The sequence below is a fragment of the Spirillospora sp. NPDC049024 genome, assembly GCF_040649235.1.
Lineage (GTDB): Bacteria > Actinomycetota > Actinomycetes > Streptosporangiales > Streptosporangiaceae > Spirillospora.
Genome location: NZ_JBEZFD010000002.1, coordinates 256653 through 371438, shown reverse-complemented (window position 1 = coordinate 371438; position 114786 = coordinate 256653). Strand labels below are relative to the sequence as shown.

The window sequence follows — 114786 nt, the reverse complement described above, 5'->3', positions numbered from 1 at the left end:
GTCGCCCTCGGCGCCGCCCGGCCGCACCGACACCTCGACCGACCCGGCGTCGAAGTCGGCGTTGGGCGCGACGGTCAGCGCGGACGTCTGCGCGGCGTAGTAGTACTGCAGGTCCGTCGGGTCCCAGTGGGAGGGCGTGCGGACGGCGTCGAACCAGGTGTCGTCCGCGACCAGGTCGCCCTCGACGCGCCGGACGCCCCGCGCCGCCACCTGGGCGGCGAGCCGGTCGTAGTCGGCGGCCCGCGTCGTCGGGTCGCCGGTCCCCCTGAGGTAGAGGTCGCCCCTGACCGTCGAGCCGGACACTCCACGGGCGTACACGCCGGTGCGGAACCGGTACCCGGGGCCGAGCAGCGACAGCGCCGCGCCCGACGTGTAGAGCTTCATGTTCGAGGCGGGCATCACCTGCGCCGTCGCGCCGCGCGAGTAGCGGACGGCGCCCGTCCGGGCGTCCCGCACCACCGCGCCGACGGTCGCGCCTTCGAGGCGGCCGTCGGCGAGTATGGCGTCGAGGTCCTTGCCCAGGTCGGTTTTGGCGGCACCCGTCTTGGCGGCGGCCATGGCCGCGGGGTGCGCGGCGGGAGCGGCGAGCAGGGACGCCCCGGTAAGCAGGACGGACGTGATTCGCACCAATGGTCCACGCATGAGGTGTGAGCGTAGGACAACGACCGGACCACGGCAGCGGAATGACACGATCGTGATCAAGTCCTTGCGCGGACCGGGCCGTTCACCACATCGCGTCGAGCAGTTCCGCGACCGCGTCGGCGTCCGGCGGCCGGGGATTGGGGTAGGGGTCGGCCGCCACCCGCTCGGCCATCTCGCGGAGCCGTTCGCGGGGGACGCCCAGAGCGGACAGCCGCGTCGGACCCCGGTGCGCCCGGGCCAGCGCGGCGACGACGGCGACCGGGTCCGGCCCGGCCACCCGGGCGAGCCGGGCCGAGGCGGCGGGCGCCGACGGCAGGTTGAACGCCATGACGTGCGCGAGCAGCATCGTGTGCAGTTCGGCGTGCGGGAGACCGAACGCGCCGCCGAGGACGTGCGCGAGCTGGTGGTGCAGCCCCATCCGGGTCTGCGCCAGGCAGATCCCGGCCAGCCACGCGGCCGACTGGAGGCGCGCGCGCCCCTCCATTCCGGTCGGGTCGTCCAGCACCTCGGGCAGCGCGCCCAGGATGCCGGCGGCGGCCTCGGTCGCCAGCGCGTCGGTGACCATCGTGGCGTCCGGCGCCCACAGGGCCTCGACGGCGTGGGCGAGCGCGTTCATCGCGCTGGTCCGGGTCAGGCCGGACGGCATGCCCAGGGTGAGGAGCGGGTCGTAGACGACCGTGCCGGGAGCCAGGCCGGGAGCGCGGCGCGTGGTCTTCACGCCGTCCTCGGTCTCGCCCAGCACGGGCGTCATCTCGGAGCCCGCGTAGGTGGTGGGCACCGCGACCTGCGGGATCCCCGTCCGCGCCGACACCGCCTTGGCGAGCCCGATCGCGGAGCCGCCGCCGACCGCGACGACGCAGTCCGCGCCCGCGGCGTCCTCCATGGCGCGCGCCGTCACGGCGACCGGGGTGTGCTGCGCCGGGCGGTCGAAGCGCGCCGCGAGCCGATCCCCGAGCGCCCCGGCGATCCGGTCGGCGGGCCCGGCGGCGGACGGCGCCGCGACCAGCAGCACCCTCTCCGCCCCGATCCGCGCGGCCTCGTCCGCGACGAGATCGCTCGCCCCCGGCCCGACCAGGACGCGTACGGGCAGCGTCTCGTGGACGGCGACCTCGTCCGCGCTGCTCATGACGACCGGCCCGACATAAGGATCATGTGCACTCTCCTGTACGGCGCTGCGAGCTTCTATACCGCGTGACCTCTCTCTTACTCAGCGCCACGGCCCTCGCATACGACACGCACCCTCCCGCGGCGCCGGTGCGGCGCCAGGGCCGGTCAGGCCTCGTCCGCGTGCTCGGCGATCCGGCGGAGCAGGTCCACGAGACGGTCCCGGTCGTCGCCGTCCAGGTGGCCGAAGAGCCGTTCGCCCACGTCGGCGCCCGCGCGCCGGGCGCTCTCCAGCGTCCGCGTCCCGTCAGGGGTCAGGCTGATCGAATGGGCCCGGCGGTCCTGCGGGGCGCGCTCGCGCCGGACCAGGCCGCCGTCCTCCAGCTCGTCGACGATGCGCACCATCGTGGACTTGTCGATGCCGGTGAGGTCGATGAGGCGCCGCTGGCTGGACGGCCCGTACATCTCCAGCGCCAGCAGCATGCTGAACTCGCGCACGTCGATCCCCAGCCGGCCCAGCTCGCCGTTCATGCTCGCCCGGCTCCGGTTGTGCGCGGAGGCCAGCAGCATGCCGAGCCCCACGTGGCGGACGGCGGGGTCGCCGTCCTCGGACAGGAGCCGTTCGAGCAGGTCGTCGAGCATGGCCCCAGTTTAGGGGCCTCTGATATAGTCTCACTTGAGACTTTCTTGCATGAGAGATCTTGGTGGGCGGCGCATCGAACGAGTGAGGGAGACGCGCATGCCCGAGACGACCCGCCGCCGCGCCCTGCAGGTGACCGGCCTGGCGATGGCCGCGGCCGCCGTTCCGGCGGGTGAGGCGGCCGCCGCCCCCCGGCGGCCTCGCGGCAGGATCGACACCCACCATCACGCCGTCCCGCCCCGGATGCGGGAGTGGGCGGTCGAGCAGGGCCTCCTCCCGCCGACCGGCGGACCGTCCTGGGCCCAGTGGACGCTGCCGAGCACCCTGCGGACGATGAACGCCAACGGCATCGCCGCCGGGGTGGCGTCCGCGCCGGTGCCCGCCGAGGTGTTCCTGGACCGGGGGATCGCCGCCTCGGGCGTCCAGGTGTGCAACGAGTCGCTGGCCGAGCTCGTGCGCGAGCACCCCACGAGGTTCGGCTTCTTCGCCAACGTGGCGATGCTCCACCCGGACCTCGCCGTCCGGCAGCTCGCCCACGCACTGGACGACCTGGGCGCGGACGGAGTCCTGCTCAACACCTCGGCCGCCGGGCACTACCTCGGAGAGCCGATGTTCGACCCGCTATGGGCCGAGCTCGACAAGCGCCGCGCGGTCGTGTTCGTCCACCCGGTCGCCCCCAAGGACCTGCCCGAGGCGCCGGGCGTCGGGGACTGGCTCGCCGACTACCTGCTCGACACGACCCGCACCGCGCTCAACCTCATCGCCGCCGGGACCCTCGACCGGTACCCGCGGGTGTCGGTCATCCTGTCGCACGGCGGCGGGTTCCTGCCGTACATGGCGGGACGGGCCGAGCGTTCGGCGCGGGAGGACGGCGGCCCGCTCCCGGCGCGGATGCGTCCGGCGCTCCGCCGCTTCCACTACGACACGGCCCTGCCGGTGTCCCCGTACGCCACACCGTCCCTGATCGCCGCCGTCGGCGCCGACCGCGTCCTGTTCGGCACCGACTGGCCGGCGAACTCCGCCCGCGAGGTCGCGCTGAACACCCGGGACCTCGACCGCGACCCGGTCCTGGACGAGCGCGCCCACCGCGCCGTCGACCGGGGGAACGCCCTGCGCCTGCTCCCCCGGCTGGCCGAACGCCTTACGTGATGCGGACGGGGAGGGTGCGGGGGCCGCGGACCTGGCCGGCGGCCCACGTGACCGCCGCCGGGTCGGCCAGGGCGAAGGACGGGACGCGCTCCAGCCAGACGTCGAGCGCCACGCGCAGCTCCATGCGGGCCAGGTGCGAGCCGACGCAGCGGTGGATGCCGAGGCCGAAGGCGGCGTGCCGGTTCACCTCCCGGTCGATGACGATCTCGTCCGCGCGGTCGAACTGGGCCGGGTCGCGGTTGGCGGCGGGGAACGACAGCAGGACCCAGTCGTCGGCCTTCATCTCGACGCCGCGCCAGGTCATGTCCTCCCTCACCAGGCGCGCCATCGTGACGGGCGCGAAGGCGCGCAGGAACTCCTCCATCGCGGTCGGCACCAGCGACCGGTCGGCGGCGAGGCGCTCGCGGTCCGCCGGCGTCCTCGCCAGGTGCCACAGCGAGGCGCCGATCGCGCTCCAGGTCGTGTCGATCCCGGCGATGAGCAGCAGCGCCATCGTCCCCGAGACGTGGGACGGGTCGAGCTTGCGCCCGTACAGCTCGGCTTCGATCAGGTAGGTGGTGAGGTCGTCGCGCGGGTTCGCGACGTGGTCGCGGATCTGCTCCAGGAGGTAGTCGAACAGCTTGTCCATGCGCGCGATGCGCTCGTCCGGGGGGAGGTTGACTCCTTCGAGGGTGTTCTCGACGAACTCGCGGAACCGGGGGCCGTCCTCGGGCGGGAAGCCGAGCATGTCGGCGATGACCCGCATCGGGATGTGCTGCGCGTACTCCTGTGCGGCGTCCACCGTCTCGCGGCCCTCGAAGGAGTCGATGAGCTCGTGGCAGTACGCCCTGGTCGCGGACTCCAGCCGCGCCACCGCCGACTTCTTGAACGCGGGCAGCAGCAGCTTGCGCGCGTCGTGGTGGAACGGCGGGTCGGACGAGATCGGCGGCGTGACGCCGACCGGCTCCACCTCGCGCGGCGGCCGGAAGTTGCTCATGACGACCGAGCGGGAGGTGAACCGCTCGGTGTCGTAGGCGACCGCCGCCACGTCCTCGTAGCGGGTCGGCAGCCAGCCGCCGCCGAACCGCTCGGTCCGCGCGACCGGGCAGCGCCGCCGCAGGTCGTCCTGGATCGGGTACGGGTCGGCGGCCCACTCCGGTTCCAGGTGGGAGAAGTCGGTCGCCCAGTCGGAGACCGGGCCGGTGACGACCTCGTTGCGCGTGCCGAGCGGACGATTCGCCCGCTCGTCCCGGAAGTCCTTGCCGAAGCGGTCGTCCGCGGTCATCTCACGCCTCCCCGAGGACGTCGATCGCACGTTCGGGGCAGTTCGCGACCGCGAGGCGCGCCTCCTGCTCCGCGCCCTCGGGGACGACTCCGTCGCCGAGGACGACGCCGTATCCCTCGTCGTCCTCGCCGAACAGGCCGGGGGCGAGGTCGTAGCAGCGGCCGTGCCCCTGGCAGCGCTTCGGGTCGATCTGCACCTTCACTGGGTTCCTCCCCCTGTCGGTCCGGGCGGCGCGAGCGCGGACACGATCCGCGCGAGCAGCGCGGCCCACTCCTCGTCCCCGACGGCGTGCATGTCCCGCGGGATGAGGGCGCTCCCCATCCCGAGCAGCAGGCAGAGGTGGGCGAGCGCGTTCGGGGAGAGCGCCGGGTCCATCTCCCCGCCCGCCTGGGCGATGCGCATCAGCCCGGCGAGCCACTCGGCGCGCTCTCCGACGTAGTCGCGCATGGGACGGGCCACGTCCTCGTCCCGGTGCGCCGCGACGAGGGCCTCCACGACGAGGTGGGCGCGGGCGTCGCGGCGGTTCGGCAGCCACCGCCCCATGGTGAGCAGCAGCTCGACGACCGGGCGGTCGGGCTCGGCGGCGAACAGCTCGGCCAGCAGCCGCCGCCCGTGCGCGCGCAGCGCCGCCACCAGCAGCTCCGCCTTCGAGTCGAAGTGCGCGTACAGGGCGCCGTTGCTGACACCGGCGGCCCGCGCGATGTCGGCGACGCGCGTCCCGTCGTACCCGCGCCGCGCGAACTCGTCGGCCGCCGCGCTCAGCAGCCGTTCGCGCGTCTCCGCGCGGGTGACGCCCGCGATGCGTCCCATACCGAAATTAAACGAGCGTTCATTTGCCGGGTCAAGGCCTCTGCTCCGGCGGAAGGCGCTGATCGTGGAAGAGCACGAGGAGGCGCGGGCTCTTCGCCGGCGCCTCCACGTGGCGGCCGCGCGGGTCCGTCACCTCAGGGCCTCGTAGTACGAATCCGCCTCCTCCTCCCTCTTCCGGCCGGCCGTGAAGAAGCCGGCGAGCGCGGCGAGCGCGGCCACCGCCTCCCCGGCGAAGCTGATCGTCTTGTCGGCGTACCACTGCGGGTCGTACATCCGCGGGATCGGGCCGATCTGCCCGAAGTCGACGAAGTAGTACAGCAGCACGGCCCCGGCCGCGCTCGCCGCGACGACGAACGCGATGGCGTACGTCCACCTCCGGGACCAGAACAGCACGAGCAGGCCCGCGACGGCCGCCGCGATGGCCTGGCCATAGAACAGGTCGTCTCCGGGGATGACGTCGCTGGGGGTGTTGGGCCCGGGGGCCATGTCGGGTGCGAAACGCCAGTGCACGACGGCGTCGGCCGCGAGTCCCGCGGCCACGAGTACACGAAGAACAATGCCCATACCCCTTGCACGGGGATGCCCGGCCGCCGGATCAATCCGGCCGAACATTTTCCCAAGTCGGGCCCGTCACTCGGGGAAGGTCTCGGCGCGGCGGGCCTTGACCCGGCGCCAGCTCCAGAAGAGGAGCCCGCAGAGGATGAAGCCGGACAGGATGAGCCCGGAACCCGTGCTCCATCCGCTGAACGGCAGTTCCCGCACGAGTCCCCAGGCCACGCCCGCGCCGAACAGCGCCAGCACGGTGAGGAGGGAGCCCGTCAGGCGCCACCAGGACGTGACGCTCTTCTCGGCCTCGCCGATCGCCTTCTCGCGGAGGGGCTCGACGTAGCGGTTCACGGCCGGGAACTCCCGGGACAGGATGAGCAGGCCCGCCAGCACGAGCAGCAGGCCCGGGCCGGGCAGGACGAGCAGCGCGACTCCGGCCAGCAGCACGGCGCCGCCGGCCACGATCACCACGCCCTGCCTGGTGGATCTCCCGTAACCCATGCCCCTCCCCGTCCTCCCGCCCGATCCGGGAGCCGCCCGGACCGGCCCCGCACCGTATCCGGTAAGGGCCGTGTACCCGTCTGGGGAGATCTTGTGCGCGGCGGGCCCGCCGAAATCCCCCGGCCCGCGCTCCGGACCCCCTCCGTGACGCCGGCACAGCGCGCTGTGACGCCCAGGGTTGTGGGGCGTTTCGTTAGGTATGCTCCACGAGCCCCTCCCAGGATCAGAGATCTTTCATGACACAGACACCCGAGGCGTCCGTCGTGGCCGAGGCGGCGGTCCCAGGTTCCGCCGAGGCGGCGGCGTCCCCCGCCCAGCGCCCGCGGGAGAAGCCGCGGACGCCGGGCGGCGCGGCTCCCCGAGCACGCGACCCCCACCTGGACAACGCCAAGTTCCTGGCGATCCTGCTCGTCGCCGGCGGGCACGGACTGTCGGGCCTGCGGGACGTCCCGCTGGCGGCGGCGCTCTGGAACTTCATCTACCTGTTCCACATGCCGCTGTTCCTCATGATCAGCGGATACCTGTCCAAGCGGTTCACGCTCACCGACGACAAGGCCGTGCGGCTGGTCGGCTCGACCCTCGCGCCCTACATCGTCTTCCAGTGCGCCTACAGCCTGTTCGCCTGGGGCGTCGGCGGGCGAGAGTTCAAGTTCGACATGCTGAATCCCTACTACCTGACCTGGTTCCTGCTGGCGCTGTTCGTCTGGCGGCTGCTCACCCCGGTCTGGCGACGACTGAAGTACCCCCTGGCGACGGCCATGCTCGTCGCCCTCCTCGGCTACATGACCGACATCGGCAGCACGCTCGACGTCTACCGGATCCTCGGGCTGGCGCCGTTCTACGTCCTCGGGCTGACGCTGTCGCCGGAGGTCGTCCAGATCGTCCGGCGGCCGTGGGCGCGGATCACCGGCGCCGCACTCCTGCTCGCCGCGTTCACCGGCGCGTACCTCACCCAGGACCGCATGAACGCGCGCTGGCTGAACTGGGACACCTCCAACGCCGACCTCGGCGTGGACGAACTCACCGGCACCCTGATGCGCGCCGGGCTGCTGGTCACCGGGACGGTGCTGATCCTCGCCTTCCTCGCGGTGACCCCGTCCCGCCGCACCTGGTACAGCGGCCTCGGCGCCGTCACCATCTACGGCTACCTGCTGCACGGGTTCGCGACGCGGCTGTTCACGTTCGAGGGCTGGAACAAGCTCGCGTGGTTCGACACGATCCCGGGCGTGCTCTCGGTCGTGCTCGCCTGCTTCGTCCTCGTCACGGTGCTGAGCACGCCCCCGGTGCGCCGCGTGACCCGCTGGGCCGTCGAGCCGGACATGCGGCCGCTGTTCGGCCGTTGACGATTCGCCTCGTCCGGGCACCTCAGGCCCCATCACACAAGGGTTACGGGGTCCTGGAACGTCGGTGAATTCGTCTCAAAGTTCCACAGACCGGGTACAGTAAAGCGTCAGTTCCCCCCTGTGCGGATCATCAGCCCTGCGAATGCCGCGCCGCCCGCGCCCCCCAGAGATCCCCCTCGGGTGACTGCAACACCTCGTTTCCGGCCGCCGTTCTGGCTGCCATGAAGAAGAAGGACGGTCGCATTGGTCATGGCGCCGCAGGGTGAGCATCGCGTCGTCGCCGTCATCCTGGCGGGTGGCAGCGGGCAGCGGATGGGCCTCAGCACCCCCAAGCAGCTCCTCAAGATCGCCGGCAAGTCGATCCTCGAGCACACGCTGGGCGTGTTCGAGGAGGCCTCCGACGTCGACGAGATCCTCGTCCTCATGAACCCCGGCTTCCTCAAGGACGCCGAGGAATGCGTGAAGAAGGCCGGCTGCACCAAGGTCAAGGCCGTGCTCCCCGGCGGCACCTCCCGGAACGCGACCACGCAGCTCGCCCTCGACGCCCTCGCCGACCACCCGGCCGAGACGACCAGCGTGCTGTTCCACGACGCGGTGCGCCCGCTGCTGTCGCAGCGCATCATCCGCGACTGCGTGTCCGCGCTGCGCGAGCACCAGGCGGTGGACGTGGCCATCCCGTCCGCCGACACGATCATCCAGGTCGACGAGGACGTCATCGTCGACGTGCCGCGGCGGGCGAACCTGCGGCGCGGGCAGACCCCGCAGGGCTTCCGGCTCGCCACCATCCGCGCGGCCTACGAGAACGCGTGGCGCGACGAGAACTTCGAGGCGACCGACGACTGCTCGGTGGTGCTGCGCTACCTGCCCGGCACCCCGATCTACGTCGTCCGCGGCGACGAGCACAACATGAAGGTCACCGAGCCGGTCGACATGTTCGTCGCGGACAAGCTGTTCCAGCTCGCCTCCTCCGAGGCCCCCGACCTGACCGAGGACGAGTACGCCGAGGCGCTCGGCGGCAAGACGATGGTCGTGTTCGGTGCCAGCCAGGGCATCGGCGCCGCCGTCGCGGAGCTGGCCCAGCGGTTCGGCGCCCGCGTCTTCGGCTACAGCCGCGGCGCCACCCGCACGCACGTCGAGCGGCCCGACGACGTCGCCGGCGCGCTCGCGCAGGCCTACTCGGCGACCGGCCGCGTCGACTTCGTCGTCAACACGGCGGGCGTGCTGCGGATCGGCCGGCTCGACGCCATCGACCCCGACGCGATCGAGGAGGCGCTGCGGGTCAACTACCTCGCGCCGATCCACATCGCGCGGGCGTCGTTCCCCTACCTCGCGAAGACCGGCGGGCAGCTGCTGCTCTACACGTCCAGCTCCTACACCCGCGGGCGCGCCGACTACAGCCTCTACTCCTCCGCCAAGGCGGCCACGGTGAACCTCACCCAGGCGCTGGCGGACGAGTGGTCCGGCGACGGCGTGCGGATCAACTGCATCAACCCCGAGCGGACCAGCACCCCCATGCGGACCGCGGCGTTCGGGCAGGAGCCCCCGCACACCCTGCTGAGCGCGGACCAGGTGGCCCGCACCTCCCTCAACGTCCTGCTCTCCAGCCTCACCGGGCAGGTCATCGACGTCCGCCGTGAAGACCCCCTCACCGGCGGCCGCTCCGGCTGACGCCGGCTCCCCCGCACACGCCCGCTCGGCCCGGCGGGCGCAGGTCCCCCCTTCCCCTCTTCAACTGCGCCACCCCCCGGGGCGCTGACCAGACGGAGGTGTGCCGTGCGGCGTCTCGTCTCCCGGTACTCGACTCTCATGCGGTACTCAACGGTGCTGTGGCTGCCCGTCACGCTCGGGCTGCTGATCGGGGCGGCCGCGGCCGGGTCGCCCTGGGCGTTCCTCGGCGCCGCCGTGCTCTGCTACGCGGCCGAGTACGCCCTCGGGCGGACGCTGCCGGACGCGGCCAGGCCGCTGCGCTGGGGCCAGATGCCCCCCGGCGCGCGGGTGCTGGTCCGGCAGGCCGCCCTCGTGCTGCTGCTCGTCCAGTCGGGCGACGCCGGCCGGCCCACGATCGTGCTGGCCGCCCTCGGCCTCCTGCTGGTCGACTGGCTCCGCGCCGCGACCCTCGCCGGCTCGGTCGCCGCGCGCCGCGTCAACCGGCTGCCTTTCGCCACCCGCAACCTCGGCGACGGCGAGCCGGCGCTCCCCGGCCCCGACACCGTCTGGCAGGCCCGGCTGATCCTCCTCCTGGAGAGCCACGCCGACCTCCCGATTCTGCTGTTCGGCACCGCCGGGATCCTGCTCGACCTCCCGGTGCTCGTGGCGGCCGGCCTCCTCGGCACCGCGGCGGCGGCCGTCGCCACCGCGGCCGCGCAGGCGCCGCGGCTGCGCCGGATGCGCGCCCTGCTCAACGCCGGCCGGATGGCCCGCGACGTGCAGCGCCGCGTGAACCGCTACAAGCCCGAGGTCGTGCTGTACTTCACCGGCCCGGTCACCACCGTCTACCAGGCCAACATGTGGCTGGAGACGCTGGAGCGGCTGGACCGCAAGGCGATGGTCCTCGTCCGCTCCCCCGAGGTCGTCGGCGCGCTCGCGCCCACCCGGCTCCCGGTCGTGTGCATCACGCGGGCCGAGGACATGATGAACTTCGACCTCGGCACCGTGAAGGTCGCGCTCTACCCGGGCAACACCGGCAAGAACCTCCACCTGCTCCGCGAGGAGCACATCAAGCACGTCTTCGTCGGGCACGGCGACAGCGACAAGGGCCCGAGCTCCAACCCGGTCAGCAAGGTCTTCGACGAGGTGTGGGTGGCCGGCCCGGCGGGCCGCGACCGCTACCGCAACTCCGACGCGGGCGTGCGCGACGAGGCCATCGTCGAGGTGGGGCGCCCGCAGCTCGGCGAGATCACCACCGAGCCGTCCGGCGGGCCCGTCCCGACCGTCCTGTACGCCCCCACGTGGGAGGGCTGGGACAACGAGCACGGCTACAGCTCGCTGCTCGGCATGGGCGAGCGGATCGTCCGGACCCTGCTGGAGCAGGGGCCGCGGCTGCGCGTCATCTACCGGCCGCACCCCTACACCGGCCGGCGGCTGCCGGAGGCGGCGGCCGTGCACAACCGGCTCATGCGGATGATCGAGCAGGCGAACCGGGGCGGCGCGGGCGGCCACCAGGTCGTGACCGGCGCGGACGCCTCCCTGTACGAGTGCTTCAACCGCTCGGACATGCTGATCACCGACATCTCCAGCGTGATCTCCGACTACATCCCGAGCCTGAAGCCGTACGTCGTCACCAACCCCGACGGGATGGACGAGAGCGCCTTCAGGGCCGAGTTCCCGTCCGCGTCGGCGGCCTACCTGCTGAGCCCGGGCTGCGGCGAGCTGGCCGACATCCTCGCCGTCGCGGCGACGCCCGGCCAGGACCCGCTGGCCGCGGAGCGCCGGACGCTCCGCGACTACCTGCTGGGCCCCGAGCACCCGGACGCCATGACGCGGTTCGCCGCCGCCGTCGACGCGCTCGCGGAGGCCGGCCCCAGGTCGACGATGTACGGGGTCTCCGGCGCGGCGGTCACGGAACACGCCTAAAGTGGTTCGCGAAGGCACTTCCCGACCTGTTGAGGGGCCATGAGCCGACCGCTGGTCAGCGTGATCGTCCCGGTGTTCCAGTGCCGGGACACGGTGGGCGGGGCCCTGGAGTCGGTGTTCGCCCAGACCCTGCCCGCCGAGCGGATCGAGGTCATCGCCGTCGACGACGGCTCGACCGACGGCGGCGGCGAGCTGCTCGACGAGCTGGCCCGCGCCCACGACCGGCTGACGGTCCTCCACCAGCCGAACTCCGGAGGCGCGGGAGCGCCGCGCAACCGGGGGCTGGAGCTGGCGTCCGGGAAGTACGTCTTCTTCCTGGACGCCGACGACCGGCTGGGCCCCGAGGCGCTGGAGCGCATGACGGCGATGGCCGAGCGCAACGGCACCGACATCGTGCTCGGAAAGCAGGTCGGGACGGGCGGCCGCAACGCGCCCAAGGTGTTCGAGCGCACGATCGAGCGCACCCACGTCCTCGACCCCGACTGCGACCTGTTCGCGCGGATGTCGATGGCCGCGCTCCAGCTGTTCCGCCGGTCGCTGATTGAGCGCGAGGGGCTGCGCTTCACCGAGGGCCTGGTGGCCCACGAGGACCAGCTCTTCACCGCCGGCGCCTACCTGAAGGCCGGCGGCGTCTCCGTCCTGGCCGACTACGACTGCTACTACTGGACGGCCCGCGAGGACGGCAGCAGCGCGACCCAGGGCAGCGGGGCCGCGCCCACCGAGCTGTACGGCGTCATCGCCCAGGCGATGCGGCAGGTCGCCGACCACACCGAGCCGGGCGAGACCCGCGACCGGCTGAACCACCGGTACCTGCGGCTGGAGGTGTTCAGCCGGCTCGACCGCCTGTACCTGGACTCCTCGCCCGACGACCAGAAGTTCACCCTCGCGAGCTGCCGCGAACTGCTGGAGGAGTGGTACACCCCCGGGCTGCGGGAGCGCTGCCACCCCCTCCACCGGGTGCTCGCGCACTGCGTCCTGCACGGCCTCGACGACGAACTGGTGGAGGTCCTGCGGTTCCGCCGCAGCGGGGCGCGGCCCCGGCTCCACCTGGAGGAAGGGCGCGCCTACCTGCAGTACCCGTTCTTCCGCGACGCCACCGTCCGCATCCCCGACGCGTGCTATGAGAGCCCCGCTCCGCCGCTGATCCGGCCCGCCCTGACCCGGCTGGCCTGGGAGGACGGCGCCCTGCTGGTCGGCGGCACGGTCTTCGTCCGCGATGTCGAGGAGGGGCGCCCGTCGGTCCGCCTGCTGCTGGAGGACGGCGACGGCGCCCGCCGCACGGTGGAGTGCGAGACCGTCCCGGCCGTCCCCACCGGCGAAGGGATCGAGGCGTCCTTCACCGCCGCGCTCAGCCCGCCTGCGGATCCCCTTCCGGACGGCCGCTGGACGGTCCGGGCCGAGGCCGAGATCAGCGGGCACGTGCGGACGGTGCCGCTGGCCAAGCCGCGCGACGTGGCCGTCCCGCGGACGGCCCTGGCCGGCACCCGGGTCCTGCGCCCGGTGCCGGTGCGCGACGGCCGGGCCCTCGTGCTGGAGGTCGGCGGCGCGCTCACGTCCGCCGACTTCGGCGTCGCGGAGGTCGGCTGGGGGCCGGGGAAGCGCGTCCGGATTCGAGCCGAGGCGCCGGCCGTCCTCGGTGACGTCCCGGCGATGAGCGTCCTGCTGCACCATGCCGGCGACGAGACGACGACGATCCGCGCCGCGCTGGAGGCCGCGCCGGACGACCCGTCCCGCCGGTGCGCCGACCTCTCGCTCGCGGGCGCGCGTCCCGGCCGCTGGCGGATCCGCTTCGCGGTCGACGGCGTGGGCGAGCCCGTCCCGGCGCGCGTCCCGGACGCGGGCGGCGTCCTCGGGCCGGTGACCGCCTCGATCGTGCCGCCGCGCCGCCTGCACGTCAGAATGGACCGCAGGACGCCGACCGTGCACGTCACCGCGCCCCTGAGGGCCATGACGAGGCGCGCGTGGCGGCGGCTGCTCCCCGGCGGGGGCACCGAACCGCGGTCCTGACCGCGTCCGCCCGCCGAACGATCCGCCCGCCGGGCATCCGCCCGCCGAACACTCGTCCGCTGAACATTCGCATGGGAAGGCACCGAATGAGCCACCGCATCCTGCCGAGCGCCCAGGTCGACCCCGGGGCGGAGATCGGCGACGGCACCACCGTGTGGGACCTCGCCCAGATCCGCGAGGGCGCTCGGCTCGGCGAGGGCTGCATCGTGGGGCGCGGCGCCTACGTCGGCGCGGGCGTGCGGATCGGCGACAACGTCAAGCTCCAGAACCTCGCGCTCGTCTACGAGCCCGCCGTGCTGGAGGACGGCGTGTTCGTCGGCCCGGCCGTCGTGCTCACCAACGACCGCGAGCCCCGCTCGGTGGACCCGGACGGCAGGCTGAAGCGCGGCGGCGACTGGGAGGCCGTCGGCGTCCACGTCGCCGAGGGCGCCTCGCTCGGCGCCCGCAGCGTGTGCGTCGCGCCCGTGCGCGTCGGCCGCTGGGCGATGGTCGCCGCGGGCGCGGTGGTGACCCGCGACGTCCCCGACTTCGCGCTGGTCGCGGGCGTGCCCGCGCGCCGGATCGGCTGGGTCGGCAAGGCCGGCGCCCGGCTCACCGAGCGCTCCGAGGGGACGTGGGAGTGCCCGCGGACCGGCGAGGTCTACGTCGAGGCGCCCGCGGGCGACGGCTCCGGCGCGACGGTCCTGACCGAGAAGGGCTGAGCGCCGGCCGCTCAGGGCTTGCCGTGGAGGTCGCGCTCCTGCCGCGTCGTCACGACGAGGTCGGGGTGCAGGCGGGCCAGCCGGCGGCCGAGCGGCACCGACGTCCGGTCCATCACGATGACGCGGACGAGCCCGCCCGTGTCGAGGCCGCGCAGGACGCGGCGCCGCGCGATGCGGGCCAGCAGGTGCGGCCGGACATGGCGGTAGAACGGCACGAAAAGGCGCCGGTGGGCGACGCGGGAGGCGCGGGTCCGCGCGCGCTCCAGCCCGGCGCCGACCCGCCCTGCCCGCGCCACCGGCCGGACGGCGATCCGCGGCAGCCTGATCAGGACCGTGTGCTCCAGCCAGGGCAGCGGATGCCTGGCCTCCGCCGCGTCGAGCCGGTGCAGGCGCACCCGCCCGTCCAGGTTCGCCCACCCGTCCGGCTCGGCGGTCACGAGGTCGACCTGCGCGCCCTCTTCCGCGAAGTACCCGGCCAGCCCGATGACCCGCTTGTGCTGGCGCTTGGGCGGCACGTTCGGGACGGGGTCCATGGTCAGCCTGGGGTCCATCGCGAGGACCAGCACCTTCGGGGCCTGCGCGCCCTGCACCGCACCGTCTCCCACTCTGATCACCCGGCCACGCCGCGCCTGCGGGCGGCGAGCTCGGTGAGCCGCCCCACGAGCGGCTCCAGCGTCACGTTCCGTTCGAAGCGGTCCGCGTAGGCGCGGGCCTCGGCCGCCTGCCGCTCGTCGAGGCCCGCCGCGGCCTTCGCCGCCGCCACCATCGACGCGGCGATGTCCGCGGGGGCGAGCCCGCCCGGGTTGAACCACAGCGGGTATCCCCGCAGCAGCTCCTCGGCCGCCGACCCCGGCGCGTGGACCGACACGATGGGGCGTCCCGCCGCCATGTACTCGAAGATCTTCCCGGACGTCACGTAGCGTCCGCCGCCGTTGAGGAAGACCAGCACGTCGGAGTCCTGGTAGACGTCGGCGAGAGCCGTCTTGGACACCGGCCCGCGGTGGTGGACGCCGGGGGCGAGCACCTGCCCGTCGGCGTCCCCGTCACCGGCCCGGCCCGCCTGCTCGTCGGCCACCGCACCGCCCCCGACCTCCTGGTCGCCGACGGCCGCGGCGGCCGCCTCGGCCGCGGCGGCGAAGCGCTTGCGCAGCTTGCCGTCGGTGGCCTGGAAGAACCCGAAATAGCCGTAGAAGTTCAGGGTGGCGGCCCGCATGTCGGAATGCGCGCGGGCCCGGGTGAACCCCTCGATCAGCTCCTCGATGGGCTGCTTGTCGGTGACCGTGCCGACGAAGGAGAAGCGCGGCGCGTGCCCGCCCGTCGCCGCGCGGGCCGCCGGGGGCGGCGCGGCGCTCAGCGGGAGCGTGTCGGCGTCCCACCCGTTCAGGACGGTCATCATGCGGTCGGCCGCGAACGGGTAGCGCTCGGCGTGCCAGCCCCGCTGGGCCTCGTTGACGTACAGGGAGTTCGCCGCGGACCGCAGCACCCTGCGCTCCCAGCGCCAGGCGGGATGCCCGTCGTCGAACATCGGCTGCTCGCTGAACTGGTCGAGGGTCCAGGAGTCCCGGTAGTCGATGATGTACGGGGTGCGGGTCAGCTTGTGGAACAGCCAGGCCGCGGCGAACGAGGAGTACGGGTTCCCCGTCGCGAGGACCACGTCGAACCTGCGCTTCGCGTGCATCCGCAGCGCCCGCCGGACGGAGTCGCGCCCCCACGAGGCGTAGTGCTCCGGGAAGACGTGCTTCTGCCCCCAGGTGTACAGCGACTGGGCCAGCTGGGGGAACGCCCCCCGGAACCGGCTGTACTCGCGCACGTTCGTCTGCCAGACGAACCGGTTCAGGTCCGGGCGCACCAGCGTGATCCGCGGGTCGACGGTCTCCATGAGCTTGTCGTCGACCGAGCCGAGCGTGTCGTACAGGAACGGCAGGGGCGCCGCGAAGACCGTGACGTCCCAGCCCAGCTCGGTCAGCCGGTTGGCGGTGGCCCGGGGCCGGTAGACGCCGCTGGCCCGCGACGGCGGGAAGTAGAAGGCGAGGTACAGAAGGCGCGGGCGTCGTTCGGTCATGGAATCATCCTCTGGCGTAGCCTGCCGGGGATCTTTCATGAGCAACGGAGTAGGAGAGGGTCGCCCCCGCGCCCGTTATCGTGTCCGCGAGTTCGGACACCGTCACCAGCGACTGCGGGTCGGCGACCACGACCAGGTCGATGGACCGGCCGCGCAGCAGTTCGCGCTCCACCATCCGGCGGCGCACCGCCGCGGCGTCCCGCCGGTAGAGGCGGGCCAGCCGGCGGTCGACGGGACGGGCCAGGCGCCTGCGGTACGCGGAGTCGATCCGCTTGCCCAGTCCGCGCAGCGGGCCGGGGAAGAGCACGCGCAGCAGCAGCGCCGGGATCCGGTAGAGAAGGATCCGCACCGCGGCCGGACGGTAGCGGCGTTCGAGCGCGGGCAGCTCGACGGCCTCGACGCCGTCCGGCAGCGGGTCCTTCGCCCACGTCGACGTCTTGCGCACCAGCACGGCGGCGCTGCCGCCGTCCCCGACGACCTGCGCCGCCTCCCGGACGACCGCGGGCCGGCGGGAGGCGCCGAGCGCGACGAACAGAACGTTCACGCTTCTTCTCCCCCGTTCGCGGCACCGTCGCCCTGCGGGAACCAGTGCCGGTAGTGCGCTTCGGCCACCGTGCGGTGCCCGAAGCGTCCGTCCAGGATCTCGCGGGCCTTCGCCAGGTCGAGGCCGTCCGGGAAGCGGTCGCACAGGCGGCGGTAGCCCGCGACGATCGAGCCGGAGTTCTCCTCGACGTCGATCATTTCCCCCGCGGCGGTTTCTATGCCGGCCAGGGTGCGCTCGGGTCCGCCGCACCGGGTGACGAGCACCGGCAGGCCCGCCGCGACCGCCTCGATGATCGTCACACCGAAGGTCTCCCACCGGGCGGGGTGGACGAGCAGGTCGTGCTCCCGCATGAGCCGCGTGGCCTCGTCGGGGGCGACCGCGCCGAGGAACGACACCGCGTGGTCGACGCCGAGTTCGGCGGACCGCTCCTCCAGCTGCCGGGCCAGCACGCCGGGCCCGGCGATGGTCAGCGTCAGCCCGGGGTCCTCGGCGAGGCACTCGGCGAACGCCTCCAGCAGCCAGCCGACGCCCTTGCGCTCGACCAGCGTGCCGACGTACAGCCAGCGGCGCAGCTCGGTGACGGGAGCCGGGCGGGGCCGGTCGAACGAGATCGGGTTGGAGATCATCTCGATCTTGTGGGCGAGCGCCGGGAACGCCTCGGCGAGCGTGTCCCGCAGCACGTCGGTGACCACGAGGAAGCCGGTGCAGCGCTCCAGGACCTGCTCGTACATCTCCCGCGAGTCGGGCTGCTCCAGGACCTTGTCCAGGAAGGACGCGTGCTCGGTGACGAAGACCCGCGCGTCCGGGCGGGCGTTCTCCAGCGCCGTCCAGCCGCCGCGCAGGCCCACGTGCGCGTGGACCACCGGCGCCGGGATCGGCTCGCCGCCCAGCGCCTCGCGCAGCCACCTGGCGTGCTCGACGGCGAGTTCGGCGAAGGTGTAGTCCGGCACCGTCGGCACCGGGATCCGCAGCAGCCGGGCCCCCGCGACGTCGGGCGCGGGGTGCAGCGCGACCGGCAGGAGGCGCCGGTGCGCCTCGCGCGCCGCCTCGACCTCCTCCTGCGGCTGCCGCATCAGCCACGCCTCGGTGTGGTAGACGGTGACGTCGCCGCAGCCCGGGGCCGTCGCCTCGACCATCGCCTGGACGAAGGCGCCGGCCCACTCCTGCTTCGGGTTCGGATACCAGGGGGTGACGACGGCGACGTCCCGGCCGCCGTTCCTGTCCGCCGCCATCGTCAGTCCTGGGCGCCGACGAGCCGGCCGTCGGACCCGGCCGGGGGCGGCGTGCGCGGGGCGGACTTCGCGGCGGTGGGCAGCAGCTTGGAGTAGACGCCGTCCAGCACCTCGGCCTGCGCCTCCCACGTCCACTCGTGGAGCAGGTCGGGCCGGTCGTCGTACACGGCGCGGTACCGCCGGGGGTCGGCGAGGACCGCCTCGACCGCCCGCACGTAGTCGTCGAGGTCCTCGGCGTGGAAGACCTCGCCCTGCCCGGTGGCCTTCACCATGTCGCCCATCGCCTGCACGTCGCTCACGACGATCGGCAGCCGCGCGTGCGAGTACTCGAAGAACTTCGTGATCAGGGCGATCTCGTGGTTCGGCCAGTGGTGGATCGGGATGACGCCGATGTCGGCCGCCGCCAGGAACGGGACGACCTGGTCAAACGGGACGTACGGCAGCGTGTGGACCCGGTCGGCGACGCCGAGTTCGCCGGCGCGGGCGATCAGGCTCCGGACGTAGTCGGACCGCGCCGAGGAGACGACCAGGGCGACGTGCAGCCGCGGCAGCCGCGGCAGCGCGTCGATCATGATGTCGAGGCCGCGCTGCACCGAGGCGCTGCCGCTGTAGACGGCGATCGGGGTGTCCGGGCCGACGCCGCACAGCTCCCGCATGTCGGGGACGGGGTCGGACGTGCTCGGCTCGCCCCCGGTGATCGGGGCGTTCAGCACCACGGTCGGCTTGGCGCGCAGGCCGTGGCTCTCGACCAGCCGGTCCGCCAGCGCCTCCGAGACGGTCACCACGGCGTCGGCGTCGCCCGCGTACTCGCGCTCGTGCGCGATCATGGCGGGCAGCCAGCGCGGCCCGGCGCCCCAGGGGCGGATGCCCGGCAGGAACTCGTGCGCGTCCCACACGAGCTTCACCTGCCGGCCCTTGGCGCGGGCCCGCCGCACCGACCGCGCCGCGACACCGAGCATGCGGAAGTCGTTGGCGTGGATGATGTCGGGTTCGAGCCGGTCGATGACCTTGCCGTAGGTGCTGTCCCAGTCCCACAGGTTGCGGTCGAGGACGCGCCACGCCCGGTCGCCGAGGACCTTCAGCCAGAAGTTGATCGCGAACCGCTCCAGCGGGGAGCGCGGGTTGCCGCGGGCCTCGGCGAGCGACTCGGTCTGCCGCACCCGCAGCGACACCCACCGCGACTGGGCCTTCGCCGTGATCCGCCGCGTCAGCAGCCACACCTTGCGCACCGGGCCGCGGGAGCCCGGCTCGAGGCGGGCGGCGGCGAGGTCGGCCCGCCGGGACTGCACGAGCCGCCGCCGGTAGTCGGCCACCTTGGGGTGCCCGTACGCGAGCGGGCGCCGCAGCGTGGCGCGCAGGACGCCGTGCTGGTTGCGCAGGAGCACGTGCTGCAGCGGCAGGAGGCGCACGCGGGCGCCGCCGATGTTCCAGGAGCGGCGCTTCTTGGCCCCGGTGCAGCCGAGCATGTGCACATCCCAGCCCGCCTCGGCCATCGACTTCGCGGCCTTCTGCACCCGGGAGTCGCGCACGACATCGTTGTCGACGAGCATGACGACGCGGCCGCGCGACGCGCCGGGAACCGTCCCGTCTTCGATTTCCATTCGATTCTCCAGTCGCGGTCGGCCGGGCCGCTCGCGCAGACCGGCCGGAACGGTCAGCGGGGCGTCTTCGAACCTGTCCGAGCGTCGGGGGCGCCGATCACGACGCGGTGAACGCCGGGCCAGCGGGAGGCGTCGGTGACGCGGCGGCCGTCGACCAGGGCCTTGACGCCCGGCAGGTCGTCCGCGCCGAGTTCGCGGTAGGCGGCGTGGTCGGCCTGCACGATCGCGGCGGTGACCGACTCGCCCCGGTGGGGCGGGAGGCCGAGGGCCTCCAGTTCCTCATCGGTGTACATCGGGTCGGACACGTACGGGACGGCGCCGCGCCGCCGCAGCGCCTCCACCGTGGGGAAGACGCCGGAGAACGCCGTCTCCTTGACGCCGCCCCGGTACGCCGCGCCCAGCACGAGGACGCCGGCGCCGGTCAGGTCGCCGTAGGCGTCGGCGAGCAGGCCGACGGCGTACTCGGGCATGCCCGTGTTGGCCTCGCGGGCGGCCCGGACGACGGTCGCGTCCGGGTCGTTCCACAGGTACATCCGCGGATACACCGGGATGCAGTGGCCGCCCACGGCGATGCCCGGCTGGTGGATGTGGCTGTACGGCTGGGTGTTGCAGGCCTCGATGACCTTCGTGACGTCCACGCCCACCGTGTCGGCGTAGCGGGCGAACTGGTTGGCGAGGCCGATGTTGACGTCCCGGTAGGTCGTCTCGGCGAGCTTGGCGAGCTCCGCCGCCTCCGCGGAGCCGAGGTCCCAGACGCCGTTCGGGCGGTCGAGGTCCGGCCGCTCGTCGAAGTCGAGGACCTGCCCGTAGAACTCGACGCCGTGCCGGGCGGACGCCTCGTCGATGCCGCCGACGAGCTTGGGGTAGCGGCGCAGGTCGGCGAAGACCCGCCCGGTCAGCACCCGCTCCGGGCTGAACACCAGGTGGAAGTCGGTGCCCGCGGTCAGGCCCGAGCCGTCCGCGAGCATCGGGGCCCAGCGGTCACGGGTGGTGCCGACGGGCAGCGTCGTCTCGTAGCTGACGAGCGTCCCGGGGCGCAGGCCCTGCGCGATGGAGCGCGTCGCGGCGTCCATCCAGCCGAAGTCCGGGGTGCCCTTCTCGTCCACGAACAGGGGGACGACCACGACGACCGCCTCCGACTCGGCGACCGCGGCCGCCGTGTCGGTCGTCGCCGTCAGCAGCCCCGCCCGCACCGCCTCGCCGAGGTGGACGTCGAGCTCGGCCTCGCCGGGGAACGGCTCGCGCCCCGCGTTGACCTCGGCCACGACGCGCTCGTTCACGTCGGCGCCGATCACACGGTGGCCCTTGCGGGCGAACTGCACCGCGAGCGGAAGACCGATCTTGCCGAGCGCGACCACGCAGATCCGCATGTGCTACTTACCTCCAAGGGACGTCACGCGCCGGACCCGCTGGGCGACGGCCTGGGCCGGACGTACCGGACGTGTCTCGATCATCGTGCCGTGCCGGTCGTCGCCGGCCACCGACAGCCGGTAGGGCCTGGCCCGGTGCCAGAACAGTTCGCCGCGCGGGGCGGGCACCATGGACGTCCCCGCCGGCACGGCGACGTCGTGCGTCTCCCCGGCGGCCCGGACGACGAGCCGCAGCGCGTGCCTCGGCCTGCCGGACGCCGCCGTGAGCGTCACCGGGATCCGGGCGGTCACGTGCAGGCCGTCCTCGCGCGCCTCGCGGGTGAGGTCGTCCAGGTCCAGGGTCTTGCCGCCGCCGCGGGGGGCGAGCGCGAGGCGGACGGTCGCGGGGTCGTCGGTCTCGGGGCCGGTGAGCGGGGTCCGGACGGTGATCTCCACCGTGTCGCGGTCGCGCCGCACGGCGACGGTCCGCGCCTCCTGGGCCAGCCGCTTGCGCATGCCCTTGGTGATCTCGAACAGGTCGTCCGGGAGCCCGAGGCGGGGGTCCTCGAAGCCCTGGTAGGCGAGGTAGGCCCGGCCGTCCTTCAGCGCGATCAGGTAGGGGTGCTCCGCGATCCCGGCCCGGATCGCCTCGCACAGCAGGTCGATCTCGCCGCGCTGCGCGAGCCGGAGCCGGACGCGGCGGACGATGGGCAGCGTGTAGAGGACCTCGTCGGTCACGTACCGGTCGACGAGCCTGCCGACGCGGGCGCAGACGTCCTCCTGCGCGTCGCGGTCGAGTTCGAGGAACCCCTCCCGCGTCGGCATCGTCAGCTCCCAGCGGGTGTGCCGCTTGAGGATCGCGTCGCGCTTCGGGCCGGGCTCGATGAGGTCGGCGACGACGCCGAAGAGGCTCTCCGCGCATTCGAGGCGCGTGTGGACGTCGACTGCGCCCTGAGTGATGTTGCCACCGTCGTCGCGCAGCACCGCGTAGTAGCAGGTGTAGTCGGCGAGGACGGAGATGCGCCGGGCGCGCACGCACGCCTCGAGGGTGAACGGCTGGTCGCTGCCGATCCGCATGTGCTCGTGGAACCGCAGCTTGTGCCGCTCCACCAGCTCGCGGCGGAACAGCTTGCAGTTCGACAGCACCCACGGCAGCACCGAGTCGTACAGGTCGATCTCGGGGCGGTTCTCGGCGAACAGTTCCGGGCGCCGGACGGCCCGCCCGTTGACGCCCTCCATCTTGCCGACGAGGACGTCCGAGCCCCACTCGTCGGCCGCGGCGACCATGCGTTCCAGCGCCTCGGGGCCGAGGTGGTCGTCGGCGCCGACGAAGTAGACGTAGCGGCCGGTCGCGACGTCCAGCGCCCGGTTGCTGGGGGCCGCCGGGCCGCCCGAGTTCGGCTGCCGCAGCACGGTGACGACGTCGGGGTACTCCTCGGCGAACCGGTCGAGCTCGGCTCCGGAGCCGTCGGTGGAGCCGTCGTCGACCGCGACGACCTCCATGCGGTCGCGGCCGATGCTCTGCCCGACCAGCGAGTTCAGGCAGTCGGTCAGGTAGGGCATCGTGTTGTAGACCGCGACCACGACGGTGACGTCGGGCACACCGGCGGAGGCGGGACCGCCGTCCTCCGCTCCGCCGCTCCGCTCAGACGGCATCCAGCACCTCCCCGGGCTGGAGCGACACCGTCTCGCCGAGGCGCGCCGACTTCAGCACGGCGGCCGACACCTCGACCGTCCGCAGGCCCTGCCGCAGTGTGACGACGTCGCCCGGGGCCGACCCGTCGGGGCCCGCGAGGACCGCGTCGCGGAAGCGCTCGTGCTCGACCAGCAGCGGCTCGCGCTTGGGGATCGCGTACCGGATCATGTCGCCCTCGGACACGCCGCGGAACGCCCGCAGCGCCTCCCACTCGGTGCTCACCTCGCCGTTGGCGTAGAACGTGAGGTCGGCGGTGAGCGTGTCGGCGACGAAGCAGCCGCGCTCGCCGGTGACCACCGTGGTGCGCTCCTTGAGCGGGCTCAGCCAGTTCACCAGGTGGTTGACCATGGAGCCGTCCGCCAGGCGCCCGACGGCGGCGACCATGTCCTCGTGCGGGCGGCCGCTGCGCGCGACGGTGTGCGCGGAGATGGACACGTAGTCCTGGCCGGTCACCCAGCCGGTGAGGTCGATGTCGTGGGTCGCGAGGTCCTTGACGACGCCGACGTCGGCGATCCGGTGCGGGAACGGCCCCTGCCGGCGCGTGACGACCTGGAACACCTCGCCCAGCTCGCCCGCCTCCAGCCGGGCCCGCATGCTCTGCAGCGCCGGGTTGTAGCGCTCGATGTGGCCGACGGCCGCGACGAGCCCGCGCGACTCGAACGCCGTCACCAGCCGTTCGGCGGCCTCCACCGACTCGGCGAGCGGCTTCTCGATCAGCGCGCCGACGCCGGCCTCGGCGAGCGCGAGCCCGATCTCCTCGTGCAGCGCGGTCGGGCAGGCCACCACCGCGTAGTCGATGCCGACGGTGAGCAGTTCCTGGAGGGACCCCATCAGCGGCACCCCGTGCGGGGCGCCCTCGGGCCGTCCGGCCGGGTCGACGATCCCGACGAGGTCGACGCCGTCCAGGCCGGACAGGACCCGCGCGTGGTTGCGGCCCATCACGCCGAGGCCGATCAGGCCCGCGCGCAGCGACGCGCTCACGACGCGGCTCCGGCCGCGTTCACCGCGTCGGCGACGCGCGCCAGGTCGTCGTCGGTGAGGGACGGGTGCACCGGGAGGGACAGCACCTCGGCCGCGGCGCGCTCGGTCTCGGGCAGGTCCCAGCGCGGGTCGGGGGCGCCGTCCTTCAGGAACGGCCTGAGCCGGTGGACGGGCGTCGGGTAGTAGACGGCGCTGCCGACCTTCCGCTGCTCCAGGCGCTGCTGGAAGGCGTCGCGGTCGCCGGGGACGCGGACGGTGTACTGGTGGTAGACGTGCCGCGTGCCGGGCGCGACCGGCGGCACCACCGCGCCGGTGATCTTGGCGTCCAGGAACCGGGCGTTGGCGATGCGCCGCTCGGTCCAGGCGGGCAGCTGCTTGAGCTGCTCGCGCCCGATGGCCGCCGCGACGTCGGTGAGCCGCACGTTGGCGCCGACGATCTCGTTGGCGTAGCGCTGCTCCATGCCCTGGTTGCGCAGCAGCCGCAGCGTCCGGGCGGTCTCCGCGTCGGCGGTGGTGATCATGCCGCCCTCCAGGGCGTGCATGTTCTTGGTCGGGTAGAAGCTGAAGGTGCCGATCGTGCCGATGGCGCCCACCGGGACGCCGTTGTGGGCGGCGGCGTGCGCCTGGCAGGCGTCCTCGACGACGGCGAGCCCGTGCCGCTCCGCGAGCGCGCCGATGCGGTCCATCGCCGCGGGGTGCCCGTACAGGTGCACCGGCATGATGGCGGCGGTGCGGGGGCCGACCGCGGCGGCGACGGCGTCCGGGTCGACGTTGAACGAGCCGGGCTCGATGTCGACGAAGACGGGCTCGGCGCCGACGAGGCGGACGACGTTGGCCGTGGCCGCGAACGTGAACGAGGGGACGATCACCTCGTCGCCGGGGCCGATGCCGAGCGCCATCAGGCCGAGGTGCAGGGCCGACGTCCCGGAGTTGACGGCGACGCAGTGGCGTCCCGCGACGAGGGCGGAGAACTCCTCCTCGAAGGCGGCGACCTCGGGGCCCTGCACGACACGCCCGCTGCGGAGGACGCGCACGGCAGCCTCGATCTCCGCCTCCCCGATCACGGGACTCGCCGCGGGGACGGGCCTTTCCGATTCCACGGGCATGCACAGGCTCCTTATGGCAGGACGGTGAGCAAGGGCTTCCTCGCGGGGGACAGATCGCGTCCGGACAAGAGGCGCATTCTCGGCGGAAGCCTCGTCTGACGGACGGATTCTAGCCAAGTCAGACCGTGGCGAGGACGTCCATCGATCTTTCCCGCACTCAGGAACCTCCCATGAAGACGCCCGTCCAAAACCGCTGCCGGTCCGGATCGGCGCCGAACAGGTACGTCGCCTTCAGCTTGGGCGGCAGCAGCGGCGCCAGCCGCGCCGCGGTCTCCGCATGGCGGCTGAGCTGCGACAACTCGGCGTTGGCGAAGACGCGGTGGACGATGTCGGTCGCGTCCGAGCCCTCGTCCCCGGCGGCGCGGAGCCGCTGCTCCCAGCCGTCCAGGTCGGCGGCCAGCTCGCGGAGCCCGGTCACCTGCCGGCGGGCCAGCCGCGCCTCCAGCGCGGTGAGCGGGACCGGCGCGTAGTCGCCGTCGCCCAGATACATCTTGGCGATGTCGAGCGGCAGACCGGTGCCGTGCAAGCGGATCAGACGCTCAAGCGTGCGCTTGGTCATCCACTGCCGGCCCTCGTCGTCGATGTCGTTCTTCCACCACTCCAGGACGGTCTCGGCCACCCCGCCGTAACGGGCTATCAACCATTCGTTCGCCGGAATGTCATCCGGCTCGATCTCCAACGAGACCGTGAAGCGGGACGCCTGCGCGATGGTGTTGCGCGACACGAGCAGCTTGCGGCCCAGGTAGTAGGGAGGGTTCTGCAAGGCGATCTGGGCGCGGAGGCCCTTGATGCGCCGCCCGGCCAGGGACCACTCCTGCGTGACCTCCATGAGGCGGGCGAACGTGGCCTTGTCCTTGGGACGGTTGTACTCGTCCCAAACGATGGCCTTGTCGCCCGGCTCCAGGAACGGGCCGGACAACAGGTTGTCGAGGGTTCCGTCCAGAGTGGGGACGGGCGCGCACAAGTCCTCCACATTGGTGACGGGCAGCGAGAAGTAGAGCGGGTCGGCGCCGAGCTCGTCGCGGACGACCTCCTTCACCACCTCCGTCTTGCCGCAGCCGGGCGGCCCCTGAATGAGCACGGCCCAGCGCCGCTCGATGGCGGCGCGCACGACGCGGCGGACGGCGTCCGGCACGTGCGCGGGATCGGGGACGTCGGCCCCGGCGCGCCGCAGTTCGGCGGCGATGCGGCCGAGGATCTCGGGGGCCTGGTCGTCGCCCGGCCTCCCGTCCGGCCCGCCGGCCGCGGTGGCGAGGGGCAGGCGGCGCCCGTCCACGAGCGGGAGGCCCCAGGCGAGCGGGAACCCGGCGAGCGCGCAGTCGAGGACGTGCTCCAGCGTGCGCGGCGACAGCAGCCTGCGCAGCTCGGCGGGCAGCGACGCCCACACCCGGAACACGCCGGTGAGGTCGACGCCGCGGAACCTGCGCGACAGCGCGGCCCGCCACGCGGTGTCGGCGGCGGTGACCCGCAGCGTCGCCATCCGGTCGAGGACGGCGGGGTCCGTGCGGAGCGCCGCGGTCTCGGTGAGCGTCTCGTTGTCGGTCAGGAACACCCCGACGCAGCCGAGCGCGCGCAGGTCGTGCTCGCCGAGCGTCCAGTTGCAGGCGATCTGCATGAGCTGGGACTGGATCGTCGCGCCCGCCTGGAGCGAGTCGTCGATGAGCAGCACGTACGGCTTGCGCGGCTTGAGCTGCCGCATGACGAGCTGCCGCAGCACGAGCTCCCCGTCCTGCCGGACGGGCGCGTTGACCAGCAGGTCGTCGGGGGTGAGGTTCGCGGCCGGGACGTAGACGAGCGCGGTGTCCTCGCGCCGCCGGACGTGGTGGAAGAACGTGGAGGTCTTGCCGATGCCGTGCTCGCCGAAGACCTGCCCGGTGATCCCGAGCTCGATCATGGTGTCGATGAAACGGGCCAGCCGCGGCCCGTCCGGCATGCTCATGCGCTCAAGTACAGCGGTCCGGCACGTCCGGATCACCCGATTTATTCGGGAGGCCCGCCGGGTACGGCGCACCCGCTCGTCGCCGGACTCCGCCGCTCCTGTCGTACCGGCCCGCTATCGTTCCTGCGTCCGGATGTCACAGGGCAGGATGGGAGCGCGCCATTTACGGGGAACGGGGGTGACCGGGGACCTCCGCACCGCGGACCACCATCCGGCCGGCGGCGGCCCCACCCGCCCAGGTCGACGGCGCCGGCGGGCGCCCCGTCCGCTGGACCCGCGGCGGCTGCGGGCGGAAGAGCCGGCCGACCCGGAGGTGGTCGAGCAGGCCCGTCGGCGCAAGGAGTCCGTGCTGCTGGGCTTCGGGGCGGGGCAGAGCGTCGTGGCGTCCTGGCTGTACGCCAAGTGCCACCACCACGTTCCGACCACCGCGATCCCCACCGCCGCCGTGGCGGCCACCGGCGACGGAAGCTGCGCCCTCCTCTACAACCCCTACTTCTTCATGGAGCTGGACTACGACGGCGTCCAGTTCGTGCTGTTCCACGAGGCCCGGCATCTGATGCACCGGCACCTCTACGTGGACGAGGAGCTGCGTTCCGACCCGGTGTTCACGATGGCCGCCGAGGTGTCCATCAACCATGTCGCCCTGCGCCGGCTGGGGCGGTCCGGCCTCCCCACGATTCCCGCGCGCACGGCGTCCGGGGACGGTGGCCAGGAGCGAGAGCCGGTCGGCGTCGACCCCGACCTGGTCTACAGGGCGTACCGCGACGATCTGGGGCGGCAGGGGCTGGCCCCGCTCCCGTACGACGAGTTCAGCCACACCGATCTCACGGTGTACAGCGAGTTGCGCCGGATGAAGGCGCTCAGTGAACCCGTGACGGCGTACTGCGTCCACCTGGGCGGCGACGACCCCGGCGAGTCCGGCAGGAGGCAGGACGGCGACCGGGCCGAGCGGCCGGACATCCCGCTGGACGCGGAGACCGTGGAGCGGCTGGGCGACGACGTCCTGCGCGAGGTGATGCAGGCCGCGCTGCGCGGGAATCCGGCGGCGCGCGGCGAGCTCCTCGATCTGGCCGACCGCACGGCGGACGGCGGGGAGCGGCTGGAGCGGCTGTGGGGAGGCCTGGGCCTGGACAGGCTGCGCGGCGTCACCCCGAAGACCCGCCGGGTCGACTGGTGGCAGCGGTGGCTGACCGACGTGCTCGCCTCCAAGCTGAGCGAGAGCGACCGGCTGGTCTACCCGAAGAAGCACGGCGCGGTCATGCTGGCCCTGGGGCACGACCCGATGCTGGCCCGGCGCGGGCCGGAGCGGACGAAGGTGGTGCTCATCGCCTTCGACACGTCGGGGTCGATGCCCGACCACGTGGTCGACTGGCTGACCACCCTGGTCGGCGGGACCGACGGGGTGGAGAGCCACTGGCTGAGCTTCGACGGTGCGGTGACGCCGTTCGCCCCTGGGGAGCGGGTGGCGGGCGGGGGCGGTACCGATTTCCAGAACGTCGTCGACTACGCCGAGGGCCGGCTGGAGGTCGGCGGCAAGCGGTTCGAGACGGAACCCGACGCGGTCATCATGGTGACCGACGGGTACGCGCCGCCCGTCACCCCCGCCGCCCCCGACCGGTGGATCTGGCTGATCACCGACGGCGGCGACGACTGGCCGGACCACCACGACCCGCCGATGGCCTGCCACCGGGTCGCATCCGGGCGATGACCGAGGAGAACGGAACAGTGGCGACCGCGGAACGGCGGTGGAAACCCACCGCCACCTATCCCGATCCCCCCGAGAACGAGCCCACCACGAAGCTCGAGAAGTTCATCGACGCGATGATCTCGACCGGGCAGACCGGGCAGATCTTCGGCGAGCACGGCATCGGGAAGACCTCCACGTTCGTCTCGTACGTGCCGAAGCGCCATCCCGGCACCGCCCTGGTCGTCGTGCCCGCCGCCAACCTCTCCCCCGACGACCTGCTGGTGAACGCCCCGGTACGCGACGACCGCAGCGGGGAGCTGGTGCTCCGCCAGCTCGTCATGCGGCAGCTCGTCCCGGGCAAGCCGTTCGTCCTTCTCATCGACGACTCGTTGCAGGCCGGGAACACGGTGCAGTCCCAGTTGATGCAGATCGCCTGCAACTGGAGCCTGGGCGAGTACGACCTGCGCGAGCTCGGCTGCGTCGGGGTGTTCCTCACCGACAACGAGTCGCTCGCCGAAACCGGCGTCCGCCGGTCCGACCCGGCGATCCTGGACCGGATGGTCACCATCCGGCTGACCGCGAACGACACCGCATGGAGGCGGGCGCTGGCCGAGCGGTATCCCGACTGGGATCTGCGTGAGGTGTTCCGTGAATGGGCCGGGCTCGGCCCGGAGCTGCGCCGCCTGCTCTCGCCGCGCACCCTGCAGCACGTGCTGGACTGCGCCCGCGCCGGCTTTCCGCTCGCCTGGGGGCTGCCGATCCAGAACGGCCGCCGGCTGGCGCTGGCGGAGGCGGGCAGGGACGGCCGGCCGGGCCGGGACCGTACGGCGGAGGTACTCGACGCCATCGCCGCGGCGGTCGGGGCGAGCAACCCCGCCACCGTCACCGACCCGGTCCGCCGCATCCTGCGGGCCGCGATGGCCAATCGCTGGGCCGTCCTCCTCCAGGGTCCTCCGGGGTGCGGCAAGACGGAGATCACCAAGCAGATCGCCCGGGAGGAGACCGGCCACGAGCCCGTCTACTTCTCCCTGCCGGTGACCAACGTCGAGGACCTGTGCGTACCGGTGCCCACGCCGGACGGGTCGCTGGAGGCCATGCTCGCCCGGTCGCTGCTCGACCCGAGGCCCAAGGTGCTGATCTGGGACGAGTACAACCGGCCGAAGGACAAGGCGGCCTTCGCCAGGCTCATGGAGATCACCCAGGAGTGGACGCTCGCCGGCCGCCGGATCCCCGGCCTGCGGGCCCAGGTGGCGTTGCAGAACCCTCCCTACCATCTGGGCCGCAAGATGCCGGTGGCCGCCAACAACGTGGCCCAGGCCAGCCGGTTCACGATCAGCTACGAGGTCCACCCCGACGACATCCCGGCCAACGAGTGGCTGATCTCGACCTACGGCGAGACGGCCGAGACGGTCCTGGAGTGGTGGAAGAACGACATCGACGACGAGGGACGGGACTGGATCACCAAGCGCACCATGGAGCGGCTGATCAAGCTGCACCGGGCGGAGATGCCGCTGCAGCCGGCCCTGATGTACCTCGGCGACGGCGAGTACGCCCCGGTGTCGCTGTCCGGGCTGGAGGCCCGGCTGGCCGACCGCCGGCAGACCGGCCTGGTGGAGATCGCCGAGAACCTCGCCGGCTGGGAGGCCCGGCTGTCGAGGGCGGCCGAGACGTCGCAGGAGGGCACCGACGACACCGACCTGGTCCACCAGGTGTTCTCCAACGCAGAGGTGTCGCAGTTGGAGAGGCATATCGACGTGGTGGCCCGGCTGCTGCCGTACCTGCCGCCGAAGCTGCGGGCCACCTACCTGGTCGGGCAGACCAGGGAACGGCAGCGCTTCTGGGTGGCGGCCCTGGCGCGGATGGCCCGGCTGTCGGCGGACGGCGCCCGGTGACCGCCCGCGCGGTCACCGGGCGCGGCGCCTGCACCGTCGAGTGCTCGCGATGTCAGTCCTCGTCGCCGTCCTCGCCGTCCTCCGCCTCGCCGGTCTCATCGTCCTCTTCGACGCACTCGCAGCCGCACTCCTCGCAACTGCACACGCACTCTTCCTCCTCGTCGCAGCCGCAGTCGCACTCGCACCAGCACTCGCAGGTCTCCTCGAAGTCGAGGAACTCCTCCATGTCGACCTGACGGATCATCGGCACGGAGACGGTGGCCTGCTCGTGCTTCGCCATCCAGGTGTTGCGGAAGAAGTCGAACTTGAGGTGGTAGCAGTCGGCGGACTCGGCGAAAAGGATCGGCGGGACGAGGAAGTGCGCCACGTCGACCTCGGCCACGGAGGCGATGAAGGTCTCCGCACCCGGGAACCGGGGCCCGCCCTGGCAGGAGGCGAAGTTCACCGGCGCCAGAGCCTCCTTGCCGAGAACGTGGATGCGGTCGCCCTCGACGACGAACATGTCGGGGTCGAGATGGACGTCCTCGCCGAGCATCAGGATGGGCGCGGGCATGATCTCGGCCTTCGCGGAGTCCTGCGCGCGGGTGTAGTGCTTGATGATCTCGGCGTTGCGCGTCGTCTCGAAGTTCGGGTTGAACACCTCCCCGCCGCAGATTCCGCAGGCGCAGTCGGGCAGCTCGTCCGTGGAGGGCGCCTCCGGCTCCGGGAACAGCATCGACTTGTCGAACGGCACGACCGGCGACTCACCGCGCCTGTCCCTGAGGAAGGCCGGGATCCAGTCCGTGCCGCCGGCCTCGACCACCTCCGAGTCGCACAGGGTGCGGAAGGCCTTGCCGCCGAGCTTGCAGTTGAAGTAGTCGAGCAGCGTGACGGCGGCGCACTCGGCGAGCGTGAGCCCGCCGTTCTTGGCGAACCAGAAGTCATAGCCGTTCGCGACGAAGTGCACACCGCGGAACCGCTTGTGGACGAAGGGCTCGCGGCCGTCCCCGGCGGGCAGGCCGTTCCAGTGCGCCGCGGCGACCCGGTTGTAGTAGTCGTCGGCGTGGCGGGCGAGTTCCGGAGCGAAGACGCTCTCGCCGGTCAGGTAGCAGGCCTTGCTGAACAGGGCGCCGATCCCGGGATCGTGCTCGACCTCCGGATCGGCGAAGACGAGCTCGGTGCGCAGGAAGACCTTGCGGCCGTCGCGGTACGGCGCGCCCTCGTGCTCGTACCGCTGATCGAAGATCACGCAGGTGAAGGGCTCGATCGTCTCGATCGCGGCGCCGCCTTCGAGGGCGAGGGCGGGCTCGGCCGATCCGCCGGTGAGGTAGAGCAGCACCGTGTAGCGGGAGACATGCCGGCGGGAGGCGTCGTAGTAGGGGGTGTCGAGGTGGCGGTGGAAGTCGGCGTCGCCCGGCTCGAAACGGTTGCAGCGGAACACCGGGTTCACGTGCGAGAAGCCGTCGAGCGCCGGCTGCGGCATCGCCTTGGCCACCGCGCCGGTGAGGGCCTCGGCCAGCAGCGCCGAATGGAAGATGAACCGGTCGCCGCCCCGCGACCCCGCGTTGAGCGGCGGCACGTACAGGTCGAGCGAGTCGAGTTGCTCCAGGCAGTCCCGGGCGGTGGCGGGGAGCCGCAGCGAGAACGTCTGGACGCCGTCGGCGACCTCGGTGCGCTCGGCCAGTTCGAGCTCCAGCGGGACGCCTGCGAACCGGTGGTCGAGCGGAAGGATGTTCTCGAACGTGCGGAACGAGAACTCGCGGGGATCGACGAAGACCGCGGCGAGGTACGGCGCGTTCTCGCTCGGCCGCGCGAACAGCTCCCGCACGCCGGCGTCGATGCGCTCGGCGTCGACGAAGCGGACCGCCTTGAACCTCGCCGTCGGGTGCCAGCTGACCGCCAGCCCGTCGATCTCCGTCGTGGGCCCGGTGTCGGTCGCGTCGACCAGGGCGCGGTAGCGGTCGACCTCTTCGGCGGGGGCCCGGCCGTTCGACAGGGCGAAGAAGCCGTCGCGGAGCTCGATGCTCACACGTTCCTCCAGTAGCTGCGCAGTCCGGGCGGGAGCTGGGGTGCGGCGGCGAGCATCGTCGCGCCGGCGTCTCCGACGTCGTCGCGGTACAGCAGCAACCGCCTCAACGAGCCGATGAAGGGCGCGGCGAGCAGGGCCTCCGCCCCCTCCGCGCCGATCTCGTTGTACCGCAGGTCGAGTTCGACCAGGCCGGTGAGAGGATGCAGCGCGCGAACGCCGTCCGCGGAGAGCAGGTTCCGCTGGAGGCGCAGGCGGCGGACGCCGGCGAACCCCGGGGACGCCGCGAGGGCGGCCAGGCCGGCGTCGCCGACACGGCAGTAGCGCAGGTCGAGGATCTCGGTCCGGCCCGCCGGGGCGCCGGGGCCGGTCGATTCCGACGCCTCGAAGCGGAAGAACGTCGAGACGGCGAGGGCCTCGGCGCCGAGCGCGCCGATGCGCAGGTACGAGAGATCGAGTTCGACGAGCCGGCCGAGGTCGAGCGTCGCGAGGGCGCCGGTGTCGATGGACGAGGACGGCTCCGGCAGTGCGGGCTCGGTCGGATCGCCCCACTCGAGGTCGTCCTGCGTCTGCGCGGCGGAGGGCGCGATCCGCAGCGAGGTCACGAAGGGGGCGTGCATGATCTGCTCGATCAGCGCGGGCGCGTCGTCGGACCATTCGACGGCGACCTTCGTGGCGAACCCGTACCGGCGCTCCAGGACGGTCGCCCCCTCCGGCAGCGCGGCGTCCCAGCTCCGCCGGTGCTCGTTCACGAGCGCGGCGATCTCGCGGTCCAGAGCCTCGCGGTCGGCAGAGCGGGTGCGGTCGCGGCGCTGCTGGAGCTCGATGAGGGCTCCCCGGGCGTCGCCTTGTTCCCGGAGCCGGTCGCCGTAGACGCGCCAAGTGGCGAGGTCGCCGGGATCGTCCCGGAGCATTTGTTCGAGGGCGGCAGCCTTCATTGGACGGACGCTAACAGCGGGGAGTGACAGGATCCGCACGGTTCGGACGCCCCGGGACTGTTTTGTGATCTTGCCCGGAAACGCCCAGGGGCGAGAGCGGAGAACGGCGATGTCACACGCGGAGGAGCCCCGGTCTTAAATGGTGCGCATGCGTGACGACGATGTGCGGACCTGCCTGCGCGTCCTGGCGGAGATGGCGGACGCGCCGGACGGCCATCCCGACCTGGCGCGGGTGCGGGCGGCGGCCGGCGCGTTCGTGCGCCGGACCCGGGAGCGCGAGCGGGCCGCGGCCCGGGTGCGCCAGGCGGCGGCCGACGCGCGGATGCTGGCCGCGACCGCCACGGGCGCGCCGGGACGGGTCGAGGGCGCGCCCGTCGAGCCGCCGCGCGAGGCCGTCCCGTCCGGGACTGTGACGGGCGGGCTGCGCGCCTGCTACGTCTGCAAGGCGCACTTCCGGGAGGCGGACGCGTTCTACCACCGCCTCTGCCCGCCGTGCGCGGAGGAGCACCGGCGGCACCGGCACGCGCGCGCCGACCTGGCCGGACGCCGCGCGATCGTCACGGGCGGGCGGGTCAAGGCCGGGTTCGAACTCGTTCTCAAACTGCTGCGCGACGGCGCGGCCGTGACCGCCCTGACCCGGTTCCCCGCCGACGCGCGCCGCCGCTTCGCCGAGGTCGCCGACCAGGCCGACTGGCGGGACCGGCTCACGATCGTCGGCATGGACCTGCGGGACGTCCCGTCCCTCGTCCGGTGGTGCGACGCGCTCGTGGACGCCGGCGCGCCCCTCGACATCCTGGTGAACCTGGCGGCGCAGACGCTGCGGCATCCGCCCGAGTCGTACGCGGAACTGCTGGCGGGCGAGAAGCGGGCGGGCGAGCTGACGGCGGGCGAGGGGGTCGCGGTGCCGGGCGCGCTGCCCGTGCCCCTCCCGACCGGCGCCGTCGACGTGGCGGGGCTGCTCCCCGACCCGTCCCCGGTCAACTCATGGACGCGGCTGGTGCACGAGGTCGATCCCGTGGAGCTGCTGGAGGTGCAGCTCATCAACGTGACGGCGCCGTTCGTCCTGCTGGGGCGGCTGCGTCCCCTCCTGGAGCTGTCGCCGCGTCCGCGCCGGTACGTGGTGAACGTCTCGGCCGTCGAAGGGCAGTTCGACCGCGTGTACAAGGGCGCCGAGCATCCGCACACGAACATGGCGAAGGCGGCGCTGAACATGCTGACGCGCACGACCGCGTCCGAGCTGGCGGAGCACGGCGTGCACGTCACCAGCGTCGACCCCGGCTGGTTCACCGACCAGCAGCCCGAGCCCGCGCGGGCGCGCCGCACCGCCGCCGGGTTCCGCCCGCCGCTGGACGTCGTGGACGCCGCCGCCCGGATCTACCACCCGATCGTGCGCGGCGAGCGCGACGGCGACCCGCCGAGCGGCTGCCTGCTGAAGGACTACCGGGTCGTCAACTGGTGACGGCTCAGCTCGCGACCGCGCCGGCGGTCGCGAGCAGCTCCGGCAGCGTCCCGACGAACCCCTCCTGCAGCAGCCTGCGCGCCACCAGCCACGCCTCGGGCCGCCCGCCGAGGTGGCGGTCGACGTGCTCGGCGAGGCGGCGCAGCACCCGCGGGTCGGGCACGCCCTCGGACGGGGCGAGGATCGCGTCGACGTCCGCCGCCGCGAGCACGGCGTCGGCGGTGACCTCGCCCGTCCCGCGGAACAGGGCGCCCGCGGCCTTGCCGTAGGCGAGGACGGGGTCCCAGTGGCGCCGCACGCCGGGTTCGCGGAGGCTGCGCGCGCGCCCGTGGCCGGTCTCGTCGACGAACGGCGGGGCCAGGACGACGTCGCCGTCCAACCCGAGGCGGGCCCTGAGCCGAGCGGTACCGCGCAGGCCAGGGAGCCACAGCGCGTCGGCGGCCACGCGCAGCGTCTCCTCGGGGACGGTCGCGGCGACGAGGTCGGGCGTCAGCGTCCCCGCGACGAGGCCGTTCCCGACGACCTTGACGATGACGTCCGCGCCCGCGCGCGTCCCGAGCCCGACGAGGTCGGCGAGCACTTCGGGGGCGGGGTCGGGCAGGTAGACGGCCGTTTCCGGATGGTCGGCGACGATCATCCGGACGAGTTCGAGCGGCACGTCGGTACGTTTCGCCATGAACCGGGCCGCACGCAGCGGGAACGGCCCCTCGGAGGCCCGGCGGCGCGGCTCGTCCGCCAGCACCGCGTCCCAGCCGACGCGCGGGACGCAGAAGACGCGGCGGTTCACGACCGTCCGGACGAGCGGGGTGCCGCGCCACGGCTCGCAGCCGTCCGCGTCGGCGATCTCGGCCACCGTGCGCAGGAACTCGGGACGGCGCGCCCGCCCGGCCAGCTCCCGCAGCCGCCGCTCCCCCTCGGCGCTCGCCAGCGCCGCCTGCGCGTAGGCGAGCACGCTGGGCTCCGACTGGTCCGGCCCCCACCGGTACGCGGGCAGCCGCCCGTCCTCGACGAGCCGCCGGATCTCATGCTCCCGGTGCGCGTCCAGGAGCGTGCGGCAGGCCTGGACGGCGCCGTGCGGATCGGCGCCCGCGCCCAGGTGCAGCAGCGCGCCCCCTGCCAGGTCTGGGTCCGCCGCGTACAGCAGCGCGTGGTCGAGAGGCTCCTGCCCCCGCGTCGACAGCAGTGCCTCCCGCACCTCGGCGGGCAGCGGCAGCGGCGTGACGCCGTCCCGGCGGGAGGTCTGGTGGGCGAGCTGGCGGCGCAGGTTGCGCGGGATGCGGCCGAGCGCGCTCTCGGCGGTCAGCAGGGTCGCGTTGACCTCGGGGTCGTCCAGGTCGAGCAGCCGCCCCAGCAGCTCCGGCGGATCGCCGACGAGCACGGCGTGCCGGACGAGCAGGTCCAGGTCGCCGGCCCGGCCGCGCCGCAGCAGGGCCTCAAGGACGACCCGGTTCGGCGTCCCGTGGCTGCTCAGCGCGTGTTCGAGCAGGCTCAGCGGGAGGTGGCCGAGCAGCACGTCCATCTCGTCGGGCGTCGCGAACCGGAGCAGTCCGGCCGTGCAGCCCAGGAGGTCGTTGGCGCGGATCCGGGAGTGGGGGGCCATGAGCCGTCACCGTAGCCGACAGATCACCTCGGCCGGACCCGGTGGCAGGCCATTCCCCGCCGCTCCGGCCACTCGTCGCCGCCGGAGGTGATGAGCCAGATCCACTTCCCCGGGTCCATGGGGAGGATCGGGTCGGCGTACCCGTCGGTCACGACGATGACGGCGTCCGCGGGCTCGTCCCGTCCCTCCACGTGCCGCCGGACGGCCTCGAAGCTCGTCCCGCCGCCGCCCCGGAGCGGCTCGCCGGGCCGGAACGGCTTCACCGTCGCGTCGAAGGCGACCCACTCGGCCTCGGCCCCGTCGATCCGGCCGACCAGCTCGCCCAGCCACTCGACCACGCCGTCCGGCATCGACCCGGACGTGTCCAGCGCGATGACCAGCGACTTCACCCGCTGCGGCCCGTGCCGCGCCAGCATCGGCTCGTGCCCGAGCGCCGCGAGCACCGCCCCGCGCTTCTTCGGGTAGACGAGCCGCTCCCCCTCCTCCAGCTTCGAGGCGAGCACGTCCACGAGCCACCGCTGCCACCACTCGACCCGCCGCGTGGCCGACGTGACGCCCCGCAGCGCATGCGCGCCGAGGTCGCCCCAGATGCGGTCGACGCCCTCCGACGCCCCCTCGGTGCGCCGGAGGAGGTCGAGCAGTTCCCCGCGCGCCGTCCGGTCGCCGCGCCGCGCCGCGATGAGCACGCTCCGCAGCACGTCGTCGGCGATCCGGCCGGCCGTCTCCCCGTCGAGCGCGTCGACGAGCACGTGGATGCAGGCCGCCTGCCAGGCGCCCGGCGGGTTCCGCATCCGCCCGAGCTCCCGGTAGACGCTCATGTCGGTGTCGACCCACTCCTCGTACGGGAGCGGATCGGCGCCCTGGTCTCGCAGGTCATCGACGTAGTCCCGGTACACCCCGCGCGGCGAGATCCCCACGGGCTCGCCGCCGATCTCGGGCAGCCCGCCGCCCAGCCGCACCATCGCGACATGGTTGATCGTGACCTCGCACGCCAGCGTGAAGACCGGGTCGCTCCGCAGGTCGGCGTCCGCGAAGAGGTGCCGCTGGACGAGGTGCCGGGCCTCGTGGAACAGCACGAACCGCACCCCTTCGGCCCCGATCCCGACGAAGAACTCGGGGTTGTAGAGGAGCAGGCAGGACCCGTCCCCGGAGGCGACCACGGCCGCCGTGTCCACCGCCGTGGTGGGCACCTGGTGGTGGCACTTGCTGAACAGCCACGACGCGATGGCGCTGTGCGTCATCCCCAGTTCGAGCAGCGCCCGCTCCTTCAACCGCCGCGCCGCCTCGACGACCTCCTCGTCGGCGGGCCGCCACCGCTCCAGCGCCCGCCGATCGGCGAGCTCGACGACCGGCGCCCGCGGGCGCCTGACCTCTCCGTACCCCACGCCTCCACCCTCCCGGCAACCCGCGCCCCGTTCCACCGGTTTACGGGGCCGGGGATTCAGGCGGGCAGCCCGGCCGCGTGGCGCATGGCGTCCCGCGCACGGGACGCGGCCGAGGGGTCCTCCAGCAGCTGGATCTCCTGGTTGGCCGCCATCGACAGGCCGATCAGCGTCGTGGCGACCTCCTCCGGGGGACGGTGCGGCCCCGGCAGCGCGGCCTGGGCGGCGGCGACCTCGGCGGCCAGCCCCCGCCGGCCGGCGGCGACGATCTCCCGCAGCCGCTCGCGCAGCGGCCCCGGGCGCCCGTCGAGCTCGGACGAGGCGGACGTGAGGAAGCAGCCCCCGGGGAACGGGCAGTCGGCCAGGTAGTCCACCCATCCGTCGATGAGCCGGGCGAGCCGCCCCGGCCCGGGCGGCAGGTCCGCCAGCGGGTCGATGACCGCCGCGCGGAACACCTCGCAGGCCTCTTCGAGCGCGGCCATGAGCAGCCGCTCGCGCGACCCGAACGGCCCGACCAGGCCCGCCTTGCTCATGTCGAGCCGCTGCGCCAGCGAGCCGACCGTCAGGCCCTCCAGACCCAGCCGGGAGGCGTCCCGCACCGCGGCGCGCAGGATCCGGTCGCGCGTCCGGGCCGCTTCGGCCGCCGAATGACGAGGAGACATGGCGCCAGGATAGCGAACGAGCGTACGCTATGGGCTTTGGCGGACGACCGTTCGCCAAAGAACGGGAGGCGACATGACCGATCTGCTCCGGCTCGACGCCACGGCCCTGGCCCTCATCGGCCACGACGTGGCGATGGTCCCCGACGCCGCGATGGCGGCCCCGACCCCCTGCGAGGGATGGACGGTCACGGACCTGCTCCGCCACATGAACGAGCGCCACGAGGCCATCGCGCGGACCGCGCTGCCGGCCCGCGAACCGTCCGGCGACCCGCGCGGCGACTTCGCCCTGACCGCCGCCCGCTGCCTCGCCGTGCTCGAACGGGCGGGCGAGACCGTCACCATGCCCCGGCTGGGGCCGTTGTCCACCGAGTGGGTGCTCGGCATCCACGCGGTCGACATGCTGGTCCACCGCTGGGACCTGGCGCGTGCGCTCGGGACCGCGCCCGCCGCGCCGTCCTGGATCACCGACGCCGCGCTGCCGCTCGCCCGCGCCAACACCGCCCCCGGCAGCCCCCTCAACGGACCGGGCGCGGCCTACCGGCCGCCCCTCGCCGAGGACCCGGCCCGCCCGGCGATCGACAACATCGCCGCGCTCCTCGGCCGCGACCCGCGCTGGTCCCCGCCTGCCTGACGTCCCGCGGGAAGATCGCGGCATAGTGGCGGGCCTCCGGAATGTCTGAGGAGGTGACACCCCCAGAGGAGGCCCCGTGAACCGAGAGGCCCGCGAGAGCTTCGGCGCGTTCGTCGCGGCACGGTCGAGCAGGCTCATCCGGACGGCTTACGTCCTGACGGGCGACCAGCACGCCGCAGAGGACCTGCTTCAGAACGCGCTGGCGAAGACGGCCGCGCGGTGGCGGCACGTGCGCGACAACCCGGAGGGCTACGTGCGCCGGGCCATGTACAACGAGCAGGCGACCCGGTGGCGGCGGCGCGGCCGCGAGGCGGTCGTCGCCGAGCCGCCGGACCTCCCCTCGTCCGGCCCCGACGTCGATCTGCGGGTGACGCTGGAGCGCGCGCTGCTGTCCCTGCCGCCCCGCAAGCGGGCGGTGCTCGTCCTGCGCTACTACGAGGACCTCCCGGAACGCGAGGTCGCCGAGATCATGGGCTGCTCGGTCGGCACCGTCCGCAGCCAGACGCACCGCGCCATCGCCCGGCTCCGGGAACTGGCCCCCGACCTCGCCGCCCACCTCGCACCCACGGGGAGCTGACCATGACCGACCAGATGCTCAAGGACGCCCTCGCCGCGCTGGCCGAACGCGCCCCCGACCCCGCCGACGACCTCATCGAACGCGCCGTGCGCACCGCCGACCGGCGCCGCAGGACCAGGACGGCCGCCGCCTGCGCGGCGGCCCTCGCCCTGGCGGTCGCGGTGCCGGCGGCGGTCACGGCGGTGCGCGAGCCCTCCGCGCCCAGCGTCCTCAGTTCCCCCGGCCCGGGAAAGGGGCTGCCGGAGAACACCCCTGAGGAGCGGGCTCTCGCCCGCGCCTGCATGCGCAACGGTCCGCCGACGGGCTCCATGGGCGAGAAGCGTCCCGACAAGGGCAGCGCCTCGGACTTCCGGGTTCTGACGGAGATGCCGGTGCCGGGCGGACGGCTCGTGGAGGTTGGAAGCCGCCGCGGTTACGTGCTCTGCGTGGGCAACGGGAGGGGCAACACCGAGCCTCCGAAGCTCCACACCTGGCCGGGAAAGCCGGGCGGCGGGCTCTTCGGATTCGGCGCGCCGTTGCGCGTGGACGGCATCATGCAGGTCCAGGCGCTCAGCGACTCGAACGGGTTGCACGCCGTGGTCGTCGGGCGCGCCAAGCCCAGCGTCGCCAGGGTTCACGTGGCTTGGGAGGGCGGTCGGGAGGCCGAGGCCGCCGTCCGCAACGGGTTCTTCGTCACTCAGACGCCCGCCGAGATGATGCCGGACCGGAAGGCCACCGGTCCGATGTCGAAGGGGGCCATGACGGGCCCCACGATCCGCGTCGCGAGCGTGACCGGGTACGACGCCGCGGGACGTTCCCGCTACACCTGGCGACCCAAGGTGCGCACCGAGCAGGCGGGCTTCGCGCCCGAGGACTGCACCGACGGTCTGACCCGCCCCCGCCCAACGCTCTGCGACTGAACCGGACCCGGCCGGCGCCGACCTGGCGCCGGCCCGGAGGGGCTCAGGCGTCGCCGGGTGCCTCGGCCGTCGCGAGGAGGAGGCGGCCGGCCCGTTCGGTGACCTCGGCCCGGGTGCGGCCGCCATGGTCGGCGGCGAGGAAGTGGCTGCCGACCAGGAGGCAGAAGGCGAGCATGCTGCGGGCCTCGACCTCGTCGGGGTCCGCGCAGAAGGTGCCGAACAGCTCGCGCAGGTAGTCCATGCGCTGGTTGTCCACGCGGCGGACGCGCTCGGCCACGTCCGGGTCGCGGCGGGCCCAGTCGCGCATGGCGAGGTCGACATGGAGGCGGTCGCCGGCGCGGGTGAGGAGACCCGCTCGCCTGATCTTGGTGCGGGCGTCGCCGCCCTCGCGTTCGACCTGGTCGCGCAGGTCGTCGACGGACCGCCGCTCCCACTCGTCGAGCATGGCGGCCAGCAGCGCCTTGCGGTCGGGGAAGTGGCCGTAGAAGCCGCCCTTGGTGACGCCGAGCGCCTGGGCGAGGGCCTCGACCCGGACGGCGTCGGGCCCGCCGGCGGCGAGGGCCTTCAGGCCCTGCTCGATCCAGCTGCTGCGAGGCGTGCGCAATACGGCGGGCATGGCCCATTATCGCCTCCCCCACCCGGAGCCGATTCATACGGTGCCGTATATTTGGCCGCGAGGCGGGCGCGACGGAGCGTCCGCCGACCGAGGAGGCTCGCAATGAAGCTCCCCCCGACCGCGCACACCGACCGCCCCTGGCGGATACACGAGATCACGCCCGACTTCCGGATCGAGGACGTCTGGGCACTGCCCGCCACCGGCGGCCCGGACGACTTTCCGAGGCTGGTGAAGCAGATGACCTCCGGTGAGGCCGGACTGTCCGGCGTCGCCGGCATGCTCATGGAGATCCGCTGGAAGCTCGGGAGGCTGTTCGGCTGGGACAAGGAGGACGCCGGCCTCGACGCACGGGTGCGGACGCTGAGCGACCGGCTGCCCGACGATCTGCGCGAGCACTCGCCGGGCCCCGCCTTCGGCTCGCTGCCGTTCCGGTCGCTGTACCTGACCGGCGACGAGTGGGCGGCGGAGATGGCCAACCGGACGGTGCACGGCGTCATGCACATCGGCTGGGTCGAGGACGGCTCCGGCGGCCACCGCGCCCAGATGGCCGTCCTGGTGAAGCCGAACGGCCGGTTCGGCAGGGCCTACATGGCCGCGATCCTGCCGTTCCGCCACGCCCTCGTCTACCCGTCGATGATGCGCACGATCGGCCGCGAGTGGCGGGCCGCCCAGGCGAAGGCGGCCTGACCGGCGCCGTCCCGCCCGGCCCCCCGGGCATGGAGCGGCCCCGTCCCTGCGGGGGCAGGAGGGACGGGGCCGCGAGCCGCGCGGGACCGGGCGACGGCCGCCCGCGCGGCGGCTCTCGGTGCCTGCTAGTGCTCGGCCGCCTTCTCGGCGCCCGCGCCCGTGAGGGAGCGGACCTCGATCTCGGCGTACTTGGCCGCGTTGTACTCCTTGCTGAGCAGGGTTCCGGCCAAGCCGCACAGGAAGCCGAACGGGATGGAGATGATCCCGGGGTTGTCCAGCGGGAACCAGCTGAAGTCGGAGTCGGTGAACAGGGACTTCTCCGTGCCCGACACGACCGGCGAGAAGGCCACCAGGAAGATGGCCGAGCCGAGGCCGCCGTAGATGGCGGAGACGGCGCCGGTGGTGTTGAACCGCTTCCAGAACAGGCTGTAGAGGATCGCGGGCAGGTTCCCGGACGCCGCGACCGCGAAGGCCAGCGCGACGAGGAACGCCACGTTCAGGCGCTGCGCGTAGATGCCGAGCACGATCGCCACGGCGCCGATCACGAACGCGGAGATGCGGGCGACGCGCACCTCGTCCCGCTCCGAGGCCTTGCCCTTCTTGAACACGTGGGCGTACAGGTCGTGGGAGAACGACGAGGACGAGGCGAGGGTGAGGCCCGCCACGACCGCGAGGATCGTCGCGAACGCGACCGCCGCGATGACCGCGAGCAGGATCGTCCCGCCCGCGTCCCCGAAGACGATCTCACCGATCTTCTGGGCCAGCTGCGGGGCCGCGGTGTTGCCCGCCGGGTTGGCCTTGGCGATCTCCTTGGACCCGACGAGCGCGGCGGCGCCGAAGCCGAGGACCAGGGTGAGCAGGTAGAACACGCCGATGATGCCGATGCCCCACAGCACCGACTTGCGGGCGTCGCGGGCGGTCGGGACGGTGTAGAAGCGGATCAGGATGTGCGGCAGCCCGGCGGTGCCGAGGACGAGCGCCAGACCGAGGCTGATCAGGTCGAGCTTGCCGGTGAGGCCCTGCTCCGCGGTCGCGTAGCGCAGCCCCGGCTCCAGGAACGCGCCGCCCTTGCCGCTCTGGTCGGCGGCGTCGTTCAGCAGGCTGGACAGGTTGAACCCGAACTTGCCCAGCACCAGCAGCGTGATCAGGGTGGCGCCGGTCATCAGCAGGACGGCCTTGACGATCTGCACCCAGGTGGTGCCCTTCATCCCGCCGAACACCACGTACACGATCATCAGCACGCCGACCAGCGCGATCGTCGCGCCCTTGGCGAAGTCGCCGGTGAAGCCGAACAGCAGCGACACCAGCGCGCCCGCGCCGACCATCTGCGCCAGCAGGTAGAAGATCGACACGACGATGGTGGAGACGCCGGCGGCGGTGCGGACCGGGCGGGGGCTCATCCGGAACGCCAGCACGTCCGCCATCGTGAAGCGGCCGGAGTTGCGCAGCAGCTCGGCGACGAGCAGCAGCGCCACCAGCCACGCGACGAGGAACCCGATCGAGTACAGGAACCCGTCGTACCCGTACAGCGCGATCAGGCCGGCGATGCCGAGGAACGACGCGGCGGACATGTAGTCGCCGCCGATCGCCATGCCGTTCTGCGCACCGGAGAACGACCGCCCGCCGGCGTAGAAGTCGGTGGCGTTGCGGGTGTTGCGGCTCGCCCAGACGGTGATCGCCAGGGTGGCCGCCACGAAGACCAGGAACAGGATGATCGACAGGGTCTCGTTGCTCATCGGGCCTCCTCCGCGGCCGGGGCCGACTCCGCTTCGATGCGGGCGCGGATCTCGTCGGAGACCGGGTCGAGGCGGCGCTCGGCGTGCCGCGCGTACAGGTAGGCGATGAGGAAGGTGGAGACGAACTGCAGCAGCCCGAAGACCAGGGCGATGTTGACGGCCCCGAACAGCTGGGTGCCCATGAAGTCGCGCGCCCATCCCGACAGGACGACGTACAGCAGGTACCAGCTGAGGAAAGCCGCGGTCATCGGGAACACGAATCGGCGGAATCTGGACCGGAGTTCCTGGAACTCCGTAGTGCCCTGGAACCGTTCATAGACGGTGCCGGGGGCGTTCTTTTCGAAGGACACGCCCACCCCTCCTCGGTTGTGACGCCGGTCACGCGCCACGGTAAAGAGCCTGCTGGAAGCCGACGAGGGGGCGCGGGCGAGGCTGCGGCAAGCCGCCATTCACCGTCGCCGGAAGGCCGCGACCGTCGCCGAACGGTCGTTCTGGCACGACGAACGGTCACACCCGCTTGGGCCGCCAGGTGCCCCGGTCCACGTCGAGCGACTCCGGGGTGTGCAGGCGCACCATCATCCGGGCGACACCGCGCGGTGTCCGCCGGGGCGTGCACAGCGAGACGACGATCATGACGGTGAACGCGATCGGGACCGTCCAGGCGGCGGGCTGGGCGAGCAGCGCGCCGAGCAGCCCGGCCGGCGGGCCGGCGGCGATCGTCACCACCACCGCGGTACCGGCGAGCACGCCCCCGAGGGTGAGCCCGGCGAGCGCGCCCGGCACGGTGAGCCGCCGCCACCAGACGCCGAGGACGAGCAGCGGGCAGAACGTGGACGCCGCGACGGCGAACGCCAGCCCGACGACGTCCGCGACGGCGAGGGACCGGGCCGCGATCGCCAGGCCGAGCGGGACGGCGAGGGCGAGCAGCGTCCCGACGCGGAACGAGCGGACGCCGCCGCGCAGGATGTCCTGCGCCAGCACCCCCGCGACCGAGACGGTGATGCCGGACGAGGTGGACAGGAACGCCGCCACCGCCCCGCCCGTCACGAGCGCGCCCAGCAGGTCGCCGCCGAGCCCGCCGATGAGCCGTCCGGGCAGGGTGAGGACGACGGCGTCGGCCCGCCCGGTCATCAGCAGCTCGGGCGTGTAGAGGCGCCCGAGCACCCCGTACAGGGCGGGCAGCAGGTAGAACGCACCGAGCAGCGAGAGCACCACGACCGTCGTGCGGCGGGCGGTGCGCCCGTCCGGGTTGGTGTAGAAGCGGACGAGGACGTGCGGGAGCCCCATCGTCCCGAGGAACGTGGCGAGGATCAGCGAGTAGGTGGCGTAGAGGGAGTGGTCGCGCCCGTCGAGCGGCAGCGCCCACTCCCGCCCGGTGGTCGCGGGGCGCCCGCTGACGTGCGGGACGTCGGCGCCCGCCGGGAAGGTGACGGACGTGTCCTGGTCGAAGTGGTGCGGCCCCGGCCCCAGCGCGAGCGGGGCGCCGGAGTAGGCGCGCCCGTCGACCCGTCCGTCCACGGCCACCTGGACGGGTGTCGTGACCTCCACGGTGACGGCCATGCCGACCGCGACGGTCGTGCGGTCGCCGAACCGCGGCGGGACGTCCGACGACAGGCCGGGCGCGCCGTCGTACCGCCACGCCATCAGCAGGAACACCAGCGGCACGGCCAGCGCGGTCAGCTTCAGCCAGTACTGGAACGCCTGCACCATCGTGACGCTGCGCATGCCCCCGACCAGCACGTTCGCCGCCACGACGACCGCGATGAGGACGCCGCCCGTCCACACCGGCGCGCCCGTGACCGTGCGCAGCACCAGCCCGGCGCTCTGGAACTGGGGCAGCAGGTACAGCCAGCTGATCAGCACGACGAACACGCTCGCGACGCGCCGCACCGCCATGGACTCCAGGCGCGCCTCGGCGAAGTCCGGCAGCGTGTAGGCGCCGGAGCGGCGCAGCGGCGCCGACACCAGGACGAGCAGGACGAGGTAGCCGCCCGTCCAGCCCACGGGCAGCCACAGCATGTCGGCGCCGTAGGCGAGGATCAGCCCGGCGATGCCGAGGAACGACGCGGCCGACAGGTACTCCCCGCCGATCGCGGACGCGTTGCGCAGCGGCGTCACCGTCCGGGACGCGACGTAGAAGTCGGAGGTCGTGCGGGAGATCCGCACCCCGAGCACGCCGACGAGCATGGTCGCGACGACGACCAGCAGCACGCCCGCGAGCCCGTACGCGGTGCTCACAGCCGGTCGGCCCGGTCGACGAGGTCGGCGAAGTCGTCCTCGTTGCGCTCGGCCTGCCGGACGTACCACCAGCCGCAGGCGACGAACCACGGGTAGATCAGCCCGCCGAGCAGCACCCACGGCAGCGGCAGCCCGAACACCTCCTGCTCGCGCACCGCGGGGACGAGCGCGAACAGCAGCGGCAGGCCGAGCACCACCACCGCGAGGACCAGGCACAACCGGGCCGCCAGCCGCCACTGCGCGCGCACCAGCGACCGCATGTACGCCTCGCCGAGCCCGGTCTGCTCGTCGATCTCCCGCGTCACCGGGTACCGGGGCCGCCGGACGGCCCGGGTCCGCGGCCCGGTGACCAGCGTCCTCCCGGGCGCGACGCCCCGCGGGCCCGGTTCCGCCCCGTTCAGGGGGACCGCCTCGCCCGGCGGAAGAGCAGGTCGCGCAGCTCGCGCACGTGCCTGCGGGCGACCGGCAGCTCGGCGCCGCCCACGACGACGGTGCAGCGCCCCGAGTCGAGCCGCAGTTCCGTGATCGCCGACAGCGCCACGAGATGGCTGCGGTGCACCCGGACGAACCCGGCGCCGCTCCACCGCTCGCTCAGCGCGGCGAGCGGGATCCGCACCAGGTGGCTGCCGCCCGGCGTGTGGAGCCGCGCGTAGTCGCCCTGCGCCTCGACGTACAGCACCTCCGCGGGCGTGACGAACCGGGTCACCCCGCCCAGCTCGACGGGCATGGGCTCCGGCTCGGACGGCTCCGGCGCGGCCTCGTCCTCCCCGACGGCCTCGGTGACCCGCCGGATCGCCACGGCCAGCCGCTCCGGCCGCACCGGCTTGAGGATGTAGTCGGCCGCCTTGATCTCGAACGCGTCCACGGCGTGCTCCTCGTACGCCGTGACGTAGACGATCTGCGGGGCGCGGGCGAACTGGGCGAGGACGCGGCCGAGCACGGTGCCGTCCAGGCCGGGCATCCGGATGTCGAGGAAGACGGCGGCTACGGGACGCCCCTCGGCGAGCGCCCGGTCGAGCTTGCGCAGCGCGGCGGCCCCGTCCCGGGCGGTGTCGATCTCCCCGATGCGCGGGTCGGCGCGCAGCAGGTGGACGAGGTCGTCGAGCGCGGGCGCCTCGTCGTCCACCGCCAGGACACGCAGGCCCACAAGACCATCCTTTCCACACCGTTCGCCACATTCCAGTCAACAAATAACCCCACGTCAAGAGGCCGTCACACCCGGCCGGTACTTGGGGACCCGCACCGTGATCTTCGTCCCGGCGCCCGGCCCGGTCTCCACGGCGAGCCCGTACTCGTCCCCGTACACCTGCCGGAGCCGCGCGTCGACGTTGGCGAGCCCGATCCCCGCCGCGTCGTCGGCGGACGGCTCGGGCCGCTCCCCGGACAGCAGGCGGCGGACGTCCTCGGGGTCCATGCCGATCCCGTCGTCCTCCACGCTGATCACGCAGTCGGCCCCGGCGTCCTCCGCGATGATCGTGATCAGCCCGGGCTCGGACCGGTCCTGGAGCCCGTGCCGCACGGCGTTCTCCACGAGCGGCTGCAGACAAAGGAACGGAACGGCCACCGGCAGCACCTCGGGCGCGATCCGCAGCGTCACCCGCAGCTCCTCACCGAACCGGGCGCGCTGGAGCAGCAGGTACCGGTCGATCGACCGCAGCTCCTCCGCCAGCGTCGTGAAGTCGCCGTGCCGCCGGAACGAGTACCGGGTGAACCCGGCGAACTCCAGCAGCAGCTCCCGCGCCCGCTCCGGATCGGACCGGACGAACGAGGCGATCGTCGTCAGCGAGTTGTAGATGAAGTGCGGCGAGATCTGCGCCCGCAGCGCCCGCATCTCCGCCTCCATCAGCAGCGTCCGCGAATGGTCCAGCTCGGCGAGTTCGAGCTGGGCGTCCACCCACTGCGCGACCTCCTCGGCGGCGCGGATCAGCCCGGCGGGAACGTCCTCCCCGTACGCGGCCAGCGTCCCTACCACCCGGTCATCGGTGGCCAGCGGCACGACCACGACCCTCCGGATCGGGCAGTCGAGCCGGTCGCACTCCACGTCGTGCACCTGCGTGCGCCCGTTTCCCCGCGTGACCTCGGCGTGCTTGGGCCCGTCCACCGCGTGGTGGTCGTGCTCCCCGTCCCAGGCGAGCAGCCGCTCCCCGTCGGTGATGGCGAGCGCCTCGCACCCGAGCAGCGCCCGCAGATGCCGGGCCGCCTTCTGTGCCCCCTGCTCGGTCAACCCGCCCCGGAACGCCGGCGCCACCCGCGAAACGGTGTGCAGCGTCTCGAACGTCGCCCGCCGCTCGGGCCCCCCGAGATCCCCCCGCCGCCGATGCCGCCGCCCCCACAGCAACGCCGGCACCCACGTGACCACCAGCGTCGCGGCCACGGCAACGACCACACTCATCCGGCCAAACTACGCCGACCGGACACCCTCCGGGGAGCCTGGTCCAATCAACTTCACCCCCGCGGCGCGCCTACCGCTCCCGGACGGCGTAGGTCAGGTGCGTCGCCCTCGGGGAGGGCTCAGCGCGGACCGGCTCCAGGGCCACGCGGCCGGCGTCGACCTCCTCGAACAGGCGGATGCCGGAGCCGAACAGCACGGGCGACAGCGCGATCGAGAACTCGTCGATCAGGCCGGCGTTCACGTACTCCAGGATCGTCTCGCCGCCGCCCGCGATGCGGACGTCGCGGTCGCCGGCGGCCTCGCGTGCCTGGCCGAGCGCGGACTCGATGCCGTCATTGACGAAGTGGAAGGTGGTCCCACCCGGCCGCTCCCAGGGGTCGCGCTTCTCGTGCGTCACGACGAACACCGACGTGTGGAACGGCGCCTCCTCCGGCCACATCCTCTCGCCGGCGTCGAACATGCGCTTGCCCATGACGCTCGCGCCGGTGCGCTCGAACGTCTCCCGCACGATGTCGTTGTCGCGCCCCTCCTCGCCGCCCTCGCCCATCTTGAGGTTCTCTCGGAAGAACCGCTGCGGGAGGATCCACGCCTGCAGTTCCCTCCACTGCCGCCCCATCAGTTCCCCAAGGGACTCGGGCGCGATGAAGCCGTCCACCGACATCGACACGCTGAAGAACACTTTTCCTGCCATCAGTCCTGATCTCCCTTTCGAACGGTCTCGGTGATGTAGGCGGACAGGTTGCTCAGGGTCTGCCGGCCGCCCTCGATCGCGTGGTACTTCTCGACCGCCTCCTCGCGCAGTTCCTTGGTCGGGAACACCGTGCGCATCTCGATCCGGGTCGCCGCGCCGTCGGGCGCGAACGTGATCACCGACTCGAAGGCGTTCGGGTCGCCGGGGGACTCGCCGTGCAGCAGCGCGATGCGCTCCGGCGGGGCGATCTCGGTCCAGGAGATCCACTCGGGGTAGTCCGTCCCGTCCGGTCCGTGCATCACGAAGTCCCACTCCGCGCCGACGCGGAACTCGAACGACCGCGTGGTGGTGGAGAACCCCTCCGGGCCCCACCATCGCGACAGGTGCCGGACCTCGGTGAACGCCTCGAACACCAGTTCCCGCGGGGCGTCGATGACCCGGGAGATGACGATCTCGCGGTCGGCCGTCGCGGACCGCGCCGGCGCCCTCCGTCCCATTGCGCTCATCAGCTACTCCTCCTGCCTTGCCTGCTTCAGGTCCTGCACGTAGGCGTCCAGCCGGTCGAAGCTCTCGTTCCAGAACCGCTCGAACCCGCCGGTCCACTCGTGGACGGGGCGCAGCCCGCGGGCGTCCAGGCCGTACAGGCGCTGCTTGCCCGCCCTGCGGTCCCGTACCAGCCCGACCTCCCGGAGCACCCGCAGGTGTTTGGACGCCCCCGGCTGAGTCATCCCCAGCTCCTCGGCCACCTCGGTCACCGGCCGTTCACCCGCCCGCAGCAACACCAGGATCTCCCGGCGCTGCGGCTCGGCGATCGCGTTGAAGACGTCCGACGTCGTCGCTGCTCGTGCCATGGCCGCAATCATATTCCCATATGGGAATGTGTCAAACGGTGGGTGCGGAACCAGCGCAGGGTGTCGGGGAGGGCGCGGTGGAGGGTGGCGAAGTGGTCGGTGCCGGCGCCGGTGCCGTAGTCCACGACCTGCGGCCGGGTCCCGTGGGCGCGGAGGGCGCGGACGCAGTTGCGGGTGTTGCCGAAGGTGACCTGCTCGTCGGCGGACGCGCCGTACAGGCGGATCGGTGCGCGCGGTGCCCAGTCGCAGGTGCCGTCGGCCGCGCGGATCGCCCGCAGGAGCGCGCCTGAGGGGTGGTCGAGCCAGTGCAGGTAGCGCGGGGTCACCAGTCGTTCGGGAGTGGCGGGAAGCTGGGGGAAGATGTCCGATTCATCGTGGCCGCCGTCGAAGAGCCGTTCCATGGTCGTGTCGTAGGGCGCCTGGAAGACCTCCGAGGGCCTCTTGTACAGGTGGTGGAGCCGGTTCCAAGAGACCGTGGCATAGGCGAGGTTGAACGCGGACACCCGCGGGTCCAGTGAGCTCCGGGCGCGCAGAGTCGCCGGCAGCTGTGCGCGCCGCAGGTCGTAGGTCCCGCTGATCGGGGCCAGTGCGCCCAGCCGCAGGTAGGGATCGGCGCCGCCTTGCAGTCGGCGTCCCAGCGCCATGGCGGCCTGACCGCCCTGCGAGAAGCCGGTCACCAGCACCCGCCGCTCAAGTCCCCTGCCCTGCCGGGCGGCGACGGCGCGGGCGGCGCGGAGCATGTCCAGCGATGCGGACGCCTCCGAAGCGGCGTCCAGGTAGGGATGCGCTCCGGGCCCCAGCCCCAGGCCGAGGTAGTCGGGGGCGACACCGGCATATCCGGCGGCGGCGTAGTAGACCGCCGCGATCCTGCTCTGCCCGTCGGCGGCGACCGAACCGGCGGTGCTGCGGCCGGCGTGGGTTCCATGGGCGAAGCTGACGGCCTGCAGCGTCCCGGCGGTGTCGCTGGGAAGGACGACGATCCCGCTGGCGAGGGTGGGCCGACCGGTCGCGGAGACCGTGCGGTAGAGGACCCTTAAGCCGCTCACCCCGCTACGCGGCTGCGGAGACCTCAGGCCCTCGTTGCCCAGGTAGTCGCGAACCTGCGACCGCGACATGCGGACCACCGGCGTCACCGAGACCACCGTCCCCCGCCGCCCGACGAGATCCGACCGTCCGGCCGCGGCTGCGGCATGTTCAGCGCTGGGCACGGCGCAACCCGCACCCGCGGCGACCAGCGTGGTACCGAGAAGAACCCGCGGCACACGGCCGCTCACGAAGCTCATTTCCATGCCCACGACGCTAAAAAGGCGGGTGCCGTCACACCATCGACCTACACCCCCGAACGCCGGTGCACCCAGCCCCCTCAGGGGGTGTACCCACCCACACCCCGGCGCGCCGCCCACCCGGTCTTGTTGGTGGCGTGGTCGGCTTCTCCCCCCTTGGCGGCGGTCAGGGCAGGTCGAGGGATGTTGCCAGTTCGTCCAGGTGGAAGTGGGCGTCGCCGAAGGCCAGGGACGCGGTCAGTGCGTGTTCGGAGAACAGGTGCAGGTCGTGTTCCCGGGTGAAGCCGATGGCGCCGTGTACCTGGTGGCCTAGGGCGCACACTCGTTCGTACGCTTCGCTCACCCAGGCCTTGGCCATCGCCACCGCCTGCGCGGCGTCGCGGTTCGCCGAGAGGAGCCAGATGGCCTCGTAGGCGGTGAAGCGGGAGCCGAGGACGTCGATGGCCATGTTCGCGCAGTGGTGCTGGACGGCCTGGAACGAACCGACCGCGCGGCCGAACTGCTCGCGTTCGGTGGCGTACTGGACCGTCATGTCGAGGACGCGTTGCGCCGCCCCCACCATCTCGGCGCAGGTGGCTGCCGCGCCGAAGAGGGAGATCGCGTTCGCGGCGTCCGGGCCCATTGAGTCCTCGTCCGGGACCCACAGGCCGTCCAGTTCCGCATGGCAGGGACGGTCGTGGCCGATCGTCCCGAGTGGTTTCAGTGTGACGTCGGCGGCGTCGACCCAGAAGGCGTGCGGCTCGCCGTCGAGCCGGGCCACCAGCAGGATGTTCTCGGCGGACGCGGCGAACGGCACGAAGGTGGCCGTGCCTTCCAGGAGGTACCCGGAGTCGGAGCGGGTCGCGACAAGCCCCTCGCCGGGACGGTCCCACGGGAGCGGTGCCGCGGTCACGATCCGGCCCTCCGAGATGGCGCTCAGCCAGCGCTCCTTCTGCGCGGACGTCCCGAACCGCGCGACCGGCATGCCGCAGCACGCGACCGACGCCAGCAGCGGGCTCGGGACCTGCGCGTACCCCAGCTGCTCGAACAGCAGGCAGACGTCCAGGAAGTCGCCGCCGACGCCGCCGTGCTCCTCGGGGAGGGCGAGGCCCGGCCAGCCGAGCTCGACCATCTCCTTCCACAGCGGCGCCGAGTGGCCGGCGGGGTCGCCCGCCAGGGCCCGCGCGCCCGCCGTCGCGGCCTTGGACTCCAGGAGCTCGCGGGCCGTGGCGGCGATCAGCTCCTGGTCCTCGGTCAGGCTCAGGTCCATGGCGGCGGCACCTTGTCCGAGCGGACCCACACTCCCGGCCGCTCCTCCCAGAACAGCTGGACGAGGATGCCGCCGGTGTGCTTCGGGTGGATGAACGTGTGCTTCCATGCGGCGCCGTCGGTGACGCCCTCCTCGTCGTCGAAGGTCGGGACGTCGTGGTGGTCGCAGGCCGCCAGCGCCGCGTCCCAGTCGGCCACCTCGAAGGTGACGTGGTGCGCGCCCGGGCCGCCGCGCTCCAGGAAGCGGTCGATGAACGAGTCCTCCCCGCGCGGCATGATGACCTCCCAGCAGATCGCCGAGCCGGGGATGTTCAGCACGAGGTCGGCCATGTCGGGGTGCTCCTCGTCCGCCGTCCGCCAGACCTGCACGAACCCGGCGAGGTCGTGGTACCAGCGGGCGAGGACGTCCCGGTCGTGGAACGCCTGGCAGATGTGGTCGAGGGCCACGACGCCGAGGGTCGGGCCGTCCGGCGGGGACGGCTCGGCGGCCGCGGCGGCTGCGGTGTCGCCGCACATGTCCAGGCTGCCCGGCCCGCGGAGCCGCCACAGCACGCCGGTGCCGTGCTCGGGCGGGCTCAGCGACGCCTCCAGCCAGCCGCCGCGCGCCCAGTCCGTCGGTTTGATGCCGCGCACCTCGAGCTCCGCGCGGACGGCTTCGAGGTCGGGCACCTCGGCGCCGACGTGGTGCAGGCCCGGCCGGCCCTTGTGCTCGTCCAGCCACGTCTGCAACGAGCCGCCGTCGCCGGCGGGCGCGACGACCTCCCAGGCCTGCCCTCGGCTGCCCGGGATCTCCAGCCGGGCGCCGCGCACGCCCTCGGCCGGGTTGTCCCAGCTCCGCACGCGCCGGAACCCGAAAAGGCCCTCCAGCAGGGCGACCTGCGTCTCGAGGTCGGGGGTCACCTGCGCGACATGATCGATTCGGTAGATCTGCACGGGTCCTCCTAGCTCGGGTGGGGCTCGATCCAGTCGTAGCCGTAGGTGACGAGCTCCTTGACGAGCCGCAGGTTGTAGCGGTTCATCGCCGCGATCCGCTCGGCCAGCTCGCCGATCCGCTTGTCGAACTCCGCGGCGGGATACACGTCGTTGACCAGGCCGAGCTGCAGGGCGCGCTCGGCGCCGATGCGGGCGCCGGTGAAGAGCAGCTCCTTGGCGCGGGCCTTGCCGATCCGTTCCGGCAGCCGCTTCACGCCGCCCCAGCCGGGCGCGGACCCGCCGAACTCGGGCTGGTCGGGGTCTCCGTCCTCGGTCATCTTCGGGCGGTACGGGGGACGCGCCGACAGCGTGATCTCGACGAGCCCCATCTTGGCGTCGTCGGAGGCGATGATGAAGTCCGCCGCGAGCGCCAGCTCCAGGCCGCCGCCGACCGCGTAGCCGTGCACCGCCGCGATCACCGGGACCGAGAGGCGCTCCATCATCGCGAACGTCTTCTCGCCGAGCCGGCCCTGCTCGATCCGCTCGCGCGGGGTCAGCTTCTCCGACCAGGAGAGGTCCATGCCGGCGCAGAACGCGCGCTCGCCCGCGCCGCGCAGCACCACGACGCAGACGTCCTCGTCGTCGTCCACGCGGGTGAAGATGTCGCGCAGCTCCGTCATCGTCGTGGGCGTCAGCGCGTTGAGCTTGTCCGGCCGGTTCAGCGTCAGCCAGGCGACCCGCTCCTCGATCCGCAGGTCGACGGTCTCGTACTCCTCGGGCATGTCCGTGGCTCCTCCCGTAGTGGTCAGCCGCGGGGCAGGTTCAGGCCCCGGGTGGCGATGACGTTGCGCTGGATCTCTGTGGTGCCGCCGAGGAAGGTGGACGCGACCGAGTCCCGGCGCATGTGCGTGAACACCGCGTCGAGGGGCGCCCCCTCGCGGTCCCAGAGCGCGGCGGACCGCCCGAACGCCAGCGCGCCCGTCCGCGCGAGCCGCTGGTGCAGCTCGGCCCCGAACAGCTGGTTGACGGACGCCTCGAAGCCGGGCTCGTCGCCCGCCGCCTGCCGCGACACCGTGTAGCGGGCCAGGTTGTACAGGACGGCGATCTCGGTCCGCCGGCGCGCGACCTCCTCACGCAGCGCGGGGCTCCGCCGGGCGTGCCGCGCCCCCTCCGGCGACCTGAGGTAGGCCACCAGATCGGCGAGGGCGTGCTCGTACTTGATGGTGGCGCCGATCCCGGCCCGCTCGAAGCCGAGCGCGGACATCGCCACGTACCAGCCGCGGTTCTCCTCGCCGACCCGGTTCGCCACCGGCACCCGGACGCCCTCGAAGAAGATCTCGCAGAACGGCACCGCACCCCGGATGTCGGTGATGGGGCGGATCGTCACGCCGGGCGAGTCGGCCTCGACCAGCAGGAACGTGATGCCGCGGTGGGGGCGCTCGGCGGACGGGTCGGTGCGCACGAGCACGAACAGCCAGTCGGCGTACTGGCCCAGGGACGTCCACACCTTCTGGCCGTCGACCACGTACTCGTCCCCGTCCCGGACGGCGCGGGTGCGCAGCGAGGCCAGGTCGGAGCCCGACTCCGGCTCGGAGAAGCCCTGCGCCCACGTCGCCTCGCCCGCCGCGATCGGCGGCAGGTGGACGGCCTTCTGCTCGTCGGTGCCGTGGACCAGCAGCGTCGGGCCGAGGAGGAACGCGCCGATGCCGTTCACGGTCGGCACCCGGGCGCGCATCATCTCCTCGTGCAGGACGAACTCCTCCAGCGCCGACAGGCCCGCGCCGCCGTACTCCCGGGGCCAGTGCGGCGCGATCCAGCCGCGCTCGGCCAGCGCCGCCGCCCAGGCCCGCGCGCCCTCGCGCCGCTCGGGATCCTCCGCGACCCGGTCGACCGGCCAGTTGTAGCCCGCGACGTCCTCGGGTTCGAGGCTGTGCTCCGCGTCCCCGGCCGGACGGTACGACGCCGGGAACCGCTCCTCGACGAAGGCGCGGACCTCCTCGCGGAAGGCCGCCTGCTCTGGCGTGTCGTCCCAGTTCACCGGTCGCTCGCCTCCCGGTCCCAGGTGGTCGGGGTGATCCCGCCGTCGCCCTGCGCGCGCAGCTTGTACTTGGCGACCTTGTCGGTGGGGGTGCGCGGCAGCGCGTCGATGAACTCGACGTAGCGCGGCACCATCGAGCGCGGCAGCCGCTCCTCGCAGTAGGCCACCAGCTCCTCCGGGTCGAGCCCGGTGTCCGGTTGCACCACGACCGACACCTTGATGTCCTCGTCCTCCAGTTCCGAGGGCACGCCGATCGCGGCGCACTCCAGTACCGCCGGATGCCGGTTGATCTCGGTCTCCAGGTCGAACGCGGAGATGTTCTCCCCCCGCCGGCGGATGGCGTCCTTCATCCGGTCGAGGAAGTAGAAGTACCCGTCGTCGTCGCGCCATACCCGGTCGCCGGTGTGGAACCACATGTTCCGGAAGCAGTGGGCCGTGGCCTCCCAGTTGCCGTAGTAGCCGGTCGTGAGGACGAACGGCTGCTTCGGCCGCAGCACCAGCTCGCCCGGCTCGCCCGGCCCGACCTCCCGGTCGCGCTCGTCCACGACCGCCACCTGGAACCGCTCCTCGTGCGCCTGCCCGCACGAGCCGACCCGCCACTCCCCGTACGGGCTGCCGGTCGCGATGCCCGCCTCGGTGCTGGTGTAGGTCTCCACGGACCGGACGCCGAAGCGCTCCCGCAGCGGCTCGTCCAGGTTGGACTTGCCCATGTAGAACGTCTCCAGCCGGTGGTCGCGGTCGCGGGACGTCGGCGGGCGGTTCAGCAGGATCGGGATCATGGAGAACACGCTCATGCAGACCTGCGCGTCGAAGCGGCGCACGTCGTCCCAGAACCTCGACGCGCTGAACCTCTCGACGATCGCGATCGAGCCGCCGCCGAGGAGGGCCGAGAGCATGCCGTCCCACAGCGCGGCGGCGTGGAACAGCGGCAGCGGGCAGTAGATCGTCTTGCCCCAGCGGTCGAGGAAGTCGAGCGAGTCGTAGGCGCAGGTCAGCGCGAGGGCGTGCGGGACCATCGCGCCCTTGGACGGCCCGGTGGTGCCGGACGTGTACATGATCGCCTGCATGTCGCTGAAGGCGACGCCGGCGTCCACCGGACCGGATCCGTCGGCCGGCAGCGCGGACATGTCCCGCGCGGGCTTGCCGAGCCGGTCGAGCAGCACCCCGGCCTCCGCGGCGCCCCGCACGATGACCCGTTCCAGCTTGGGCAGCCGGTCCGCGATCTCGACGAGCCGCTCGGCGTACGGGCCGTCGATGATGAGCCGGCCGGAGTCGGAGCTGTCCAGAACGTGCCGGAGCAGTTCGCCCCGGTAGGCGATGTTGATCGGTACGGCGACCGCGCCCAGCCGGGCCAGCGCGAAGATGACGTGCACGAAGTCGGCGCAGTTGGGCAGCATCACGCCCACGTGGTCGCCGCGCGCGATGCCGGCGGCGGAGAACGCGCGGGCCAGCCGGTCGGCGGCGGCGTCCACCTCGCCGTAGCTGATCTCCCCGTCGCGGAACCTGAGGAACGTCTGTCTTCGGTGCACCTGCGCCTGTGACCGGAGAACGTCCCCGAGGACGAAGCTCTCCAGCGTCTCCTTGCGCATCCGGACCTCCGCTGTCGCTGCGTGGCGTGGGTCGACGGGCTGGGTGGGCTCGACGGCTGGCGGCTCGATGGGCGGCTCGTTGGCGGGCGGGCGGACGGCGGCGCGGAAACGGCCGGCGGGGTCCGCAATCAGACATTGCCTTAAATAGAGGAACACGAAACGCCAAACACGGCAATAGTGGCGAAAAGACAACAAGGACGTTCAAGTAGCGCGCTACTGGGACACGCCATCACCACTGTGACGCACGCCACACCACCCGGCCCCCGGTTTTCGGACACACGCCTCAGCAGGCGAAGTACCCCCGATACGACGGAACGCCCGGCCAGGCGGCGGCCTGGCCGGGCGTTCGCCCGGGGACGAGATCAGCCGGTGACGCTCGCGATCCAGCGGTGGTGGTACCCGATGCTGGTGTAGATGTCGGGCGTCTCGCCGCAGACGTCGCCGACGCCTCGGGAGTCGACGCCGGTGATGACCCAGCGGCCCCTGACCTTGATCAGCAGCGGCGAGCCGGAGTCGCCGCCGCACGGACCGCGGACGCCCTCCGGGTTGTCGGTGCAGATGTCGTGGTCGCGGTAGCCCCACGCGTCGTCGCCGTTGGCGTCCACCTGGCACTTCTTCGTCCCAGGCGAGATCACCTTGGTGTCGAGCTGCTGCAGTCGCACGGGCAGTTGACTCGGGTCGTTGTCGCTGGTGGAGGTGTAGCCCCAGCCGATCTGCCGGACCGGCGTCCCCGGCGCGGGGATCGTCCTGGCCTGCGGGACGGGCGGCTGCGGGACCGCGGTGTCGAGGTGCAGGAGCGCGATGTCCTTGCCCTCGGAGCGGTCGTCCAGGTACCGGTAGCCCGGGTGGACGACGATCTCCTTGAGCCCGGCGACGCTGCCGCCCTGCGTCCGGTCGTTGGAGCCCACCCGGACGTGGAACAGCGCGGGGTCCATGACCGAGTAGGGCGCCCCGTCCTGGCCCGCCCGGGTCACACAGTGGGCGGCGGTGACCACCCACTCCTCGCCGATCAGCCCGCCACCGCAGCGGTGCGAGTCGGGGTTCCCGTTCCGCTCGTACTCCAGGGAGGCCATGAACGGGTACGCCTGGTCGGCGGGCGTCCCGCCGATGATCTTCGGCGTGGGCGGCGGCTCGTCGGCGTGCGCCGCCGTCCCGAGGCCGGCGACCGTCCCGCCCGCCAGCACCGCCGCGCAGGCGAGCCTGCGCCACGTCCCTCTCGTCTTCCTGTCGCTCGTCCGCAAGGACAGCTCCGATCGGTCGAGTTGATCTTGACCTGGGGGACGCTACCGGCCGCGGCCGCCCGATGTCCGGCACTCTCCGATACAAGATCAAATAACGCCGGGCCGGACACGGTGCACAAGGACTGCCAACGAATCCGCCCAAGGATCGGAGGATGTCGCCGAAAGCGATCCTGAGCTGCGCCTCTATCGTTCTGCCGTCACCCCTGCGGAAGGAACGAGTGCGTCATGGAGAATCCGAAGGCCCCTGAGCCCCGCTGGTGTTCGTGCCGCGTGCCGGACGTCAGCCGCAGGCAGGTCCTCGGCGGCCTCACCGCCGCGAGCGCGCTCGCCCTGGCCGGGTGGCCCGGCTCCGCTCAGGCGGCGACCCCCGGCAGGTCCGTGACGATCACCGTCATGGGCACGTCCGACCTGCACAGCCACGTCGTGAACTGGGACTACTACAAGGACGCCGAGTACACCGACAGTGCGGGCAACGTGGTCGGCCTGGCGCGCGTGTCCAGCCTCGTCAACCAGATCCGCGCCGACCGCGGGCGCGAGCGCACGCTGCTCTTCGACGCGGGCGACACCATCCAGGGCACCCCGCTCGGCTTCTACTACGCCTCCGTCGAGCCGATCACCGAGACCGGCGGGATCCATCCGATGGCGCGGCAGATGAACGCCATCGGCTACGACGCCGTGGCCCTCGGCAACCACGAGTTCAACTACGGCATCCCGTTCCTGAGCAGGTGGGTCGAGCAGATGGACGCGCCGGTGCTCGCCGCCAACGCCGTCCACGCGGGCACCCGCCGCCCCGCCTACCTGCCGTACATGATCAAGACGATGCGGGTCCGCGGCTACCCGCCGATCCGCGTCGGGCTGCTCGGCCTCACCAACCCGGGCGTCGCGATCTGGGACAAGGCCAACGTCTCCGGCAAGCTCGACTTCCTGGACCTGGTGGAGACGGCCCGGCGCTGGGTGCCGGTCATCCGCGCGAAGGGCGCGGACGTCGTCGTCGTCAGCGCCCACTCCGGCGACAGCGGCACCTCGTCCTACGGTGACGCGCTGCCCGTCGAGAACGCCGCCGCCCTGGTCGCCGAGCAGGTCCCGGGCATCGACGCGATCCTGTTCGGGCACGCGCACCTGGAGATCCCGCAGCGGTTCGTCACCAACAAGGCCACCGGCCGGACGGTCGTGCTGAGCGAGCCGAAGTGCTGGGGCCAGCGCCTGTCGGTCTTCGACCTCACCCTCGTCCACGAGCGGGGCCGCTGGAAGGTCGCCGGCAAGTCCGCGACGACCGTGAACAGCAACACGGTCGACGAGGACCCGGAGCTCGTCACGCTCGTCAAGAAGCAGCACGACGCGGTGGTCGCCTACGTCAACAAGGAGGTCGCGACCTCCACCGAGGAGATGTCGGCGGCGGAGTCCTGCTGGAAGGACACCGCGATCCTGGACTACATCCACCTGGTGCAGACCGCGAAGGTCAAGGAGGCGGTCGCGGGCACCGAGAACGCGTCCCTGCCCGTCGTCTCGATCGCCGCGCCCTTCAGCCGCGCCGCGACCTTCCCGGCCGGCAAGGTGACGATCCGGGACATCGCCGGCCTCTACATCTACGACAACACGCTGCTGGCGAGCGTCCTGACGGGCTCCCAGATCAAGGCGTACCTGGAGTACTCGGCCCAGTACTTCAAGCAGGTCGACCCCGGCGCCCCGGTCGACCCGGCCTCGTGGACGAACGCGAACAACCGCCCCGACTACAACTACGACCAGTTCTCCGGCGTCACCTACGACGTCGACATCGCCAAGCCGGCGGGCTCGCGCATCGCGAACCTGTCCTACGACGGCAAGGCCGTCGCCGACGACCAGAAGTTCGTCGTCGCGGTCAACAACTACCGCCAGTCGGGCGGCGGCGGCTTCCCCCACATCGCCGCGGCCCCGGTCGTCTACAACGCCCAGGTGGCGATCCGCGAGGCGATCGTCGAGTACGCGTCCGCCGCCGGAACCATCGACCCCGCGACGTTCCACGTGCAGAACTGGAAGCTCGTCCGGAACGGCACCCCGGTCTTCTAGGGCCTGGCTCGAAGTGTCCTCGGCCACGCGCGCGAACGCGTGACCTGCCCGGTGCGGCGAAGCCGGAGGCGAGCGGCACCGGGCAGATCGCGAAGCGATGCCGCGTTCGCCCAGGCACGGTCACGTAGCGAGCCGCCAGGCGAGCGAAGTGGGCCGGGACTGTTGAAAGAAAGCGCGGCGGTAGGCGGTCGGAGGGACGCCTACCGCCCGGGTGAAGTGGTGGCGGAGGTTGGCCGGGCTGCCGAGGCCGGAGCGCTCGGCGATCTGGTCGACGGGGAGGGACGTGGTCTCCAGGAGTTCGCGCGCGTAGTCGATGCGGATGCCGCGCAGCCAGGCCATCGGGGTCGTGCCGGTCGCGGCGTGGAAGCGCCGGATCAGCGTGCGGGTGGTGACGTTCGCGCGGCGCGCCAGGGCGGCGACGGTGAGGGGCTCGTGGAGGCGCTCGCGCGCCCAGTCGAGGAGCGGACCCAGTTCGTCGGCGTCGGTCAGGGGCACCGCCGCGTCGATGTACTGGGCCTGGCCGCCGGGACGGTGCGCGGGCATCACGAGGCGCTTGGCCAGGGCGCTCGCGACGGCGGCGCCGTGGTCGTTGCGGACGACGTGCAGGCACAGGTCGAGCCCGGCGGCGGTGCCCGCGCTGGTCAGCACGTCGCCGTCGTCGATGTAGAGGACGGACGCGTCCACCATGACCTTCGGGTGGCGGGCGGCCAGCTCGCCCGCGTGCATCCAGTGGGTGGTCGCCGGGCGCCCGTCCAGAAGGCCCGCGGCGGCGAGGACGAACGCGCCCGTGCACAGCGAGACGACGCGGGCGCCGTTGCGGTGCGCGGCGCGGACCGCGTCGACCAGGTCCGGCGGCTGCTCGTCGATGACGCTCGCGCAGGCGGGGACCACGACGGTGTCGGCCGCGGCGAGCGCGTCGAGGCCGTACTCGGCCTGCGGGGCGAAGCCGGCGGCGGTGCGGGTGCCGGGAGCGGCGCAGAGGCGGAAGTCGTACCAGGACGGGGCGAGCCCCGGGCGCTCGTACCCGAACACCTCGCACGGGATCGCCAGCTCGAAGATCGGCACGCCCTCGGTGACGGCGACGGCGAGCGTGTGCATGTCACTAATTTAGCGGTGATGGTCACTTGTGCCACTTGGGGGCGGGCCCCGCGCACGCCAGGCTCGGACGCATGGACCACTTCCCCTCTGGACGAGCCTCCTTCGATCCGCCCGCGGAGGCGGCCGAGCACGTGTGGCGGCAGGTCGTCGACCTGATGCGCGGCGAGCGCGAGCGGATCGCCGGGCGGGATGTGAGCGCCCCCGTGGACGTGCGCGAGTTGCGGGCGGCGATCGGCGCGTACGACTTCGACCGCCCGGTCGCACCCGGCGAGGCTGTGGACGGGGTCGCGGAGCTGCTGCGGGCGACGACCGTCCACACCACCCATCCCCGGTACTTCGGGTTGTTCAACCCCACGCCGACCTTCATGGGCGTGGTCGGCGAGACGCTCGCGGCGGCGTTCAACCCGCAGCTCGCCGCCTGGTCGCACGCCCCCGCCGCGGCGGAGATCGAGGCGCACCTGGTGCGCTTCCTCGGCGGCCGCCTCGGCTACCCGCGCGGCGCGGTGGCCGGTTCGTTCACGAGCGGGGGCGCGGAGGCCAACCTGACGGCCGTGCTGCTCGCGCTGACCAGGACCTGGCCGGAGTACGGGAAGGAGGGGCTGCGCGCGGTCCCCGGCCGCCCGCTCCTGTACGCGTCGTCCGAGAGCCACCTGGCCTGGCTGAAGATCGCGCACGCGACCGGCATCGGGCGGGACGCCGTGCGCCTCGTCCCGACCGGCCCCGGGCTGCGCATGGCGGCCGGGCGGCTCGCCGAGCTGATCGCCGCCGACCGGGCGCGCGGCGACCTGCCGTTCCTCGTCGCCGCGACGGCCGGGACCACCGGCGCCGGAGCGATCGACCCGCTGCACGACCTGGCGGACCTGTGCGCGGACCTCGGCCTCCGCCTGCACGTGGACGCCGCCTACGGGGGCGCGGCGGCGCTGTCGGACCGGCTGCGCCCCGCCCTGGACGGCATCGAGCGCGCCGACTCCGTCACGCTCGACGCGCACAAGTGGCTGAGCGTGCCGATGGGCGCGGGCACGCTGCTCACCACCGACGCCGAGGGCCTCGCGGAGACCTTCCGGGTCACCACGTCCTACATGCCGGACGAGATCCAGGGGACCGTCGACCCCTACACCTCGACCCAGCAGTGGTCGCGCCGGTTCATGGGCCTCAAGCTCTTCCTCAGCCTCGCCGTCGCGGGCCGCGCGGGTTACGCCGAGCAGCTCGAACGCGACGCCGCCCTAGCGGACCTGCTGCGCGGCAGGCTCGCCGCGACCGGCTGGGAGATCGTCAACGACACCCCGCTGCCCGTCGTGTGCTTCGCCGACCCGGGCGACGGGACGTGGGACCACCACGACGCGCTCGCCCGCACGGTCGTGGAGAGCGGGCGCGCGTGGATCAGCCCCGTCCGGCTGGACGGGCGCGCCGCCCTGCGCGCCTGCGTCATCAGCCACCGCACCACGGCCGAGGACGTCGAGGACCTCGTCGACGCCGTGAACAAGGCGCGCACCTGATCCGGCGGGGTCAGGGGACGCGGGCGAGGGCGCACAGCATGGAGACGTCCTCGACCGACGGGCGCTCCTCCGGCGGGCTGTCGGGGCGCCAGTCGACGACCGAGGTGATGCCGGGCGGGAGGAGCTCCAGGCCGTCGAAGAAGCGCGCGAACTCCTCCCGGGTGCGGAGCCGGAACGGGACGCCGCTGCGCGCGTTCGCCTCCTCGTTCTCCGCATACTGCTCGGGGGTGAGGTGCTCGCTGGTCGCGTGCGTCATCACGAGGTAGCTGCCGGGTGCCAGGGCCGAGACCAGCCGGGAGACGATGCCGTGCGGGTCGTGGTCGTCGGTGATGAAGTGCATGGTGGCGACCAGCATCAGCGCCGCCGGCCTGGACAGGTCCAGGGTCTCGCGCAGATCGGCGTTCGCGAGGATCTTGTCGGGTTCGCGCAGGTCGGCCTCGATGTAGGCGGTCCGGCCCGCCGGGTGGCTGTTCAGCAGGGCGCGGGCGTGGACGAGCACCACGGGGTCGTTGTCGACGTAGACGATGCGCGACGTCGGCTCGATCGCCTGGGCGACCTCGTGCACATTGCCGGCCGACGGAAGCCCGGTGCCGATGTCGAAGAACTGGTGAATTCCGGCCTCGCCGGCCAGGTATCCCACCACGCGCTTGAGGAATTTGCGGTTCTCCCGGGCGGACAGGCCGACGGTCGGCCACGCGGACGCGACCACCTCCGCGGACTCGCGGTCCACCGCGAAATTGTCCTTGCCGCCGAGCCAGTAGTTGTAGCGGCGGGACGGGTGCGCCTTCGTCGGGTCGATCCCCGCGGGGACCCGCTCATCTTCCACGGCGACCTCGTTTCGTTGCGCGCCGCGCCCCCGCGGCTCAAGATCAAGTGCCCTGGCCGTACCGGGCGAAGAACAGAATCTCACATCTGCGGGGGACCGAAACGGCGGCCTTTGTGAAATGGTGGCGACCGTGGATCTCTTCTACAGTCCCTTCGACTTCGCGATTCAGGACGACCCTTACCCGGTGTACGCGGAACTGCGCGAGAAGTCACCGGTCCATCGCAACGACGCCGATGACTTCTGGGCCCTTTCCCGGCACGCCGACGTTCTCGCGGCCCTGAAGGACTCCGCCCGCTTCTCCAGCCGGAACGGCCTGCGGATCGAGCCGGCGTTCTGGGGCCCGGACGCGGAGAGGTTCTTCTCCTTCGTCGCGATGGACCCGCCGAAGCACACCCGGATGCGCGGCCTGGTGTCGCGGGCGTTCACGCAGAAGCGCGTCCAGGCGCTGGAGCCGCGCATCCGCGAGATCGCGCGCGAGTGCCTGGCGCCGCTTCTGGACGGCGACTCCTTCGACCTGATGACCGGCTTCGCGGCCCGCTTCCCCACGGACGTGATCTCCGAGCTGGTCGGCGTCCCCGAGGCCGACCGCGGCAAGGTCCGCGACCTCGGCATGGCGATCATGTACCGGGACGAGGCGGGCGACGACCTGCCGCCCGAGGCGCTGCAGGCGATCGGCGCCCTCGTCGCCTACTACACCGAGCTGACCGTCGGGCGGGCCCAGCGGCGCCGCGACGACCTGCTGTCCGGCCTGCTGGACGCGGCCGAGGGCGAGGACCGGCTCACCCCGGAGGAGATCGTCGGCGTGCTGATCCTGCTCGTCGGCGCCGGTATCGAGACCACGATGCTCACGCTCGGCAACGCCTGGCACGCCGCCTGGCGCCACCCCGAGCAGCGGGCCGCCGCGCTCGGCGGGCGCGTCGAGGACTGGATCGAGGAGACGCTGCGCTGGGACCCGCCGTCCCAGGCGCTCGCCCGCACCACCAACGAGGACGTGGAGCTGCACGGCGTGACGATCCCGGCGGACGCGCGCGTCCTGCTGCTCACCGGCGCCGCCAACCGCGACCCGGACGTCTTCCCCGAGCCCGACCGCTTCGACCTCGACCGCGACACCGGCGCGTCCCTCGCGTTCGGCAACGGCCGCCACCACTGCCTCGGCGCGAACCTCGGCCGGCTGGAGGCCCGCATCGCGCTCGGCGAGATCGCGGACGTCGTGGCCGACTACGAGATCGACATCGACGCCGCGAAGCGGGTCCGCTCGTCCAACGACCGCGGCTTCGCGTCCCTGCCCACCCGCGTCACCGCCCGCCGCTGACCGCGCCGTCCCCGGCCGGAGGCGCTCCGACGGCCGGGGACGCCGGCTCCGCGAACCCAAAGATTTTGCAAACGGATCGCTCCCCTGCGTAACTGAAAACTGAACTTTCGGGCATGAGAACGGGCTATGGAAAGGACCAAGCCCGAGCCGGGCGAGCGCGACGAGTATCCCGGCACCGAGCCCGTGAGCCTCGTCAAGCACGAGCGGCCGCGCACCGACTGGATCGTCTACGGCGTCGCGGCGGTGCTGTCGGCCTCGTTCGTGATCTGGGGCGCGGCCGACACCGGCGGCCTCGGCTCGGTCGCCGGCACGGCGCTGGACTGGCTGCTGACGAACGTCGGCTGGCTGTTCGTGCTCGCCGCGACCGGCTTCGTGATCTTCTCGCTGTGGCTGGCGTTCAGCCGGTACGGCCGCATCCCGCTCGGGCAGGAGGGGGACGAGCCGGAGTTCCGCACCGTCTCGTGGGTCGCGATGATGTTCAGCGCGGGCATGGGCATCGGGCTGATGTTCTTCGGCGTCGCCGAGCCGCTCACGCACTTCGTGAAGCCGCCGCCCGGCACCGACCCGGCGCAGAGCGAGGCCGCGATCGAGACGGCCATGGCGACCACGATGTTCCACTGGACGCTGCACCCGTGGTCGATCTACGCCGTGCTCGGCCTCGCGATCGGGTACAGCCACTACCGCCGCGGCCGCAGCCAGCTGATCAGCTCGGCGTTCACGCCGCTGCTCGGCCGCCGCCGCGCCGCGGGTCCCGCGGGCAAGGTCATCGACGTCCTCGCGCTGTTCGCCACCCTGTTCGGCTCGGCCGCCTCGCTCGGCATCGGCGCGCTGCAGATCCGGACCGGGATGCAGGAGGCGGGCTGGATCGAGTCGCTCGGCACCACCGTCCTCGTCCTGGTCATCGTGGTGCTGACGGTCTGCTTCGTGGTGTCGGCCGTGTCCGGCGTCGCGCGCGGCATCCAGTGGCTGTCCAACATCAACATGGTGCTGGCCGTCCTCCTCGCGCTCTTCGTGTTCGTGGTCGGGCCGACCGTCTTCATCCTGGAGCTGCTGCCCACCACGCTCGGCGTCTACCTCCAGGACTTCGGGGAGATGGCGTCCCGGTCGGGCGCGACGGGCGGCGAGCCGATGAAGACGTTCCTGTCCAACTGGACGATCTTCTACTGGGCGTGGTGGATCTCCTGGGCGCCGTTCGTCGGCATGTTCCTGGCCCGGATCAGCCGCGGCCGCACCATCCGGCAGTTCGTCGCCGGCGTGATCCTCGTGCCGAGCGCGGTCAGCGTGGTCTGGTTCGCGATCTTCGGTGGGACGGCCGTCGACCAGCAGCGCAAGGGCCTGAACCCGTTCGGGAACGGCACCGAGGAGCAGATCACCTTCAACGTCCTCGGCCACCTGCCGTGGGTGGCGGTGACCGGGGTCGTCGTCATGGTGCTGGTCGCGATCTTCTTCGTGTCCGGCGCGGACGCGGCGTCGATCGTCATGGGCACGCTGTCGCAGCGCGGCTCGACCTCCCCGTCCCGGTGGATCGTGGTCTTCTGGGGCGCGATGACCGGCGGGGTCGCCGCGATCATGCTGGTGATCGGCGGGGACGAGGCGCTCAACGGGATCCAGAACATCACGTTCATCGGCGCGCTGCCGTTCGCGATCGTGCTGATCCTGCTGTGCGTCGCGCTGGCGAAGGACGTCCGCTCCGATCCGATGATGCGCCGCCAGCACAAGGGCGCCGAGGTCCTGGAGGACGCCGTCATCGCCGGCGTCACCCATCACAAGGGCGACTTCGAACTCCAGATCAAACCGTCCGACACGCAGGACACCGCGGACACCGCGCGGGATCGGGAGAACCCGGAGAACGCGCGGAACGCGGACGCCGCGGCCCGGGATGTGCCCCGCTGAGTGCCCGGGACGAGGTCACACGATCGGGCGCCCCCTCCTGATGCGGCGCCGGACGTCGCGCAGGTAGAGGTTGAAGGGGAACATCCTGGCCGGGCCCGGCAGCGCGCGGTTGCTCCGTGCCAGCACGCGGGCGAAGCGGTCGAAGCGCACCTGGTCGCGCGGCGTCCACGGGAGGCCGAGCTCGTCGCGGAACGGCTGGGGCAGGAAGCCGAGCGTCAGGAAGCGGTGGAACCGGCCGAGCGTCCAGTGGACGGGCGCGGGCAGGAAGCGCATGTCGGCGAGGTCGCGCAGGTAGCGGCGGGTGACGTCGTCCATCTCGATCTTCTCCACGCCCGCCCGCCAGTACTCCTCGAAGGCGGCCCGGTCCGGCGGCCACATCTCCGGCGCGACCTGCAGGGTGGTGCCGAAGCGGGCGCCGTACCGGTACAGCTCGGCGGCCTCCTCCTCCGACGGCTCCCCGTACAGCATCGCATAGATCATCTCGACGCCCACGTAGAGGCACCCGGCGACCCACAGCTGCAGCTCGCGGTCGAACGCGTTGTAGGCGACGGGCTCCTTCGCGCGGACGTGCCGGTGCGCCCGGTTCACCTCGCGCCGCATCGCCTCCCGTTCGGCCTCGGTGCCGAGCATGGCGACGGCGATGTAGCTGAGCGTGGTGCGGGCCCGCTTGACCGGGTGCTTGTCGACGCGGCCGCTGTCGACCGTGCTCTCGGCGACGCCGTGCCCGATCGGCAGGCGGGACAGCTGCATGACGACGTTGGCCGCGGCGGCGGCCAGGGCCATGCCGCTGATCGAGTCCAGGACGATCTTCGGCGGCGTCTCCGCAACGGTCGCGGTCATGCCGGCCCCACCTCCGTACGGGCTCGCGCCTGCGCCCACGTCTGATACAACGAGTCGATTTTCGTCTCACTGTGCCATCGTAAGTGGACACTTGCAAGGCGCCCGTCGTGAGAGCGCCCTCACACGCGGCCCGCACCGGAGGCCAGGCGCCTACGCCGGGCGGGGCGCAGGCGCCAGAGCTCAGGCCTGTGCGGTCGCCCCTTGGCCAGGCGGCCCGGGCCCATGCGGGAGACCCGGCCAGGCGTAGGCGACCCCCCGGTCAGGCGTAGGGGTCCCCCTTTGCCAGGACGCGGCCGGCGAACTCCTTCAGCGCGTCCAGGGCGCGCAGGTACGGCATCGGGCCGTAGGAGACGCGCGCGACGCCCGTCTCCGCCAGATCCCTGAGCGAGGTGCCGGGGAAGTTGTTCGCATTGATCGGCCCCGGGATCCCCTTGACCAGGGACGGGAGGGCGTCCAGCGGCGCCGCGATCGGGTACACGCAGTCGGCGCCGGCCTCCATGTAGAGCCGTCCGCGGGCGATCGCGGCCTCGACCGGGTCCGGCGCCTTGGCGACGAACACGTCGGCCCGGGCGTTGATCACCAGTGCGTCGCCGGCCGCCTCGCGGACGGCCGCGATGTACTCGGCCTGCGTCTCCGGCTTCGCCAGCTCCCCGGCGTAGGTGTCCTCCAGGTTGCAGCCCGCCGCCCCGATGGCGAGCAGCCGCTCGACCAGCTCACCCGGCTGGAGCCCGTACCCGGCCTCGGCGTCCACGGTGACGGGGACGGTCGCCGCGCGGATGACGCGCTCGGCGGCCGCGAACATCTCCTCGACGGGCGCCCCCTCGTGGTCGGGGTAGCCGAGCATGGCGGACACGGCGGCGCTGGCGGTGGCGAGGGCCGGGAACCCGGCCTCCTGGACGGTCTTCGCACTCCCCGCGTCCCAGACGTTGGGCAGCAGCAGCGGGTCGCCCGGCCGGTGCAGTTCCCGAAGGCGTGCGGCGTTGTCGGTCATGTCTGTCTCCTTCTCTTCCCTGTAGGAGCGGAGAACCCCGCCGGATTGTGACATCCGCCCCCGACGGCGGGCCCGTCCGGCCGTCCGGGCCATGGGTTAGCGTCGAGCTGATCATTCGCTTTGCGACAAGGGAGTACGCGATGCAGCCGTGGTCCGCCGAGCTCGCCGGCCGCCTGGAAGAGCACACCGTCAGCAGCGAGTTGCTGCGCGGCAACCCGCTGGGCGATCCGCACGAGCGGCCGGTCCTGGTGTACGTACCGCCCGGGTACGACGACGAACCGGACCGCCGCTACCCCAGCGTCTACGTGATCACCGGCTTCACCGGGCACGTCGGCATCTGGCGCAACCGGATGCCCTACCGGCAGCCGTTCCCCGAGACGGCCGACGCGGTGTTCGCGTCCGGGGAGGCGCCGCCCGCGATCGTGGTGTTCGTGGACGCCTGGACGGCGCACGGCGGCAGCCAGTTCGTCGACTCGCCGGGCACGGGCCGCTACCACTCCTACATCTGCGACGAGGTCGTCCCGTGGGTGGACGGCCACTACCGGACGCTCGACGCGCCCGAGCACCGGGCGATCAGCGGCAAGTCCAGCGGCGGCTACGGCGCGATGATCACACCGATGCTCCGCCCCGACCTGTTCGGCGCGCTCGCGACGCACGCCGGGGACGCCCTGTTCGAGTACTGCTACCTGACCGAGTTCCCCAAGTGCGTCCGCCACCTGCGCAAGTACGACGGCGACATCTGGCGCTGGTGGGACGACTTCAAGAGCCGCACCTCGTTCACCAAGCCCGAGGACATGGAGCTGCTCAACATCCTCGGCATGGCGCTGTGCTACTCCGCGCGCGAGGACGGCACGGTCGACCTGCCGTTCGACCCGGTCACCGGCGTGCTGCGGCCGGAGGTCTGGGAGCGGTGGCTCGCGTGGGACCCGGTGCGGATGGTGCCCGGGCACGCCGAGGCGATGCGGTCGCAGCGGGCGATATGGATCGACGGCGGGACGCGCGACGAGTGGTACCTCGACATCGGCGCGGAGGCGTTCCACCGGGCGCTGCTCGACGCCGGCGTCGCGGAGGACGTGATCCATTTCGAGCTGTTCGACGCGGGGCACGGCGCCATCGACTACCGCTACCCGCTGGCGCTCTCCTGGCTCTGCCGCCGCATCGCCCCCTGACGCGGGCCGGGCGCCTCAACGCGCTCACCGCCCCCTTGGTTCCCTGCCTGACGGGCCGGGCCGGTTCACCGGCCCGGCCCGTCCGCGCTGGCAGACCACGGCCTTCCATTGGTTTCAGAGATTCCCTCCACAGAATTGAAAATCCAGAACCAAATGGATTTATTGACTCCTTTCCCGAACCACGGTGCACTTCGGGTCAGCTCATCCGGATGAGTCCCCATCCAAACCCCCCGCCGGGCGGGCGGCGGTTCATGGAGCGCCCTCACAAAGGGTCTCCACGTGCCCCACCCCCTCCCCGCCCGGCACGTGGAAGGAGCACCCCCGTGAGACACCAGACCGCGATCGGGGCGGCGGCGTTGTCCGTCGGCCTCGCCGTGGCGATGTCCTCGCCCGCCTCAGGTGCGACACCCCGCACCGCCCCCGCCGCGCCGGCCAGGCCGGATCCGCGCGCCGTCGCCGCCGCCTCGGCCGACCGCCTGGTCGCGGCGAAGCCCGCCGCGTTCAAGAAGGCCCCCGAGGACAGGATCGTCCGGCGCGGGGTCACCTCGGGCCTGCGCGGCCTGCAGTACGTGGCCTACGAGCGCACCTACGACGGCCTGCCCGTCTACGGCGGCGACTTCGTCGTCACCACCAACGCCAGCGGCGGCGTGCTGAGCACCAGCGTCGGCCAGACCCGCAAGCTCAACGTGTCGACCAAGGCGTCGATCGGCGCGGCGCAGGCCGCCAGGACGTCGCGCGCCCGCGTGTCCAAGGTCGAGACCGCCTCCACGCCCCGCCTGATGGTGCTCGCCGAGGGCTCCGGACGCCTCGTCTACGAGACCGTCGTCAGCGGCACCCAGAAGAAGGCCCCGACGAAGCTGCACGTCTTCGTCGACGCCAAGTCCGGCAAGGTCGTCAAGACCTATGACGAGGTCCGGGACGCGGCCGACGACCGCAGCTACTACCACGGCACGGTCGACCTCAGCACCGCCGCCACGTCCATGACCGACCCGCAGCGCTCCGGCATCCGGTGCGGCGGCCAGAACGGCTCCACCTACACCGGCACCGACAGCGCGTGGGGCAGCGGCAGCGGCACCGACCTGGAGACCGCCTGCGTCGACGCCCTCTACGCGGTCCAGAAGGAATGGGACATGCTGGGCTCCTGGCTCGGCCGCAACGGCGTCAACGGCAGCGGCGGCGGCTTCCCGCTCCGCGTCGGCCTGAGCGACGTCAACGCCTACTGGAACGGCAGCTACACCAACTTCGGCCACAACCAGGCCGGCACCAAGCAGGCCACGTCGGTCGACGTCGTCGCCCACGAGAACGGCCACGCCGTCTTCACCACCACGCCCGGCGGCGACAGCGGCGGCAACGGCAACGAGAAGGGCGGGCTGAACGAGTCGGCCGGCGACATCTTCGGGGCGCTGACCGAGCACTACATGAACGAGCCCTCCACCTACGACCCGCCGGACTACCTGGTGGGCGAGGAGGTCGACCTGGTCGGCCAGGGCCCGATCCGCAACATGTACAACCCGTCCGCGCTGGGCGACCCGAACTGCTACTCGTCCTCGATCCCGAGCACCGAGGTGCACGCGGCGGCCGGCCCGCAGAACCACTGGTTCTACCTGCTGGCCGAGGGGTCGAACCCGACCAACGGCAACCCGACCAGCCCGACCTGCAACAGCTCCACCGTCACCGGCATCGGCGTCCAGAAGGCCGGCCAGATCTTCATGGGCGGGCTGAACCGCAAGGTGACGAACTGGAGCCACGCCCGCGCCCGCATCGAGACGATCAACGCGGCGCTGCAGCTGTTCCCCGGCTCGGCCACCGAGTGCAACGCGGTGAAGGCGGCGTGGAGCGCGATCAACGTCCCCGCGCAGAGCGGCGAGGCGTCCTGCGGCACCCAGCAGAACGACTTCTCGGTCTCGCTCAGCCCCGGCTCCGGCACCGCCCAGGCGGGCGGGACGGCGACCGCCACGGTCAGCACCCAGACCACCGGCGGCACCGCGCAGCAGGTCTCGCTGTCGGCGACGAGCAGCCCGTCCGGACCGACCGCGACGTTCTCGCCCGCCACCGTCACCTCAGGGCAGTCGTCCACGATGACGGTCACCGTCCCGGCCGGGACCGCTGACGGCACCTACAAGCTGACCGTCCTCGCCGACGGCGCGTCCGTGGACCGCACGGCCACCTACACGCTGACTGTCGGGCAGGGCCAGCCCGGCGCCGTCTACTCCGACGACTTCGAGTCGGGAACGGGCTGGACGACCAACCCGAACGGCAGCGACACGGCGACCACGGGCCGCTGGGAGCGCGGCACCCCGCAGCCGACCAGCTACTCCGGCACCAACCTGCAGCTCGCCGCCGCGAGCGGCAGCGGCGCCCTCGTGACGGGCGCGGCCGCCGGAACCGACGCCGGAACCTACGACCTGGACGGCGGCACCAGCACCGTCCAGTCCCCGGCGATCAGCCTGCCGAGCGGCACCCTGTCGCTGAAGTTCTCCTGGAACTTCGCCTACCTCAACAACAGCTCGACCGACGACTACCTGCGCGTCCGCGTCGTCGGCGCGAACGGGTCGAGCACCGTGCTGAGCCAGAGCGGCGCCATGGCCAACAAGGCCGGGTCGTGGCAGACGGCGACGTACGACCTGTCCGCCTACGCCGGCCAGTCCGTCCGCATCGTCGTCGAAGCGGCCGACGCCGGCACCGCCAGCCTCGTCGAGGCGGGCATCGACAACCTCACCATCACCAAGGCCTGACCGCCCCCCGCCCGCGGCCCGTGACGGGGCCCGCTCCCCCGTCGCGGGCCGCGCCCTACCTGGAGGAACTCATGAGATCGCGTATCTTCGCGACCCTGGGCGCGGCGGCCCTGGCGGCCTCGGCCCTGCTCGCCCCGTCCGGCGCCGCGGCCGCGCCCGCCGCCCTGGCCGCACCCGACATCCCGCTCGCCAACGTCAAGGCGCATCTGACCCAGCTGCAGAGCATCGCCAACGCCAACGGCGGCAACCGCGCCCACGGCCGCGCCGGCTACCGCGCCTCGCTCGACTACGTGAAGGGCAAGCTGGACGCCGCCGGCTACCAGACCAGCGTCCAGTCGTTCACCTCGAACGGCGCCACCGGCTACAACCTGATCGCCGACTGGCCAGGCGGCGACACGAACGACGTCCTGATGACCGGCGCGCACCTCGACAGCGTCACGGCCGGGCCCGGCATCAACGACAACGGCTCGGGCTCCGCCGCGAACCTGGAGGTCGCGCTCGCCGTCGCCCGCGAGAAGTACGCGCCCAAGCGGCACCTGCGGTTCGGCTGGTGGGGCGCCGAGGAGCTCGGCCTCGTCGGCTCGACCTACTACGTCAACAACCTGCCCTCCACCGAGCGGTCGAAGATCAAGCGCTACCTGAACTTCGACATGGTCGGCTCCCCGAACCCCGGCTACTTCGCCTACGACGGCGACGGCTCCAGCGGCAGCGGCGGCCCGGCCGGATCCGCCGAGATCGAGCAGACGCTGCGCGCCCACTTCCAGTCGATCAACGTGCCCGTCCAGGACACCGCGTTCGACGGCCGCTCCGACTACGGGCCGTTCATCCGGTACGGGATCGCCGCGGGCGGCCTGTTCACGGGCGCCGAGGGGCGCAAGACCACCCAGCAGGCGCAGCTGTGGGGCGGCCAGGCGGGCGTCGCGTTCGACCGCTGCTACCACTCCTCCTGCGACACCAGCTCCAACATCGACGACACCGCGCTCGACCGCAACGCCGACGCCATCGCGTACGCCGTCTGGACGCTCGGCGGCGACGGCGGCACCCAGGAGCCGCCCGGCGACACCGTCTTCTCCGACGACCTCGAATCGGGCACCGGCTGGACGACCAACCCGAACGGCACCGACACCGCCACCACGGGCCGCTGGGAGCGCGGCACCCCGCAGCCGACCAGCTACTCCGGCACCACCCTGCAGCTCGCCGCGGCGAGCGGCAGCGGCGCCCTCGTGACGGGCGCGGCCGCCGGAACCGACGCCGGAACCTACGACCTGGACGGCGGCACCACCACCGTCCAGTCGCCCGCGATCGCGCTGCCGGCCGGCTCGAAGACGCTGTCGTTCTCCTGGTACCTCGCCCACCTGAACAACAGCTCCGGCGACGACTACCTGCGGGTGCGGATCGTCGGACCGAACGGCTCCACGACCGTCCTCAACCAGGCGGGCGCGGCGACCAACCGCGCCGGGTCCTGGCAGACGCAGACCGCGGACGTCTCCGCCTACGCCGGCCAGACCGTCCGCATCGTCGCCGAAGCCGCCGACGCCGGCACGGGCAGCCTCGTCGAGGCCGGCCTGGACAACCTCAAGATCACTAAGTAACCGCAGGCCGGGGGCGGATTTCAGAGTTTTGCACGACCCCGTTCACACAATTGAAAATCCAGTGGCGGATGGATTCGTTGACACCCCACCGCCCGCCGCGATCCACTCGTGGACGGCCCCTCCCCCACCCCCAGGGCCGTTCACCAGTACACCGCACGGGACGATCTCGGCCCGCCCCGTGCACAAAAGACGGGGACCCCGCCCCCCGCCAGCGCCCCCCGGCATCTGCCGGGGGGCGCTCAGCTTCTCGCCCGCGGCGGCTGTCGGTGGGTGGGGGCAGACTGGGGTTATGTGCCGCAGTATAAAAACGCTTCGACCGCCGTACTCCGACGACGTCACCGATGAGGACGTGCGGGCGGCGGCGCTCCAGTATGTGCGCAAGATCTCCGGGTTCCGGGCGCCCGCGTCGCACAACGCCGAGGCGTTCGACCGGGCCGTGGAGGAGATCGCGCGGAGCACCGCCGCCCTTCTCGAGTCCTTGGAGGTGCGGGGGCGCCGCTAGCTCCCCGCGGCGACCAGTTCGGCGATCTGGACGGTGTTGAGGGCCGCGCCCTTGCGCAGGTTGTCGCCCGAGCAGAAGAGGGCGAGGCCGTTCTCCACGGTCTCGTCGCGACGGATGCGGCCCACGTAGGTGGGGTCCTGGCCGGCGGCCTGGAGCGGCGTCGGGACGTCCGACAGGACGACGCCGGGCGCGCCCGCGAGCAGCTCGCTCGCGCGCTCGGGACTGATCGGGCGCTCGAAACGGGCGTTGACCTGCAGGGAGTGGCCGGTGAAGACGGGAACGCGGACGCAGGTTCCCGACACCTTCAGGTCCGGGATCTCCAGGATCTTGCGGCTCTCGTTGCGGAGCTTCTGCTCCTCGTCGGTCTCGGCGAGGCCGTCGTCGACGATCGAGCCCGCCATGGGGAGGACGTTGAACGCGATCGGGCGCACGTAGACCGACGGCTCGGGGAACTCCACGGCCGTCCCGGAGTGGGTGAGCCGGTCGGCGGTCTGGACGGTCTTGGCCGCCTGGTCGTGCAGCTCCGCGACGCCGGCGAGGCCGCTGCCGGAGACGGCCTGGTAGGTGGAGACGACGAGGGCGGTCAGCCCGGCCTCCTCGTGCAGGGGGCGCAGCACCGGCATCGCGGCCATCGTGGTGCAGTTCGGGTTGGCGATGATGCCCTTGGGGCGCTGCGCCGCGGCGTGCGGGTTGACCTCGGCGACGACCAGCGGGACGTCCGGGTCCATCCGCCAGCCGGAGGAGTTGTCGATCACGACGGCGCCGGCGGCGGCGACCTTGGGCGCCAGTTCCTTGGACGTGGTCTTGCCCGCGGAGAACAGCACGATGTCGAGGCCGGTGTAGTCGGCGGCGGCCGCGTCCTCGACGGTGATCTCGGTGCCGTTCCACGGGAGCCTGCGGCCCGCGGAGCGGGCCGAGGCGAACAGCCGCAGCTCGTCCACCGGGAATCCCCGCTCGGCCAGGATCTCGAGCATCTTGGCCCCGACCTGTCCGGTGGCCCCGACGATGCCGACTCTCATGCCGCTCCCTCGTGTAGATCGCTCGACCGGGCGAGTCTGCCCAGGTCGGATGCAGGACGTCCAGTGAATAACCCTACGTGGAGGGTTCAAGGAATGCTTAACGGAAGGCGTCCAGCCCGGTGACGGCCTTCCCCAGGGTCAGCAGGTGAACCTCCTGGGTGCCCTCGTAGGTCAGGACGCTCTCCAGGTTGTTCATGTGCCGGATGACCGGGTATTCGAGCGTGATCCCGTTGGCGCCGAGGACGGTCCGGGCCTCGCGGGCGACGTCCAGCGCGGCGCGGACGTTCGCGAGCTTGCCGAACGAGACCTGCTGCGGGGTCGCGGTCCCCTCGTCCTTGAGCCGCCCGATGTGCAGGGCGACGAGGCCCGCCTGGCCGAGGGCGACCTCCATCCAGGCGAGCTTCTCCTGGGTGAGCTGGAACGACCCGATCGGCTTGCCGAACTGCTCGCGCGTCTTGGCGTAGTCGACGGCCGCCTCGTAGCAGGACCGCCCGGCCCCGACGGCGCCCCACAGGATGCCGTAGCGGGCCTCCGAGAGGCAGCCGAGCGGGCCTTTCAGGCCTTTCACGTCGGGGAGCATCGCCGACTCCGGCAGCCGCACGCCGTCCAGCACCAGCTCGGAGGTGACCGACGCCCGCAGCGAGAGCTTCCGGTGGATGTCGCTCGCGGTGAACCCCGGGGTGCCCTTCGGGACGAGGAAGCCGCGGATCCCGTCGTCGGTGCGCGCCCAGACCACGGCGACGTCGGCGATCGACCCGTTGGTGATCCACATCTTGGCGCCGTCCAGCACCCAGTCGGCGCCGTCCCGGACGGCGCGGGTGCGCATGTCGCCGGGGTCGGAGCCGCGGTCGGGCTCGGTCAGCCCGAAGCAGCCGATCGCCTCCCCGGCGGCCATCCTCGGCAGCCACTCGTTCTTCTGGTCCTCCGACCCGTACTTGTGGATCGCCGCCATCGCCAGCGACCCCTGGACGGAGACGAAGCTGCGCAGCCCCGAGTCGGCCGCCTCCAGTTCCCGGCACGCGACCCCGTAGGCGACGGCGCTCGTCCCGGCGCAGCCGTAGCCCTCCAGATGCATGCCGAGCAGGCCCAGCTTGCCCAGTTCGGGCGCCAGTTCGCGGGCGGGGAACGTCCCGTCCTCGAACCAGGTGGCCAGGTGCGGCGCCACCTTCTCGGCCACGAAGGCGCGCACGGTGTCGCGGACCATCCGCTCCTCGTCGGTGAGCCGGTCGTCTACGCGCAGCACGTCCATGCGGGGTCTCCTCCGTCCGGGGCCGTCCGCCACGAGGGTACGTCGGGGGCGCGACCCTGACCGGGCAGGGGTGCATTCAGGGGTAAATCAGGGCGAATCCGGATGTCAGGGTTACCCGTGGCTGGGCATGATCGAGGCATGGACATGGAGAAGACCACCAGCAAGCAGCTCCGCCGCACCCGCGAGGGACGAATGATCGCCGGCGTGTGCTCCGGCGCCGGCCGGTACCTCGGCGTCGACCCCAACATCCTCCGGCTCGGCTTGGCCATCTTCACGATCTTCGGTGGCGCGGGCGTCGCGCTCTACGCGATCGCTTGGCTGCTCATCCCCGAGGAGGGCGCCGAGAAGTCGGTCGCCGAGGACCTGTTCAAGAAGGCGAGCGACTCCCCGACCGTCCAGGACGCCGTGCAGAAGACGAAGGCCACGGTCAACAAGAACCGGACCAGCGTCTAGGACGCCGGGATACCGGACAGCTCGTCGCCGCCCCCGGACGACGGGGTGACGACGACGGCCTCGACGCGCTCGCGCGCCCCGGCGATGACGCCGCCGCGGACCTGGTTCCAGCCCAGGGTCAGTATCGCGGCGGCCGAAAGGCCGAGGACGCCGGCGAGCGCGACCACGGTCTCCGGCCCGAGCACCTGGGCCGCGGCGCCGCCGATGAGGATGCCGACGCCCTGCCCGGCGAGGATGCCGGACTGGGCGAGGCCGAACGCCTGCCCCCGCCCGGACGCCGGGACCGCCCCCACGAACGCGGCGTTGGCCGCGAGCTGGTAGGCGCCGCCGACGCCCGACAGCGCCCACAGCGCGACGACGCACCACAGCGGCGGATGCGCGCCCGCGCCGATCAGCGGCAGGCACGCGAGCATCGACATCCAGCCCATGACGTGGAGCCGGCTCGCCGGCCGGACGAACCGGCTGAACAGCAGCGAGCCCACCACCATCCCCGCCGGCATCGCCGCCAGCAGCAGCCCGGCCGTCACCGCGCCGCCCCCGAACGTCGCGGCGTACGGGACGGCCAGGCCCTCGGGGATCACGTAGAACGCGCAGAGCCACGCGAACAGCACCAGCGACCGCAGCACCGGGTCGCCGAACACGAGCCGCACGCCGTCCCGCGTGCCGCGCCACAGCCCGAGCACCTGGCGCTCCCCGCGCCGCGGCGCCGGCCGCCGGCGCAGCCAGCCGACCAGGATGACGGCGGAGGCGCCGAACGTCAGCGCGTCCAGCCCGAGCGCCTCGTACGTCCCGACGACGGCGACGGCCGCGCCGCCCACCAGGAAGCCCAGCACCTGCGTGATCTGCTGGGTGACGTTCGCGATCGCCGACCCCGCCACATAACGGTCGCCTTCCAGTACGTCGGGCATGACGGCGGCGCGAGCGGCGGAGAACGGCGTCCCCAGCAGCACCGTCAGGAACACCAGCCCCGACAGCCCCGCGACCGGCATCGGCACGAGCGCCATCACCGCGACCAGCCCGGCCCGCAGGACGTCGCAGACGACCATGACCGTCCGGCGCGGGAAGAGGTCGGCGAGCCCGGACAGCACCGGCCCGCCCACGATCGGCGGGATGTAGGTCAGCGCGTACATCAGCGCCGTGAGCAGCGTCGACTTCGTGTGGTCGTACACGAGCACGGCGAGCGCGACCTGCGCGAGCTGGTCGCCGACGAACGACAGGGCCTGCGCGAGCCAGAGGGCACGGAACTCGCCCACCGCGAAAACCTCGCGGTAGGTCGCCTGCTCATCCGGCGGACGACGATGCCGGCCGGTCTGCCTTCCCGCCACGCACGCTCCAGTTCAGTCCGCCCGGTGCCGGGCGCCCTCCCCTATTAACTCACGCTGCGTGGCAGTCGCGTGACCTACAGTACACATTTCTCGGATCAATATCCGAGTTCGTGCAGCCGCTCGTCGTCGATGCCGAAGTGATGTGCGATCTCGTGTACGACTGTTATTCGGACTTCTTCCACCACGTCATCCTCGGTGTCACATATACGGAGGATCTCGTTGCGGTAGATCGAAATGTGATCGGGCAGGACGGCTCCGTACCAGTCGCCCCGCTCGGTGAGTGGTACGCCTTGGTAGAGGCCGAGCAGGCCGCGCTCCGGCGCGTCGTCCTCGACGACGATGACGACATTGCGCATGTGGGCGGTCAGCTCGGGCGGGATGCTGTCGAGAGCCTCCCCGACGAGGTCCTCGAACGCATCGCGCGACAACTCCATCACACCGGTCATTCTGCTCGACAGAAGGGGAACACGTGCCCAAGGTCCGCGCCGCGTTGACCCAGGCTTCCGCAACCGTGCGCGCCCACGCCGCGCGCGCCCGCGAAGCCTGCTCGCCCGTCACCCGCCGCGTCCGGCCCGTCCTCACCAGCCGCTGGACGCGGTTCTCCCTCGTCGTCATCGTCGGGCTCGCCGCCGGCTACCTGGGCCTCCTCGTCGGCGGCCGCTACGTCACCCCCGTCGGCCCCGCGGACGTCCAGCTCAGCCTGCACCCGTCCCTGCACGGCGGGACGACCCTGAAGCTCCCCCCGCTCGGCTCCCTCCAGCTCGACACCCACGGCGGCCCCGTCTCCCTGGAGGCCCGCCTCACCGACCTGCGCCCCGACCAGGCCAAGAAGCTGATCGAGGACGAGACCGCGCTCGACCGCCTCACCGACCACATCGCGGGCCAGCTCCGGCACGGCATCGTCGAGCTCCTCCTGCGCGCCGTCCTCATCGGCCTGGCCACGAGCTTCGTCGCGTCCCTCCTGCTCTTCCGCTCCTGGCGGCGCGCCCTGCTCGGCCTGGGCTCCGCCGCCGCGGGCCTCGTCGCCCTCACCCTCGTCACCTGGGGGACGTTCAACCCCCAGTCCATCGCCGAGCCCCGCTACACCGGCCTGCTCGCGAACGCCCCCCAGGTCGTCGGCGACGCCCGCAGCATCGTCGAGCGCTTCTCCGCCTACCGCGCCCAGCTCGCCCGCCTCGTCGGCAACATCTCCGAGCTGTACGCCACCACCTCGACCCTCCCCACCTACGAGCCCGACCCGTCCACCATCCGCGTGCTGCACGTCTCCGACATCCACCTCAATCCCGCCGCCTGGAACGTGATCAAGTCCGTCAGCACCCAGTTCAAGGTCGACGTCATCATCGACAGCGGCGACCTGATGGACCACGGCAGCAAGCCCGAGGACAAGTTCGCGGACGAGATCTCCGACCTGAAGGTCCCCTACGTCTACGTCCGCGGCAACCACGACTCCAAGCAGACCCAGAAGGCCGTCGCCCGGCAGAAGAACGCGATCGTCCTGGACGACACGACCCGCGAGGTCGCCGGCCTGCGCCTCTACGGCCTCGGCGACCCCCGCTTCACCCCCGACAAGAGCACCCGCGACGACTACGTCGGCGCCGACCAGCTCCGCGCGGAGGGCCTGCGCCATGCCGAGCGGCTGCGCGGCGGGGGCGACCTCCCCGACCTCGTCGTCACCCACGACCCCACCGAGGGCGAGGGCTTCTCCGGCGTCGCCCCCATGATCCTCGCGGGCCACACCCACGCCCGCTCGACGAAGCTCCTCCCCACCGGCTCCCGCCTCTTCGTCCAGGGCTCCACCGGCGGCGCGGGCCTGCGCGGCCTCGAACACGAGCAGCCCACCCCCATCGAGCTGTCCGTCCTCTACTTCTCCCGCGCCAGCCACCGCCTCCAGGGCTGGGACGATCTCCGGCTCGGCGGCCTCGGCCTCACCTCGGCGCAGATCGAGCGCCACCTCGAACCCGCCCCGGACCGCGCCGTCAAGCTCCAGCCCCCGGCCACGTCCCCGCCGGCGTCCCCGACGTCCCCGTTCCCCTCGGAGTTCCCGTCCGACTGGCCGTCCCGCACCCCGTCCCCGACGACCTCCCCGTCCCGCACGCCCACCCGCACCCCCTCTCCGGGGTAACCGTTTGCACGCCGCCCCGCCACGTCCTCTAGACTTGGCGAGTCGAGTGGCGACCATCTCCGCCACCACGGGCCCCCTTCGTCTAGCGGCCTAGGACGCCGCCCTTTCAAGGCGGTAGCGCCGGTTCGAATCCGGTAGGGGGTACTTTCGGAACCGGCTCGGCCGGAACCGATCACCGCGTTCGCGGCATCGCGTTGCATGTCGACGGTCTCGGACGTGATCGTCACCTCGCACTCGACGAGGTTCTTCTCCCGGTCATGGCGCATCGTCAACCCGAAGACGTCCAGCAGACGCCGGAGAGTCGGCTCGGGGAGCAGCCGCAGGTCAACGCTTGCCGCCGAGCCAGATCCTTGATCTTGGCTTTGGCCGTCGCCACCTGCGTCTGGTGCTCGCACAGCCCACAGGTCATGTAGGACCTCAGCACGAACACCGGCCGGGGCTCGCGTTATGGGTGGGTGAGGCGGCTGAGCGGGTCCGATAGTAGTTGCGCGGCGAGCACCGATGCGGCCAGCGCGCCTCCCTTGGGGAGGTCGCGGGAGCCGAAGGCAGTCCGCAGTTTCTCCACGAGTTCGGAGAATTTCAGAGCTCGGTGCGGATCGCAGAAGGCCTCGACGCGCTTGGCCGGCACGCCCCAAGCGAGCAGGGCTGTGCGCGCGTCCCCCGCCACCGCTGCGCGGACGGCGTCGAGCGCCGGCCGATCGGCCTCCTGCTCTATTTCCGACATGTCCGCCGCGACGTTCTCACGCGCGCGGCTCTGGGTCAGGTCGAGAGCCTCGACAAGCCGCAATTTCATGGGCGGCAGCGGCGAATGGACTCCTGGAGTCCGGGCCAGCCATTCCGTGGTGAAGCGGTGCCCGTGCTCGGAGAAGTCCGTCGCTCGGTGGGTGGCCTCCACCAGGTCGTTCAGGAAGATCTCCGAGAAGTCGCGTACCTCGGGCCTGAGTTCTCCCATCAGCCGGGCAGCCCGGACCGGAGCCGAGGGGTGGGTGCGACCGCTGCGGATGAACACCGCCCGCTCGTCGCCGTAGATCGCCAGCATCCCTATCAGGGCTCCGAGAGCGGCCCCGGCCTCGGGGAACATTCCGAGCCCACCGGCCGCGCGGGTCCCTGCGACGGCGTGTTCGCCGACTCGTACCGCTGCCCTGTAACCCAGCAGATCCGCGTCGAGTTCCCGCTGCTGGCTGTCCGTGCAGGCCGACAGGTCCTCGGCTGGAGAGAACGCGCTCGCAGCGGGAGGATGCTCCAGTACGTGGTGGGCGGCCTCATGGCACAGCACGAACACCATCGCTTGCTGCGCCAGCAGCCAACCGACCTGCTGGGCTCGGCGGGGCACTCGATACCCCAGTTTCGCGGCCAGCGCGAAGACACGCTGGTTCACGTAGTAGTAGCGGAGCAGCCCGGTCAGCAGCCCCCGGTCGATGCCGAGGCTCCTGGTGCGCTGGGCTCGCCAGGCGTGCCGCAACCGGCTGAACGGCAGGGCGGAACCAGCAGGCACGAAGCCTTCCGCAGCGCATCCGCTGTAGAGAAGGCACAACGTCGTGGTCGCGTCGGAGAACTGGACCAGTCCCCATCCGCTCTCCAGCGGACGCATGCGAGCCGACACCGCTTCGCTGTTGATGGCGACGAAGGAGAGCAGGTCCAGGCGTTCAGGCCGGTTGGTCAGCTCGGCCATGGCCTCGGTGACCTGCTGTTTGAGTCCGTGGGTCAGCGCATCGACCGGATTGGCGTGGCCGCCTTCCCCCTGGCTTAGCTTCCACTCGGCCATGAGGCGTTCGAGTTCGGCGCGCCCCGCATGGTCGCCCATGTCGGTGAGTTCTCCGAGCAGTTTCTCCAGCTGGTCCTCACGGTTGATGCCGGAGAGGCGTGCGGCCGCCTCGCCCGGTGACTCCGGCTCCGGCGCGGCCTCGTCCGTGCTCATCGCGGCGCGGGGGCGTTCTGGCAGAAGGCGCCCAGGCCGATCCGCGCGATCAGGACGGCGACGATCACCGATGTGGGGCCGAAATCGTCGGTGAGAAGCTCGGCGATGGCGGCCGCGTCGATGACGCGGTCGGAACCGCTGGTCCCCAGGAACGGCTGAATCCGTTCGTGATGGCAGATCTTGCGCTGGAGATCGCGGTGCTTGTCGGTGAACCACTGCTTGCCGAAGCGACGCTGTTCCTCCTCGTCCTCGGGGGACAGCCCCACCCCTTCGCCCAGCAGTTCCGCTCCGAGCAAGGTGTAAAGCTCGTCGTCGCTCATGCCCTGATACTCGACAAGGTCCACGGCGATCCTCTCCAGCAGGCAGGGTCCTCGATATCCAGACCTACCGGAGACTCGTCCATCCTGGCATCGCGCCAGGCAGAGTGGCCAGTGTCGGTCTGCCATGCCCGCGACCAGCATGTTGGATCGCCGCGATGGGCCGGCGGTGACGTGGCGCGAGGCCACAGTGGGTCTGTCTGAGGCCTGGGGCATGCTTGCATTTACGCTCATGACGGCTCCCCTGTATGTCCCGGCGGGGACGTCCCCAGAGCGGAATCCGGGCGAAGACGGCCGTGTCGTGCGGGTGTTGGCGAGCACGCGGCAGCGGGTCGCGGCCCGGGCGATCGACCTGCTGGTCGCCTTTCTCATGGTCCTGGCAGCCGTGTCGCCCGTCTACGCGGTCGTCCTGCTGTCCGACGGCTCCTCCTCCGCGGCGACGGCCTGGGCGGCCGCCCCACTCGTGATCATCGGCATGGCCGGTCCGCCGCTGCTGCGCGTCGGGGGGATCGTGCGGTGGGGCTGCACCCTGGGCCAGCGGGTCGCCGGGATCCGGGTGGTGCGCGAGGAGGACGGGACGCGGGCCCCCGGATGGCGGCGGTCCTTCCGGCGGTACGTCCTCCCGAGGAGTTCCTCGTCCGTACCGCTGATCAGCGACCTCCGGGTGTACCGGAAGGACGACAGGCTGCGGCAGTGCCTGCACGACCGGCGCGCCGGGACGGTGGTCGTCCGCGCCCAGGCACCCCCGGCGCCCAAGGAGACCGGCGGACTGGCCGCGCTCGGACCTCCCGGCCCGTCAGGACTCTCTGACCATGTGCGCCGCTGGGAGGCGCGCGAGCGCAAGCGGCGCATCGCGCTCGGCTCCTCCCTGGGCGTCCTGGGGGCGGCCGTTCTGTCCGCACCGTTCGCCGCCGTGCTCATGACCGGGCCATCCGCCGTCGGCGGCCCGGCGTTCGAGGTCGACACCTTCTACGACGACGCCACCAGGTTCGAGAACCGCTTCGGAGGACGTTCCGAGACCTACGAGCGCACGGCCGCCGAGGTCCTGGACGATGAGGAGGGCTGCCTGGCGGGAGCGACCAGTGAGCAGGCCCGGGCCGTCCTGCGCCGGACGGGGTGCGAGGGACGGATCGAGATCGCGTTCAGGACCACGGACGGCGTCCTGGTCAGCAGCCACGTCCTCAAGTTCCACGACCGGGCTTCCGCCGCCGGCGCCCAGCGCCTTCTGCGGCACACCGACCTGCGCTTCGTTTCCGGCGGCCGCGTCGCCCCGCCGGGCGGCGCCCGCATTGGCCAGGTCGGAACCCGGGACCGCTACGTGGTCGCCACGACCGCCGTCTGTCCACGCCGGCCTGAAGCGGCGGCGAAGGCGAAGAACGCCTTCCTCCTGATCCACGTCCCCACCCTCAACGTCATCCTCTGGCTCTGAAAATCCGCGCCTCGCGTGCTGGTGGCCGGGAAGTCCTACTGGTTCTTGGCCGCCCAGGTCGATCGATCCGCCGGTCACCCGGCCCCCCGGCCGGCAGCATGCCCATGACCGCGAGACCGGTCATGGGACTTGCCGGACCCGGTCTCCTCGACGATCCCCAGGGTCTCGCCGCGGTGCAGTACCTGGTCGACGCCCGAGACGGGGCGGACGCCCCTCTCACCCGCGCCGGATCTCGGGAGCACACGGAATCGACTCTCGCGCGCTCACGCGCAGGGCTCAGGCCGGCGAGACGCGTCTGTCGGCTCGGCCGGTGTGGAGGTAGGCCGCATGCCCCTCTCCGTCGTCACCGAGGAACGCGAGCGGCGCGCGGACGCCGCGCTCGGGTTCGACCGGGAGCAGCGCATCGCCGCGCCAGGCGACCAGCTCCGTCCGGTAGGGCGCCGCGCCCAGCTCGGCGGTGATCCCGGTGGGAGTGCGCTCCAACCAGACCCGCCCCTCCTCGTCCTGGCTCACCGCGGTCTCACACGTGCTCGACCTGTAGGTGCCGACGTACCGGGACGCGTCCAGCGGGGGCGCAGCGGGATCGGGCGCCGGCGGCCCGGGCGGTTCGACACCGCCGAGCTCGCGGAGCACGCGGCCCGCGATCTCGCGGTACACCGGCTGCGGCGAGCCGCCGTTGGTGACGATCGCCACGGCCACGTCTCGCTCCGGCACCGCGCGCAGGAACGCCGACTGGCCGATGGTGTTGCCGTCGTGGCCGAAGACGGCGCCGCCCGGGAGGTCGTAGAGCTCCCACCCCAAGCCCCAGGCGGTGCCCCAGCCGATGTCGGGCAGTCCGACCTGCGGCTGCCGCATGGCCCTGACGCTCTCCTGGCTCAGCACGGCGCCGCCGTCCGGGCCGAGCCCGCCGGAAAGGTGCATGCGAGTGAAGGCCAGCAGGTCGCGGGGGCGCATCGCCAGCATCGACCCGGCCGGCGCGTTCGAGCGCGCCAGCGCCCAGACGGAGGCCGGCCGGAGCCGGGCGCCCGGCGTCTCCTCGATATGCCCCACCGCCGCGCGGTGAACGATCGCCTCGTACGGGTCGTTCGCGGCATGGGTCAGGCCCAGCGGCGTGAACAGGTGCGCCCTCATGCAGGCGTCGAACGGCTTCCCCCGTACGACCTCGACGATCCGGCCCAGTACGCAGTAGCCGGCGTTGTTGTACGAGAACATCTCGCCGGGCTCGCACAGCTGCGGCACCTGGCGCAGGACGCCCAGGTACTTCTCCAGGCAGTCGTCGCCCTTGCCCGTGTCGGTGAAGATGTCCCCTTCGAATCCCGCGACGTGGCACATCAGCTGCCGCGCGGTGATCCGCTCTGCCGCCCGCTCGTCGCCGATCCGGAACTCGGGGAGATACGTCCGCACCGGAGCGTCGAGGTCCAGCCTCCCCTCGTCGACCAGCTGCATGGCCAGCGTCGCGGTCAGCACCTTCGTGATCGAGCCGATCTGGAAGAGGGAGTCGACGGTCGCCTCGACGCCCGTGGCCGTGTTCAGCATCCCGGCAGCGGCGTCCACCGTCTCGTCGCCGGCGCAGACCGCCACCGCCGCCCCGGGCACCCCGTGCTCGGCGAGCAGGTCCGCCAACCGGTGTCGCAGCCACGCACCGATCTCGTCCAGCTTCGGCACCGGTGTCCTCCTTGCTCGATTCCGGACGAGCATACGGTCGGCGGGGCCCCGGCTCTTCGTTCGCCGCCACCACGAGCGCCACGTCGTTTCGTGGGTTCGGCCAAGGCGTCGCGGCCCCGGAACAGGGCCACCCACCCGCCTCCGGCGCTCAGGGGCCTTTGTCAATCGCGCACCGCTCGCCCGGCGGTCCGGTCGGACGCGAAAGTGCTCAATCGTCGAGGGATGAGGCGAGGCGCCGGAGCAGGGCGGCCAGTCGCTCCTGTTCCTGCGCGCTGAGCCCGGCCAGGACGCGGCGCTGGTTGTCCAGGTGGGCGGCCATGAGGTCGTCGGTCAGCGCGACGCCCTCGGCGGTGAGGGTGACGAGTCGTCCGCGCGAGTCGTTCTCGGCGACGGTCCTGCCGACCAGGCCACGGGCTTCGAGCCGGTCGACGCGCTTGGTGATCGCGCCGGTGGTGACCAGGACGGCACGGCTCAGCTCTCCCGCGGACAGGGTGTAGGGCGCACCGGACCGGCGCAGTGCCGCGAGGACGTCGAAGTCGCCGTTGCCCAGGTCCGCGGCGGCGAAGAGCGGGCGGAGCCGCTGGTCGACCGCGTCGGTGAGGCGGAAGAGCCGGCCGATGACCAGCATCGGGCTCGCGTCCAGGTCGGGGCGCTCGCGGTTCCACTGGGCGACGATCGCGTCGGTGGCGTCAGGGTCCATGGCGTTGATTATATCTTCCTTGGAAGTTATATTAGCTTCCATGGAAGATAATCTTGCGTCTCAGCAGGCCGTGCAGGTCGTGTGCTACTTCGACGCCAGCTGCCCGTTCGCCTGGATCACCTCCCGGTGGCTGCTCGAAGTCGAGCGGCTGCGGCCGATCGACCTGGACTTCCGGATCATGAGCCTGTCGGTGCTCAACGAGCACCGCGAGATCGAGCCCTGGTACCGCGAGTTCAACGACCGCGCCTGGGGCCCGGCCCGGGTGTGCACGGCCGCCGAGATCGGCCACGGCGCCGCGGTCCTGCGCGACCTGTACACCGCGCTCGGCGCGCGCATTCACACGCAAGGCAACAAGGACTTCGACACGGTCATCCCCGAGGCCCTGGACGAGTCGGGTCTGCCGGCATCGCTGGCCGAAGCCGCCCACAGCGAGGAGTTCGACACGGCTCTGCGCGCCAGGCACAAGGCCGCGCAGGACGCCATGGGCGAGGAAGGCGGCACGCCTCTCATCACCCTGGACGGAGCGACGTTCTTCGGGCCCGTCCTGAACGCCATCCCGAAGGGCGAGCAGGCCGTCCGGCTGTTCGAGGCCGTGCGGACCCTTGCCGGGACGGAGCCGTTCGCCGAGATGAAGCGGGCACGGGGTGCGCTCGACTTCAGCTGACTCGAACGCGTCCACGCGCCGCCGCCTCTACGCCGCCGCACTCGTCGGGTCCGTCGGCGACGGCATCTACGTCCCGCTGACCATGCTGTTCGTTCATGCGCTGACGGGGTTGTCCCTGACGGCGATCGGTGCCGGCCTCAGCCTCGCCGGGCTGTGCGCGCTGGCGTTCATGCCGGTCGCCGGGGCCCTCATCGACCGCATGGGGGCCAAGCGTGTGGTCATGTGCGCGCTGGTACTGCGCGCCGCCGGGTTCGCCGCCTACCCCTTCGCCGACACCTACCCGTCCTTCCTGGCGGTCGCCGTGGTGGTCGCGGTGGGGATGTGGGCCTCCACGCCGAGCCAGCACGCGCTCATCGGCGAGATCGCCCAGGGCGCCGAACGCGACCGGCTGCTGGCCTGGGACCGCAGCCTCCGCAACGGCGGCATGGGGGTGGGCAGCATCGCGGCCGCCGCCCTGCTGGCCGTCGATGGAAACAGCGGTTTCACCACGGCCGCGATGGTCCTGGCCTCGCTGTTCATCCTGGCCACCGGGTTGGTGGCCAGGATCCCGGCCGTCCACGACGGTGCACGGCGACCGCCCGAGAAGCAGCAGGGGTACCGGCAGGTGCTCACCGATCGGCCCTACCTGCTCATCGCCGCCGCCAACTTCCTGATCGCCTTCGGCTACACCGCACAGGCCATGGCGCTGCCGGTCTTCCTCACCCGCGACATCGGCCTGCCCGCCGCCCTCGCAGGAGGCATATTCGCGCTCAACACCGCGCTGGTCGCCGCGCTCGGCGTACCGGTCGCACGCCTCACCATGCGAGGGAGACGCCCCCGCACCTCGGCACTCGGCGCGACCGTCTTCGCGGCGTCCTTCGCCGCCTTCGCGCTCATCCCCGGACTCTTCGGCGGCACGACCGCCCTCGTCGCCGTCCTGGCGGTCGCGGTGCTCTACACCAGCGGCGAACTCATCCACTCCGTGCCCGCACAGGGCCTGTCGGTGCAGGCCGCCCCCGACCACCTGCGCGGACGATACCTGTCGGTCTACCAACTGTCCTGGTCGCTCTGCCGCACGATCGCGCCCCTGCTCCTGGGATTCCTGCTGGAGACGGGGTCATGGCAGCTGTGGACGGTACTGGCGCTCATGGTCCTGACCGGGGCGATCATCTTGCTGTGCACCGAGCGCGCCCTGCCGCCGCACGCGGTCGGCATCCGTCCAGCGCCCGGCTCCCCGACCCCCGAGAACGCCGTGCAACAGGTCGGCGCCTAGCGGCGCTCGCGAGCACGGCACCGGTCCGCAGGTCGTGGTTCGCGGCGGCGGCGGCCCGGGGTTCCGGGACGCCGCGATGGCCACGCGCCGATGTCGGCCTCCGCGGCGTGGCGCATCAGCGGGCCGGTCGATCGTCACCGGGACCCCGGCACGACCAGGCCGCCCTCGTAGGCCGCGATCACGGCCTGCACCCGATCCCGCACGCCGAGCTTGGTGAGGATGCTGCTGACGTGGGTCTTCACGGTGTGCTCACTGAGGACCATCGTGGCGGCGATCTCGGCGTTGGACTGCCCCAGGGCGATCATTCGCAGGGTCTCCCGCTCCCGGGCGGTCAGCACGTCGAGCTCTCCGGCCGGCGGCTTCGCGGCCGGAGACCGGGAGGTGAACTCGGCGATCAGCTTGCGGGTGACCGAGGGGGCCAGCAGCGACTCGCCGGCCGCCACCACGCGCACGGCGTGCACGAGGTCGTCCCGCCGGACGTCCTTGAGCAGGAACCCGCTCGCGCCCGCCCGCAGCGCTTCGAACACGTAGTCGTCGAGGTCGAACGTGGTCAGCATGAGCACCCGGCACGCCGTCTCGGCCGAGACGATCCCGGCCGCCTCGATGCCGTCCATGCGGGGCATCCGGATGTCGAGAAGCAGCACGTCCGGCTCGTGGACGCGGGCCGCCTCGACCGCCTCGATCCCGTCCCCGGCCTCGGCGACGACCTCGATGTCGGGCTGGGCTTCGAGGATCATGCCGAACCCGGCCCGGACGAGTTCCTGGTCGTCGGCGACGACGACGCGCAGACCGCTCATGCCGCGCCCCCGAGCGGCAGCCGGACGACGACCTCGAAGCCGGGGCCGTCGGGGCGCGGTCCCGCCGAGGCGGTGCCGCGGCAGGCGGCGGCGCGCTCGCGGATGCCGATCAGGCCGTTACCGCCGTGGGGAAGCGCGTGCGGTGCCCCACGGCCGTCGTCGGTGATGCGGATCATGAGTTCGTCGTCCTGCCAGTCGAATCGGATGTCGGCACGGGTGGCTCCGGAGTGCTTGACGATGTTGGTGAGCGCCTCCTGGGTCACCCGGTAGGCCGCGACGTCCACGTCGCCGGGGAGCGGGAGCGGGGTCCCGGTGACGGTGTGGTTCACGGTCAGCCCGGGACCCGTGACCTGGCCGGTGAGGTCGGGAAGGTCGGCGAGTGTGGGCTGCGGCGCGCGCGGGCCCTCGCCCTCCTTGAGCACGCCGAGCAGCCGGCGGAGCTGCACCATCGCGTCGCGCCCCGAGGCGGCGATCGCGTCGAACGCGGCCTCGGCCCGGTCGGGGTCGCTGCGCACCACGACCGGACCGGCCTCGGCCTGGACGACCATGAGGCTGACCGCGTGGGCCAGGATGTCGTGCATGTCCCTGGCGATGCGCGCCCGCTCGCGTTCCGCGGCCCGCTCGACCTCGACCTGGCGTTCGCGCTGGAGTTGGGCGGCCCGCTCCTCCAGCGCGGCGGCGTGGCTCCGGGAGACGGCCGCGGCCCGGCCGACGGCGTAGGCGGCGACGAACAGCACGACGCCGCGCACCGCCGTGTCGGACGATCCGGTGAACGCGAGCCCGCCGGCGGTGGCGACGGCCAGCGCGATCATGCGCGGCCACCGGGAGGCGTAGGCGGCGGTGGAGTAGATCGCCACCAGGGCGCCGTACCAGACCGGCTGGGCGGCGACCCGGTCCGACAGGTCGTAGAGGGAGACGGTGACGAGGACGACCATGAGCACGGCCACCGGCGCGCGCCGCCGCCACACCAGGGGCACGGCTGCCGTGAGCACGACGGCGTACCCCCACCAGCTCCACGGTCCCGGGCTGGAGAGGAGCGGCCAGAGCTGGGCTGCAAGGACGAGCGCGGCGAGCGCCAGGTCCAGCCGGCGTGCCGGGATGGCGCGCAGCCGATCGAGAAGGGGCACGACTCGGCATTCTCCCCTCATCACGCGGCGGCCGGCACGGCGGACTCGTCCACGCGGTGCCGGCCGCCGGCCAGGCGGGACGCGCGGGAGACGCGGGCCAGCGCCAGGAAGGAGACCAGCAGGCAGGCGGCGCCCAGCGGCATGAGGTCCTTCTCCACGAACGGCACCAGGACGTCGGCGATCACCAGGACGGGCATCCACGCCTTGACGCGGCGCTGGATCGCCAGCTGGAGGACCAGTCCGATCTGGGCGACGAAGAACAGCAGCGGCCCGAAGCCGTAGACGACCTGCTGTACCCCGGGAACCGACTGGACCTGATCGAACATCACGTCCATCGCGGCGTGGTCGGCCGACCGGAACCCCACGACGAGGTCGATGGTGAACTGGGCGATCAGCGTGGTGATGCCGATGTATCCGGCGGCGACCAGTCCGGTGGCCAGGCGTCCGCGACCGGCCAGCCTCCGGATCTCATGGAACGTCATGGCGAAGAACACCAGGGCGCCGATGAAGGCGAGGTGGCCGGTGGTCCAGGCGAGCCCGGGACCACGGCTGCCGTCCAGGCCGTCCAGGATGCGGATCACGCCGTAGGTGAAGGTGAGGACGGGGGCGGCGACGAAGGCGATGCGGGGGTTCATCTCGTTTGCTCCTTTGGTGGTGATGACCTCCGCAATCCTGGTTTTCCGCGGCTGCGTGGACATCGCCGAAGCGAGCGAACTTCCACCTCCCTCGAAAGAGGGGTCCTTCAAGCCGCACGGGGTCTCAAGAGGGGCGTCGAGCCAGATCGGCCCCGCCGGCGGTGCCCTCGCCTACGCGATCCGGTCGGGTCCGGGCAAGCGGGGGGCGGGGCCGGAGAAGGCCGTGTCGGGCCGGTCGCCATCGGTTAGCGTTGAAGCCACCGGTTCGACGCCGGCGGCTCAGCGGACGCCCGGGCCACGGCTGCGGGGGCGAGGTGAGGCATGCGCACGGCACTGCGCCGGATCGGTCGGGACATCAGGCATCTGCGCAACATCGACGCCTACGTGGTCTCGGCGCTGGCCCTGGTCTTCGCGGTGCTCAGCGTCATCGGCGACCTCGTGTCCGAGCAGGCCCGCTGGGCCGCCGTGCTGGCGGGCCTGGGGCTCCTGGTCTACCGGATCACGCTGCCCGCGCCCGTCGAGTCCACGCCGGAATCGCTGTTGGGCGACCGCGGCGCACTCGACGCCCTGGACATCAACGCGCGGCTTCGGACGGCGCGTACGGTCTGGCTGTACGCGCCGTCCGCAGTCAACTTCCTGCTCCCCGAACGCTGCGAGCTGATGCGGACGGGAGCACTCGCCCGTCCGGACGGCTCCATCCGGGTCGTCGTGCTCGACCCCGACGCCGGGGCCGCGCTCGACCTGGCCGCCCGCCAGCTCGACGACTCGGTCGACTTCCTGGTGCAGCATCTGCGGCCGTCCTTGGAGGCGACGCTGGACCGGCTGCGGGCGATGGAGGGCTGGGACGTCCGCGGGAGCTTCGAGCACCGCCTGCTCGACTACAACCCCGGTTTCAGCCTCCTGATCATCGATCCCGAGTCGAAGAACTGCGTCGTGGTGGCCGAGATCCACGGGTACCACGGGGAGTCGACGGCCTCGCGCATGCACGTCCGGCTGACCCGTCCGGCCGGGGAGCGCTGGATCACGCACTGGATCAGCCAGTTCGAGCACATCTGGTCGGCGGCGCACCCCCCGCCCGCGCCTTGAGAACGGCCGCGCCCTTGTGACCGGCGGGGCGCCCCGTTCCCGCCTAGGGACCGGCAGGGGACAGGCGGCGTTCCAGATCGGCCGCGGTCTCGGCCTCGTAGGGGTAGAGCTCCTGCCCGCCGACCTGGCGGTGGAGCTCCAGCAGCCTCCTGGCCTGGCCGAACTCGCCCTGGAGCATCGTCGTACGGCCGCCGCGCAAGTAGGTCCGCGCACTGCGCGGGTCGGCGTCGATCGCGGCCTGCAGCTCCGAGGCCGCCTCCGGATGCCGGCCGAGCTGTGCCAGCGCCAGCGCGCGGGCGGAGCGCAGGTCGGGCAGCCGGTCGGGATCGGGAGACTGGGCCAGAGCGCGTTCGAGATCGGTGATGGCCCGCTGCGGCTGCTGCAGCTCCGCCATCAGCTGGCCGCGCGCCCCCAGCGCCGACACGTCGCCCGGCGACTCGGCGAGGATCCGCTCGTACACGTCGGTCGCCGCTCTGAGCTGGCCCAGCCGCCACAGGACGTTGGCCAGCCCTTCCATCGCGGCCCGGTCGGAAGGGGCGCGCCGCACCGCCGCCTCGTAGAGCTCCAGTGAACGGTCGGGGCGGCCCTTGGCCAGTAGGACGTCGCCCCACCCCGCCGTGGTGCGGACAACCGCGGGCTCGTCCCTGAGAACCTCGAACAGCTCGATGGCGCGAGCGTGGTGCAGGTCGGAGGCCGCCTCGTCGCCGAGCATGCCGGCGGCCTGGCCCAGCAGGAACTCGGCCTCGGCCTGGTTGCGCTGGTCACCCGCGTGCACGGCCGCGTCGACGGCGCGCCGCGACCACGCCATGCTGTCGCGGAACTCCCCGGCGACCATGGCGCGCTGGGCGGCGCGCAGGTACATCGAGGCGTCCTGCTCCGGCCCCCACTCGGTGCCCCGGTTGTCCTGCTGGATCGCGGCGATGAGCCGGTCGTGCTGCAGCTCGTACCAGCGCGCGCGCAGCCGGTGCTCGACCCGCAGCAGATGAAGGTCGCGCAGGGCCCGGGCGATCTCGATGCGCATGCCCCCGACCTCGCCCGCGCCCTCGTAGGCCGTCCCGCGCGTGTTGAGCTCGGTGATGAAGGTGCGTTCGATCCAGCTGCGCAGTTCCCGCTCGTCCACGTCGAACCTTCGCGCCACGTCGGCGACCGCGCCGGCGTAGAAGGCGCTGAGCGTCTGGTCGACGTCACCGTACTCGCGGACATGGCCGTCGGTGATGACCCGCACGTCCTCGGGCAGTGCGTCCCACAGCGCCGAGCAGACGATCTGCAGCTGGACGGGCTCGATGTACTCGTCCAGGAAGGGCTCCGGCTGGTCCGGGCCCACCGCGTGGACCGTCCGCATCTCGTCGACGAGCTTCTCGGCGCAGCCCGGCGCGAACGAGCGATCGGTGCTGCGCAGCGGTTCGACGACGGCGCGCAGGGCCTGCGCGGGAGCCAGGGCCTGAATCCCCATGCGGCGCCGAGGAGGCGGGGAGAGCCGGCTCTCGTACGGCAGCAGCGCGGCCAGCGCGTCCTCGCGCATCGAGACCAGCACCCGCAGCTGGGGGGTCGCGGTCAGCGCGGCGGACAGGTCGGCGATGAAGGCGTCACGGTGGCGCCACAGCTGGGGGGAGGCCGTGAACAGCTCCTCGAACTGGTCGATGGCCGCCAGGATGGCCATCGGCTCGCCGAACTCGTCCAGGAGCGGGGACCGGTCGGCGAAGAACTCCGCCAGCGTCGCGCTCCGCAGCCGCTCGGCCCCGGATCCGGGGCTCCACATCGACAGCAGCGCGAAGGTGAACGGGTTGTCGCCGTGCCCGGACGCGGACGCCGAGATCGGCGCCGGAGCCAGCCGGCCGACCGGCAGCAGGTCGACCTCGCTCGGCAGTCCGGGGATGACCCCGGCGTTCAGCAGCGAGGACTTGCCCGCCCCCGACTGGCCGAACAGCACGGTCAGCCGGTTGGCCAGCCACAGCGAGCGCAGGTCCGCGGCCTCGCGTTCGCGGCCGAAGAAGACGTCGCCCTCGGCACGGGTGAAGGCCCGCAGCCCGGGATAGGGATGGTCGCGGGGGTCTCGGTCACGGTTCGGTCCGGACGATGTGGTGGCGTTCATGGCATCCCGCCGGCACGCTGGTCGAGCTCACGAAAGAAGTCGGCCGCCGAACCCCAGTAGACGCTGATATTGAGCCCGTTGAAATAGCGGGTCAGATAGCTTTCCGCGCGCCGCCGCTGGTCATCGGTGGCGCCGACCTGGAGTGGGAGCATCTGGACGCTGACGTGGCGGCGGTGCATCGTGCGCGGCAGAGCCTTGACGATGCCCTGGAGGATGACCTGGAACGTCCAGTCGCGGAGGCTGTAGCCGACGAACAGCAGCGGCATCCGGGACAGGGACTCGGCCACCGGCGGGGGGAGGAAGCTGGGAGAGGGGCTGTCCGACATGTAGACGGACTGGTTGCGCTCCTCGCCGAGGGCGACCAGGAACTCGATGTAGTCGTCCTCGGTGAGGACCAGCGATTCGGGCGCGTTCGCGTGGCCGTGCAGATGGTAGACGATCGGGTGGACGGCGGGCGGCTCTCCCTCCGGGGGGTGGAAGTCCTCGGGGTGGAACGGAGCCGAGGGGTACCAGGGGCACAGCACCTGCCGGGGTTTCTTCCCCGCGAACTGCAGCGCCCGCACCATGAAGTCGTCGTAGTTCGTGGTGAGGTAGATGGGAATGGGGAACCGGGCGAGGGCCGCATGCGGCTCGCAGGGATTGGCGAAGTCCGGTGGGGCGGCCCCGCGAATGTCCTGATCGAGGAATTTCTCCTTGACATAGATCGGATCACCCTCACAGACCGTGACATAGCGCATCACCTGCGCCAGATCACCACGGTCGACGAACGGGTAGTCGTATTCATCGGCCCATTGCTCGCTCAACTGGGAGCCCAGTTTGAGACTTCCGTAACATGCGCCGGCGCCGAGGAAGGGAGCGCACCGTCCGGCCTTGAGCTGCGCGACGAGACGGTCCCATTCACTGTCTTCCACTGTGTGCCCCGCCCTGTACGACCTGCCAACGGATGTCCGCATGACGCTCCCTCCCGCCGACGTTCGGTCCGGCCCTCGGGCCCCTCGTTTCCGGAGGCTCGGCGGTCCTCACGCGCCGGCCCGTCAGATCATCGAGTCATGCCTGGCGACGGCTCCCGGCGGGGAGTCGGCCTCCTCCAGCACGCGCAGCAGGCACGTCCCCAGGACCGTGCCGTCCAGCCGGTCGAGGTCCGCCAGGGTCAGGGCGTCGACATCGAGCGGTTCCACCGGAACCTCGGACGCGCGTTCCTCACTCATCCGTCGCTGTTCCTTCCATGGGTCGTCCACAGGGGGTGGCGCGGGCCATCGCGTGGGTCTTCCTCATGCGGGCCTGCGTCGCCGGTCAAGCCCGCCGGGCAGGGCCGCGCCGCAGACGTTTTCGCGGTCACCGCCGCCGGGGCCGCTGCCGAGGCCGTGGGAGCGGCCGGGACCGCAATTCCGATCACGGGAGCGCGCCTCCCGGGCTTGTCGGGCTGGCTGCGGTACAGGGTCTGCCGGCCGATCACCGCGCGGGACGCCAGCATGGCGACCACCACCGGCCCGATCAGCCAAGGACTGCGGGTGGCCTCAAGGGCCAGCAGCGTCACTCCGACCGGAGCGTGGATGGTGGGCCCGAGCAGCGCCGCCGCGCCGACGACCGCGAACACCTCGGGGCCGAGGGTCGTCGCGCCGCCGGTGAAGCACACGCGCCAGAAGGCGGCCCCCGCCACCGCCCCGATGAACAGTCCCGGGCCGAACAGCCCACCGGAACCGCCGGTCCCGATCGACAGCGCGGTGGCGAGGATCTTGACCAGGGGGAGCAGCAGGACCAGCCAGAGGGACATCCTGAGCACCGCCTCCCGGCTGAGGGACTGCTGGATGATCCCGTAGCCGGGCCCCAGGACCGCCGGCGCCGCGAGCCCGATCACCCCGACGACCAGCCCTCCGGCCGTGGGCGGCACCCAGGGGGGCACTCCCCGCTCGCGCCGCACCCAGCGTTCGGTCAGATGGTGCATCCCGTAGAAGGTGCCGATGTAGAGGCGTCCCAGCAGCCCGCACAGCAGCCCCAGGGCGACGAACAGCAGCCAGTCCACGGGAGCCGTTCCGCCCGTGATCCACTGCTCGCCCAGCAGCGGGTCGAAGCCCATGAACGCGCCGTACACGCCGAAGGCCACGGCCGAGGAGACGATCGCGGGAAGCAGCACCTCCCAGGCGACGCCCCTCCGGTAGAGCAGCTCGGCGGCCAGTACGGCACCGCCGAGCGGGGCGCGGAAGATCGCTCCGATCCCGGCGCCCAGGCCGGTCATCACCACCGAGCGGGCGTGCCGTTCCGGAAGGCCGGCACGGCGCGCGACCACCGATCCCACTCCGCCGCCGATCTGCGCGATCGGGCCCTCCGTACCGCCCGATCCGCCCGACCCCAGGGTCAGCGAGGAGGTCAGCGCCTTCACCAGGGGGACCCGGGCCCGCATCCCGGACGGATCGTCGTGGGCCGCGGCGATGGCGGAGTCGGTGCCGTGCCCACCGGTTTCGGGCGCGGCCTTGAGGGCGACGAGGGCGGCGAGCGCGGCGCCTCCTCCGGTCACCAGGGGCAGCAGCCACGGACGCTCCAGTCCGGTGGCCGCCCGCGGCCCCCCGCCGCCGGCGGTGGTGGCGGGCTCGTGCCCGACCAAGGCTCCGAGGAATCCGGACGTGCTCCAGGTCAGCAGCAACTGGAAGCCGATCGCCGCGACTCCGGCCAGCACCCCGACCACCGTGGCGACGAGTAACCACCGGACGATCGCGCGCCCCCGGCCGGAACTCCCGCGGCCACCCGTGAACACTATTCTCACGACTCCTTTATGGCCACGGCGAAGGCTTCATTCCGGCCAATTCTGGCACTCCAGACATCCAGAGCGGCGGGCTTACAGCGTAACCATCCTCACGGACCTCTGGCCATCCTCACTCATCAACCCGACGTTAAATTCGGATCACGCTGCGCGGTGTCGCCTGGCCAGAAGCCTCTCCGTCCGGCAATGGAAAGGTGAGTGCCGTGGGATCACCCGAAAATGCTGCGATCGGGCGATTACGGACAGACGTTAAGGAGACATAGGTTCGCTCCCCCACTCCGGAAGCGCGCCCTGGAGATCATCCTTGACCGTATGATCAGCGATCATTTTCATGATCGGTAATATTGCGCGCTCATAATGTTCTTCCCTTTGACTAGACTCGGTATTCCGATCCAGTCGGTGTCCGATCCGGCGAGACCGTCCCCGGAGGTCACGTGTCGTCTTCAGCCCCGCCTGCCTCGTCCGGTGGACCGAAGATCTGGGGCGGGGTCCCCATGCGCAACGTTCACTTCACCGGCCGCGAGGACGTCCTCGCCCGGCTGCGCCAGGATCTGACCACCAACAAGGGCGCCCTGGTCCTGTACGCGCTCAAGGGCCTCGGCGGCATCGGCAAGACCCAGACGGCCACGGAGTACGCCCACCGGTTCATGGACGACTACGACGTCGTCTGGTGGATCCCCGGCGGCGGCAAGGACCCCCTGACGGTCCGGTCCTCCCTCATCTCGCTGGCCGCCCGGCTCGGCATCGCCGGCGCCGGCGGCGACCTCGCCGACAGCACGGCCGTCCCCGAACTGCTGGACGCGCTCCGGCGCGGCGAGCCCTACCGCCGCTGGCTGCTCGTCTACGACAACGTCGACGAGCCCGACGCCATCGCCCCCCTGCTGCCCAGCGGGCCGGGGCACGTCCTGATCACCTCCCGCGACGACCGGTGGCGGCACGGCGTCCACACCATGGACATCGACGTCTTCGAACGCGCCGAGAGCGTGGCCTTCCTGCGCCGGCGGATCGACGGGATCACCGAGGCCGACGCCGACCGCGTCGCCGAGGAGGTCGGCGACCTCCCGCTCGCGCTGGAGCAGGCGGCGGCGCTGATGACGGAGGCGGGGCTGTCCGCCGACGACTTCATCCGGCAGCTGCCCCAGCACCTCGGCGAGGACTTCCGGCCGGTCGGCTACCCGATGTCGGTCGACACCGTGTGGAGCATGTCCGTGGCGCGCCTGCAGGTGCAGAGCCCCGATGCCGTGGAGCTGCTGAGCCGGTGCGCGCACCTGGGGCCGACACCGATCCCGCTCGCCCTGTTCACCGAGGGGCGCCAGGTCCTCGACGGGCCGTTCGGGCGGATCCTCGACGATCCGGCCCGGTTCCAGCGGGCGCTGCGCAGCCTGGGCCGCTTCTCGCTGGCCCGGGTCGAGACGGTGCACCGGACGATGACGATCCACCGCCTCGTCCAGCGCACCCAGCGCAGGGCCGCCGACCCCGAGACCGCCGAGCGGCACCGCCGCGACGTCCACCTGCTGCTCAGCGCCCGGGTCCCGAGCGACCCCGACAACATCGACAACTGGCCGATCTTCTCCCGGCTGCTCGGCCATGTCGTCGGATCCGGCGCGCAGGCCAGCGACGTCCCGCTGGTGCGCCAGATGTGCGTGAACGTCGCCTACTACCTCGTCCGGCGCGGCGACTACGACGGCGCCCGCCGGTTCGTCACCGAAGCGCTCGACCACTGGACCGGCGGCCGCGGCGACGCGGACGCGCCGCCGTCGGGCGCCGACCACGACGAGATGACCCGGTGGCGGCTCGTCCTGGTGATGCAGCGCATCCTCGCCCTGACCTCGCGGCTGCTGGGCGACGTGGCCACCGCCTACGAGCTCAACCGGCGGACGCTGGAGCGGATGCGGCAGGCCCTGGGGCCCGACGACGAGCAGACCCTCCTCACCATGAACGCTCATGCCGCCGACCTGCGCTGGCGGGGGGAGTTCGCGGAGGCCATGGCGCTGGACGAGGAGTCCTACCGGCTGCACCAGTCCGTCTTCGGCCCGCTGGAGCCGCCGACCCTCATGTCGGCCAACAACATGGCCGTCGACCTGCGGCTCACCGGCGACTACGACCGCGCGCTCGCGCTCGACGAGGACACCAGCGCCAAGCGCCTGAACGTCCACGGCCGCTCCGACAACCCCTGGGTGCTCAACTCCCGCAACAACGTCAACCGCGACCTGCGCGAATGCGGCCGGTACGCGGAGTCCCTCGAGGCCCAGCGGCGGGTCTGCGCCGACTACCGCACGGTCCTCCCGCTCGACAGCCACTACGTGCTGCGGGCCGAGAAGAACCTCTCGGTGTCGATGCGCAAGGCCGGGTCCTACGAGGAGTCGCTGGCCCTCGGCGAAGAGCTGCGGGCCCGCTACCAAGAGCGTTACGGCCTCGAACACCCCGACACGATGGCGGCGTCCTGCAACCTCATCAACGAGTGGCGGCTGGCGGGCCGGATCGACGAGGCGCTGGAGCTCGGCGAGGAGACGCTCCACCTGTACCGCCGCGTGCTCGGCGAGAAGCATCCCTTCGTCTTCGGCTGCGCCATCAACGTGGCGGTCGTCCTGCGGCTGAGCGGCCGGCCCGAGGAGGCCGCCGCGATGAACGAGACCACCCGCCGCGAACTGGGCGCCCTGGTCGGTGACGACCATCCGCATCCGCTGCTCGCGACCGTCAACCTGGCAAGCGACCGGGCCGCGCTCGGCGACCCGGCCGCGGCGGTGGGGCTCGGCGAGGCCACGATGCCCCTGCTGGTCAGGCGGCGGGGCGCCGAACACCCCGACACCCTGGCCTGCGCGGCCAACCTTGGCATCGACCTGGAGGCGGCCGGGTTCCCCGAGCGCGGCGCCGAGCTGCTTCTCGACACGGTACGGCGGCTGCGGGACACGCTCGGCACCGAGCACCCACTGGCCGTGAGCGCGGCCCAGGGCGACCGCATCGACTGCGACTTCGAACCGCAGCCGCTGTGAGCGCGCGACGGTGAGGCCCCCGGGCGAGCGCGCCCGTTCTGTGGCACCTGACGCTGCCGGGTCCACGATCGCCGGGTACAAAGGGCGCAAAGGACACCAGCCGGATCCACCGGCCGGCTCACCCCCCGCCCACCCCGAGGCCTGTACCGATCCTGGATGGTCCGGATGACCAGCAACGCACGGCAGGCGGTCCTGGAATGGCCCGCCGGGCTCGACCTCGCCGCCCTGCGCCTTACCGGCTGGCGGCCCACCCCGTTCCGCGAGTTCGTCCTCAAGATCCATGGCCGCTGCGACCTGGCCTGCGACTACTGCTACATGTACGAGATGGCCGACCGGTCCTGGCGGCACCGGCCGCGAGCGATGCCGAGGGACGTCCTGGCCGCCACCGCCGGGCGTATCGCCGAGCACGCCGCGCGGCACGAGCTGTCCACGGTCATGGTGGGGCTGCACGGCGGCGAGCCGCTGCTGGCCGGGACCTCCCAGATCGAGGACGCCGTCCGCACCCTCAGGCGGATCGTGCGGGCGCGGGCGGGCGCGCATGTCGAGGTGCGCATGCAGACCAACGGCGTCGGCCTCGGGACAGAGCAACTCCGGCTCTGCGACGACCTCGGCATCCGGATCGGGGTCAGCCTGGACGGCGGCCGGACGGCTCATGACCGGCACCGGAAGCGGCGCGACGGACGGGGCAGCCACACCGCGGTACGGGCGGCGCTCGCCCGGCTGGCCTCACCCGCGTTCCGGCACCTGTTCTCCGGGCTGCTGTGCACGATCGACCTCCGGAACGATCCCGTGGAGACCTACGAGGCCCTGCTGGAGCATCGGCCGCCGGCGATCGGCCTCCTGCTCCCGCACGGCAACTGGGACGCCCCGCCGCCCGGCCTGCCGGGGGGCACCGGGCGCGGCGGGGACGGCGGGGACGGCGGGGACGGCGAGTGGCGGTACCGCGGGCCCACCCCCTACGCCGACTGGCTCACCGCGGTGTTCGACCGCTGGTACGGGGCGTCCCCGGCCGAGACGCGGGTCCGGCTCTTCGGCGAGATCATCCATCTGCTGCTGGGCGGGTCCGCGTCCGTCGAGGCCGTCGGGCTGTCCCCGGTCGGTTTCGTCGTCGTCGAGACCGACGGCTCGATCGAGCAGGGGGATTCGCTGAAGTCCGCGTACGAGGGGGCCCCCGCGACGGGGCTGCACGTCTCGCGCGACCCGTTCGACGCGGCACTGCTGCTGCCCTCGATCGCGGCCCGCCAGATCGGCGCGGCGGCGCTGGCCCCCGCATGCCGCGGTTGTCCCGTGCACCGCGTCTGCGGAGGCGGCCTCTACGCGCATCGCCACCGGGCCGGCAGCGGGTTCGCCAACCCCTCGGTCTACTGCCGGGACCTGTTCGCACTGATCTGGCACATCCGGGATCGGATCACGGCCGATCTGGCGGCCCTTCCCGGTGGCGGCCCGGGGTGAGTCCGCCGCACCGATGCCCGGTCCCCGAGGACGACCTTCGCGCGCTGGCGGGCCTGAACGGAGAGACCGGCGGGCGCGCGGCCCGTGCCGTGGCCGCGCTCGTCCTCGCCCAGCGCCGCAAGCAGCTGGTCAGGCTGCGGCTCGTCCGCGATCATGCCCGGCGCCTCGGCGGTCACGAGGACGCGCTGCGGGCGTACGCGATCCTGGCGAACCTGCACGGAAGCCATCCGGGCGCCGTCGACAGGGTCGTCCTGCACCCGGCCGTCCGGGCGTGGGCGTCCGCCACGCTCCGGGCGCTGCGCGGTGGCCGTGCGCTGCCCGGCGCGCGGCCCGACGGGTTGGCCGCGCTCGCCGCCGCGGCGATGATCCGCACGGGTACGCCGAGCGAACTCCATGTTCCCGTCTCCGCCGGCGGCGCCATGATCCCGTCGCTGGGACGGGCCGCGGCCGACCCGTCCGCCGATACGGCCCTGGTCCGGTTCACCGGCCGCGGCACCTGGCGCATCGGCGACAAGACCGTCGTTCCCGCTGCACCGCACGCCGAGGAGCCCGGCTGGCAGGGGCTGCGCAGCCTTCCGGCGAGCGCGCACAGTGCCGCGATCCGGCTGATCCTGGACGACCTCGACCCGTTCCGGATGCCCGGGACGGAGCCCGGCCCGCGTCTCACCCGTGTCCAGGTGCGGCGATGGGGCGCCACGTTCCAGGCCGCCTGGAGCCTCCTGTCCCGCCACCATCGCGGGCTCGCGGTCGAGCTGACAGCCCTGGCCAGGGCGCTCACCCCGCTGGCGGGCCGATCACCTGGGCACCAGAGCAGCGCCTCGTCCCCGGAGGCCTTCGGTGGCGTCGCCCTGTCAACGCCCGCCGACGCGCGGACGATGGCGCTGACTCTGGTCCACGAGGTGCAGCACGCCAAGCTCACGGCGCTCATGGACACCGTTCCCCTGACCCTGCCCGGCGGCGAGCACCGCTACCGGCCGCCGTGGCGGGACGATCCGCGTCCCGCCACGGCGACGCTCCACGGGACGTACGCGCATCTGGCGGTGAGCGAGTTCTGGCGCGTGCAGTTGCCCTACGAGACCGGCGAGGCGGCGCTGCGGGCCCACGCGGAGTACACCCGATGGAGCACCGCGTCCATGGAGGCGGCCGAGGCACTACTCGACGGCGGCGAACTCACCACCGAAGGCCACTTCTTCGTCACCCATATCCTGCGCGCGCTGCACCGTCGCCACGCCTCGGTGCACCGGCCGCGCGACCCGTCCTCGGTTTCGAACCGGACCGCAAGACGATGATCGGCGGGCATGCGACCAAACAGACAGAGATGTCTTTCAGTTGGTCGGATCAGCTTCTTCCGAACGTTCCGTGCCGATAGGTTCTGATCATGGGCTGGGACGATGAGGGGGTACTGGCGGGCCGGTACCGGAATCTCGGCCGGATCGGCCAGGGCGGCATGGGCGCGGTGTGGCGCGCCCATGACCTCGACCTCGACCGCGAGGTCGCCGTCAAGGAGCTCCGGGTGCCCGAACAGGCCACCGACCAGGAGCGGCGCGTCTGGTACGCCCGGATGGAACGCGAGGCACGCGCCGCCGCCCGCCTGAGGCACAACGGCATCGTCACCGTCTACGACCGGGTGATGGGCGACGACGGCCGGCCCTGGATCGTCATGGAACTGGTCCGCGGCCGTTCCCTCGAACAGCTGCTGGCCGAGCAGAAGACGCTTCCCCAGCGCCAGGTCGCCGCGATCGGGCTCGCGATGCTGGACGCCCTCTCGGCCGCCCACGCGCAGGGCGTCGTCCACCGCGACGTCAAGCCCGCCAACGTGCTCCTCGAAGGCGACCGGGTCCTCCTCACCGACTTCGGCATCGCCGCACTGGAGGGCGACGTCACCATCACACGTTCGGGCATGGTGCTGGGCACGCCCGCCTACATGTCCCCCGAACAGGTCGAGGGCAAGGCCGTCACCCCCGCTTCGGACCTGTGGTCCCTGGCCGCCACCCTGTACGCGGCGGTCGAGGGCCGCCGCCCGTTCGACGGCCCCAGCCACGGAGCCGTCTTCGTCGCGATCGCCACCGGGCAGTTGCCCCCTCCCCAGTGCGGCGGCCCGCTGGCGCAGGTCCTGAACGGTCTGCTGCGCAAGAACCCGGACGAACGGCTCTCCCCCGCCCAGGTCCGCGACCTGCTCAACGCCGTCCTGGCCCCCACCGCCGACACCGCCGAGACCGCGGCCGACACCGGACCGCCCTTCCCTCACCGGCCGCCCCGCACCGCGCTCCTACAGCCGCCCATCAGCGAGATCCCGGTTTTGCGCTACCGGACAGTCCTCGTCAGAGCCGCCCTCCTGTGCACCGCGCTCGCCTTCCTGACGTTCCTGAAAGGGCCCTGGAAAGGAGACAGCGAGGTGCCCCCCCTCCCGCTTTATTGGGGCTCATACGAATACATCATCCTGCTGGTGCCCGTGGTCGTGGCGTTCATTTTCATGTGCGGGCTGTGGTTCCTGCCGCACAGACCGCCCCTCGTCCTCGCCCTCGTATTCACGATCCTCGGCGGCGTTCATATAGAAGCCATCATGGTGGAGGGCCATGGTCTGGACGGCCCCATCCCGGTCATCGAGCCCACCGGCGAATTCGAAATCTCCTGGGTGCTGAGCACGCTCGCGTTCATGTTCGCCTTCATCGCGGCGAACCCCTCACTCGCCGCACGGGTGACGGACCCGCCCGCCCGTTATGCCCTGCTCACCATGGTCGTGCTCGTCGAAGGCATGGTGGCGCTGCTCTGGGTCGTGCCCCTCTACGAGGTGGCAGGGTCGGGTCTGGACCTGGACTCGGACGACAACGCCCCCCTCATCGCCCCTCTCATGCTGCTGGGCCTGCTCTGGCTCTGTGTCCAGCCGTTCATCTGGTCGAGCAAGGTCAGGGCCGAGTTCTCCCGCCACTAGAGGGGCTTGCCGCCGAGGGCGCGGGGGCGCCGGTTCAGGCGCCTTGCCCGGTGGGCTGTGACCGGAGGCTCAGGATGGCTTGGGCGATCTGCTCGGGCTGTTCGCTGACCATGTTGTGGCTGGCGGCCAGGTCGAGTACGCGCAGGTGCGGCCAGGCGGCGGTGAGGGCCGGCAGGTCGCGGCGGATGCCCGCGCGCTGCGCCGTCATGAGGTCGCCGACGCGGCCCGGCAGGCCGGGCAGGTTCTCGGTGGCCAGGACGAACAGGGCCGGGCAGCGGATGCCGGCCACCGCCGCGACGCTGTCCTGGAAGCGGGGGTCGTATCTGATCTGCCCGGCCAGCGCGGCGCCCGGCCGCACGTAGACGCCCTCATCGGTGGTGCGCAGCGACCGCTCGGGATACATCGCCGCGTGGGCCTCGCTCAGGGGCTGGGCCATCGCCTCGGCCTGCGCGTCGAAGACGGTCTTCACTTCCGCAAGGAGCGCGGCCAGTTCGTCCTGCTCGATGCCCGCGTAGTGCCGTGGGTCGGTCTCGGCCGAGCGCAGACCGTCGAGGTTGACGATCCCGGGCCCGTCCGGGTGGCGCAGCGCCCACTGCACGGCGACCATGCCGCCGAGTGAGTGGCCCACCAGGACGGGAGCATCCAGATCGAGATGGTCGATGACCGCTTGGACGTCGTCCAGGACCGCCTCCCACTCCCACGGCCCGTCGCCGGACAGCCCGTGACCGCGCAGGTCCATGGCGACCACCCGGTGGGCGCCGGTCAGCAGCGGCGCGACCGCGTCCCAGTGCAGGAGGGTGCCGCCGAGGCCGTGAAGCAGCAGGACCGGGGTCCCGCTGCCGCCGTGGTCGCGGACGGCCAGCGGGACGGGGCGGTCATCGATGATCGAGTCGTGCGATGGCACGGGTGTTCTCCTGGGGGCGGTTGAGCCGGTCGCGGATGGACGAGGTGGTGACGCCGCCGTCGGGATGCCGGGCGAGCTTGCCGCGCTTGACGAGGTCGTGAACGCCTTGCCGGGTGATGCCGAGCATCGCCCCGGCCGTGGAGTACGGCACGGCCTCGGCAGGGTGGACCATCGAGCGGGCCACGGCCCGCCCCACCGCGGTCCGCCACCACGAGGCCGGCGGATCGAAGGCCGCGTCGCCGGGGAAGAACACCCCGACGAGCCGGGCAGCGGTCATGGCGGCCCGCTCCCGGTCGGGGCCCAGCAGTTGGGCGGCCCACACCTCGGCCTCCACCCGTAGCCGCGCCCTGATGGGCTCGATCGGCTCGTCCGAGGCCAGAAGGATCTCCAGCGGATCGAGGATCCGCGTCTCCAGCAGCCGGACGAGCTCGGCCACCAGCTCGACATGGTCTTCCGTGGTCGTCACTTGACACAAGATAGCAAGTACTTGCTCACAGACGTCAAGTAGTCCGGCCACGGGGATCCCGGCACCGCCGGTTACAGTTCCGGTCATGCCTGGCGACTCGCACGAGAGCGCGGTAGTGGCCGACGCGCACAACGACCTGCTGATGGCGGTGGTGGCGCGCCCGCCCGCCCGTTGGGCGTCCTTCTTCAGGGAGCGGTGGCTGCCGCAGCTCCGCGCGGGCGGAGTCGATCTCCAGGTGCTCCCGGTGTTCATCGACGACCGGTTCAGGCCCGAAGGCGCGCTGCGCGAGACGCTCCGGATGATCGAGTGCGCGCACGCGATCGCCGAGGGGAACCCCGAGGACGTCCGGCTCTGCCTCGACGGCCCGCAGATCGACGCGGCGCTGGACGAGGGGAAGATCGCGCTGGTCCTGGCACTGGAGAGCATGCCCGGGCTGGACGCGAACGTCGAACTCCTCGCGACCGTGCACCGGCTCGGCGTCCGGGTCGCGTCGATGGCCCACTGGGGGCGCACCCCGCTGGCCGACGGCAGCGGCGAGGACGCCACCGCGAGCCGCCTGACCGCCGCGGGCGTCGAGGCCGTGGCCGAGATGGAGCGGCTCGGCGTCCTGCTGGACATCTCCCACCTGGGTGCGAGCGGGGTGGAGCACGTCCTCGAACTCGCGTCCCGGCCGGTGATCGCCACCCATTCCAGTGCCCGCGCCCTGCGCGACCACCACCGCAACCTGACCGACGGCCAGATCCGGGGCGTCGCGGCTACCGGCGGCGTGGTCTGCGTGAACTTCCTGCCGGGCTTCCTGGCCGCCGACCCCTCCGGCTACACCGTCGCCAAGCTGGCCGACCACATCGACCACGTCGCGTCGGTGGCGGGCATCGACCACGTCGGCCTCGGCCCGGACTTCGTCCACGAGGTGTTCACCGACCTCACCCCGCCCTGCTGCGAGGACCCCGCGGCGAACGCCGGCTTCGACGTCATGGCCACCCTTCCCGGCCTCGCCGGCCCGTCCGGCCTGCCACTGCTCACCGGCGAACTCCTCGCCCGCGGCCGTCCCGAGCCCGACATCCGCAAGATCCTCGGCGGCAACCTCCACCGCCTCCTCGCCACCCACCTCACCTGACCACCCGCCAAGACGGTGGACCGCGCGGCAAGCGGAGGCAGGCCGCCCGTGGGTCAGCCCTTGACGGTCAGGAGGGGGCGTAGCTCGACGACCGGGTCCGCGACGTCGGCGCGGGCGAGGCTGGACACGACCGGGCCGATGTCCTTGTACACCCACGGCGCCTCCTGCTTGAGGTCGCGGCGCCAGGCGGCCATCACGTCCGCGCGGCGGGTGACCGCAGGGTCGCGGTGGTCGAGGGGCGTGACCACACGGAACTCCCTGAGGAACGCGTCGAGTTCGGTGTCGTTCGCGCGGGACGCCGCGCCGCGCGGCACTCGGCGGCCGGCGCCGTGGCACGCGCTGGCCAGGGTCCGCGGGTTGCCGTGCCCACGCAGGACGTAACTGGCCGCCCCCATCGACCCCGGCACGATGACCGGCTCGCCCCACATCGCGTACGGCCCATCGGCCATGTCGGCGTATCCGCCCGCGGGTGTGGCGCCCTTGCGGTGCACCACCGACCCGTCGTCGTGCCGCCACAGCAGGTTGTGCGGGGCATCGTAGACGAGTTCGCCGGTGAGGGCGCCGCACTCGGCGGCGAGCCCCTGGCGCAGCATCAGCGAGAGGAAGAACCGGTTGCCGACCGCGAAGTTCGCGGCGTTGCCGAAGGCGTCGAGATAGCGCCGCAGCGCCGCCTCGTTCCGCTCGCCGAGCAGGATGGGGAGGATCTTGTTGTCCGGGGTCGGGACGTGCGCGGGCCACGCCTTCCTTGCCCGGTCCAGGCCGGCGGCGTTGGCCTGGTGGCCCAGCGACAGCGAGCCGCTGTGCACCATCAGCACGACCTGTCCGGGTTCGAAGCCCCAGGCGTAGGCGGCCTGCCGGTCGTGGACCGACGCGACGTACTGCAGTTCGGCGAAGTGGTTGCCGCCGCCGACGCTGCCGATGATGCTGTCGTAGCTGGTGCCGCCCGCACTGTCGATCCAGTCGCGGAACGGCTCGGCGGTCGCGGTGGGGTACCGCTCCCCGTGGACCCGGCCCGGCCGCCCGTCCTCGGGCCGGTGCTGCGACCAGATTCCGCTCGCGGGGTCGCCCGGTACTTCGAGCAGGCCGGGCAGTCCGTCGCGCAGCAGGGCCTCCCGCTGGATCCCCGACAGCGCGATCCGCCGCCCTCCTTCGAAGAACAGGTGCCGCAGCCTGCCTTCCAGCGCGTCCAGTCGGGGACGGACCTGGTCGACGGTGAGCGAGGTCGTCTCCAGCCGCATGCCGCAGTTGATGTCGTTGCCGACCGCCTGCGGGATCAGCGCCCCGCTGGTCCGCAGCACGGTGCCGATCGGGATCCCGGCACCCTTGTGCAGGTCCGGGGTGAGCGCGACGCGCTCGATGGCCGCTTCCTCGTCCCCGGTCGCGTCGGCGAGCCGCGCCAGGGTGTCGGCGGTCTGGAGCACGGTGAGGATCTCGTCGACCGCGCTGGGCTCGATCGGCACGTCGGCGCCGGCGCAGATGTCGACGGGGATGTCCCACCGGTTGGGGAGGTTGAGCCAGTAGTCGTCGGTACGGACGAGGCGGGGATCCTGCTGGGACGCAGTCATGGGCTTTCCTTGTGGCTGCCGGATTTCGGGCATGGGTCAGAGACGTGGCCGTCCAGAGCGGACGCACGGGACATCGCCCGGTGGGCGACGGACTCCCCGAGGTTCAGCAGCCGCGAGGTGCGACGAACACTAACCAGCCCCCCGCCACCCGGCCAACCGAATATTTCCGACGACCGCGATCACTTGGCGGGCGGGTTGGGGGTGGAGTGTCGCCAGTACTGCTGTTTGCCGTTGTCTCGGACGACGATGCCGATCCGGGCCAGTTCGCGGCGCAGTTCCTTGACGACCTCGGCGGAACCCGAGCCTTCCATGGCCTCCGCGCGCACCTTGAGCAGCGAGTTCGCGTGCTCGGACAGATCGGGGGTCTTCGGGACCCAGAGGCGGAAGTCGTCCAGGTAGGGATCGCCGTCGGTCCAGGCGTAGCCGTGTCCGGTGAAGGCCGCGGCGAGCTTCCGGGCGCTGAGGTCGCACTTCTCCCTGGCGATCTCCTCGCCGCCGCGGCCGAGCAGGACGAGATGGCCGCGGTCCCGGAAGACCGGGCCGACCCGGTCGCGGGTGATCTCCTGGACGTGGCCCGGCCGCCTGAGGACCACCCGATCGTCGGACACGGCGACCGAGACCTGCTCCAGGGAGTCGGAGAAGATCAGGCCGAGCCCGACGACGGCGCCGAGGGCGACCAGGCCGGCGGTGAGCCACGGCTCGGGGATCGAGACCAGCAGCCGGGCCGGTCCGCGCATCGGCGCCCACTCCAGGGTCGTCAGCCAGTTCGCGAGCACCTTGACCAGCCAGCCGAGCCCGGCCATGAGCGCCGCCGCCGCGATGTACAGGGTCGTCCAAGCCCAGACGGGCCGGGCCAGCGTCGTCGGAGCTTCCGGGTGTTCCCACCGATTGGCGACGTTCATGATTCTGGACGCTAATGACGCGCCTCAACGGCCCGCAGCCCACCAAAGTCGTCCGCCGGCCACCGAAGGTCGATCATCGCGGGAACCAAGTGCGCAGGTTCGCCGGACGGCACCTCCGTCTCGCGAGGAACCGCTGGGCGGCGGGGCGGCAATTCCCGCCGGGCGGGGGGTGTTCGGGTAGCCGTATGGGGGTTTCTCCCCTCCCCGTTCCCGGCGGCCCGGAGCAGGCTGGTCATCGATGCGATCTCACAGCGACTTCCGCGCCGGGAAGAGTGAATCCTCGCCGGCGCCGACCGTCCCGCCCGTGCGCGCACGCACCCGATCACGCCGCGCGCTCACCGGCCGCGACCTGTGGCGGATGCGGGGCCGGGCCGGCGCCCGGATCGCGATCTTCGACGGCCGCGGAAGCCGTCGCCCGGCGGGCAGGCCGTCACCGCGCGGTGGTCGGGCGTGCCCGTCGCGGCGGTGGCCGGCTGCGCATTCCCGACTCGTCCTTGGAGAGGTTCGATGACCCACGGCACGGAGGACTTCCCTCTCTGGGGCGGTGTGGCCACCGTGATGGTGGACGACCCAGGCCGTCTCGGCGCGGCCCGCCAGGCCGTCGGCCACGTGATCGACGACATCGACGCCGCGTGCGGCGCCTTCCACGGCGATTCGGATCTGGCCCGGGTCAACGCCGCCGCGGGCCGTCCGGTGCGGATCGGCTCCACCTTCCTGGCGGTGCTGTGGACGGCCCTGCACGCCTGCGACCTGACCGGCGGGCTCGTCGACCCCCTCGTCGGTGCCGGCGGCGCCGGCGGCGCCGGAAGCGGGGCGGTAGTGATCGACGACCCGCCCGGAACGGTGACGATCCCCGCCGGGACGACCCTCGACCTGGGGAGCATGGCGGTGGCGTTCGCCGCCGACCGGGCGGCCGAGTCCGCCGCCGGGCAGGCCGGGTGCGGCGTCTGCGTCTGCTTCCCCGGCAGCGTCGCCACCGCCGGACGGATGCCGGACGCGGGCTGGCCGGTCCAGGTGGCGGGCGGTCGCGGCCGGGGGCACCGCGGCGAGCCGTGGCCCGAGCAGGAGATCGTGCTGCGTGCGCCCGGGCTGGCCACCCACTCCCCGCCCGCGCCGGGCCACGGGGCCGGGCGGCCGCAGGTCGCCCGCGCCGCCGGCGTGCGGCCGATCGTGCGCGAGCAGCGCCCCTGGCATACGGTCTCGGTCATCGGACTTGCCTGCGTCGCCGCCAAGACCGCCGGCATCGCCGCGCTGGCGTCCGGAAGCGCGGCCGCCACCTGGCTGGGGTCCCGGGAGTTGCGGGCCCGGCTGGTGGACGCCGACGGCCGGGTGACCACCGTGGGCGACTGGCCCGCCGGTCCCGGCCACCCGCCGGCGGCGCCGGCGCGCACCCCGGCGCTCAAATGCTGATCGCGTAGGCGACCGCGCCGTCCAGGCTCAGCTTCGCGCCCGAGGCGTGGGCCGCGGTGAACGCCCGTTCCCCCAGTTCCCGGCGGGCCCGGGCCTCGCAGTCCCGGTGGGAACGCGTGAAGGTCTGCAACCCGAGGGGCGGGATGTCGAAGGCCCGCCAGAGACGGCCCGCCGCGCCCAGCAGCCGGGCGGCCCTGTCGTGGTCACCCTGCGCGCAGGCGGCCCAGGCCAGCACCTCCAGGCACTGGCTGAGCCCCCACGAGTCGCCGATCTCGATCAGCATGGTGGCCGCCCGGCACATCCTGGCCCAGGCCAGGGCGGGGTCCTCCTGCCACCATGCCGCATACCCCAGGGTGATCAGGGCGTACGCCTTGAAGATCTGCGCATGGTGGTCCTCGGCCAGGGCGAGGAACTCCTCCCCCAGCGCCGCCCCCTCCTCCGGACTGTGGGCGGCCACGCCGAACGAGGCGGCGAAGTGCAGGTTCACGGCCACGGCGTCCAGGTCGCCCCTCGCACGATGGCGGGCACGCGCGTCCCGCAGCAGCGCGAACCCGTCGCCCGTGTCACCGAGGGCCAGCGCCGCGATCCCGCGGGCCTGGAGGCAGAACGCGCCCGCCGCCTCGTCCCCGCACCCCTTGGCGGTGACGGCGCATTCGTCCGCCCGACGTTCGGCCGCTTCGAGATCATGCTGGTAGGCCGCGAACAGGACGTCGACCCACAGCGCCATGAGGCGGTCGTCGTCGGTCGGGCCGACCAGCCCGAGGGAGCGTTCCAGCCAATGGCGACCCTCGGAGAGGGCGCCCGCGAGCAGCCACGCCGACCACAGGGAGACCGCGATCCGCAGGCCGGACGGGTCGCCGGGCGGCCGCATGCACAGATCCAGCGCCAGCCGGAGGTTGGGGATCTCCGTCAGCACCGCCCGGTAGCGGTCGAACTGGTCGGGGACCAGCTGATCGATCCGGTTCCGCTCGGCCAGCCGCCGGTAGTGGTCGAGGTACCGGCGGAACAGCGCCGGTTCGTCGTCGTGCGCCAGCAGCTCGCGCCCGTAGGCGCGGATGCTCTCCAGCATGCGGTAGCGGCTGCGGCCCGCGCCGCGGACGCTGATCAGGATGGACTTGTCGACCAGCCCGGAGACCAGGTCGAGGACGTCCTCGGGCTCGATCCCGTCGCCCGAGCAGACCGCTTCGGCGGTCTCCAGGTCCATCTCCCCGGGGAACACCGCCAGCCTCGTCCACAGCCGCCGCTCGCCGGGCGTGCACAGCCCGAAGCTCCAGTCCATCGTCATGTACAGGGCCCGGTGCCGCGGCGGGGCCGCGTTGTCGGGACGGGCGAGCAGGTCGAAGCGCCGGTCGAGCTCGTCCGCCAGTTCCTCCAGCGGCGTCGTGCGCAGCCGCGCGGCGGCGAGTTCGATGGCGAGCGGGAGCCCGTCCAGGCGCCGGCAGAGCCGGGCCAGCGCGGGCGCGGTCGCCTCGTCCACCGTGAACCCCGGCCGCGCCTGGGCCGCCCGCTCGGCGAACAGCCGCACCGCGTCGCTGTGCGCGATGTCCGGCACGGCGGCGCCGGGGGCCGGGACCGCCAGCGGCGGCACCACCAGCACCTGCTCGCCCCCCACCCCGAGCGCCTGCCTGCTGGTGGCGAGCACGCGCAGCCGCGGCGCACCGCTCAGCAGCCGTGCCGCCAGTTCGGCGCACTCCGGCAGCAGGTGCTCGCAGTTGTCGAGGACGAGCAGAAGGCGCTTGTCGGCCAGGTGGTCCACCAGGGCGGGCAGTGACCGCCCGCAGGTGTCGCGCAGTCCCAGCGCGGCCGCCACCGACGTCTCCAGCAGGCGGACATCCCGCACCGCGGCCAGATCCACGATCTGGATCCCGGCCGGAAACCACGTCCGCAGCGTCGACGCCGCCTGGCGCGCCAGCCGGGTCTTGCCGACGCCGCCGGCGCCGGTGAGGGTCAGCAGCCGCGTCCCGGGCAGCAGGCGCCGCACCTCCGCGACCTCGTGGACGCGTCCGACGAAGGCGGTGCGGTCCGCGTCCCGGTCCGGCACGGTCTCGCGTTCGGCCATGGCTCGCCGTCACCCCCCGGGCCCCGTGCCGGTCTCCCGCCCTCGATCGTGGACCCAGCCGGCGATCTGGACCCGGGAGTTGAAGCCGAGCTTGTTCATGATGTGCTCGATGTGGCCCTCCACGGTGCGCTGGGAGATCACCAGGGTGGCGGCGATCTTCTTGTTGCTCTCCCCCTCCGCCACCAGCCGCGCGATCTGCGTTTCCCGGGGGGTCAGCGGCGACGGTTCCTCGACGTCCTCGTCCCCCGCGTCCGCGGGCGCCGCCTCGTTCAGCGCGTAGGCGAGCCCGTCCTCGCCGGGAAGGCCCGCGCCGCGCTCGAACTCCGCGCGGAACGCCCGCTCGCCGAGCGCCCGGCGGGTGTCGTCCACGCACGCGTCGTGGTACCGGACGAGGTGCCCGTACCCGGACAGGACCGCACCGACCGCCTTCCACACGGAGTGGGCGATTCCCAGGAGCCGGGCCGCCCGCGCGTACTGCTCCTCGGTGGCGGCGACCCAGGCCAGCACCTCCAGATTGACCCCGAGGCCGAGCGGATCGTCGAGCGAACGGTTGAACCGCAGGCTCTCCTGCTCCATCGCCGTGGCGCGGGCGGCGTCGCCCTGCCGCCACACCTCCACGCCCAGGGCCATCAATGCGTACGCCCTGTGCCAGCCCTCCCCGTGCGCCTCGCACACCGCGATCCCCTGCTCGCCGATGGACACGGCGAGGGCCGAGTCGCCCAGGAAGGAGTGCGCGAGCGACAGCCGGATCAGCGCCAGCGCCTGGCCCACCGGGTCTCCGGCGGCGACGTGGCGTTCCACCGCCTCCTCGTAGAGACCGATCGCGGCGTCGGCGTCCTGCCGGAACATGGCGATCATCCCGGAGTACAGGGCCACGTACCCCAGGACCTCGCCGCACCCCAGCCGCTCCCCGACGGCCCGGCTCTCCGCCAGCATCGCGGCGGCGCCGTCCAGGTCGCCCTGGATGATCGCCAGCCAGCCGTTGGACCACAGCGCCCTGGCGCGGACCTCGTCCGCTCCGGTGTCCAGGGCCAGCGCCCGGTCCATCCAGCGGCGCCCCTCGGCCAGGTAGAAACTGGTGATCCAGTGGTAGAGCAGGTCGGCGCCCATCCTCAGGGCGGCCCCGACCTCGCCCGGGGCGGACAGGCAGTAGTCCAGCGCGGTGCGCAGGTTGGCGTGCTCGACCTGGAGCCTGTCGAGCCAGGCGATCTGGTCGGGGCCGAACAGCCGGACGCGCGCCTCGGCCGCCAGCCTCCCGTAGTAGTCGCGGTGGCGGCGCCGGTACCGCGCCGTCTGCCCGGCTTCGGCGAGCCGCTCCCGGCCGTACTGCCGGATGCTCTCCAGCAGCCGGTACCGGACGACGCCGCCATGGTCCTCACGGCTCAGGATCGACTTCTCCACCAGGGCCGCGATCAGGTCGACGACGTCCGCGCGGAGGATCCCGTCGCCGGAGCACACGTCCTCGGCCGCCTCCAGGTCGCAGCCGCCGGTGAAGACCGACATCCTGCTCCACAGCACGCGTTCCGGCTCCGTGCACAGCAGGTGGCTCCAGTCGATCAGCGCGCGCAGCGTCTGGTGCCGCGGCAGCACCGCCCGCGATCCCCCGGTGAGCAGCCGGAAGCGGTCGTCGAGCCGGTCCAGCAGCTGGTCCACCGACAGCACCCGGAGCCGCACCGCCGCCAGCTCGATGGCGAGCGGGAGCCCGTCCAGCCGCCGGCAGACCCGTTCCACCGCCGCCCGGTTGGCGTCGGTGACGGCGAAGTCGGGGACCACCGACCGGGCGCGGTCGGCGAACAGGTGCACCGCCTCCGACATCGGCGGCGGCCGGGCCGTC

General features: G+C 72.4%; 98 protein-coding genes and 1 tRNA gene (2 of these 99 running past the window's edge). 34 read left to right on the top strand and 65 right to left on the bottom strand.

Translation table 11 applies throughout. The annotated features are described in order from the left end of the window. The 3 genes from dacB to AB0C21_RS04540 form a co-directional block, all read right to left on the bottom strand. Positions 1-627, bottom strand: the beginning of a protein-coding gene (gene dacB / locus AB0C21_RS04550) for a D-alanyl-D-alanine carboxypeptidase/D-alanyl-D-alanine endopeptidase (protein ID WP_500202669.1). It extends 915 nt beyond the left edge of the window; 627 of the gene's 1542 nt are visible here — the first part of the coding sequence; its start codon is at positions 625-627; the stop codon falls past the left edge of the window. Positions 628-724: 97 nt separating this feature from the next. Further along, positions 725-1768 (bottom strand): maleylacetate reductase, encoded by a 1044-nt coding sequence (locus AB0C21_RS04545; RefSeq protein ID WP_500202668.1) that lies wholly within the window; start codon positions 1766-1768, stop codon positions 725-727. 146 nt (positions 1769-1914) lie between these two features. Continuing rightward, positions 1915-2388, bottom strand: coding sequence for a MarR family winged helix-turn-helix transcriptional regulator (locus tag AB0C21_RS04540; protein WP_500202667.1), 474 nt, complete (start codon positions 2386-2388; stop codon positions 1915-1917). A 97-nt stretch (positions 2389-2485) separates the two neighbouring features. Between AB0C21_RS04540 and AB0C21_RS04535 the strand changes: the two genes are divergently transcribed. Further along, positions 2486-3535, top strand: coding sequence for an amidohydrolase family protein (locus tag AB0C21_RS04535; RefSeq protein WP_500202666.1), 1050 nt, complete (start codon positions 2486-2488; stop codon positions 3533-3535). On the opposite strand, the gene AB0C21_RS04530 is transcribed toward AB0C21_RS04535, so the two are convergent. From AB0C21_RS04530 to AB0C21_RS04510, 5 genes are all read right to left on the bottom strand, one after another. Continuing rightward, positions 3528-4799, bottom strand: coding sequence for a cytochrome P450 (locus AB0C21_RS04530; RefSeq protein ID WP_500202665.1), 1272 nt, complete (start codon positions 4797-4799; stop codon positions 3528-3530). The genes AB0C21_RS04535 and AB0C21_RS04530 overlap by 8 nt on opposite strands. A gap of 1 nt (position 4800) precedes the next feature. Continuing rightward, entirely contained in the window at positions 4801-5001 is a 201-nt protein-coding gene (locus tag AB0C21_RS04525; RefSeq protein ID WP_500202664.1) for a ferredoxin, read from the bottom strand. Next, on the bottom strand, positions 4998-5609 hold the full coding sequence (locus AB0C21_RS04520; RefSeq protein WP_500202663.1) for a TetR family transcriptional regulator: 612 nt from the start codon (positions 5607-5609) through the stop codon (positions 4998-5000). The genes AB0C21_RS04525 and AB0C21_RS04520 overlap by 4 nt, the downstream gene beginning before the upstream one ends. A gap of 129 nt (positions 5610-5738) precedes the next feature. After that, complete coding sequence (locus AB0C21_RS04515) at positions 5739-6149, bottom strand: hypothetical protein (protein WP_500202662.1); 411 nt, start codon at positions 6147-6149, stop codon at positions 5739-5741. Positions 6150-6239: 90 nt separating this feature from the next. Beyond that, a complete protein-coding gene (locus AB0C21_RS04510; protein WP_500202661.1) occupies positions 6240-6656 on the bottom strand; it encodes a PGPGW domain-containing protein in 417 nt (138 codons plus the stop codon). A 236-nt stretch (positions 6657-6892) separates the two neighbouring features. Here AB0C21_RS04510 and AB0C21_RS04505 point away from each other — a divergent pair, with 236 nt between their 5' ends. The 5 genes from AB0C21_RS04505 to AB0C21_RS04485 all read left to right on the top strand — a co-directional run bounded on the left by AB0C21_RS04505 (position 6893) and on the right by AB0C21_RS04485 (position 14280). Further along, entirely contained in the window at positions 6893-7999 is a 1107-nt protein-coding gene (locus AB0C21_RS04505) for an acyltransferase family protein (protein WP_500202660.1), read from the top strand. Between the two features lie 249 nt (positions 8000-8248). Then, entirely contained in the window at positions 8249-9667 is a 1419-nt protein-coding gene (locus AB0C21_RS04500) for an SDR family NAD(P)-dependent oxidoreductase (RefSeq protein WP_500202659.1), read from the top strand. A 138-nt stretch (positions 9668-9805) separates the two neighbouring features. Then, on the top strand, positions 9806-11572 hold the full coding sequence (locus AB0C21_RS04495) for a CDP-glycerol glycerophosphotransferase family protein (protein WP_500202658.1): 1767 nt from the start codon (positions 9806-9808) through the stop codon (positions 11570-11572). Positions 11573-11611: 39 nt separating this feature from the next. After that, positions 11612-13579, top strand: a complete 1968-nt coding sequence (locus tag AB0C21_RS04490; protein ID WP_500202657.1) for a glycosyltransferase family 2 protein — start codon at positions 11612-11614, stop codon at positions 13577-13579. 86 nt (positions 13580-13665) lie between these two features. Beyond that, entirely contained in the window at positions 13666-14280 is a 615-nt protein-coding gene (locus AB0C21_RS04485) for an acyltransferase (protein ID WP_500202656.1), read from the top strand. Positions 14281-14291: 11 nt separating this feature from the next. Here AB0C21_RS04485 and AB0C21_RS04480 read toward each other — a convergent pair whose 3' ends face one another. The 10 genes from AB0C21_RS04480 to AB0C21_RS04435 all read right to left on the bottom strand — a co-directional run bounded on the left by AB0C21_RS04480 (position 14292) and on the right by AB0C21_RS04435 (position 26790). Beyond that, complete coding sequence (locus AB0C21_RS04480) at positions 14292-14885, bottom strand: hypothetical protein (RefSeq protein ID WP_500202655.1); 594 nt, start codon at positions 14883-14885, stop codon at positions 14292-14294. A 5-nt stretch (positions 14886-14890) separates the two neighbouring features. Beyond that, positions 14891-16342 (bottom strand): glycosyltransferase, encoded by a 1452-nt coding sequence (locus AB0C21_RS04475; RefSeq protein WP_500202654.1) that lies wholly within the window; start codon positions 16340-16342, stop codon positions 14891-14893. A gap of 4 nt (positions 16343-16346) precedes the next feature. Then, positions 16347-16886 carry a hypothetical protein gene (locus AB0C21_RS04470; RefSeq protein ID WP_500202653.1) on the bottom strand — a complete coding sequence of 180 codons (540 nt, stop codon included), beginning with the start codon at positions 16884-16886 and terminating at the stop codon, positions 16347-16349. Further along, the gene (locus AB0C21_RS04465) at positions 16883-18118 is read right to left on the bottom strand and encodes a glycosyltransferase family 4 protein (protein WP_500202652.1); all 1236 of its coding nucleotides are present in this window, start codon (positions 18116-18118) and stop codon (positions 16883-16885) included. Before AB0C21_RS04465 ends, AB0C21_RS04470 begins: the two co-directional genes overlap by 4 nt. A gap of 2 nt (positions 18119-18120) precedes the next feature. Further along, a complete protein-coding gene (locus AB0C21_RS04460; RefSeq protein WP_500202651.1) occupies positions 18121-19719 on the bottom strand; it encodes a glycosyltransferase family 4 protein in 1599 nt (532 codons plus the stop codon). Positions 19720-19772: 53 nt separating this feature from the next. Next, the gene (locus AB0C21_RS04455; RefSeq protein WP_500202650.1) at positions 19773-21089 is read right to left on the bottom strand and encodes a nucleotide sugar dehydrogenase; all 1317 of its coding nucleotides are present in this window, start codon (positions 21087-21089) and stop codon (positions 19773-19775) included. Between the two features lie 3 nt (positions 21090-21092). Next, complete coding sequence (locus tag AB0C21_RS04450) at positions 21093-22724, bottom strand: glycosyltransferase family 2 protein (protein WP_500202649.1); 1632 nt, start codon at positions 22722-22724, stop codon at positions 21093-21095. Continuing rightward, complete coding sequence (locus AB0C21_RS04445; RefSeq protein ID WP_500202648.1) at positions 22714-23745, bottom strand: Gfo/Idh/MocA family protein; 1032 nt, start codon at positions 23743-23745, stop codon at positions 22714-22716. Before AB0C21_RS04445 ends, AB0C21_RS04450 begins: the two co-directional genes overlap by 11 nt. Next, a complete protein-coding gene (locus AB0C21_RS04440; RefSeq protein WP_500202647.1) occupies positions 23742-24851 on the bottom strand; it encodes a DegT/DnrJ/EryC1/StrS family aminotransferase in 1110 nt (369 codons plus the stop codon). The genes AB0C21_RS04445 and AB0C21_RS04440 overlap by 4 nt, the downstream gene beginning before the upstream one ends. 157 nt (positions 24852-25008) lie before the next feature. Beyond that, complete coding sequence (locus AB0C21_RS04435; RefSeq protein WP_500202646.1) at positions 25009-26790, bottom strand: ATP-binding protein; 1782 nt, start codon at positions 26788-26790, stop codon at positions 25009-25011. A 178-nt stretch (positions 26791-26968) separates the two neighbouring features. Between AB0C21_RS04435 and AB0C21_RS04430 the strand changes: the two genes are divergently transcribed. Together AB0C21_RS04430 and AB0C21_RS04425 are read left to right on the top strand one after the other, a co-directional pair. After that, positions 26969-28498 (top strand): DUF2201 family putative metallopeptidase, encoded by a 1530-nt coding sequence (locus AB0C21_RS04430; protein ID WP_500202645.1) that lies wholly within the window; start codon positions 26969-26971, stop codon positions 28496-28498. Further along, positions 28495-30369 carry an AAA family ATPase gene (locus AB0C21_RS04425; RefSeq protein WP_500202644.1) on the top strand — a complete coding sequence of 625 codons (1875 nt, stop codon included), beginning with the start codon at positions 28495-28497 and terminating at the stop codon, positions 30367-30369. The genes AB0C21_RS04430 and AB0C21_RS04425 overlap by 4 nt, the downstream gene beginning before the upstream one ends. 52 nt (positions 30370-30421) lie before the next feature. On the opposite strand, the gene AB0C21_RS04420 is transcribed toward AB0C21_RS04425, so the two are convergent. Together AB0C21_RS04420 and AB0C21_RS04415 are read right to left on the bottom strand one after the other, a co-directional pair. Further along, positions 30422-32377: a hypothetical protein gene (locus tag AB0C21_RS04420; RefSeq protein WP_500202643.1), complete on the bottom strand. Its 1956-nt coding sequence runs from the start codon at positions 32375-32377 to the stop codon at positions 30422-30424. Beyond that, a complete protein-coding gene (locus tag AB0C21_RS04415; RefSeq protein WP_500202642.1) occupies positions 32374-33312 on the bottom strand; it encodes a hypothetical protein in 939 nt (312 codons plus the stop codon). Before AB0C21_RS04415 ends, AB0C21_RS04420 begins: the two co-directional genes overlap by 4 nt. Before the next feature lie 148 nt (positions 33313-33460). On the opposite strand from AB0C21_RS04415, the gene AB0C21_RS04410 reads away from it, so the two are divergent. Further along, positions 33461-34771: an SDR family NAD(P)-dependent oxidoreductase gene (locus tag AB0C21_RS04410; RefSeq protein ID WP_500202641.1), complete on the top strand. Its 1311-nt coding sequence runs from the start codon at positions 33461-33463 to the stop codon at positions 34769-34771. A gap of 4 nt (positions 34772-34775) precedes the next feature. On the opposite strand, the gene AB0C21_RS04405 is transcribed toward AB0C21_RS04410, so the two are convergent. From AB0C21_RS04405 to AB0C21_RS04395, 3 genes are read right to left on the bottom strand one after another with little or no spacing between them, the layout of a single operon-like run. Further along, positions 34776-36371: a hypothetical protein gene (locus AB0C21_RS04405; RefSeq protein WP_500202640.1), complete on the bottom strand. Its 1596-nt coding sequence runs from the start codon at positions 36369-36371 to the stop codon at positions 34776-34778. Positions 36372-36394: 23 nt separating this feature from the next. Then, positions 36395-37756 (bottom strand): DUF2201 family putative metallopeptidase, encoded by a 1362-nt coding sequence (locus AB0C21_RS04400; RefSeq protein ID WP_500202639.1) that lies wholly within the window; start codon positions 37754-37756, stop codon positions 36395-36397. Positions 37757-37812: 56 nt separating this feature from the next. Beyond that, positions 37813-38415: a TetR/AcrR family transcriptional regulator gene (locus AB0C21_RS04395; RefSeq protein ID WP_500202638.1), complete on the bottom strand. Its 603-nt coding sequence runs from the start codon at positions 38413-38415 to the stop codon at positions 37813-37815. 73 nt (positions 38416-38488) lie between these two features. Here AB0C21_RS04395 and AB0C21_RS04390 point away from each other — a divergent pair, with 73 nt between their 5' ends. The 3 genes from AB0C21_RS04390 to AB0C21_RS04380 all read left to right on the top strand — a co-directional run bounded on the left by AB0C21_RS04390 (position 38489) and on the right by AB0C21_RS04380 (position 40522). After that, a complete protein-coding gene (locus AB0C21_RS04390; protein ID WP_500202637.1) occupies positions 38489-39046 on the top strand; it encodes a maleylpyruvate isomerase family mycothiol-dependent enzyme in 558 nt (185 codons plus the stop codon). 76 nt (positions 39047-39122) lie between these two features. Further along, the gene (locus AB0C21_RS04385) at positions 39123-39623 is read left to right on the top strand and encodes a SigE family RNA polymerase sigma factor (RefSeq protein WP_500202636.1); all 501 of its coding nucleotides are present in this window, start codon (positions 39123-39125) and stop codon (positions 39621-39623) included. A 2-nt stretch (positions 39624-39625) separates the two neighbouring features. After that, positions 39626-40522, top strand: coding sequence for a hypothetical protein (locus AB0C21_RS04380; RefSeq protein WP_500202635.1), 897 nt, complete (start codon positions 39626-39628; stop codon positions 40520-40522). A 43-nt stretch (positions 40523-40565) separates the two neighbouring features. Here AB0C21_RS04380 and AB0C21_RS04375 read toward each other — a convergent pair whose 3' ends face one another. Next, positions 40566-41138: a TetR/AcrR family transcriptional regulator gene (locus tag AB0C21_RS04375; RefSeq protein ID WP_500202634.1), complete on the bottom strand. Its 573-nt coding sequence runs from the start codon at positions 41136-41138 to the stop codon at positions 40566-40568. A gap of 102 nt (positions 41139-41240) precedes the next feature. Between AB0C21_RS04375 and AB0C21_RS04370 the strand changes: the two genes are divergently transcribed. Continuing rightward, a complete protein-coding gene (locus AB0C21_RS04370) occupies positions 41241-41825 on the top strand; it encodes a DUF2867 domain-containing protein (RefSeq protein WP_500202633.1) in 585 nt (194 codons plus the stop codon). Positions 41826-41950: 125 nt separating this feature from the next. On the opposite strand, the gene AB0C21_RS04365 is transcribed toward AB0C21_RS04370, so the two are convergent. From AB0C21_RS04365 to AB0C21_RS04290, 16 genes are all read right to left on the bottom strand, one after another. Further along, entirely contained in the window at positions 41951-43561 is a 1611-nt protein-coding gene (locus AB0C21_RS04365; RefSeq protein WP_500202632.1) for a monocarboxylic acid transporter, read from the bottom strand. Next, a complete protein-coding gene (locus AB0C21_RS04360; RefSeq protein WP_500202631.1) occupies positions 43558-43917 on the bottom strand; it encodes a DUF485 domain-containing protein in 360 nt (119 codons plus the stop codon). The genes AB0C21_RS04365 and AB0C21_RS04360 overlap by 4 nt, the downstream gene beginning before the upstream one ends. A 151-nt stretch (positions 43918-44068) precedes the next feature. Then, positions 44069-45799, bottom strand: a complete 1731-nt coding sequence (locus AB0C21_RS04355) for a sodium/solute symporter (protein ID WP_500202630.1) — start codon at positions 45797-45799, stop codon at positions 44069-44071. Beyond that, the gene (locus AB0C21_RS04350) at positions 45796-46104 is read right to left on the bottom strand and encodes a DUF485 domain-containing protein (protein ID WP_235037105.1); all 309 of its coding nucleotides are present in this window, start codon (positions 46102-46104) and stop codon (positions 45796-45798) included. The genes AB0C21_RS04355 and AB0C21_RS04350 overlap by 4 nt, the downstream gene beginning before the upstream one ends. A gap of 92 nt (positions 46105-46196) precedes the next feature. Continuing rightward, positions 46197-46946 carry a LytR/AlgR family response regulator transcription factor gene (locus tag AB0C21_RS04345; RefSeq protein WP_500202629.1) on the bottom strand — a complete coding sequence of 250 codons (750 nt, stop codon included), beginning with the start codon at positions 46944-46946 and terminating at the stop codon, positions 46197-46199. Between the two features lie 54 nt (positions 46947-47000). Beyond that, entirely contained in the window at positions 47001-48191 is a 1191-nt protein-coding gene (locus AB0C21_RS04340; protein WP_500202628.1) for a sensor histidine kinase, read from the bottom strand. 70 nt (positions 48192-48261) lie between these two features. Continuing rightward, positions 48262-48882, bottom strand: a complete 621-nt coding sequence (locus AB0C21_RS04335) for a dihydrofolate reductase family protein (protein WP_500202627.1) — start codon at positions 48880-48882, stop codon at positions 48262-48264. Beyond that, positions 48882-49388, bottom strand: coding sequence for an SRPBCC family protein (locus AB0C21_RS04330; RefSeq protein ID WP_500202626.1), 507 nt, complete (start codon positions 49386-49388; stop codon positions 48882-48884). Before AB0C21_RS04330 ends, AB0C21_RS04335 begins: the two co-directional genes overlap by 1 nt. Before the next feature lie 3 nt (positions 49389-49391). Continuing rightward, the gene (locus AB0C21_RS04325; RefSeq protein ID WP_500202625.1) at positions 49392-49733 is read right to left on the bottom strand and encodes an ArsR/SmtB family transcription factor; all 342 of its coding nucleotides are present in this window, start codon (positions 49731-49733) and stop codon (positions 49392-49394) included. Between the two features lie 8 nt (positions 49734-49741). Next, positions 49742-50779, bottom strand: coding sequence for a hypothetical protein (locus AB0C21_RS04320; protein WP_500202624.1), 1038 nt, complete (start codon positions 50777-50779; stop codon positions 49742-49744). A gap of 403 nt (positions 50780-51182) precedes the next feature. Continuing rightward, a complete protein-coding gene (locus AB0C21_RS04315; protein ID WP_500202623.1) occupies positions 51183-52265 on the bottom strand; it encodes an acyl-CoA dehydrogenase family protein in 1083 nt (360 codons plus the stop codon). Further along, positions 52256-53197 carry a VOC family protein gene (locus tag AB0C21_RS04310; RefSeq protein ID WP_500202622.1) on the bottom strand — a complete coding sequence of 314 codons (942 nt, stop codon included), beginning with the start codon at positions 53195-53197 and terminating at the stop codon, positions 52256-52258. The genes AB0C21_RS04315 and AB0C21_RS04310 overlap by 10 nt, the downstream gene beginning before the upstream one ends. A gap of 8 nt (positions 53198-53205) precedes the next feature. Then, positions 53206-53958 carry an enoyl-CoA hydratase/isomerase family protein gene (locus AB0C21_RS04305; protein ID WP_500202621.1) on the bottom strand — a complete coding sequence of 251 codons (753 nt, stop codon included), beginning with the start codon at positions 53956-53958 and terminating at the stop codon, positions 53206-53208. 23 nt (positions 53959-53981) lie between these two features. Beyond that, entirely contained in the window at positions 53982-55214 is a 1233-nt protein-coding gene (locus tag AB0C21_RS04300) for an acyl-CoA dehydrogenase family protein (RefSeq protein WP_500202620.1), read from the bottom strand. Then, complete coding sequence (locus tag AB0C21_RS04295; protein ID WP_500202619.1) at positions 55211-56803, bottom strand: AMP-binding protein; 1593 nt, start codon at positions 56801-56803, stop codon at positions 55211-55213. Before AB0C21_RS04295 ends, AB0C21_RS04300 begins: the two co-directional genes overlap by 4 nt. Positions 56804-57165: 362 nt before the next feature. After that, positions 57166-58044 carry a S1 family peptidase gene (locus tag AB0C21_RS04290; RefSeq protein ID WP_500202618.1) on the bottom strand — a complete coding sequence of 293 codons (879 nt, stop codon included), beginning with the start codon at positions 58042-58044 and terminating at the stop codon, positions 57166-57168. Between the two features lie 225 nt (positions 58045-58269). Between AB0C21_RS04290 and AB0C21_RS04285 the strand changes: the two genes are divergently transcribed. Beyond that, on the top strand, positions 58270-60090 hold the full coding sequence (locus tag AB0C21_RS04285; protein ID WP_500202617.1) for a bifunctional metallophosphatase/5'-nucleotidase: 1821 nt from the start codon (positions 58270-58272) through the stop codon (positions 60088-60090). A gap of 120 nt (positions 60091-60210) precedes the next feature. Here AB0C21_RS04285 and AB0C21_RS04280 read toward each other — a convergent pair whose 3' ends face one another. Further along, the gene (locus tag AB0C21_RS04280; RefSeq protein WP_500202616.1) at positions 60211-61188 is read right to left on the bottom strand and encodes a helix-turn-helix domain-containing protein; all 978 of its coding nucleotides are present in this window, start codon (positions 61186-61188) and stop codon (positions 60211-60213) included. A 71-nt stretch (positions 61189-61259) separates the two neighbouring features. Between AB0C21_RS04280 and AB0C21_RS04275 the strand changes: the two genes are divergently transcribed. Next, a complete protein-coding gene (locus AB0C21_RS04275; protein ID WP_500202615.1) occupies positions 61260-62684 on the top strand; it encodes a pyridoxal phosphate-dependent decarboxylase family protein in 1425 nt (474 codons plus the stop codon). A 10-nt stretch (positions 62685-62694) separates the two neighbouring features. On the opposite strand, the gene AB0C21_RS04270 is transcribed toward AB0C21_RS04275, so the two are convergent. Further along, positions 62695-63510, bottom strand: coding sequence for an SAM-dependent methyltransferase (locus tag AB0C21_RS04270; protein ID WP_500202614.1), 816 nt, complete (start codon positions 63508-63510; stop codon positions 62695-62697). A gap of 130 nt (positions 63511-63640) precedes the next feature. Here AB0C21_RS04270 and AB0C21_RS04265 point away from each other — a divergent pair, with 130 nt between their 5' ends. Together AB0C21_RS04265 and AB0C21_RS04260 are read left to right on the top strand one after the other, a co-directional pair. Then, positions 63641-64822, top strand: coding sequence for a cytochrome P450 (locus tag AB0C21_RS04265; RefSeq protein WP_500202613.1), 1182 nt, complete (start codon positions 63641-63643; stop codon positions 64820-64822). A 126-nt stretch (positions 64823-64948) separates the two neighbouring features. Beyond that, positions 64949-66715: a BCCT family transporter gene (locus AB0C21_RS04260; protein WP_500202612.1), complete on the top strand. Its 1767-nt coding sequence runs from the start codon at positions 64949-64951 to the stop codon at positions 66713-66715. A 15-nt stretch (positions 66716-66730) separates the two neighbouring features. Here the strand turns inward: AB0C21_RS04260 and AB0C21_RS04255 are convergent, their stop codons facing one another. Beyond that, the gene (locus tag AB0C21_RS04255) at positions 66731-67555 is read right to left on the bottom strand and encodes an oxygenase MpaB family protein (protein WP_500202611.1); all 825 of its coding nucleotides are present in this window, start codon (positions 67553-67555) and stop codon (positions 66731-66733) included. A gap of 259 nt (positions 67556-67814) precedes the next feature. Continuing rightward, the gene (locus tag AB0C21_RS04250; protein WP_500202610.1) at positions 67815-68546 is read right to left on the bottom strand and encodes an isocitrate lyase/PEP mutase family protein; all 732 of its coding nucleotides are present in this window, start codon (positions 68544-68546) and stop codon (positions 67815-67817) included. A 140-nt stretch (positions 68547-68686) separates the two neighbouring features. Between AB0C21_RS04250 and AB0C21_RS04245 the strand changes: the two genes are divergently transcribed. The 4 genes from AB0C21_RS04245 to AB0C21_RS04230 all read left to right on the top strand — a co-directional run bounded on the left by AB0C21_RS04245 (position 68687) and on the right by AB0C21_RS04230 (position 74544). Continuing rightward, on the top strand, positions 68687-69715 hold the full coding sequence (locus AB0C21_RS04245) for an alpha/beta hydrolase (protein WP_500202609.1): 1029 nt from the start codon (positions 68687-68689) through the stop codon (positions 69713-69715). A 323-nt stretch (positions 69716-70038) separates the two neighbouring features. Then, positions 70039-72450 carry a M4 family metallopeptidase gene (locus AB0C21_RS04240; RefSeq protein ID WP_500202608.1) on the top strand — a complete coding sequence of 804 codons (2412 nt, stop codon included), beginning with the start codon at positions 70039-70041 and terminating at the stop codon, positions 72448-72450. Positions 72451-72521: 71 nt separating this feature from the next. After that, positions 72522-74042: a M28 family peptidase gene (locus AB0C21_RS04235; RefSeq protein WP_500202607.1), complete on the top strand. Its 1521-nt coding sequence runs from the start codon at positions 72522-72524 to the stop codon at positions 74040-74042. A gap of 289 nt (positions 74043-74331) precedes the next feature. Beyond that, entirely contained in the window at positions 74332-74544 is a 213-nt protein-coding gene (locus AB0C21_RS04230) for a DUF2277 domain-containing protein (protein ID WP_500202606.1), read from the top strand. Here AB0C21_RS04230 and AB0C21_RS04225 read toward each other — a convergent pair. Both AB0C21_RS04225 and AB0C21_RS04220 read right to left on the bottom strand, forming a co-directional pair. Further along, positions 74541-75563 carry an aspartate-semialdehyde dehydrogenase gene (locus tag AB0C21_RS04225; RefSeq protein ID WP_500202605.1) on the bottom strand — a complete coding sequence of 341 codons (1023 nt, stop codon included), beginning with the start codon at positions 75561-75563 and terminating at the stop codon, positions 74541-74543. The two genes, AB0C21_RS04230 and AB0C21_RS04225, sit on opposite strands and share 4 nt — an antisense overlap. A gap of 97 nt (positions 75564-75660) precedes the next feature. Beyond that, the gene (locus AB0C21_RS04220) at positions 75661-76812 is read right to left on the bottom strand and encodes an acyl-CoA dehydrogenase family protein (RefSeq protein ID WP_500202603.1); all 1152 of its coding nucleotides are present in this window, start codon (positions 76810-76812) and stop codon (positions 75661-75663) included. 138 nt (positions 76813-76950) lie between these two features. On the opposite strand from AB0C21_RS04220, the gene AB0C21_RS04215 reads away from it, so the two are divergent. Beyond that, complete coding sequence (locus AB0C21_RS04215) at positions 76951-77265, top strand: PspC domain-containing protein (protein WP_149261908.1); 315 nt, start codon at positions 76951-76953, stop codon at positions 77263-77265. Here the strand turns inward: AB0C21_RS04215 and AB0C21_RS04210 are convergent. Then, positions 77262-78518, bottom strand: coding sequence for an MFS transporter (locus tag AB0C21_RS04210; RefSeq protein WP_500202602.1), 1257 nt, complete (start codon positions 78516-78518; stop codon positions 77262-77264). The genes AB0C21_RS04215 and AB0C21_RS04210 overlap by 4 nt on opposite strands. 167 nt (positions 78519-78685) lie before the next feature. Further along, on the bottom strand, positions 78686-79036 hold the full coding sequence (locus AB0C21_RS04205; RefSeq protein ID WP_375708348.1) for a metallopeptidase family protein: 351 nt from the start codon (positions 79034-79036) through the stop codon (positions 78686-78688). A gap of 23 nt (positions 79037-79059) precedes the next feature. On the opposite strand from AB0C21_RS04205, the gene AB0C21_RS04200 reads away from it, so the two are divergent. Both AB0C21_RS04200 and AB0C21_RS04195 read left to right on the top strand, forming a co-directional pair. Beyond that, positions 79060-80712, top strand: a complete 1653-nt coding sequence (locus AB0C21_RS04200) for a metallophosphoesterase family protein (RefSeq protein ID WP_500202601.1) — start codon at positions 79060-79062, stop codon at positions 80710-80712. 71 nt (positions 80713-80783) lie between these two features. After that, positions 80784-80856: transfer RNA gene (locus AB0C21_RS04195), tRNA-Glu, on the top strand. A gap of 301 nt (positions 80857-81157) precedes the next feature. Here the strand turns inward: AB0C21_RS04195 and AB0C21_RS04190 are convergent. Both AB0C21_RS04190 and AB0C21_RS04185 read right to left on the bottom strand, forming a co-directional pair. After that, positions 81158-82630 (bottom strand): M48 family metalloprotease, encoded by a 1473-nt coding sequence (locus AB0C21_RS04190; protein ID WP_500202600.1) that lies wholly within the window; start codon positions 82628-82630, stop codon positions 81158-81160. Then, positions 82627-82974 carry a hypothetical protein gene (locus AB0C21_RS04185; protein WP_353817610.1) on the bottom strand — a complete coding sequence of 116 codons (348 nt, stop codon included), beginning with the start codon at positions 82972-82974 and terminating at the stop codon, positions 82627-82629. The genes AB0C21_RS04190 and AB0C21_RS04185 overlap by 4 nt, the downstream gene beginning before the upstream one ends. 283 nt (positions 82975-83257) lie before the next feature. Here AB0C21_RS04185 and AB0C21_RS04180 point away from each other — a divergent pair, with 283 nt between their 5' ends. Beyond that, the gene (locus tag AB0C21_RS04180) at positions 83258-84376 is read left to right on the top strand and encodes an RDD family protein (protein WP_500202599.1); all 1119 of its coding nucleotides are present in this window, start codon (positions 83258-83260) and stop codon (positions 84374-84376) included. 276 nt (positions 84377-84652) lie between these two features. Here AB0C21_RS04180 and AB0C21_RS04175 read toward each other — a convergent pair whose 3' ends face one another. Together AB0C21_RS04175 and AB0C21_RS04170 are read right to left on the bottom strand one after the other, a co-directional pair. Continuing rightward, positions 84653-86041, bottom strand: coding sequence for a serine hydrolase domain-containing protein (locus AB0C21_RS04175; RefSeq protein ID WP_500202598.1), 1389 nt, complete (start codon positions 86039-86041; stop codon positions 84653-84655). A 208-nt stretch (positions 86042-86249) separates the two neighbouring features. Beyond that, positions 86250-86741 carry a MarR family winged helix-turn-helix transcriptional regulator gene (locus AB0C21_RS04170; RefSeq protein WP_500202597.1) on the bottom strand — a complete coding sequence of 164 codons (492 nt, stop codon included), beginning with the start codon at positions 86739-86741 and terminating at the stop codon, positions 86250-86252. Between the two features lie 40 nt (positions 86742-86781). Here AB0C21_RS04170 and AB0C21_RS04165 point away from each other — a divergent pair, with 40 nt between their 5' ends. Together AB0C21_RS04165 and AB0C21_RS04160 are read left to right on the top strand one after the other, a co-directional pair. After that, positions 86782-87405, top strand: coding sequence for a mycothiol-dependent nitroreductase Rv2466c family protein (locus AB0C21_RS04165; RefSeq protein WP_500202596.1), 624 nt, complete (start codon positions 86782-86784; stop codon positions 87403-87405). Then, positions 87386-88657 (top strand): MFS transporter, encoded by a 1272-nt coding sequence (locus tag AB0C21_RS04160; protein WP_500202595.1) that lies wholly within the window; start codon positions 87386-87388, stop codon positions 88655-88657. The genes AB0C21_RS04165 and AB0C21_RS04160 overlap by 20 nt, the downstream gene beginning before the upstream one ends. A 134-nt stretch (positions 88658-88791) precedes the next feature. Here AB0C21_RS04160 and AB0C21_RS04155 read toward each other — a convergent pair whose 3' ends face one another. Genes AB0C21_RS04155 through AB0C21_RS04145 form a run of 3 tightly spaced genes read right to left on the bottom strand, consistent with a single transcriptional unit; the run spans position 88792 to position 91216 of the window. After that, on the bottom strand, positions 88792-89454 hold the full coding sequence (locus AB0C21_RS04155) for a response regulator (RefSeq protein WP_500202594.1): 663 nt from the start codon (positions 89452-89454) through the stop codon (positions 88792-88794). Then, positions 89451-90581: a sensor histidine kinase gene (locus AB0C21_RS04150; RefSeq protein WP_500202593.1), complete on the bottom strand. Its 1131-nt coding sequence runs from the start codon at positions 90579-90581 to the stop codon at positions 89451-89453. Before AB0C21_RS04150 ends, AB0C21_RS04155 begins: the two co-directional genes overlap by 4 nt. Before the next feature lie 20 nt (positions 90582-90601). After that, on the bottom strand, positions 90602-91216 hold the full coding sequence (locus tag AB0C21_RS04145; RefSeq protein ID WP_500202592.1) for a hypothetical protein: 615 nt from the start codon (positions 91214-91216) through the stop codon (positions 90602-90604). A 321-nt stretch (positions 91217-91537) separates the two neighbouring features. Between AB0C21_RS04145 and AB0C21_RS04140 the strand changes: the two genes are divergently transcribed. Further along, positions 91538-92302 (top strand): hypothetical protein, encoded by a 765-nt coding sequence (locus AB0C21_RS04140; protein WP_500202591.1) that lies wholly within the window; start codon positions 91538-91540, stop codon positions 92300-92302. A gap of 43 nt (positions 92303-92345) precedes the next feature. Here the strand turns inward: AB0C21_RS04140 and AB0C21_RS04135 are convergent, their stop codons facing one another. From AB0C21_RS04135 to AB0C21_RS04120, 4 genes are all read right to left on the bottom strand, one after another. Beyond that, positions 92346-94394, bottom strand: coding sequence for a tetratricopeptide repeat protein (locus AB0C21_RS04135; RefSeq protein WP_500202590.1), 2049 nt, complete (start codon positions 94392-94394; stop codon positions 92346-92348). Further along, entirely contained in the window at positions 94391-95305 is a 915-nt protein-coding gene (locus AB0C21_RS04130) for an SIR2 family NAD-dependent protein deacylase (RefSeq protein ID WP_500202589.1), read from the bottom strand. The genes AB0C21_RS04135 and AB0C21_RS04130 overlap by 4 nt, the downstream gene beginning before the upstream one ends. Positions 95306-95428: 123 nt before the next feature. Next, positions 95429-95602 (bottom strand): FxSxx-COOH-like cyclophane-containing RiPP peptide, encoded by a 174-nt coding sequence (locus AB0C21_RS04125; protein WP_396078642.1) that lies wholly within the window; start codon positions 95600-95602, stop codon positions 95429-95431. Then, positions 95599-97155, bottom strand: a complete 1557-nt coding sequence (locus AB0C21_RS04120) for a chloride channel protein (protein ID WP_500202588.1) — start codon at positions 97153-97155, stop codon at positions 95599-95601. Before AB0C21_RS04120 ends, AB0C21_RS04125 begins: the two co-directional genes overlap by 4 nt. A gap of 491 nt (positions 97156-97646) precedes the next feature. Here AB0C21_RS04120 and fxsT point away from each other — a divergent pair, with 491 nt between their 5' ends. From fxsT to AB0C21_RS04100, 4 genes are all read left to right on the top strand, one after another. Then, positions 97647-100145: an FxSxx-COOH system tetratricopeptide repeat protein gene (gene fxsT / locus AB0C21_RS04115; protein WP_500202587.1), complete on the top strand. Its 2499-nt coding sequence runs from the start codon at positions 97647-97649 to the stop codon at positions 100143-100145. Positions 100146-100310: 165 nt separating this feature from the next. After that, on the top strand, positions 100311-101597 hold the full coding sequence (locus tag AB0C21_RS04110) for an FxsB family cyclophane-forming radical SAM/SPASM peptide maturase (protein WP_500202586.1): 1287 nt from the start codon (positions 100311-100313) through the stop codon (positions 101595-101597). Continuing rightward, on the top strand, positions 101594-102886 hold the full coding sequence (locus tag AB0C21_RS04105) for an HEXXH motif domain-containing protein (protein ID WP_500202585.1): 1293 nt from the start codon (positions 101594-101596) through the stop codon (positions 102884-102886). The genes AB0C21_RS04110 and AB0C21_RS04105 overlap by 4 nt, the downstream gene beginning before the upstream one ends. An 89-nt stretch (positions 102887-102975) precedes the next feature. Next, a complete protein-coding gene (locus tag AB0C21_RS04100; RefSeq protein WP_500202584.1) occupies positions 102976-104529 on the top strand; it encodes a serine/threonine-protein kinase in 1554 nt (517 codons plus the stop codon). A 34-nt stretch (positions 104530-104563) separates the two neighbouring features. Here the strand turns inward: AB0C21_RS04100 and AB0C21_RS04095 are convergent, their stop codons facing one another. Together AB0C21_RS04095 and AB0C21_RS04090 are read right to left on the bottom strand one after the other, a co-directional pair. Further along, on the bottom strand, positions 104564-105433 hold the full coding sequence (locus AB0C21_RS04095) for an alpha/beta fold hydrolase (RefSeq protein WP_500202583.1): 870 nt from the start codon (positions 105431-105433) through the stop codon (positions 104564-104566). Beyond that, positions 105405-105899: a hypothetical protein gene (locus AB0C21_RS04090; protein ID WP_500202582.1), complete on the bottom strand. Its 495-nt coding sequence runs from the start codon at positions 105897-105899 to the stop codon at positions 105405-105407. Before AB0C21_RS04090 ends, AB0C21_RS04095 begins: the two co-directional genes overlap by 29 nt. A gap of 85 nt (positions 105900-105984) precedes the next feature. Here AB0C21_RS04090 and AB0C21_RS04085 point away from each other — a divergent pair, with 85 nt between their 5' ends. Next, positions 105985-107016, top strand: coding sequence for a dipeptidase (locus AB0C21_RS04085; protein WP_500202581.1), 1032 nt, complete (start codon positions 105985-105987; stop codon positions 107014-107016). A 53-nt stretch (positions 107017-107069) separates the two neighbouring features. On the opposite strand, the gene AB0C21_RS04080 is transcribed toward AB0C21_RS04085, so the two are convergent. Continuing rightward, entirely contained in the window at positions 107070-108581 is a 1512-nt protein-coding gene (locus tag AB0C21_RS04080; protein WP_500202580.1) for an RtcB family protein, read from the bottom strand. Between the two features lie 179 nt (positions 108582-108760). Then, complete coding sequence (locus AB0C21_RS04075) at positions 108761-109483, bottom strand: YqeB family protein (protein ID WP_500202579.1); 723 nt, start codon at positions 109481-109483, stop codon at positions 108761-108763. 507 nt (positions 109484-109990) lie between these two features. On the opposite strand from AB0C21_RS04075, the gene AB0C21_RS04070 reads away from it, so the two are divergent. After that, positions 109991-110893 carry an FAD:protein FMN transferase gene (locus AB0C21_RS04070; RefSeq protein ID WP_500202578.1) on the top strand — a complete coding sequence of 301 codons (903 nt, stop codon included), beginning with the start codon at positions 109991-109993 and terminating at the stop codon, positions 110891-110893. On the opposite strand, the gene AB0C21_RS04065 is transcribed toward AB0C21_RS04070, so the two are convergent. Together AB0C21_RS04065 and AB0C21_RS04060 are read right to left on the bottom strand one after the other, a co-directional pair. Next, entirely contained in the window at positions 110883-112952 is a 2070-nt protein-coding gene (locus AB0C21_RS04065; protein WP_500202577.1) for an ATP-binding protein, read from the bottom strand. The two genes, AB0C21_RS04070 and AB0C21_RS04065, sit on opposite strands and share 11 nt — an antisense overlap. A 9-nt stretch (positions 112953-112961) precedes the next feature. Continuing rightward, positions 112962-114786: the 3' portion of a LuxR C-terminal-related transcriptional regulator gene (locus AB0C21_RS04060; RefSeq protein WP_500202576.1), read on the bottom strand. It continues 533 nt past the right edge of the window; only the last 1825 of its 2358 coding nucleotides appear in the window; the start codon falls outside the window, past its right edge; it ends in the stop codon at positions 112962-112964.

Excerpts from the sequence above, each read along its gene's own strand:
- AB0C21_RS04545 (WP_500202668.1), bottom strand. The coding sequence starts at position 1,768 with ATGAGCAGCGCGGACGAGGTCGCCGTCCACGAGACGCTGCCCGTACGC.
- AB0C21_RS04540 (WP_500202667.1), bottom strand. The coding sequence starts at position 2,388 with ATGCTCGACGACCTGCTCGAACGGCTCCTGTCCGAGGACGGCGACCCC.
- AB0C21_RS04535 (WP_500202666.1), top strand. The coding sequence starts at position 2,486 with ATGCCCGAGACGACCCGCCGCCGCGCCCTGCAGGTGACCGGCCTGGCG.
- AB0C21_RS04530 (WP_500202665.1), bottom strand. The coding sequence starts at position 4,799 with ATGACCGCGGACGACCGCTTCGGCAAGGACTTCCGGGACGAGCGGGCG.
- AB0C21_RS04520 (WP_500202663.1), bottom strand. The coding sequence starts at position 5,609 with ATGGGACGCATCGCGGGCGTCACCCGCGCGGAGACGCGCGAACGGCTG.
- AB0C21_RS04510 (WP_500202661.1), bottom strand. The coding sequence starts at position 6,656 with ATGGGTTACGGGAGATCCACCAGGCAGGGCGTGGTGATCGTGGCCGGC.
- AB0C21_RS04505 (WP_500202660.1), top strand. The coding sequence starts at position 6,893 with ATGACACAGACACCCGAGGCGTCCGTCGTGGCCGAGGCGGCGGTCCCA.
- AB0C21_RS04500 (WP_500202659.1), top strand. The coding sequence starts at position 8,249 with ATGGCGCCGCAGGGTGAGCATCGCGTCGTCGCCGTCATCCTGGCGGGT.
- AB0C21_RS04495 (WP_500202658.1), top strand. The coding sequence starts at position 9,806 with ATGCGGTACTCAACGGTGCTGTGGCTGCCCGTCACGCTCGGGCTGCTG.
- AB0C21_RS04490 (WP_500202657.1), top strand. The coding sequence starts at position 11,612 with ATGAGCCGACCGCTGGTCAGCGTGATCGTCCCGGTGTTCCAGTGCCGG.
- AB0C21_RS04485 (WP_500202656.1), top strand. The coding sequence starts at position 13,666 with ATGAGCCACCGCATCCTGCCGAGCGCCCAGGTCGACCCCGGGGCGGAG.
- AB0C21_RS04475 (WP_500202654.1), bottom strand. The coding sequence starts at position 16,342 with ATGACCGAACGACGCCCGCGCCTTCTGTACCTCGCCTTCTACTTCCCG.
- AB0C21_RS04465 (WP_500202652.1), bottom strand. The coding sequence starts at position 18,118 with ATGGCGGCGGACAGGAACGGCGGCCGGGACGTCGCCGTCGTCACCCCC.
- AB0C21_RS04460 (WP_500202651.1), bottom strand. The coding sequence starts at position 19,719 with ATGGAAATCGAAGACGGGACGGTTCCCGGCGCGTCGCGCGGCCGCGTC.
- AB0C21_RS04455 (WP_500202650.1), bottom strand. The coding sequence starts at position 21,089 with ATGCGGATCTGCGTGGTCGCGCTCGGCAAGATCGGTCTTCCGCTCGCG.
- AB0C21_RS04450 (WP_500202649.1), bottom strand. The coding sequence starts at position 22,724 with ATGCCGTCTGAGCGGAGCGGCGGAGCGGAGGACGGCGGTCCCGCCTCC.
- AB0C21_RS04440 (WP_500202647.1), bottom strand. The coding sequence starts at position 24,851 with ATGCCCGTGGAATCGGAAAGGCCCGTCCCCGCGGCGAGTCCCGTGATC.
- AB0C21_RS04435 (WP_500202646.1), bottom strand. The coding sequence starts at position 26,790 with ATGAGCATGCCGGACGGGCCGCGGCTGGCCCGTTTCATCGACACCATG.
- AB0C21_RS04425 (WP_500202644.1), top strand. The coding sequence starts at position 28,495 with ATGACCGAGGAGAACGGAACAGTGGCGACCGCGGAACGGCGGTGGAAA.
- AB0C21_RS04415 (WP_500202642.1), bottom strand. The coding sequence starts at position 33,312 with ATGAAGGCTGCCGCCCTCGAACAAATGCTCCGGGACGATCCCGGCGAC.
- AB0C21_RS04410 (WP_500202641.1), top strand. The coding sequence starts at position 33,461 with ATGCGTGACGACGATGTGCGGACCTGCCTGCGCGTCCTGGCGGAGATG.
- AB0C21_RS04405 (WP_500202640.1), bottom strand. The coding sequence starts at position 36,371 with ATGGCCCCCCACTCCCGGATCCGCGCCAACGACCTCCTGGGCTGCACG.
- AB0C21_RS04395 (WP_500202638.1), bottom strand. The coding sequence starts at position 38,415 with ATGTCTCCTCGTCATTCGGCGGCCGAAGCGGCCCGGACGCGCGACCGG.
- AB0C21_RS04390 (WP_500202637.1), top strand. The coding sequence starts at position 38,489 with ATGACCGATCTGCTCCGGCTCGACGCCACGGCCCTGGCCCTCATCGGC.
- AB0C21_RS04380 (WP_500202635.1), top strand. The coding sequence starts at position 39,626 with ATGACCGACCAGATGCTCAAGGACGCCCTCGCCGCGCTGGCCGAACGC.
- AB0C21_RS04375 (WP_500202634.1), bottom strand. The coding sequence starts at position 41,138 with ATGCCCGCCGTATTGCGCACGCCTCGCAGCAGCTGGATCGAGCAGGGC.
- AB0C21_RS04370 (WP_500202633.1), top strand. The coding sequence starts at position 41,241 with ATGAAGCTCCCCCCGACCGCGCACACCGACCGCCCCTGGCGGATACAC.
- AB0C21_RS04365 (WP_500202632.1), bottom strand. The coding sequence starts at position 43,561 with ATGAGCAACGAGACCCTGTCGATCATCCTGTTCCTGGTCTTCGTGGCG.
- AB0C21_RS04340 (WP_500202628.1), bottom strand. The coding sequence starts at position 48,191 with ATGAGTGTGGTCGTTGCCGTGGCCGCGACGCTGGTGGTCACGTGGGTG.
- AB0C21_RS04335 (WP_500202627.1), bottom strand. The coding sequence starts at position 48,882 with ATGGCAGGAAAAGTGTTCTTCAGCGTGTCGATGTCGGTGGACGGCTTC.
- AB0C21_RS04330 (WP_500202626.1), bottom strand. The coding sequence starts at position 49,388 with ATGAGCGCAATGGGACGGAGGGCGCCGGCGCGGTCCGCGACGGCCGAC.
- AB0C21_RS04325 (WP_500202625.1), bottom strand. The coding sequence starts at position 49,733 with ATGGCACGAGCAGCGACGACGTCGGACGTCTTCAACGCGATCGCCGAG.
- AB0C21_RS04315 (WP_500202623.1), bottom strand. The coding sequence starts at position 52,265 with ATGGACCTGAGCCTGACCGAGGACCAGGAGCTGATCGCCGCCACGGCC.
- AB0C21_RS04305 (WP_500202621.1), bottom strand. The coding sequence starts at position 53,958 with ATGCCCGAGGAGTACGAGACCGTCGACCTGCGGATCGAGGAGCGGGTC.
- AB0C21_RS04295 (WP_500202619.1), bottom strand. The coding sequence starts at position 56,803 with ATGCGCAAGGAGACGCTGGAGAGCTTCGTCCTCGGGGACGTTCTCCGG.
- AB0C21_RS04285 (WP_500202617.1), top strand. The coding sequence starts at position 58,270 with ATGGAGAATCCGAAGGCCCCTGAGCCCCGCTGGTGTTCGTGCCGCGTG.
- AB0C21_RS04280 (WP_500202616.1), bottom strand. The coding sequence starts at position 61,188 with ATGCACACGCTCGCCGTCGCCGTCACCGAGGGCGTGCCGATCTTCGAG.
- AB0C21_RS04275 (WP_500202615.1), top strand. The coding sequence starts at position 61,260 with ATGGACCACTTCCCCTCTGGACGAGCCTCCTTCGATCCGCCCGCGGAG.
- AB0C21_RS04260 (WP_500202612.1), top strand. The coding sequence starts at position 64,949 with ATGGAAAGGACCAAGCCCGAGCCGGGCGAGCGCGACGAGTATCCCGGC.
- AB0C21_RS04255 (WP_500202611.1), bottom strand. The coding sequence starts at position 67,555 with ATGACCGCGACCGTTGCGGAGACGCCGCCGAAGATCGTCCTGGACTCG.
- AB0C21_RS04250 (WP_500202610.1), bottom strand. The coding sequence starts at position 68,546 with ATGACCGACAACGCCGCACGCCTTCGGGAACTGCACCGGCCGGGCGAC.
- AB0C21_RS04245 (WP_500202609.1), top strand. The coding sequence starts at position 68,687 with ATGCAGCCGTGGTCCGCCGAGCTCGCCGGCCGCCTGGAAGAGCACACC.
- AB0C21_RS04235 (WP_500202607.1), top strand. The coding sequence starts at position 72,522 with ATGAGATCGCGTATCTTCGCGACCCTGGGCGCGGCGGCCCTGGCGGCC.
- AB0C21_RS04230 (WP_500202606.1), top strand. The coding sequence starts at position 74,332 with ATGTGCCGCAGTATAAAAACGCTTCGACCGCCGTACTCCGACGACGTC.
- AB0C21_RS04225 (WP_500202605.1), bottom strand. The coding sequence starts at position 75,563 with ATGAGAGTCGGCATCGTCGGGGCCACCGGACAGGTCGGGGCCAAGATG.
- AB0C21_RS04220 (WP_500202603.1), bottom strand. The coding sequence starts at position 76,812 with ATGGACGTGCTGCGCGTAGACGACCGGCTCACCGACGAGGAGCGGATG.
- AB0C21_RS04215 (WP_149261908.1), top strand. The coding sequence starts at position 76,951 with ATGGACATGGAGAAGACCACCAGCAAGCAGCTCCGCCGCACCCGCGAG.
- AB0C21_RS04205 (WP_375708348.1), bottom strand. The coding sequence starts at position 79,036 with ATGACCGGTGTGATGGAGTTGTCGCGCGATGCGTTCGAGGACCTCGTC.
- AB0C21_RS04190 (WP_500202600.1), bottom strand. The coding sequence starts at position 82,630 with ATGAGCACGGACGAGGCCGCGCCGGAGCCGGAGTCACCGGGCGAGGCG.
- AB0C21_RS04170 (WP_500202597.1), bottom strand. The coding sequence starts at position 86,741 with ATGGACCCTGACGCCACCGACGCGATCGTCGCCCAGTGGAACCGCGAG.
- AB0C21_RS04165 (WP_500202596.1), top strand. The coding sequence starts at position 86,782 with ATGGAAGATAATCTTGCGTCTCAGCAGGCCGTGCAGGTCGTGTGCTAC.
- AB0C21_RS04155 (WP_500202594.1), bottom strand. The coding sequence starts at position 89,454 with ATGAGCGGTCTGCGCGTCGTCGTCGCCGACGACCAGGAACTCGTCCGG.
- AB0C21_RS04145 (WP_500202592.1), bottom strand. The coding sequence starts at position 91,216 with ATGAACCCCCGCATCGCCTTCGTCGCCGCCCCCGTCCTCACCTTCACC.
- AB0C21_RS04140 (WP_500202591.1), top strand. The coding sequence starts at position 91,538 with ATGCGCACGGCACTGCGCCGGATCGGTCGGGACATCAGGCATCTGCGC.
- AB0C21_RS04135 (WP_500202590.1), bottom strand. The coding sequence starts at position 94,394 with ATGAACGCCACCACATCGTCCGGACCGAACCGTGACCGAGACCCCCGC.
- AB0C21_RS04125 (WP_396078642.1), bottom strand. The coding sequence starts at position 95,602 with ATGAGTGAGGAACGCGCGTCCGAGGTTCCGGTGGAACCGCTCGATGTC.
- fxsT (WP_500202587.1), top strand. The coding sequence starts at position 97,647 with ATGCGCAACGTTCACTTCACCGGCCGCGAGGACGTCCTCGCCCGGCTG.
- AB0C21_RS04110 (WP_500202586.1), top strand. The coding sequence starts at position 100,311 with ATGACCAGCAACGCACGGCAGGCGGTCCTGGAATGGCCCGCCGGGCTC.
- AB0C21_RS04100 (WP_500202584.1), top strand. The coding sequence starts at position 102,976 with ATGGGCTGGGACGATGAGGGGGTACTGGCGGGCCGGTACCGGAATCTC.
- AB0C21_RS04085 (WP_500202581.1), top strand. The coding sequence starts at position 105,985 with ATGCCTGGCGACTCGCACGAGAGCGCGGTAGTGGCCGACGCGCACAAC.
- AB0C21_RS04080 (WP_500202580.1), bottom strand. The coding sequence starts at position 108,581 with ATGACTGCGTCCCAGCAGGATCCCCGCCTCGTCCGTACCGACGACTAC.
- AB0C21_RS04075 (WP_500202579.1), bottom strand. The coding sequence starts at position 109,483 with ATGAACGTCGCCAATCGGTGGGAACACCCGGAAGCTCCGACGACGCTG.
- AB0C21_RS04070 (WP_500202578.1), top strand. The coding sequence starts at position 109,991 with ATGACCCACGGCACGGAGGACTTCCCTCTCTGGGGCGGTGTGGCCACC.
- AB0C21_RS04065 (WP_500202577.1), bottom strand. The coding sequence starts at position 112,952 with ATGGCCGAACGCGAGACCGTGCCGGACCGGGACGCGGACCGCACCGCC.